This is a genomic window from Thalassobacillus devorans MSP14 (genome assembly GCF_000496835.1).
In the GTDB taxonomy this organism is placed as follows: domain Bacteria; phylum Bacillota; class Bacilli; order Bacillales; family Halobacillaceae; genus Thalassobacillus; species Thalassobacillus devorans_B.
Genome location: NZ_KI543239.1, coordinates 1 through 91,995, shown reverse-complemented (window position 1 = coordinate 91,995; position 91,995 = coordinate 1). Strand labels below are relative to the sequence as shown.

Here is a 91,995-nt window from a genome sequence, read left to right as displayed (position 1 = left end):
TTTAATTGTAAAATTAACACGAAGATTTAACAGGGTCATTACGACTTTTATAGGTGACCATAACGGGAAGGCATCATGTTTATAGAATCTTACCATTTATGTAGCACCGGTTCACTTTCCATGTGATCAACTGGCTGGGGAGCTATTAAGAAATGCGCAAGGAAGCACGAACGCTTCCTCGCGCATTTTTTTATTTCATCAAGAACATTACAACAATTGCAGCCAAATAGATACCAGCTATTAAAAGGGAAGGCAGGATATAGACAAACGTTGTTCGAGGCTTTTTCCTGGTAATGCTGTATAAGATGATAAGCACCATTAATATAGTACCGCCACTTGTGACCATGTGGGTTGGTGCGGCGTGCTGGAATAAGTTATTTCCAAAGTAGATGGCATCTGTAAAGGACAACAGCATAAGGTTGAATGCGCTGCTACCTAGCATTGAACTTACCGCCATATTGTAATTTCTCAGCTTCAAAACAGTGGCCACACTGACAGCATCAGGCAGGGATGTACTTGCACCTACCAGAATGGAGCCGATAAAGGTAGTCCCCAGACCAGTAATCTGGGCAATCTGATCTGCTGTGATGGTCAAAACAGAACCGGCTGCCATTATCAACAGAGCGTATATAATAAAGTGTAATACAACCTGATTTTTAGAATGATCGTCGAAACGGCGATTCTCTCTTGATCTACGTTTGACTTTTTCTTCGGAACGGCTGTTGATCCATTTGATTCCGCCAAAATAAAGGAATACCAAGACTACAGAGGTGTAACCGACATGATAGATCCCTTCAGGAAGTGTGAGGGAAAGAGCCATCATGACGACCATGGTCATAAGAATCAATAAATAACTATATAATTTACTTTCCAGGTTTGTGTGTCCCATGATTTGCTGTCGGCGATAATGGATATCCAGTAAAGCCAGTGCCAGGATATTGAATAGATTACTGCCCAGCAAATTCCCCATTGCTAAGTCAGGGCTATCAATCATGATAGCTGTAACACTAGCTGTCAGTTCGGGCAATGAGATGGCTACCCCGATCAGAATGCCAACGAAAGCAGACGAAGCTTTCGTCTTTTCTTTTACACCGTCTCCATACGATGCTAACTGCACTGCGAGGTAATACGCAGCTACTGCAGAAAGTATAAATAATACAAACATTAATATATCCATAAACTAACTCCTCGTAGTTGTCGTTAACCCTATACCTTTACCACTGCTTGCTTCTTATAAAACCAATTGGATGAAAACAATACGTAAAGGCACACCCCTATCAGGAAGTGTGCCCTAAAAATTTTTTTATCTATAATTGTCCTTTTTGATAGCTTCTGAAACATCATATTCAGCCGGATCTAACTCTGTCTTCTCTCCAAGTGCCATTCTCGCAAGCTCTGCTCCCAAATATGGCCCTACTGTGAGTCCGGAAGCCCCTAGACCATTAGCCATCAGAACACCTTCAAACCCAGGTATTTCCCCAAAGACAGGAAGAAAACCCGGGGTGAACGGCCGGAACCCTGCTTTTGCTTCTAACATTGTGCTATCTCCCAGACCAGGAGCTACCTTTAAAGCCTTATCAAAAATTTCATGCAGACCACCGGCAGTCACCCGATGGTCAAACCCCACACCGTCATCGTGTGTCGCACCGACCACAATGCGTCCATTTTCAAAGGCGAGCATATATTGAGGGGTTGGGGGCATGACGACAGGCCAGGTGCTTGTGTCCTCCCCGGGAAGTTCTACATGGGCAATCTGGGCACGCTGAGAAGTAATATGGAGGGAGAGACCAAGTGGACGAAACAGTTCTCCACCCCAGGCGCCTGCAGTGACAATTACTTTGTCCGCCAGGAGTCTGTGCTCCTCAGTTTCCGCTCCAATTACTCGATTCCCTTCATGGATGAGGGAAGCATGCGAATGGTGTAAGTCAGTGCCGTTTTTCTCAGCCGCTCGAATAAGCGCTTGCCGAATCGCCTTCCCATTGACCCGGGCACCACCACTAACGTGCACAGAACCATATTCAGGTGCTAAGGGTGGGAAAAGCGCTCTCGTTTCTTCAGGAGACATCCGGGTAATTGTTCCAATTTCAGGAGCGTCCTCCCTACGTTTATAAGCGCGTTGTTCCATTTTCTCTAATTTGTCTTCATCAGTATGGAGACTGATGGCTCCAACTTTCTTATAACCGGTTTCTGTTTCTCCATCCTCTTTCAGTTTATCGATCAAATCAGGGTAATACCTGGCTCCCCCTTTGGCCAGCCGGTACCATTTTTTATTGCGTCGCTGGGAAAGCCATGGGCATACGATTCCAGCAGCAGCATCCGTCGCCTGCCCTGGTTCACCACGATCGATCAAGGTCACCTTTGCCCCTGATTTAGCAAGATGATAAGCAGTCGATGCTCCCAGGATCCCTGCCCCTACTACAATATATGAACTCATGCGAAACACCTTTTTTCTGTTTATGTCTTATTTTCTTGCTATTCTACAAGACATTCACATAAGACTCAATTCCGGCTCTCCGTTTCCCGCACTGGTAAATGAAGTATAAACGCTGTTTGTGATCCCGTATATGGCTCATAAAGCTCAAAACCATGTCCTTTTATTTGCTCATATCCGTTTTGCTTGATCCATTTGTGTAAAAATGGATAAGGGTCAAATTCATGTTCAGCAGGATTGAAGTGCAAAGTGGCATACTGCTGATCAGGGAACGTCCTGGCAACCATTCCAGATGGGAGAAAGTCATGGCTATCGACTTCCACTCCGGCAATCCAGGTGAATGATTCTGTTTCCGGATTCCAGTTGGGCGGGTCGATAAATACACCATAAGAAACCGGTGCATTCACACGATTTTCAATTTCTACGATTCTTTTCGTATGAAACTCCTCGACCAGCCGTGGAACCTTTACATCCTTTTCCGCCATGGTTGTTTCAAAAGCTGATCCAATGATTTTGAATGCCCTTTTTGTGATGATTTTCGGCTCAACCATTGTCTTTACTTTTCCGTTCATGTCGAATCTCCTCCTTTTTTCAAGAAGTTCTAGAGACGGTTAGTAATTCCTTCCATATAACAGAAAATCATTCCTTTTACTCACAAAAACACATCCATTGCACCGTAAACATTTAAACAACAAACTAAAAGCGCTATGATGTAAGAGACAAATAACTACGGGAGGAACTTCCAATGAAATACGAACTGGATCACATCGGGGTGGCTATACGGCACCTGGATGAAAGTATAGAATTTTACCAGCATATACTAGGAGGACATTTGATCGACCGTTACCGCAGCGAGGCAAAAGGCGTGGAAAGTGAGATAGCTATTATAGATATAAATGGTAACCGAACAGAGCTGCTTGCACCTACGAATAACACTACATCTCCAATAGCCCGCTTCATCAAGCAAAAAGGCAAGGGAGTCCATCATATCGCCTATCATGTCCACGATTTGGATGCAGCACTGGAAACATTACAACAACAAGGGATTCGAACATTGGAGAAGACATTACGGACCAATAAACATGGCAGAAGATTGATCTACCTCAACCCTGCAGATACCGGAGGGACAATCATTGAATACTGTGATTACCCTAATGAAAGAAAACCTTAACCAGATCTGGTCAGGTTTTTTTTTATTTGAACCCGTTGGGCGAATACTCTCCCTTTTTTCTTCAACTAAACATAATCTAAACTAAACAACTATAGGAGGAAACTGACATGTCCGGCTACCAAAGTGATGTTACATTGGAAAGGGATCTTTGTATATTTCCCGGCTATAATTGGTGCGGACCAGGGTGCAGCGGCCCCGGCGCACCAGTAAATGGGGTGGATACGTGTTGTATGTACCACGACATTTGCTATCAGCAATACGGCCCATCTTGCTTCTGTGATCGTGCCTTCATGGATTGCCTCCGGGCAAAAATCAACCCTTATACACTAGAGGGAAGGCATGCAAACACCATCTATAACTATATGAAATTCCAGCAGCTGTTTACTTGTTTATTCCGCTAAAAAAAGAGTAAAGCGACGATAATAATGTCGCCGCTTTACTCTTTTTTCTACTTCCGTAATTTATCTTGCTCTGTCCGTTGTTTGTTGATCGCTTCACGTACATGATACAACTCAGCAAATATTGCCGTCAGCAAAATTGTGATGATACTTAAGAAAATCGAATAAATCCCCAGGTGGACATCGCCGAAGATAAGACCCACCATAAGTCCGATGAATACCCCGATACCAATATAAAGTAAGATTTTTTGAAAAGTTACCGAATACATCTAATCTCTCCTTCTCTGTCTGCAATTTCATCCTCTATTCACCCATACCCTCTAAGGAGACGATTTAACACCTGTACCTCCTCCACCTTCTTCAACTGAAAATGCGCACCTTCCCTACAAGGAGGTTGTCCAGGTTTTCTGAAATTATGAATTTAATGGGCAAATCACAGTTATGGAAAATGTTAACATAATCTCCAAATGTGAAACTATACTCTTTATACCGGAGATGATGCTTTTCTTGCCCGTCCGACTAATGAGACAACTAAACTATGGAAGCAAGTGATGGAGCTTACGAGGGAAGAACTTGATCGTGGAGGCGTTTGGGATATGAATACAAAACTCCTTCTTCAATCCCCTCCCACCACCCTGGCTATCTCAATCCGGAAATTGATGTAATTGTCAGAGTCCAAACAGATAAACCTTTTAAAAGGCACCCCCATTTACAACATATTAATCACAAATTTTCCTGTTATACGATAAAAATACGATCTATACGGGAGTATGTTAAAAAATAGCCAGATGTGGTATGATGCATATAGATAATCATACAATAAAAAATAGCCGCAGCTGATGCTGCGGCCATGGATACACGCCCCCTCCGGGGGATCAGCTATCCACTACAGGAATAGGCCTCTCCCCTATCAACTTTTGGCCGAGTGAATAGGGAGGTCTATTTTTTATTGATCATTTGCATGATCAATGCGAGCAAAGCGATCAAAAACGTGCCGAAAGACCAGATGACGGTCAACACTTCGTATATGCTCGTAGGCATCACCCCCCTTCCTGACAGATGGGGGCAGCCGATCCTCCCTAAAAGGACGTGCTCCACTTCCAATTATAGCATGGCAACTGGGGTGAATTTTTCACCAACTTTAATCAGGACTTAAGCCTCATTCAACGATTCCTCAATCGCTTCCCCAAGCTGCGTCAAAATATCTTTTGCCCCTTCTATTCCGATAGAAATACGGACGACACGCTCATTGATTCCGATTTTCTCCCGCTGCTCATCAGTAAGTGCACGGTGAGATGTTCCTTTCGGATACGATACCGTTGTTTCAACTCCAGCTAACGAAGGTACAATTTTAATCCAGCCCAGGGATTTGAAAAATGCATCCATATCGCATCGCTCATTCAATTCAATCGTAATGATGGCTCCGTTTCCTTTTTCTGAAACGTAGGCCGGATAATATACATGTTTGATATCGGTATGGTTGCGCAGGCTCTCTGCTACATGATCGGCATTCTCCGATTGCTGCTTCATACGAAGAGCCAATGTCTTCAGCCCACGATGACCAAGCCAGGCTTCAAAAGGACTAAGGTTGGCACCAAGGTTGACCATTTTCCCTTTCGCCTTTTCAATCAGTTCTTCCCCCCCGACCAGTACACCTGCAGAAACATCACTGTGACCACCGATATATTTCGTCGCACTATGGACGACAAGGTCCACGCCCTCTTCATATGGCTGCAAAAGATACGGCGTTGCAAAAGTATTATCAATCATAGTCATGAGCTGGTGGCGTTCTGCCATCTCAACGAGGGCATTGATATTTTCTACACGTAGAAATGGATTGGATACAGATTCGCTGTATAGAAGTTTCGTATTCTCCTGGATGGCATCTTCTACTTCTTCAAGGTTGTCAAAAGAAGCGAGTGTCACTTCTATACCAAAAGTCTGCAGTTCCTGGGTAAGCAGCTGATAGGTACCGCCATAGGTGTCTTCTGCTGCTACAATGTGATCGCCATGCCCGACTACTGCTAAAATGCCGCATAAAATTGCAGACATTCCCGATGAGGAAGCCATTCCAGCAGGCGCCCCTTCCAATTGGGCAACAGAGTAGCCCAAATCGTCCGTATTCGGGTTGCCGTTCCTCGTGTAAAGATACGGAGCATTTCCTTCAAAGTAGCCTTCCAAATCTTCCAGGCTCTCAAAGGAGTAGGCCGATGTTTGATATATCGGGGTCGCTTTGCTGTTGATCTTATCTTCTTCCTGCTTTAATTTACTATGTACGACTTTTGTTTCAAATGATTTTGTCATATCGTCTGTCTACTCCCTTCGTTTTTCTATACTTTAATCCTTCAACAAAGTTATATGTAAAAAACCTCTTCCTAAGAAGAGGCGTATCATTCATGAGGAGCTTCCCCATGTAAGCACGTACCTTTATTTGAATAGTTTGATTATATCCTCAAGAGGCATAACTGTCAAAAGGAAGTCGTTTTTTTGACATTCCCCCATATTTGTTGCTGATCATCATGAATGTTTAGTTTTTTTGTTCCCATGGAATATTAATTAATAATCACATATAAAAAAGGAGGTCACCTTCATGAGTCAACAAAAACAAAAAAAGGCAACCGTTCAAACATCTAATGAACAAGCAGAGGTCTTCAGCAAAGGAATTTCTTACTCTAAATCTTTTCTTCCTCCAAAACCGGAACGAGAAGAACATCCTACTGAAGGTGAAATGATGAGCGGTCATCACGAAGTTGAAAATCACGAGCAAAAGAAAAACAAATAAAAAAGAGGGCACCCCCCTCTTATTCATTTGGCATCAACCCTTTTAAAATTTGAAGATGTTTACGATCTTCATCGAGTATTCTTTCAATCATCTGCTTACTTTCCGGATCAAGATCCCCTTTAACAATCTCTTCTGACAAATGTAAACCATAAACATCTTCTCCCTTTAAGGCACTTTCCAGTATCCCTTCTGTCGAATCAGGCGTGGTGAATCTACTGATGAAATTCTGCATCGACCCGATAAAACCTTCATCGTCCACCGGATTTCCACCAAGATGCTGAATACGTTCTGCTATTTCCATCGCGTGCATCTTGTGCTCTTGCTGAATATTTTGTAACTCTTGCTTGATACCAGGTTCGTCCACGCGCTGAATAAGGTGTTCGTATGCATGAATCCCCATGTACTGCCCTTTTAGAAAAGCATTTAATTCTTTAATGGCAACGTCATTCATGATGTAAGCTCCTTTTTTAAGCTTAGTTTGCCATATAAGTACTTAATTAAACCTATTTAAATTTGGTTTGGGGTTATTGCAGAGAGACACCCCTGCCTGTATCAATAATGATATCTTTCTCCCTCAGACGGTTCAGATGGTTGGATATTAATTGGATATAAAACAATAGGTTTTCATCCACTTTTCCATTGTTAAATTGCATCGCAAGCTCATAACAGGATTTCGAACCATCTTTTAAGCAAGTGATGATTTTCTGATCGATATCAATAATAGTAGTAAACGCTTGTTCAATAGCATCAAGATGATGATCCATGATCGGACCGTGGCTGGGGAAAACAACTGCGATGTCTTTTTGCCTCAATGCATCCAGCGTAAACAAATATTGCTGCAAATCAATAATTTTTGCAGGGGGGCCATTTTCAATCAGCACATCCCCACCGTACAAAAGTCTGGAGCCTGGATCATACAAAGAAATATGATCAAAGCTGTGACCGGGTGTTTCAAGCACTTCTAAATACTCTCCCCCTACATCTATCATATCCCCGTGCATCACATGTTTAGTAATGGCAAGATGTTCTGCTTGGGCAAAGTCAATCTCATCCATCGACGCTTTCGTGAGCAGTTCCTCAGTGAATTGATCAGGCAGCTGGGGACGGATGCCCTCAAGCTGCTCGTATAATGTTGGCTCTTTTTTCGCAGGGTATCTGGCAAACACCTGACAATTTAGTTCATTAGCATATGTCAGTAAAGTACCGATGTGGTCCATATCCCGATGAGTTAGGATAATTTGGTCAATATCTGCCAGCTTTATTCCTATTTCCTTTAATGTTGTTATCAGGCTGGCTTGAGAGTCTGATGATGGGTGTCCTGCATCAATTAACGTGACTTTTTCTTTTTTTATCACATATACAAACACGTCGCCAGGAACAGGCTGCGGGACTCTAATTCGAAATACTCCTTCTTTCACTTCCTCCACGTTGCGCATCTCGTACCCCTCCGAATTTTCCGAATATTATCACTTCTTTCATTCTAGCATAAAATTTACTGATATTGGATAAGAAGTTTGCAGGAAAAATCGACAGAAACCACTACCAAATCCCCATTCACATCAGGGAATTTTATTAACACAACTATTAAATTTAAAAAACACCCCTGAGCCAGGGGTGTCGTCGGTCAACTATTCATTGGATAGTAAAGTTTTGTTTTGACAGGCTTTCCTGTATGAAGAGGTCCAAGTAATGATTAAAGCTATGCCAATGTTTTGTCGGCAGTTGGTGTGTCGCCTTTTCGATATGATTTAAGCGGGCATTTTCGCACTTTCGATAATGATAACTATGGTGATGAATCCAGAAAACACGAACCCCATACATTAAAAGTACCGGGCAGTCTATGTCGCCTAAACGTGCTGAACAATCATAATGATAGGACTCATAGTAAAAATCATACCAGCTTTTTAAATCTGCTTTCCCCATATGCCCCGTTATCATCTGCTGGACGTTTGTATCTAAAAAGTGAGATCGGGCAAGAACCCGAATCAAAGAATCAGGCTGTGTTTCGAGCCATTTCATTCCAATACGGTATTCCAGCTTTAAAAGTTGTGTTTCTACTTTTGGATATCCGCCAGATAATACTAACGCTCTGGTACGGTCTGGATAAGACAATGCGAGCTCCTGGGCGACTCCCCCGCCTGCGGAATAGCCACAGATGACTGCTTTCTGTGAGCCTGTGTGGTCAAGGAGCGCCTTGACCTCCTCAGCATACCGCTTTATCGTAACGGGTTCTGATGCAATCGATGAATCTCCATGCCCACTTAAGTCTGGAATCAATAACCGGTATTGACTGCTTAAGGGATGTTGATAGGTGAAGACCAGTCTCCCCATGCCAGGCGGGTGTATCAAGACTAGTGGTATTCCTTTACCGATATCATCGTAATGGATGGTACAGGAGTCATATTTGAATTCAGGCATATACATTCCTACTTTGTTTGAAGATTATAAACATCGATTATTAGCATATCCGTTATGTAGCATTTTATTTATTCTCTTTTTCAAGACGCGGTTTGGTTGGATCGCAATCCGGATACCTTGAAGCAGTAGATTGCGCCACCTTGAATAAGTAGTAGCATTCTTCCCGGAACATATGATCTGCCATCAGAGCTGTAAAGGAACTTAAAGCTTCGTCCGTTAACTCCATGTCTTCCAATTCCTTCAAAAATGTCTGGAACAATTTCATTTCGACTTTCGTTTCGTTATTGAAACGTGTCAATGCGGGAAAGGATTCGATATTAGCTCGTAAATATCCCGTCATTTCTACTGATTTCAAATACAAATCATTGAACGTTTGACGAAAGGCATCGCTCTGTTTTTTGATTTGCTGTTCGGTAGCATCCATTGTGTCATTGATCGCCCCGGCATGGCCGGAGGCATCCAAAAGCCATAACATATGATGATGAAGCTCATGAAAAACGGGCGGCTCCTTTCCTTTGCCAAGATAACCAATGACAAGCAGGTATTCTTCCAGTTCATTAACCATGTGATTAATAAAAGTAGGTGTCAAATGGATGCCGACCTTTCCTTCCAGTGACCTTTGGATGAGTGATAGCTTATACACTCGGAAATTTCGCGCATGTTCTCCTGCCTTTTGAGTGAATGATTTAGTTTCCTCAAAGGACAAATTTTTGGACTTAGCACCCATTTCGTCAAATATAGTAATAAGCTGTTTTGTTTTTTCTATGGCTTCCGTTTCAGTCGGATAAAGCGAGTCACGGATAAAACGGGCATGGTCCCCTAATATCTGCAGCCAAAAAGCATGTTCAAACTGAGCAGCTTCCAGAAAAGTTCTCAAAAAAACCCCTCCTGATGGATAGTCCTCATTATACCTATTCAGATAAGGGGAACTTTATTTACTTTTTTATTGGAACTCCTGAGGCGGATTTTCGGTATGACCCTGATGCGATACTTCTGTAAAAATATCCTTTTGCATGGCAGTCGCTGGATTACTGGCAGTATAAGCAACAGTTGTTCCAAGCTGGCCAAGCTGCTGCTTCAATGCCATCACTTCCATTTTGATGTTTTGGCAGAACCCTTTCTTATTAAGCAACATCCTGCATATAAATGTAGAGAACCTGTCCAAAATGAAGGGGTCATCCTATGAAGGAACTGATTGAAAAAGGTATCATCATTATCATCGGCAGTGCATGCCTGGCATTTGGTATCAACTTTTTTTTAGTACCATATCATGTACTTGATGGAGGCGTGATTGGCATCGGATTGATTTTTCATTATTTGTGGGGATTGGAAACGGGCTTGACCATTCTTTTTGTCAGCATTCCGATCTTTTTGATTGCCTGGTTCAAGTACCGGAAATATTTTTATAACAGCCTGCATGGTTTATTGATATCTTCTTTCTTCATTGATTTCTTTTATTGGTTGAGGAATTTTCATTTAGCACTCGACCCAGCCATCAGTTCGATGATTGGCGGGGCTTTTGTAGGTGGTGGTATTGGACTGATGCTTCGTTACCAGACAAGCACGGGAGGAACAGACTTACTGGCACAGATGGTCGCTGATGTTTTAAAAATCAATGTCGGTTTTGCTATTTTCACCATCGACCTTGGAGTCATTTTGTTAGGCGGATGGCTTTTTTCTTCACAGACTTTGCTGCTTTCCGCTATCACTATACTGGTGGTTGCGATGACAACCATGCTTTTTACGTCAAGACCCACACTAAAAAATTGAATATGGTAGAATTTAAAATGGATATTTTTACCGAAGCGAGGTGGATCTTATTCGAATCTTTGATGCCCACTTACATATCATCGACCCGCGATATCCTTTGATTGAAAATCAGGGTTATCTGCCAGAGCCATTCACCTGTGAAGACTATCAGAAGCGGACAAAAAAATGGAACCTGGACGGAGGCGCTGTTGTTTCAGGTTCTTTTCAGGGGTTTGACCAGCAATATTTAAAAAATGCCCTTCAAATTCTGGGCGATAGATTCGTCGGAGTAACGCAGCTGCCAGTAGATACAACGGACGAGGAAATACTATCGTTAGATGAAGACGGAATAAAAGCAGTCCGCTTTAATGTTAAACGCGGAGGACCTGAAGTGCTCGCACATTTAGAAACTTTTGCTCACCGGATTTATGACCTCGCAGGCTGGCATGTGGAATTATATATCGAATCAAAAAATCTGCCAGAAATCGAGGGTACGCTTAAAATGCTCCCCGCTGTTTCCATCGACCACCTTGGCCTGACGGAATCTGGTTTTGATACGTTGCTGAACCTCGTTTCGCATGGCGTGAGAGTTAAAGCGACCGGGTTCGGCAGGGTCAATATCAATGTAGCACAAGCATTACAAGCAATAGCCAATGTGAATCCTGATGCGTTGATGTTTGGCACCGACCTTCCGTCTACTCGTGCACCCCGGCCATTTCTTGATGCGGATGTTGAACTCATCCAGGAGACCTTAGGAGAAGAACTTGCCCGAAAAGTATTATATTCTAATGCAGCAGATTGGTATTTAAAAAAAGGAGTTGAAGTGAAGGGAGACTGACATTAAGAAAAATTCATGATCAATTCGTTCGGTGAATGGACCCCCATTTTCATCATAATTAACGTTATACTGCATCTGATTGCTGAGGTTGCTTTACTGGTTGTACTCTTTTCATTTCGAAACCAGTTTCCACCTGACCTTCCAGATGAACTTACTGAGTCGCATATGAAACCTGAACAAACGTTTGACCAAATCCTATGAAAGAGCCTGGATTGCTCCAGGCTCTTTTTTAGTGGGCTCGATATTTTGATATTTCGATCGAAAAAATCGAAAATAGCTCGAAAATATGTCGGACACGGGCGATACCCCGTATCTGGTGTGAAAACCTTGATTAGTGCAGGAGTGAATTAGCGCATGACACTTCCACCGGAAATTTTCACGGACTCTCCGACAATATTTTCAGCTGCATCGCTCAGTAAAAAGACAATCGTATTAGCAACTTCTTCCGCTTTCGTAATCCGGCCTGAAGGTATCCCCTCTTCTACCACCTTCATTTGCTCTTCAAAACTTCGGCCTTCGCGCTCTCCTTTTTTCCTGATGGCGTTGAGACCCATCGAGGTATCAACAAACCCAGGGCATACCGCATTGACACGGATATTTTCCTCAATCGCCTCATGCGCAAATGCTTGTGTAAAACCTGTTACCGCAAACTTCGATGCGCTGTAAGCAGAATTTCCTTTTGTTCCTCTCAGGCCTGATAAAGAAGATAAGTTTACAATAGCGCCAGCGTCCGCATTTCGCATCGTTTCATATACTAATTGTGTCAAAAGCACGGTTGAAGTGTAATTGAGCTCCATAATTTTCCTCATCTCTTCTTCCGGTAAATCTTTGACTGGCCCTCCCCCACCGATTCCGGCAGAGTTAACTAATCCATCAATCCTTCCATTTACCTCATTAGCTTCCTCAACCAAATGTCTTCGCTCTTCGTCCTTAGTCAGATCGGCTTTTTGTATAAAAACTTTCGCATCAGCAGCAATTTCCTCACAGGCTTGCTTCAACTCTTCCAATTTTTCTTCATTGCGACCGGTAATCGTAACGGCAGCACCAGCCTGTACTGCCGCCTTTGCCGTTTCAAAACCTATTCCGCCGGTCGCTCCAGTAACTAAAATATGTCTTCCCTGTAAAGCATCTTCTTTAAAAATAATCACATAAACCCCTCCAATCATTTCTATGTACATGCTTACCCTTTCTTATAACACTATTAACACGATGATAATTCATAAAATAGTAAGATTTTAAAGGTGCTTCTCCTATTACACTTCGATATACTAAGGGGTGAATTATATTTTTAGAGATGGGGAATCGACATTGAATATCAATAAAGAATTCAACTATGTGCCTTGGGTAGTGGGCTTATCAATCGCAATCAACCTGATTGTCGTAGCCCTGTTGTTTGTACCAAAAATAGACAGTGTTACCAGCTTTGATATTACTTTACTGCCGCTTCTCAATGCCATTTTGAACTCCTTTACTTTCGTATTTCTACTGGCAGCATTGTTTATGATTTTACGAAAAAATGTTACCTGGCATAAGCGGTTCATATTCGCAGCTTTCACGTCCACCGCATTATTCCTTGTATCTTATCTGACCTATCACTCCATGGCTTCCTCCACATCTTACGGGGGAGAAGGAATATTGCAGACAATCTATTACTTTATATTGATTACTCATATCATCCTGGCAGCGGTGATTGTACCGTTAGCATTACTCACTCTTTTCCGCGGGCTTGCTATGAAGGTGGACAAGCATCGTAAAATAGCCAGATGGACAATGCCGCTCTGGTTGTACGTAAGTCTAACTGGAGTTATTGTCTACCTGATGATTTCACCTTACTATTAAACAAAAGCGCAAGCGCCTTGCTCACCCCCGACAAGCTTAAGACAATCCTCGCAGTGACGGCCTTTGTACTTTAATACAGACTAACTTTATTAAAGGATCAAAGTATAAGAAAAACTAAAGCTTTCGCCATTAGGAAGCGGCGATAAGCCAAGTTTTTCTAATCACATTGAGGGTTGACTTAAGACCTCGAGGGGGTAGGCGCTGAAACTGGATGTAACAAAAGCTTAGGGCTCTTCCCTAAGCTTTTTTACATACAAAAATCGAGTGTAAGCCAACACTGGTCTACACTCGATGATAATCAACCAAATATGCTGGTGAAGAAATCAGAAAGGGCCTGAACAATACGCTGCAGGAAAGTTGAAACTTTCTGCCAGAAGCCTTTATCGCCCAGCACTTCCTTGACACTTGAGGTGATATCTTCAAGCTGCCTTTGCACTTGGTCAAAGTTGATATTCAATGCTCGCATCTTTTCAAAAAGATTGATCAATAACTGTCGGTCTTGCTCACTTAGCTCAATATTCAGGGATTGCAGCTTTTCATTGATAATCTGCTCGATTTCTTCCTTTGTTGCAGGATTTTGAGCTGCCATTTCTTTTTTGATTTCGGTTAGCAGTTCACTGACTTTTTCTTTATCGACACCCGACTTCTCGGCAAGTTCAGTGGCGACATCCAACTCTTCACTGGCGACTTCCATCCGTTCTTCATCCAGCTTGACTCCTTTAGAATCATAGGCCTTATAAATACCGGTCAGTGCGGAATGTCCCGTTACTTTTACTGGGGATGCTACGTCGACAATCGCATCTTCTACACCCGCAGTCAGCAAAGCGTTGGCATACATTTCTTTAGTCACCGCTGTTATATTATCAGGTGTCACAATATTGACTTTAAGGCCTTCCCCTTGCTCCTGGGGCGTGATTTTCACAGAAGAAAACATCCGCGAATTCGGGTTGCCATTAATATAATTGGCTATATCCTGTCCATCTACATAAAACTCATCCACATTTTTACGATTTTCCACTTCTAATAGGTTCCGGACTTCTTCTTCCTGAGCGTCTGTCAATGTATCACCATAAACCACAATCGGCACTCCAAGCTTCTCGTTGATTCCCTGATCACTGGTGCCATCCGTAGAAGCAGACACAATTGGCGTCAATCCAGCTCCTGCCCAGATAACCAGTGCCATCATAATTAAACCTATACGTTTTAGCATAACTTCTTCTCCTTGTTTTCAGGATTATTCGTGCAAATCCTTTTGCACACCCATATCATGTACTAATTATATCAAACAGTAAATCGGTCTTGAGGCTTACCTCCTTTTTACCGCTGTTCTTATATACGAATAAAGCACAATAAGGTTTCTTGTTTTTGAATTAAAATTCACTTCTCCATATTATATTTATCTTTGAGCGTCTTTACAAACACTTCCACATTTTTAGATAGTTCTCCTTCAGCAGGCAGTACACAGGAAAAAAAGCGATTTGGTGACTGAATGATCGGGAGACGGACCATAAGATTTTCACCGAATTTATTTTCTACGATGGACCGGGAAATGAAGGATAACCCCAATCCATGCTGAACCGCCTGTACGACTCCATGGTTACTGCCAATAGTAATCAATTTTTTTGCATTGATACTGTAGGCACGAAATACGGCATCCATGATATCTCTCGTCCCGGATCCTTCCTCTCTCCCTACCCAAGTATGTCCTTGTAGATCACTTAATTTAATATTATTTTTTTCACGAATCGGGTGGCCCGGAGGGACGATCAATACCATTTCATCCTCTAAGAACGGGAACGATCGCAGTTCTTTCGATCTGACCTGGCCTTCAACGAGACCGACATCGAATTCATGTAACAGCACAGAACGGTTGATTTTTTCTGTATTTTCGATATATATCTGTAAATCGATATCCGGATAGTTTTGATCGAAGTCCTTTAATAAAGATGGCAGTATATATTCACCAACTGTGTAACTCGCACCGATCGTCAGTGAACCAGTCAGCTGATTATGGTAGGAGAGTATTTCTTCATGTGTTTTTTCAATGATACTCGCTATTTGTTTGGCCCGCTGGTAAACAATCTCTCCAGTCGGTGTAATATGAAAATGTTTGGGAGAGCGGTCAATTAATTTGGTTTGAAACAGTTCCTCAAGATTTTTAATATGCAGGCTGACGCTGGGCTGGGAGACAGAAAGAGCTTTGGCAGCTTTCGTAAAACTTTTTCCTTCAACTACAACTATCAATGTTCTTAGGGCCTCTAAATCCATAATTTCACCTACCATTAGTTTTTTTAATGATTACCATTATTAAATTATATTTTACTAATGATTATCGCTGGCGTATAGTGATTTTAAACGCAAAACTTTTTAGGAGCGTGCGCTATGATCAGAAATAATCTCAGAGCTAAAGACCATTTATATTGGATTGCCGGTATTCTGTTCACAGCATTGATTGCTTGTTTTGGTTTTTTACTCGCATGGATACCAGGTCTCGCTATAATCGGTCCTTTAGCCACAGCTATCATCCTCGCTGTCATTTACCGTCAGCTGTTCGGTTACCCGGAAAAGCTCCGGTCCGGTGTCCAATACTCCGCTAAAAATTTGTTACGACTAGCTATAATACTTTTCGGATTGAAGTTGAATATGAATGTTATTTTTCAAGATGGTTTACCACTCCTGCTTAGAGATGTAGCTGTGATTATATTTGCTATCGGGGTAACCTTGTTATTTGCAAAGTTGTTCCGAGCGGATTACTCCTTATCTTTACTGCTTGGTGTAGGAACAGGGGTGTGCGGTGCATCCGCAATTGCAGCTGTCTCACCAATATTGAAAGCGAAGGCTGAAGATACAGCAATCAGCGCCGGCATCATTTCTCTGATTGGTACAGTATTCGCGATCGCCTATACCCTGATCCGGCCGATACTTCCAATCGATGCAGCTACTTATGGTTCCTGGGCAGGTATCAGTTTGCATGAAGTTGCCCATGTTGCACTTGCAGCAGCACCTGCCGGCGAAGACGGTCTTGCTATGGCTCTGGTTGGAAAATTGGGCCGTGTTCTGCTATTAGTCCCATTGAGCTTCCTGTTCATCTACATCATGCGAAAAAAAGGCACTCCGGAAACCAATGAAAAGGTAGCTTTCCCATGGTTCTTGCTCGGCTTCATTGCGACCAGTCTGTTAGGAAGTTATGTATTAGGAACTTATATTCCCCTCAACGAAGATTTGGTTTCTTTCATTTCCACAGCTACCACGTTTATTCTGACCATGGCAATGGTCGGATTGGGACTTAATGTAAGCCTGGCATCTCTTCGTTCAAAAGCACTAAAGCCGATGCTTGCCATGACAATCACTTCTTTGCTTCTTTCAGGCATTACGCTTTTATTAATATGATTCAAAAGCAGTAATTCTTATTAAGTAAAAAGACACTGTTTGTAACTCATACTTGTTGGGAATACTTGCTAACAAGTAAAGGAGGAGTCTACTCATGAAACTATTCAAACTACTAAGTTTTATGTTGGCAGCCGGACTCGTATTGGCAGGCTGCGGCACATCGGGGAACGATGACACGATTGAACCAGAAGATACCAACGATTCAGGTGCCGCTGAAGAAGAAACAGAAAAGGAATCTAAGGAATCATCCAGTTCAGGTGGTGAAGTCTCTACAGACTTGCAATCCGGAGTCAATGCCGTACTAGCTACTGTTGAAGACTTGACCACGACCGTGAAGGAATCTTCAGATGATACGGCTAAAATAAACCAGGCAGGCAAAACGTTAGAAGAAGATTGGGACCGAATCGAAAAGCAGGTAGAGGAAAATTATGAAAAAGATTATAAAAATATCGAGGAAAGCCTTTATCCTTTAATAGACGAAGCACAGGCTGATGAGCCAGATACCGATAAAATAAAAGAACTGGCCCAGGAAACAAAGAATAAACTGGAAGAATTCAAAAACAAACTGGAAACTTCCTAATGCATAAAAGCTGTTCCCCCATCACAAAGGGAACAGCTTTTTCACATGGTTATCTTTCGAAAAATAGTAGAGCTGTCTGTTACACTGACACTAGGCTTTCAAAAGAAGGAGGCAGCCACATGCGTTTAGAGAATAAAAAAGTGATTGCACTGGTCAGTGATGAGTTTGAGGATCTTGAGCTCTGGTACCCGGTCCTTCGACTTAGAGAAGAAGGTGCCATTGTCCACATTGTAGGAAAAGAAGCAAACAAACAATATACCGGAAAATATGGCGTTCCAGTAGAGTCAGACTACGCTTTCAAGGAGATATCTCCCGAGGACTATGACGGCATTCTGGTTCCCGGCGGCTGGTCACCGGATAAGCTGCGCAGATATGAGGAAGTCCTGCAATTTGTCCGCCATATGGATGAGCAGAAAAAAACAATCGGACAAATCTGTCACGCCGGCTGGGTGTTGATTTCGGCAGGAATACTGGAAGGACGGAATGTAACCAGTACACCTGGTATAAAAGACGATATGATAAATGCCGGTGCGAAATGGTCCGATGAAGCAGTAGTCGAAGATGGTCATATCATTTCAGCCCGCCGACCTCCAGACTTACCTATGTACGCAAAATTTTTTGCAGATCATCTGGCAGATCAATAGCAACCAAAAAGCCAGCCATTAACTAACGGCTGGCTTTTAATATTTATTTGCCATCAAAGTTTATTTTCATTCCATACCCTTCATTCAATTGCCTGTTCTGCCAGCATATTTATCACCGCATCATCCATCGGAGGATTATGCAGCCCTGCACGGACATCCCGGTAATATTTTTCAAAAGGATATCGTTTCGACAGTCCTCTTCCACCGGCAATTCTCATAGCAAGATCGACGACCTCGTTTGCAGTATTGGTCGCTGTTACTTTCACTGCTGCCAGTTCTGCATGCAGCTGTTTCCTGTTCTCCGGCTCCTGATCCCATCTCTCGGCAATGGTATACATGAAGTAACGCGCCTCCATAAGCTTCAACTCTATTTCCCCTATTTTTTGCTTGATGTGGGGAACTTTAGCAATCGGATAATCGAGACTGTTCGGCTGAAAGTTTTTCGCAAAGTCGATCGCATCGTTGCGGGCAGCAATCGCAATGCCAAGGTAGCAGGCCGGAATGTGCAACAGCCAGCCTTTCGGTACGGATGATTTCTGACTGGTAAGTTCGACTAGCTTATCATCTTCTACCGAAACATTTTTCAAGACAAGATCATCACTTCCGGTTCCCCGCATGCCAAGGGTATCCCAGGTATGTTCGACCGTTACCCCCTCCTGATTTTTTTCTATCAAAAACCAGCTTACTTCTCCAAGCTCTTCCACATAAGCAGATACGATGAAATAGTCCAGGCAATCAGCCATCGAGGTGAAAGTTTTTCTTCCGTTAATTATATAACGGCCGCCACTGCGCACAGCTTTTGTTTCCGGTATTCCACCCCGTGTCGGACTTCCTGTTGCTGGTTCAGAGGCAGCACGGTTCATTACTTTTTGTTCCGTTGCAATTTCTTTAGCTACTTTATTAAAGATTGTTTTACCCCAGAGCTGTTCATCACGTAGTTCCATAAGAATTCCGAGATGCCATCCAACCGATAATGCTACCGATCCATCACCTGCAGCAAGCCGCTCCTGCATTAATAAAAATTCATATAATGAAAGCCCTTCTCCTCCCAGATTTTCTGGTAGAGGGAGGGAAAAATACTTTTCCAGCTTCAAATCCGCTAAGTTTTCTTTAGAAAAAGAAGCCTGTTGGTCAGAGGCGGGACTGCGTTGTTTCACCTTCTCTGCTAACACCGCCGCTTTGTTGTATAATCGCTGATGCCGGTCATTTTTAATCAGAGTTTTATAAAGATCGATCATTTGCTCACCCCAACTAGCATATGTTTATTAAAAGCTTACTAGAATAGTCGGGATTACGCCAATGATTTATCTGAAAAATTGTTCATTCACTTTTATTCTTTACTTTGTGGAAAAGATTTTTCATCTCAGATTTAAAATTACCAGGGTCAATTTCCCTTTCACGTATTATATCCTTCCATGATTTACCGTCTTGTTTCTCCTTAATAATGTTATCTAGTTCTGTTTCACTTAGTTTAGCCACCACGGCTGCTTTCATCAGGGTTTTCAGTGAGACATCTTTCTCCAGATAATCCGCAAGCTCTGTTTCATTTTCACCTGTATATGCAGTCAATTCTTTTAAAATCAGCGGTTTATTCTGTTTGAAAAACGCCTTTGCTTTTTCTTGATGATGTTGCTTGATTTTTTCGTAATCTACCCCAAAGCTCTTTGCTGTAGCTTGCCAGGAGTTTGTCATTTGATAACTATCCAATACTTTTTGTGGCTCGACATCAGCATGTTTGGCAATAAGAATGGCTTTCCTTATATTTTCTTGCTTATAGCCACGTTCCTCGAATTGTTTGATTTTTTTTCGGATTTCTTTATGATGGTCATTTTCTTTTAGTTCATGACTGTGCATGATAGTCCCGTTATCATCTTCTGCCTGCGTCCCCAAAGGAACTCCGAATCCTAGAATACCCATCATTAAGATTATTGATAACGTAAATTTTCTGTGCATAACATTCAGCCTCCATTCCATTATTTTTCATCATTAGTTTGTCCATAATGTACCAGACCATTACTGTGTTTGTATTTAGTCTGTATCGGGAAAAAGATATTCAGTGTATGTATGGAAAGGAGTCGCTTTTATGAAAAAAGATAGTTTCCTGCTAAAAAAACAAGATATGAAAGATAAATCGATTGTACCTGACTGGCTGCCAGAAGAATATGAAACCTTCCATGATATCGTTACTGATAAAACATTCCCTTGTTACTTTGGGATGGGAGCAGAAAAGAAAGGTGAACTTCGTTATTCTTTCTTAAACCATGACGACTGGTCCCACCTCCCCAACACAGTAGAAGAATTCATGAAATTGTTTGAAGAACCCCCATTTATCCGGCATGGTTTTTTCTTATTTGTAGAACCGGAGCAAGAAGAAAAGTCGATTGAATATTATCGGGATTATTTCTGGAAAATATTAAATTATTTGAACGACCATGATCGGGAACCTTGGCCGGTGGATTATCCGACAGACCCCAATCATCACTTATGGGCATTTTCATTCGCAGGTGAGCCGTTCTTTGTTTTCGGAAACTCCCCCGCTTACAAACAGAGGAAAACACGGAACCTGGGAAATTCTTTGGTGCTTGGGTTCCAGCCCAGAAAAATTTTCGAAGGATTAGAAGGTACAAGTAAAGGCGGTATTATGTCTCGTGAAAAAGTCCGCGAACGAGTGGAAAAGTGGGACCAGATTCCGAAACACCCGGACATCAGCCATTATGGTGATCCAACCCATCATGAATGGAAACAATACTTCATTGGAGACGATGTCAAACCGGTTACCGGCAAATGTCCGTTCCATCAAAATAATAGTTAATGAACAAAAGCACAAGCGCCTTGCTCACCCCCGACAAGCTTAAGACAAGCCTCGCCGTGACGTTCTTTGTACTTTTAGTCAAATCAAGTTTAATAAAGGTTTAAAGTATAAGTAAAACTAAGGCTTTCGCCATACACCCTTGGCGATAAGCCAAGTTTTTCTAATCACAGAGAGGATTGACTTAAGACCTCGAGGGGGTAGGCGCTGGAGCTGGATGACACCCACTATCTGAAGTTATCCACAAAAAAATTTATCATTTCCTAACCAACATTAAAGACGCCCCTTACCAGGCGTCTTCTTTTATGCACACTTCTGTTAATTTAATACGATGGATGTGCAGGAAAAAAGAAGGAAAATGGACGCTTTCAGCGAATTTAATTTTATAAGTAATCCTTCAAAGGAGATGTTGCTATGTTTAAGGTTGGCAGTATTTTCATACCTGTGACAAATCTTGAGGAATCCATGAAATGGTATCAGGAAAATTTAGGAGCTATCTTCGTCGACAAATGGGATTTTGGAGAAAGAGGTGCGGGCTTCGTTTTTAAGAAGGGGGACGCCCAGCTAGGATTAATAGAAGTAGAAAATCCCCAGCCTACTGAATTCGAAGTAGTGAAAGGTAAAAAAAACAGTTACTATAATTTTTTAGTTACAGATATTCATGAAGCGCACCAGGACCTCTATAAAAAAGGTGTAGTTGTCAGCAAAATTGATGATTTCGGGGGCATGTATGCATTTGAATTCCTTGATCCAGACGGAAATCCTTTCAGTATCGTCAATGAAGTCGAAGGATCAAAGTTCCATGAAACCAACCTGGAAAAATTGAAGAAGTAGTTACCAGCGGAGGACTCGTACCTTGAGTCATCCGCATTTCATGTGGTACATAATTTCTAAAATAAAAAATCGCCCCTTGTTGAAGGGGCGACATATATTAAAGTGTAGATTTTCTGCTTCTACGTTTATTCATAAACTTTCGGACCATTGGATAGATGACCGGTGCGTATTTAAATATCCTTCTTATAAGTCTACCCATTATTTTCACCTCATTCTCAATTGATTTGGTACTTGTTCTATACTTACCCACATGAGGTGACCATCAAACAATTGCAGTAAGCAGGGGTCAAACAATCCGGCGGCCGTTTTGAGCAAGGGCGTAGTGGATTCCATGCTGCAAATTCTGGAAGCAATCGAATTTTGATAAATCAATCTCTGTATTGGCAATGATTCTCCCAAGTTTTGCAGAGATACCGACTATGATGACTTTTGTACCGATCAGGCTGGCGGCGGTTCCCATTTTTTCGATTAAGCTAGCCGTATAACTGGTAAGATCATTATCAAGACCTGTCAAATCTAATACGAGATAGGAAGCTTTGTATTCTGGCAGGTTGGTAAGTGTCTTGGTAATTAACTCGTCTGCACGTTCTTCATCATATCGGCCAAGTAAAGGAACCACGACGATTCCTTCCAGAACAGGGATAATCGGTGAAGATAGAGTTCTGACCAATTCTTTCAAATCCCTTGTTTTATCCTCAACTAAACCTTCTAAATGGCGAATTTGCTCAGCCTCTTTTTTGCGGGTCAGATCATGGATATTACGTGCTACGTTGACATCCTCAGGAAAATAGTTGATATAGGTGTAGTCATTGCCTTCCAGCTGGGACTGTTGGACCTCATACCATATCGTGGACCCGAACAGGCCGGAGAATATGCCAGCATAATGGGCGGGGAGAAAGGAACCACGCTTCTCTTTCCCTTGAACCTTATTGATCTTATGTTCCCAGTCGTTCTTCAGTTTAACAGTAAGGGTTTTATTTTCTCTGTCAATATTTATAATTTCCGCTTTTCCCCATCCAGCTGAAGCGTATGTATTGGGCAATATTTTAGCTACTTCTTCTATGTCCACGCCTTTGTTTTGAAAATATTCCCCCACCACAGATCCTTGACGAAAACCAGTAGTTTCCATAACTAAATTTGCGGCTTCTTCTCCTGAAACTTCCTCAATGGTATCAAAAAAAGATCTCATCGCAGAAGTTATCCAAAAAAGGACAGCGTCTTCTCCTTCGAATAGAAAGCGCCCCTCTTCCATCTCCCACGCGAAAGTAAGTCCCCCTACATTAATTTCCGGCTCTTTTGTCAAACCGCATCCCCCTATTTCTTAAGATGTATTTGTAATACTTTTATATTACTACTATCATACCTTATTTTCAGGAGGAAATGACCCCCTTTTCTACAACTATCACTTTATTTCTTCAATTTATGACAGGGGTTCCGTAGCCTTTTCCCTCTTTCTTTGAACGTTTGAACAAGACTTCTTTCCCCTGCCTAAATTCATCAGGAATAGGCATTTCCCCAGTACATTCGTCATCTTGCAACATATACAAATAGAAAGGAGGTGCTTTGATGAGTAAAGGTTATGGCGGTGGTTTCGCTTTATTAGTCGTATTGTTTATCCTATTGATTATTATAGGAGCATCCTATGCAGGAGGCGGTTATGGCGGTGGCTATGGCGGCGGTTGGGGCTATTAATAAACCCTCCCCTGCTTAAATGAAGTCCATACGGCGTGAGCCGTGATGGACTTTTTGTTTGGATCAGATACATATGCTGCGGATAAAACTCACCTTATCAGGCAAATTAACAATAAAAAGGATGATAAACCATGAAGGGTCAACAAGATTTCCAGTCTGTAATGGAGCAGCTTAACCAGGCAAAGCGAGCAGTAGAAAGGGCTCAGGAAGAACGAAGCGGATTTACAGAGGCACAGCAACAGGTCAAACAAGCGGAAGAGATGCTGAATGAAGCAACCCATAATCCCGACTTATTCAGAGGGATCGGCAACCATGACATGCAGCGAGCCACTGACTTATTACGGTTAATCGAAGAAACAAATCAAGCGAATAATAAATAAAGCGCCGAGCACACCGTCCAGGAGACGATGTGCTTTTTTATTGCAGTGGTACACTGGGTTGTTTGTGCATACATATTGTACAAGCTACTACATATCGTGAAGGAGTGAGTGGTTTGGGTGTTTTTCTTAGTTATGTTTTCCTCGGGCTGTCGCTGGCAGCCCCCATTGGTCCAATTAATGCTGCGCAAATCAATCAGGGGATCAAAAACGGTTTTTTTCATTCCTGGCTAATCGGTTTAGGGGCGATTGTCGCTGAAATTTGCTTTATCATATCCGTCTTTTTTGGGGTTGTCCATTTTCTTGAAATTCCGTTCATGAAAACATTTTTATGGTCATTCGGTACATTTGTCCTCTTGTATACAGGTTTTGAAAGTATTGCCAGCTCTCATAAAGCTGAGGTGGATTATAATCGCCAGAAAGACTCCTTAACCAAAACATTCTCAACGGGGTTTTTGATTGCTATTACCAACCCTTTATCCATTCTTTTCTGGCTCGGCATTTACGGATCCGTGTTAGCAAATACTATCAACCGCTATGATCAGCTGCACCTGGTATTATACGGCGGGGCGATCTTATTAGGATTGATGCTGTGGGATATTACGATGGCAGTCGTATCGAGCTGGTTCCGACGCGCGCTCACCCCGCGTACCTTGAAGCGGATCTCTGTTTTATCAGGAATATGCTTATTCGGCTTTGCATTCTACTTCGCTATGCAGGCAGTTAAAATGCTGTTTCATTTATAAACAGACTTCCAATTGCATGACCAACCGTACGATTGGTAAAGTCACAGATTTAAACTGGAAGCACCTGCTCCCTTAGCAGACTCTTAAAAATCATGAAGCTTGCTTCCACTTCTTTCTCATCAAAAAGGTCACCAGAGCTATTACTGCCAGGAATAACAGGCTGATGAAGAAGCCGACCCTGCTCGTCTTATCAAACAATGTTCCACTGACAGCTGCTGCAATCAAGAAAAGTCCAGCCCACCATTTCACATTGGTCTTCCCTGACAAGTCCATCAATTTGCTATAAGAAAACAATATGAAAATCCATGTATAAAGCAACATCAACCCGGCAGCTGTTGTTAAGTATTCATAAATTTTTTCAGGTAGCAGCAGAGCTACTACGATCGATGCCGCCAATCCCGAAACGGTTAAACACAAGGCATGATAAGGGACACCTCTTTTTCCGGTTTTTGCAAAAAACGCCGGGGCATCCTTATCTTCCGCAAGTGTAGAAAGAATGGTGGTAATAGCATAAAGAGATGCGACCATAGTAGAAAACCCGCCTATTACCAACGCCCCATTAAAAACATGTGGTACAAAAGCCAAATCGTATTTAGCTAATGCCGTGATAAAGGGACTCTCATCCGCATTGTATTTTTCCCAGGAAACAAGGAAAATTGCTAATCCTAGTGATGTGACATAAATGATCGCAAGTACGGTCAGCATTACTTTTCCTGATTTTGGGGCTTCCTTCGGGTCTTTCAATTCATTTGCCATTATCCCCATTACTTCGATTCCCCCAAATGCATAGAAGGCATAAATCAACGCTGCCCACAAACCAGTCACCCCTGCAGGAAACAGCCCTCTCCCGTTCCACTCCAATGGGCGTTCAGCTTGTCCCCCTCCTAACACACCAGACACAGCTAAAGCAGCTATGATGATGAACATTACAATTGCTGCTGTCTTGATTACTGCAAAAATATTTTCAAATCGTTCGAATCCGGACACACCAGTAATGATAATCCCGATCCCTAAGAGACCATAAATAGCAGATAATAACCATAACGGCATATGAGGAAACCAAAACTGCGAAAATATTGCAAGGGCAGTCAACTGGCTGCCCATAATCAAAAGCTCTGATGTCCAATACACCCACCCATTGGAGAAGCCTGCCCATCGGCCGTATGCTTTTTTCGCGTAAGAACGGAAGGAACCCTTTTCCGGATCTTCGGCAGTCATCCTGGCCAAGGCATCAAATACGATATACGTCCCTGCGGCGGCAAGGAGGAACGTAAGAATAACAGCAGGTCCTCCCTGTTTGATTGCTAATGCGGATCCCAGGAAAAACCCTGTGCCAATCGTACACCCTACTCCAATCAGTGTCAGCTGCCACCAAGGTATTTTCGTTTGTGAATCTGTTTGCTGCTTACTCATGATCTAAACTCCTTCCACCCGGTTTAGTTTGTAACCGGGCTCCAAAAAACATACCAACCTGCTGATGCATACATAAGTTACGACAAATAGGCTACCTTAACACATAGAAAAACAATCCAAGGAGGAGCCATGAAAGCAGTCACTTATCAAGGTAAATATTCCGTCAGTGTTAAAAAAACAGATTATCCGACGATACAGGATTCTCAAGATGTCATTATAAGAATAACTTCAACCGCTATTTGCGGGTCGGACTTACATCTTTACCAGGGAAACTTTCCTTTGCCGATCGGGTATGTCATTGGTCATGAGCCAATGGGGATTGTTGAGGAGACAGGAAAAGATGTAACCAAAGTAAAAAAAGGCGACCGGGTTGTCATTCCGTTTACTGTGGCATGCGGTACCTGTCCCTATTGCCATAACAACCAGGAAAGCCAGTGTGATAACGCTAATCCCCATTATGATTCCGGGGGTTATTTGGGCTACTCAGAAAAGTTTGGGAACTATCCAGGCGGCCAGGCAGAGTACCTCCGGGTGCCATTTGGCAACTATACTCCCTTTCTCATTCCAGAGGATTGTGAGCTGGAAGACGATTCTTTGTTGTTTCTCTCCGATGTTCTTCCTACCGCTTACTGGAGTGTTGAAAATGCTGGTGTCAAAAGTGGTGACACAGTAATTGTCCTGGGCTGTGGCCCTGTGGGTTTAATGGCTCAAAAGTTCTCCTGGCAGAAAGGGGCAGCCCGAGTGATTGCTGTTGATTATCTGCCTTACCGGCTGAACCATTCCAAGCTTACTAACAAAACAGATACATTTGACTTCACCGCGCATGAGGATATGGGAGAGGTATTAAAAGAAGTAACTAAAGGCGGTGCAGACGTTGTCATTGATTGTGTCGGAATGGATGGTAAAAAATCACCATTAGAATTTGTACAGCAGAAATTAAAATTACAAGGTGGAACTTTGGGTCCCATTCAAATCGCTGCTAAAGCTGTGAAAAAATGTGGGACAGTGCAGCTTACAGGTGTTTATGGTGGTCTTTACAATATGTTTCCATTGGGTGCATTTTTTTCTCGTAACGTCCAACTAAAAATGGGCCAGGCACATGCCAGGGCTTATATGGAGAGGCTGTATCAGCAAATCGTTAATGAGGAAATTGATCCCACGGATATCATTACCCACCACCTGCCTTTGGAGCAGGCTGCCCATGGTTATAAAATTTTTAATGGAAAAAAAGACGATTGTATCAAAGTGGTACTTCGTCCTTGATGAGGAGGGAAAACTATGGCTATGAATGTCAGCGAGAAATTGATCAGCAGTCACCTCATATCCGGCGAAATGAAAGCTGGCGAAGAAATCGGCTTAAGAATTGACCAGACGCTTACACAAGATGCAACAGGGACGATGGTTATGCTGGAGCTTGAAGCAATGAATCTCGAGCGTGCAAAAACAGAAGCTTCTGCCCAGTATGTCGACCACAATATTATTCAGGAGGATAATAAAAACCCGGATGATCACCTTTTTCTACAAAGTGCTGCCCGAAGGTTCGGCCTCTACTACAGCCGGCCAGGTAACGGAGTAAGTCACCCTGTCCATATGCAACGACTGGCTGAACCGGGGAAAACATTACTTGGTTCAGACAGTCACACCTGTGCGAATGGCTGCATGGGTATGCTTGCCATGGGTGCCGGTGGAATTGATGTTGCGATGGCTATTGCCGGGGAACCTTTTTTTGTAAAAATGCCACAGATATGGGGAATCAGACTCACTGGAGAACTTCCCGACTGGGTAAGTGCTAAAGATGTGATTTTAGAATTATTGCGGCGCCATGATGTGAAAGGCGGTGTAGGCAGAATCATCGAATATTACGGACCAGGACTAAAGCACTTAAGTGCTATGGACCGGCATGTCATTGCTAATATGGGGGCAGAGCTTGGGGCTACTGCAACGGTGTTCCCTTCAGATAAAGAAGTCCACCGTTACTTGAAAAGCCAGCAGCGGGAGGATGCCTGGGTGGAAATCCTCGCAGATGAAGGAGCAGCTTACGACATTAACGAAGAAATCAATTTATCTGAAATCGAACCGATGATTGCCAAACCATCCAGCCCGGAAAATGTCGTACCTGTCAAAGATCTGGAAGGTGAACCGATCTACCAATCCTATGTCGGGTCATCCGCCAACCCTGGTTACAGAGACTTTGCTATCGCAGCCGAAATTGTAAAAGGGAAACAAATTTCAAAAGGAATTTCTTTCGACATTAACCCTTCTTCCCGTCAGATGCTTACGGATCTAGTGAAAGAAAGTCATATTGCAAGCCTGTTAAGTTCTGGTGCCAGACTACACCAGGCAGGCTGTAACGGTTGTATCGGGATGGGCCAGGCACCGGCTACCGGAAGGAATAGCCTCCGGACGACGCCCCGGAACTTTCCTGGAAGGTCCGGTACCCGCGAAGACAGCGTGTTTTTATGCAGCCCGGAGACAGCTGCTGCATCTGCTCTTACCGGAAAAATAACCGACCCTCGAATTCTTGAGATGAAATATCCAAAAGTAAGGGAAATCACCCATCCAACGATTGATGTCGATTTGTTGGAAAAGCCTCTGCCATTGGAAGAAGCGAAGCAAGTGACATTAGAAAAAGGACCGAATATCGCCTCTATTCCTGAAATGAGTCCACTTCCTGATATGTTAAAGGTACCTGTCCTGCTTAAAATGGGCGATAACATTTCTACCGATGAAATCCTTGCAGGCGGTTCCAGAGTCTTGCCTTACCGAAGCAACTTGCCTGAGATAAGCAAATTCTCTTTCGAAATTATTGACGATACTTACTATGACCGGTCAATGAAAATAAGAGAAGAAGGCGGACACGCTTTAATCGGAGGCTATAACTATGGCCAGGGATCAAGCCGGGAACACGCTGCGCTGGCACCAAGATATTTAGGTCTCCGGGTTGTCATTGCCAAAGACTTTGCCAGAATCCATTGGCAGAACCTGGTGAACTTTGGTGTCCTTCCACTTACTTTCCGTGATGATAAGGACTACGACCAATTGGAAAAAGGCGATGTCATTCAATTGGACGATTTAAGAAAAAGCATTCAAACAGGAACAATAGTCAAAGCAAATATTCAGGGAAAACAAACCATTCAATTGGAACATGCGCTTTCTGACCGGCAAATCGATATGATGCTGAAAGGCGGGCTGATCAACTGGATTAAAGGAAGACAAGTCAATGATAAGGAGGAACAATTATGGTAGACCGCAACCAGATTTGTAAAGCCTGCGATGGTGCAGGATTATTGATGGATGATGAAGAATGGAAATATACCTGCAGTGTCTGTGGGGGGAGTGGAGTAATGACACTTGGCAAAAACCCTGAACCCAACGGACAGATGGATGTAGATGAAATGAACCGCATCCTGGAATAATAAAATAAGCCCGGCCTACTGCCTGGGCTTATTTTATTGCTCAGACAAATCACTCTTCGTCAGGTCCGGGGGCAAACCCAGGATCATAAGGGTCAGCGTCAATGACATAACCATCTTCATCAATGGAAGCGACGATATCTCCTGATTCGGCTGTAGAATATAAAGCAGTTCCCAGGTGATATAACCTGGCAACTACTTTAGGAACAGGGTGACCATAATCATTCGCCTGATCATAAGAAAATACAGCCGCTTCCGGGTTGACTGCATCGACGAAAGCCTGCGAATTGCTTGTTGCGGAACCATGGTGGGCTACCTTCAGGATTTCTGCCTGAACATCATAACGTTTAATCAGCCTTTTCTCATTTTTTTCTTCTGTGTCACTGGTCAACAATACATCCATATCCCCATAGCTCAACTTCAACACAATAGAAGCTGGGTTGTTTTCTTTTTCGTTACGATTGACATGCAGCACTTGCACCTTCACATCTGGGTCCAGGTACAGCTGCTGTCCCTCTTCTGCTACTTGTGTCGGAATTTCATTTAATGCAACCAGTTTTAAATATTCCGCATACGTATCGGTGGTATAAGTTTTTCCGCTATCCAGCAGTTTTTTTACTCCAATATGAGTAAAAACCTCTAAAAACCCCCCGATATGGTCGATATCAGGATGAGTGGCAACCACTTGATCAATGGTAGATACTCCGGCACGTTTCAAATACTCAACTACTTTTTCCCCCGCTTTTCTATCACCTGCATCGACAAGCATTGTTTTGCCATTCGGAAACTTGATGAAAATGCTGTCTCCTTGTTCTACGTCTATGAAATGTACTTCCAGCTGGCGCTCTTCCGAAGCGGTTTCTATAGCCTCAACAGATGATTGCCAAACAGATGAATTTCCTGTTTCCTGCAGTGGAACACCCCATGCTGCTGTTGGAAGAAGTGCTATTATTATCAATATGCTGCTGCATACTTTTTTCAGGTGTAATAACACGGCCCATACTCCCTTCTTAAAAATGATATACCTTTAGTTTTTGTGATTTTCCACAGTTTACACCTGTCTCAAAAAATAAATAATCCGGTTGTTTTCCATTTGCAGGTAAAATAAAGAGCTGAATGGGGAGCAGACGAAGGATTGGCGGGTATGTATCCTGGAGCAGAAATAGTAATGGTTTTTATGAATATTGTAAGACCCGTCATAGATAATGAAGTCATAGCACATCTGAGATGATGCCATATAAAAACAGAACCCCTCTAATTCATTATGTCAGAAGGATTCTGTTTTATTTTTTTGAAACAACTAAAAACATAGGAATCAAATGTGGTGTAAAACGGTAACGTACGATAATGTTTATCATCCTCATTTGCGAGTTTGTATATCATAGCGGAGTATGATGTTGGCTGATGACTGCCACCAAGTCATCCCCATGAAATAGTTGATCCTGTTCTATTCTATTGTGGATACCCAAAGACTTACTTCTTTTTAGAAAACATCGTTACTTTGCCACTTTTTTTCTGTGCTGGTTTTTGCTCTGGCTGCTTTGTGAAGGCTTGATTTTTCATATCTTCCTCAAGCAGCTCACGGCCTTTGGTAAACAGGATCGTCACTTTTCAACCCTCCTTTATCATTGAGTGTATTAGGCGATTCCCCGTGTGCACACATTAAAACATAAAATTACTTACCATTATTTACTTAGAAACTAATCACTTTGCGAAACGTTAAAAGACCTTTGCGGAATATTACACTTCGCAAAGGCCTTTATTATGCATTGTCAACCGCAAACATAGGATTCATCTACGTTCATGCGTATTTTATATCAGTATTGTCACCATGTTCAGATAATCTCTGATTGCATCTTGATGACCTGCTGCGTTTCATCCCATGTTTCGTTGATCCTGCCATTATTTACTTTTCCAAAGACCAAGCCTTCAATTACGGCTTACTTACGCTTTTTCGCAAAAGACAAAAACTTACCACTACGAGTTTTCGCTGGACTGTTTTTTTCTGGTTTTTCCTTGAACGCCTGGTTCTTTGCATCTTCTTCAAACAGTTCCCGGCCTTTGGTAAACAGGATCGTCACAGCAGCTCACCCTCCTTTTAAAAATGTATTAGGAGATTCCCATCGCTGACTCCGTTTCAAGTCATTGGGCAATTACCTAACCAGGCTTCATAAAGAAATAACCCTATAGTATTTTTAATTTTCAGAAGATTGATTCTTCAATAATACTTAGGTGTTAAATCTTTATTTAATGCAAATTTACCACACGTAGTTTTGTTAACGCAATCCCAAAACTATAGGTATTTATTACCAGATTGGTGCCTTAATTCGACAATCAATAAATTCAATGATTCATCCTTCTTTTAGCGGGAAAAGAAACCTATAAAAAGGAGGAATAAATTATGGCTGGCTTAAAGGCAGTAATTCTTAACGCTTCTTTTAAAACAAGTGAAGACGACCCATCCAATACGGAAGCTCTTTCCAATGAGTTAACCGAAGTATTTGATAAAAAAGGGGTGAGCCATGAAACAGTCCGGCTCGCTGACTATTCCATTAAATTCGGAGTCAGCGATGATCTTGGGGAAGGTGATGAATGGCCAAAGGTATTTGAAAAAATCAAGGAAGCCGATATCCTTGTACTCGCTACCCCGGTATGGGCCGGAGAAAAAAGCAGTCTAGCTAAACTTGCTATTGAACGTATAAATGGAAGTGCCTCCATTACCAACGAAAAAGGACAATCGATTTATTATAACAAGGTAGCCGGAACAGTAGTCACCGGTAATGAAGATGGTGCCAAGAAAGCAGCCGGATCCATTCTTTTCTCTCTATCGCATTTTGGCTTCAATATTCCACCAAATTCTGATGCATACTGGGTCGGTGAAGCAGGACCAGGACCATCCTACATTGAAGCGAACGGCATTGAAAACGACTTCACCAGAAACAATATTACAATGGAAGCTTATAATCTGATTCATTTAGCACGGATACTGAAACAAAATCCAATTCCTGCAGAGGGAAACGTAATGGAAGATTAATAAGATTTAGAAAAAAATTATCAACTTTTATAATATTCCCAGACGATAAAAAACCTGCTGCACAATTCGATGATTCCTGTGCAGCAGGTTTTTTTACTTGTCAAGTGCTCTATGGTTTAAGATCTTCTTTATATGCATAACTGAATAGAAGTGCTACCAATAAAGCCCCTCCGATTATATTTCCGATACTTGCAGGAATAAGGTTGTAGAAAATGAACTCATACCATGTATAGGAAGTTTCCGATAAAACTCCCATACTGAAATAACCCATATTCGCCGCACTGTGCTGAAAGTTTCCTGCGACGAACAAAATTACCGGTAGAATAGTGCCAAGTAACTTACCTGTGATGTCCCGGGCCGCAGTCGTTAGAAACGCTGCCATTCCAATCAGCCAGTTAGCCAGGATACCAGACACAATAACTTCAAACCAACCGGCTGCTCCTAATTCCATAAACTTCATTTTTTTATCCAATAGTGACTGCATTTCTGTATAAAAAGGGTCCGCTAACGAACCTGAGGCTTGAATGAGTATAGCGACAAATAACGCGCCGACAATATTTCCTAAATACGAAGAAAGCCAGAATTTAACCATGTCTTTATGCATTAACCCAGCTATATGAAACTTGTAAGTCGGGAGCATTACATTGATTTCAGTAAATAACACAGCACCTGAAATGAATACCATCGCATAACCGGCAGCAAATCCTAAACCGGACAACAGATAGTAGAGCCCTTCCGCTTCGATTCCAATACCCAGCAAAATTGAAAAAGCTGCTCCAAAGGTCATGAAGGAACCGGCAGTAAATGCCAGCAGCATTTGAGCACGGAATGGCTTGGCTAGATGGTCCCTTCCTTTTTCTCCAAATTCCTTAACGATTTGTGATGGAATGTAAAATTGACGGTCCGGACTATCTGCATTATCTTTTGGCTGTTTTTCTGCTTCTTTCATTTGTTTATCCAGATTTTTTCTGTCTTGTTTTTTATTGCTCAAGAACATCCCTCCGTTCTTACCGTTTATACCCACTCCTTCTTAAAACATAACCTCCCCCGCTTCCAATCACATGTGCCAGTTATTTGAATATCACTATGATATATCATCGAAAGGAGCAACCGGATCATGCATTCATATAATTGTAAAAATCCGTATGTCTATTACCCTGCTTCACCAGGCATTCCCTGCTGGATACCTGATAATCCTATTTATCGCGAGAAAAACTTCTATGTAATCCAGCCCGGGGATAACTTATATAATATCGCTCATTTTTTTAATGTGCCACTGGAAGACCTGATAGCAGAGAACCCTGGTATACACCCCTACTTTTTAATGCCGGGACAAATGATATCGATTCCGCTCGCTCTCCCTGCCGCAGATTGTCCTAAAGTTTATTCTGTAAGACCCGGCGATACGTTTTACCATATTGCCATAAATAACAATTTAAGTGTAAAAGACTTAATGAACGCAAATCCCGATATCAATCCTAATGCCCTTTTGATTGGTCAAAAAATATGTCTGCCAAAAGATACATCCCGTCTCAGACGTTTATGGCGAATGTTAGGGGGAATGGAAAACTAGCATTCTAAAGGGGGGGATATCTTTGTCTACTTCACAAATAATATTGCTATTATTCATTGGCTATCTCATTTTCACCATCGATAAAAAACAAGAAAATTTACCAGTGCCGACGGTTCTCGTAATGATTGGTATCGGACTTTCGTTTATCCCTTACTTTTCTTCTATAGAAGTGACCAAGGATATGATTTATCATGTTTTCCTTCCGGCATTGTTATTTACTTCAGCCTACCGATTTCCGCCAGATGAACTGAGAAAGAATGCCGGTATCATCAGCTTTTTAGCTACAATCGGTATTATGTTGACGGTAGCATTACTTGGAGCAGCCATATATGCCTTAAGCGGACCTTTTGTGTCACTGTCTTTTATAGGGGCTTTGATCATTGCTTCCATACTGACACCGACTGACCCCGTATCTGTTGTCTCGATTTTGAAAAAATCTGCCGGAGATGAAAAAATTGCGGATGTCGTGGAAGGAGAATCTTTAATCAACGATGGGACAAGCATCGTCATTTTTACTGTCCTGTCAGGAATGCTTACTCAAAGTAAGTCGTTCAGCATTTTATCTTTCCTTGGAGAATTCTTACTCGTTTCTCTTGGTGGGGTTATTCTTGGAATTCTATTCGGCTGGCTGATTAGTAAAGCCGTGCATTTTACTCATAACCAACAGTACCAGGTGATGTTAAGCATCATATTAGCTTATGGCACCTTCAATATAGCAGAGCATATCGGTGTTTCCGGCGTTTTAGCTACTGTCTTTTCGGGCATTATGCTTTCATTTGAATATGGAAGGACGATTAAAGAAGATCATTTCAAAGACACATTAGATGGATTCTGGGGCATTGCTGAACTGACTATTTTGTCACTAATCTTCTTATTGATCGGCATTCAGGCAGCGAAGTCTTTAGCCTTCGGGGCGTGGGGATTTGCCATAATAATTTTCGCGGCTTCCCTGATCATCCGTTTTATAATCATCACAGGAACTACACAGCTTTTTCCCCATTGGAGGAGCCGGATTTCCTGGCGTGAAGCCTCTCTGATATCCTGGTCAGGCTTGAAAGGTACCATGTCCATCTTCCTGATTCTGAGTTTGCAATCCAAAAGCTCAGGAGATGTCGGGATGATTGTTTCTCTTTCATTTGCAGCCGTATTGATATCTCTCGTTGTACAAAGCCTCGGCGTATCCCCGCTTTCGAAGAAACTAATCAACTGAAAGAGATGCCTCATGCTTAACCCGGAGGCATCTCTTTCATTCATCACCAGTAAAGCTGATGCTATCTTGTCTTGTATCTAAAAAGATGTTTCCCTGGCCATCGACTTGCGCAACCAGTACATCATTTATGTTTTGTATACCATGCTGCTGTAATATCTGATTCAGCCAATTTTGATCATTCCAACAGCATGAAGGCTGCTTTCTAACACTTTTTCATAAGCAGTGTTGTAATATCCATTTTTACTACCCTTTCTTATCAAGCTGGTCAATGTTCCACTTGAACTTCTGCTGTTTCACCCGAAGGCCTGATTAAAATAAATGTTATCAGTGCTGCCAGAGCACTTAATGCTGCCAAAGTAATATATAATCCCCCCGAAGATTTTTCCATTAATATGGCAATGACAGGCGGACCTGCTGCTACTCCGACAAAACGCATACTGCTATAAAGAGAAGTCATTGTCCCTCGGACTTTCTTGTCAATCCCTTCGGTAATTAAAGCGTCCAGACTCGGCAGGGACAACCCAATACCGAGACCGGCAATTGATAGCAGAACCAGCAGCATGATCAATCCATTCTCATTCCTGATAAACACCAGCGAAGTGGCAGCTGCCCCGTTTCCCGCAATTACCGCCCACCTCATCAGCTGTTTGCTTTCTCCAATCTTCTTTCCGGTAAAATAGGAAGCGATACACAATAGTAAAAGCGGAATGGCAAGAACTAACCCTTTGTAGGCACCTTGAATGTTATATTTCGATTCTAATATAGCAGATAAATGGAAAAGGAAACCAAATAACACAAACATGTTAATACCGCCTATGATAAAAATTGCAACCACCCAGCGCCCATTGTGATGGAATACTTCGATTATGGATTGTTTAAACCGGGTAAAGGTTTGCTCTTCTCCACCTTCCTGCGCTTCCTTCGGTACCTTAACAAATTTCATGACAAGTATAATTCCCACAAGAGACAGAACAGGGATTGCAGCAAATGGAATAAACCAAGTCATTACCGCAAGCAATGCGCCAAGAACTGGACTAAGTACTTTTCCAAACGTATTGGACGTTTCGATTAATCCTAAACCGGCACTGACCTGCTCCTCATCTTCAAACATATCTCCCACCGTCGGTATCACAACCGGAAATGCGCCGGCAGCTCCTATCCCCTGTAAAAAACGTCCAATTAGAATGACGAGGTACGGTTCACCCATTTTCCAGGCTGCAAACGCAGAGATCACCCCTCCGATCCCTGCAATAATCAGGCTTGGAATAATTACTTTTTTTCGCCCTAATTTATCAGATAAATATCCGGCAATCGGGATTAATAAAATCGCTACAAGCGAGTAAACCGTAATGATCAAGCTCGATTGGAAAGGAGTGATACTGATTTCTCTTTCAATAATCGGCAGTACAGGTATCAGCATTGAATTACCCAATGTCATGATAAGTGGTATGGATGCCAAGGCAATGAGGTCCCACTTTTTCTTTTCCATTTATGTTCCTCCATCTATTGAAAATAAAAAAAGTGCACACGACCGATGTGCACTTTTTCAGAAATGTATTCAGGTCGTTTGTCTGATTGGTGCTTCATTTTTATTTAATAAACGTACCAACTGCCGGTGAAAAACATACTCGACAACAGCCAGTAAAGCCGTAATGAAGAAAATTTCACCAGCGGAAAGCGCCCAGCCCATCCACTCAGCTACACCCCAGAAATAGATGTAAGCCAGCACACCATCAGCGACAGTTGCCGTAATGTTATTGCTCATAGTGAGGATGCCGCGATCTCCGACAAAATAAGTAAGGAAGCTAAGGATTAGCCCGGTAATAACACTCTTCAGGAATGTAGCTTCCGAAAACCACATCAGCATAGGAACAATAATAATAGCGTTCATGACAGCCTTTCGGATAAAACCTTCCATTGCTATAACCTCCTCTGCTGTTATATTGTACTGTTCCTATATTTTCATACTTTGTATCAATATCCAATAAAAGTAAAAAAAGCATATACGTGATATGCTTTTCATTTGATACCCAGCCGAAAACCTTTCCGCTCTTCTTTACCGGGATCGTTATTGGATTGTAAGGAAGAACCACAGTTAGGACAGATACTTGCCTTAGCAGGAATAGAAGTACAGCAATAGGGACATTCTTTACGCGTCATCGCTGCCACTAAATCCTGATTCGGCTTTTTCCAACGATTGAGTTGCCTTACCACCAGAAAAACAGCAAATAAGATGATAATAAAACGAATGAAGGAGGACAAAAAGAGTCCATAATTGATAGTTGCAGCTCCTGCTTCTTTCGCTGCTGCCAGCGAAGGATATGACCCGCCACCCAAGCTTATGAATAAGTCAGAGAAATTCATTTTTGCTAAAATCAATCCGATTGGAGGAAGCAGGATATCGGATACAAGAGAATCGATGAATCCGCTGAACGCAGCACCCAGCACCAACGCTACTCCAAGCTCAGCCGCACTCCCCCTCATCGCGAATTGACGGAATTCACGAAATAACCGGATAGACATCATCTCCTCTCACCCTCTGTTAGAGCTATTTTATGAGTGGCAGAGACAAGCTATGAGTCTGAGGGATAATTTTTTTTGCAACTTTCACGATATATTTGCGACTTACTAAATGTTAGCCAAACTACATTTTGGACTCAACCAAAAAGCCGGACTATTTTAGTCCGACTCATTCTCCCCATAAGGGATTTCCGCTATGATTTTCGTTCCTTCTCCAGGCACTGAGATAATTTCCAGGTCTCCTCCGACAGAACGTGTCCGCTCTTCCATACTGAATAAGCCTACACCGGAAGATAGCTGGTCCTTATCAAAACCCTTCCCTTGATCTTCAATCATCACCCGGACTACCTCACCCAGTTCACGAATGGTCACCCAGGCTCTATCGACATCTGCGTATTTCCATATATTCGTCAAAGCTTCCTGGATGATCCGATAAATGGTTATTTCCGCATGGGCGCCTAATCTTTGGTCCAGCACACATTCGAACATGACATCGATATTATAATGATCGGAATAGCGGTTCAGGAATGAGCGAATCGCCGGGACCAGCCCAAGATCATCCAGTACGGATGGCCGCAGCTCCCAGGAGATGTCGCGTACCTCTTCTATCAATTCTGTAGCTTCATCCCGCATCTGATTAATCAATGGATGTTCCATTTCTGCACTCAGCCTGCTGATGGTGATCAAATGACTATAAAGATTTTGGCCAAGCCCATCATGGAGTTCCCGCGATAGCCGGAGCCTCTCTTCTTCCTGGACCTCTATGATGCGCGTCATTGCCTGCTGCAGCTCGGCTTCTACACGTTTTCGTTCAGTAATCTCAGAACGAATGGCAAGATATTGATACGGCTTCCCTTTCTCGTTCAGAAAGGGTACGATTGTCGTATCCACCCAATAGTAGCTGCCGTCTTTGGCCTGATTCTTTATTTCCCCTTTCCACACTTCACCATTGCCGATTGTCCGCCATAATTCTTTGAAAAATTCTTTCGAGTGATAGCCCGAATTGATGATGGAATGGGTGCGTCCGATCAATTCTTCCCGCTGATATTTCGAAATTTGGCAGAATTGATCATTGACATACGTAATGATCCCTTTTTCATCGGTAATGGCAACAATGGAGGATTCATCAAGAGCAAACTTCAAGTCCACCAGTTCTTGCATCGACTTTTCCAATTCATCGACAACTCGTTTGAATTCTGTAATCTCTTTACGGATGGCAAGATATTGATAGGGTTTTCCTTTGTTGTTCAAAAAAGGCACAATCGTAGTGTCTACCCAATAATGGGTCCCGTCTTTCGCTCTGTTTTTGATTTCACCACGCCAAACCTGTCCATTGGCGATCGTCCGCCATAAGTCGCGCATAAACTCCTTAGAATGATAACCGGAATTGATGATCCGGTGATCTTGTCCGACCAACTCTTCCTCCGAATACTTGGATATTTCACAAAACTTGTCATTTACGTATTTGATGGTCCCTTTTTGATCGGTGATTGCCACAATGGTCGATTCATCAAGCGCAAATTTCATATCAAGCAGTTCATTCAATACCTTTTGTGGTTCTAAGTTGGAAATAGAGCTGTCATTATCGGGGTGTAAAACGAGAAGTGAGTAAGTATGACTGCCAATAGAAAAAGTGTTCTTCCTTATAAATAATGGGAAACGATGTCCGTCTGTCGTCAAACCAAACTGTTGGGTAAATGTCCCCGACTCTAACACATCAATATTCGCCTCAGGTATCCATTTTTTAATATGGCTGCCAGTGCCACTTTCCCCGTCTGCTTCAAAGAGTATCTGCGCTTTATCATTCATCGACTCGATATAACCTGCTTCATCTATAACAACGGTTGCGTCTTCCGTGGTTTCCTGCTGATTACTATGATGCGTTCGTGTGGTCACCAACTGTCCCTCCTATTCATCGGTAAAATGGGAAGGTAAAAATGATTCTAAATTCCGCGCAACTTCCCTGAGCTTCTGCTTTTCCTGTTCATCAAACTGACGGGCATGCCGGTAGCCGATCAAAAGGGCGCCCTTAGGAAGTCCGTTCCAAACTAAAGGAACCGAATAAGCAGCAACCAGCTTTTCGGCTAACATAATCGGGTAATCGGTTATTTTCCCCAGGATATTTTCGGGAAAACCCGTTATTTCCATAGGTGTTCCACTGGAAATCACTTTTCCGGCAATCCCTTTTCCATACCGTACCGTGATATATTTGTATTTTTCATTTCGATTTCCCATCGCGTAAGGCCAGGTAATATCCGGATCATGCCGATTCTGCAGCGCAATCCCGACAAAATCACAGGGGACACGCTGCTTCAGGCTGTCGCATTCGGTCAGTACTAAATCTTTTAATGACTTCATACTATCACGTCCTTACTGAATCCCATAACCAAGCAATCCTTTTTTCAATGCAAAGGATACCAGCTCAGGCCGTGTTTTCATTTGCAGCTTTTCCATTAAGTTTCCTTTATGGGTTTCTACTGTTTTGACACTGATCACCAGCTTTTCTGCAATCTCCTTATTGGAGTAGCCTTTTGCTATCAATGTCAGAACTTCCTTTTCCCGATCGGATAATAACTGATACGTATCGGAACCGTCTTCTTTCAAATTACCCAGGTACTCCTCCATCAAACGTTTCTGGGCGGATGGATGAAGATAAGCATCTCCCTGGCATACCGAGCGGATGGCATTGACTAATTCATCATGGGGAGCACTTTTTAATACACACCCGGAAGCACCCGCCTGGATGGCACGGAATAAATATTCTTCATCATCATGCATGGTCAGGATGAGGATAGCTGCCTCAGGAAGAAGTTTTTTTAATTCTCCCGTCGCAGATAAGCCATCCTTTCCATGGGGCATGCTCAAATCCATTAATATAGCATCCGGCTTTTCTTCCAGCGCCATTTCGATTCCTTCATTGCCTTCTGATGCTTCTCCGACTACTTCCATATCCGGCAAGGAATTCAGTAACATTTTCAAGCCCATCCTCACCACTGCATGATCATCCACTAACAGGACCTTTATCATCCCATAACCCCTCCTATTACTGGATTGGCAAATTGATAGAAACAGTTGTCCCTTTGTCCAACTCAGAAGAAAGGTCGCATTGCCCCCCGACAAGGCGAAGCCTTTCTCTCATAGCAGCAATCCCATTAGCACTGCCGCTTTCCATCACTTCGTTCGCATCGAACCCTTTTCCAGCATCTTTTATATCTATTCTCACTGATATTTCTCCCCATGTAAACTCAATTTTCGCATGATCGGTATCTGCGTATTTAGCAATGTTGATCAATGCTTCCTGACAGACACGAAAAGCGGCCATACTTTTTTGGTCGGAAAGAAGCTTCTCTTCCCCGCTGGAATGAACATCAATCAGAATCCCAAAAGTATTGGTAAACAGCTTCGAATAGCTTTTCATCGCGGAGACCAATCCCAATGTCGATAATGTATTCGGATATAACTCCACAGACAGCAGCCTGACTTCCCTGATTGTCCGCTCCATCAACCCTGCCATTTCTTTGGCATAACTTTTCAGCTCCTGATTTTCGATACCTGCTTCAATGAAGTTCAATCCTGTTTGCATCGTGTACAGGTTCTGATTGATGCTTTCATGGAGCTCAAGGGCCACCCGTTTAATTTCTTCTTCCTGAGACTGAATGATATAACTGCACGCCTGGTTCCCTGCTTCAAGCTCCATCTCCATCCTCCTCTATTTTTTACATGCTTTTCTGTTGTTGATTTTCTGTAATATCCGTGAACACACCAGCGTATTGGATGATTTCCCCCGAGTCATCCTTAATCGCATTGATCGTAAGCCACTCTAAAAAGTGTTTTCCGTCTTTGCGTTTATTCCAAATTTCCCCTTGCCAATAACCATTCGCTTCTAAAGTGTCCCACATACCCTGGTAAAATGCCGGGGACTGTCTGCCTGATTTCAGGATATTTGGATTTTTCCCTTCCACTTCACCAGCCTCAAAGCCAGTCAGCTTTGTAAAAGCAGGATTTACAGTTACGATTTTACCATTTTTATCTGTGACCATCATGCCGAGCGGTGTCGTTTCCATGATTTGATGGGAAACCGCCAGCTTATCGTGATAATACATCCAGATGACCAGAATCAAACTTGCTAAAGCAATTTGGGATAGTGCCATGAATCCGATGGCGTAATGCCCGGTCAAGCTGTAAAGAAGGGACAAAATCAAAGGCGGGAAAAAACCGCCAAGTCCACCCATAGCGGATACGATACCATTCGCAATACCAGCCTGCTTGTTAAAATACATCGGAACAAGCTTGAAGATGACTCCATTCCCTATTCCGGCAGCCATAGCGATGGTCAGACTTCCTACCGTATACAGGTGGATAGAAGGAGCAAAAGATAATAGCAGCGCAGCAACGGTAAAACCTCCAAACACGTACATCAGCAGAATCAGGGAATGGAAGCGGTCAGCGAGCCATCCGCCAAGAGGACGTAAGAAAGTAGCAACTGCAATGAAACCTGCCGTCCTCATCCCGGCATCCACTTTATCCAGACCAAAGTTGGCCACAAGGAAATTGGGAAGATAGACCGTGAATGCTACAAACGAACCGAAAGTGATAAAATAAAATAAGCAGAATAACCATAGTTTTTCATTTTTATAAACACCTTTGATCTGCTGCATTAATGGAACTTTCACTTTTGTTTCTTTTTTATCTCCTAAAAAGAAGTTCAAAAGGATGAAAACACCCAAAAGTACAAGGTAGAGCTGTACAGTGAACGTCCAGCCAAAATTAGCAGCTACTACAGGCGCGGCAAAAGCTGTTAACGCTGTTCCGATGTTCCCCGCTCCGTAGATACCATTGACGAATCCATGGCGGCTTTTATCGTAATATTTCGGAAGAGAAGTGACTCCGACAGAAAAGATAGCTCCACCGATGCCTAAAAACAAACCACCAATCAAAAGATCGATGAGCGAGTCAGCCATACTGATGTAATAGACCGGGAATAATAACAGGATGAAACTTACCATGAAAATCAATCGTGCACCTAGTAAGTTAGCCAAGTATCCCAAAGGAATTCTTAGGACGGATCCTAAAATAACCGGAATAGCCGTCACCCAGGCGATATGCTCCGGTGCAATGGCGATATCTTCGGTGATAAAGGGAAGTAATGATGAGATCAATACCCAAACCATAAAACCTGTAACAAGGTTCATCGTTTGTAACGGGAGCTGGATTTTACTTTTCATAGCGGTTTCCCCTCGCTTTTGATTACATAATATAGACCGGCTTTTTGATCATAGGCAGACCATTCGGTCTCTGTTTGTTTGACTTCACTGGTAAATGGAACGGCAAAAAAATAATGGTTGTCAAAATAGATTCTGAGATGGGTATTATCTGGACAATTGGCAAGCTTCTTTACTTTCTTGTCCAGCCATGGAGCCATATCTTCCCCCTCTTCTCCATGAATACAAACCTTTACGGAAGAACCGATGCAGTTTTCCAAGTCATTTCTATCAACGGATGCCACAGGTCCCACATCCTTTCTCCGGAGGGTAGACATGAAATTGATAGCCCTGTAAGGTCTGCCAGAATGTCTCTCCTGCCTGTGCTTCCAAATGGTCAATAACATCTTGTTCTGATGCCCAGCTGCTCATTCCTTTAACTTCAGCGACAACAACTTCTGCATCTGAAACTGTTTTATCATCCAAGTACCAGTGGAGACGCTGTCCTTTGAATATTCTTTCGAAATTGTTTTGTACTTCGGCAGCAAGTGTGCCGGTCATCTCTTTGATAAAACAAAAATCCAGGTAGGTTTCACTTTTCATAACCCTTGCTGCCTCCCTTATTTTTCTCATTTTTATAAACGAACAGCGCCACCGGGAACAAAAGGATATTCAAGCCAGCATAGAGCAACGTAACGCCATAGTTTTCATAATAATATTGGTGGACGACCAATTGCGTGAATACGATGTTCATCATTAGAATGGCTGCCAGTATGAGGACGCCGACATAACTACGCTTCATAACGTTTCACCCTCACTGCATAAATAGCTTCATCCTTCACTTCCACTTCAATACCTGGCAGCGGACGTCGAGGCGGACCTGCTGTTGGTGCACCGGTGGAGGCATCAAACTTTCCGTGGTGGCATGGACAGATCATTTCCTGTTCGTCCTTGACCCAGTAAACCGGACACCTGAGATGGGTACAGGCATTTTGATAAGCGACGTATTTATTTTCACTGAGCCGGATTAAAATCGCACTATCATTTTCGCTGGGAAAATGGAATTTAACCGAATCCCCTACTTTTACGTCTTTCAGGTCCGCAATTTTCTGATGCGGGTATTCTTTATCCCCAAGTCCCATTAATTCCTTAGCGGCGACAGCTCCCCACGGCAAGGTAGAAACGGCGAACACTCCTGCTGCACCTGCCAATGTCTTCATAAAACCTCTACGGTCCAGCATCCGCTCATTGTTCCGGTTAATATTATGCGTATAGTTATCTTCGTCAAACGGTATCTTATTATTGCGATCACTCATGATACTTCCTCCTTAAAAGAGTTTTTCTGTTCCTTGCAAGATTCCTGGAAGATTCACTTTGACATTGGTCGCACCTTCCAGATATGGCATGCTGGTCACCCATTTATCATTATCAAGGTCATGACGGCGCTGTTTTTGCTCAATCTCTTCTTCTGTCAGCCACTGCAATGTATTGGAAGGACAGACGCTTGCGCACATAGGCGGAATTCCATCTTTCGTCCGGTCGATACAAAGATCACATTTGTACATCAGGTTTTCTTCCTCGTCAAACTTTGGAATGCCATAAGGGCAGGCAATCGTACAGTTTTGACAGCCGATACATTTCTCTACCAAAGCAGAGAGGACAGCCCCTGTTTCGTGGATTTGAATCGCCTGAGCCGGGCAGCTTCTAGCGCAAGCCGGGTTTTCACAATGCAGGCACATCAGCGGCATCGTCTGCCGGTTCACGTGAGGATTGACATCGTAGACATAGTTCCTATTCCGTTGTTCGTGCCCGCCGCATTGGGTACATGCGGCAAGGCAGGAACGGCATCCGATACAGTTTTCTAATTCGATATATAACCGTTTCTTCATTTAAAGCACCTTCTTAGAATCGAGTTTTTGCATTTGTGCTGCACAGGCCTTGAATTCCGGCATTCTGGACTTCGGATCCAGCGCCGGGATCGTTAACAGGTTAATAGATTCTTCATGACCGAAATGATAAGGAACAAATACAGTATCTTTTCGGATGGCTTCTGTCACTTTCACTTTATAGACGGCTTCCCCTCTCCGGGTATAAAGCCGAATTCTTTCATCATGTTCCATGTCGTATATTGCTGCTGTATCCGGATGCACCTCTACGTAAGGCTCAGGACACATGTCTTTTAAAAACTTGATTCTTCTTGTCTGGTTTCCGGATAAGTAATGGTAGACGACACGTCCGGTCGTTAAACGAAGCGGATATTCCTCGCATGGTTCTTCTGCCGGCGGACGATAAGGTAAGGCGCAGATTTGAGCTTTCCCATCCGGATGATAAAATTTCTTATCCAGAAACATATGTGGCGTTCCTTCGTCTTTTTCATCTTTACACGGCCAGAATACGCCATCCTGCTTTTCGATCTTATCCCAGGTAGCACCGTAGTAATCAGCGCTTCCTCCTTTGGACGCTAATCGAAATTCTTCAGCAACATCTTTTGCTGTCTTCAGGTGTGCAAAGTTTTTCCCCTTGCCAAGACGTTCCGCCAGTTCCACTTGCATCTGCCAGTCTGGCTTCGATTCCCCTAATGGTTCCTGGGCTTTATTGATTTTAATAACCCGTCCTTCGATATTCGTTACTGTTCCTTCGTCCTCTGACCATGTAACGGAAGGCAAGATTACATCGGCAAATTCCGCGGATTCTGATAAGTAAAAGTCAGCACAGACCATGAAGTCGAGCTTTTTCAGAGCACTCCTGACAAAATTCAGATTCGGTGCCGATACAGCAGGGTTGGAACATAGCAGATAGAGACCTCGAATTTCTTTCTGATCCATCAATTCGAACATTTCATAAGCGGAAACACCTGGTTTCGGCATTTCTTCCGGAGTAATGCCCCATACGTTACAGACCTCTTGTACGTGCTGCGGGTTGGTAAGCTTCCGGTATCCTGGCAGCAAGTCGGATTTCTGCCCGTGCTCTCTTCCACCCTGACCATTACCCTGGCCTGTGAAGGTAGCTACGCCTGACTTCGGGCGACCGATTTTGCCAGTTACAAGCGCCATGTTGGTGTATCCAGAAACGTTGTCTACACCTTTATGCTGCTGTTCGATACCTCGCGCAAACATGACAATGGCATTTGGGGCTTTTCCATAAATCTCTGCTGCTCTTTCAATCTTTTCTGGTGCTACACCAGTCAAATAACTCGTATATTCCGGCGTGAACTGTTTTACCAGTTCTTTTGTTTCTTCAAAACCGTTCGTATGCTGGTTTACGAATTCTTCATCGGCATACCCTTTTTCAATTAGTAAATGAACAATCCCGTTCGCTAAAGCCAAGTCTGTGCCTGGTTTCAGATCAAGATGCAGGTCTGCTCTCCTTGCGATCGGGGTTTCACGCGGATCAACCACGATGATATAACCGCCGCGTTCCTGTACGTTCCAAATACGGAACATGGAAGTCGGATGGCACTCTGCTGTATTACTGCCGGCAATGAACAAACAATCAGTTTCATGAATATCCGTCCAGGGAAGTGTGGAACCACGGTCGACACCGAAAGACCGAAGAAATCCGCCAGCTGCACTGGACATACAGAAGCGTCCATTGTAATCGATGTAGCGGGTACCTAAAGCGACACGGGCGAACTTTCCGGTTAAATAGCATTTTTCATTGGTCATGGAAACTCCGCTGAATACCGACAAGCTGTCTTTTCCGTAATTTTCCTGAAGTTCACCGAATTTCTCAGCAATCAGATCGTAGGCTTCCTCCCAGCTTGCTTCCCGGAATCCTTCTTTTGTCCCTTTCAAGGAAGCATCATCACGAATCAATGGGCGAAGAATGCGGTCATCATGATTTGTCTGCTGATAGGCAGTAACCCCTTTCGGACACATCTTCCCGACCGTTACCGGCCAATCGTAGCGAGGCTCCACACCAATGATCTTATTTGTAGCTGTGTTCACCCGTAAGTTCATCCCGCATTGCATCCCGCAATAGCTGCAGTGTGTCTTGATTAGTTTTTCGTTCGGGTGTTTAACATTCTCTATCTCTTTAAAAAATTTATCCCTTTGCATTTTGGTTGGCCTCCTTGGTTTTCACCTCATGGGTCGGAAATCCTGAAAATCTGGCGATGCGGTACTTACGGCGGCATGGGAGACACAATTCAGCTAAATTGAATCCGTCCTGCTCCATCGTGAAATCTATTTCATTGGTCCCCAGGACATTGACAACATCCTGTGACTGCTCGGTTGATACGAATTCATCCCCACAAACCTTACATTCTTTCATGGATTGTTCGCCGTAATGTTCCCGATAGTTTCTTGCAAAAACACTTAGCGGACGGAATGGAATATGAGCAAGTTTCCCGAATGGCAGATAAATCAATGTCACAATGACTGAATACTGGTGTATGAGTGACATCGCGTAATGTCCTGCTCCATGTAAAAATACGTTCATGAAAGTCAAAATCAAGCCGGTGATACTAATGAACAGCAATAAGTAGAGTGGAAGAAAATCATATATGAATTTTTGCTCTGCCCTGGCCTGCATATTTTTCAAACGTCGATACAGAGCCATAGAGACACCGATTATTACCATTATTGCTGTGATATTCAAAGCATTATAAGAAAGAAAAGCGATAACGCCATCAGCTGGCACGGTCATCAGGTCCATCCCCATCGCAACGATGGTATAATAGCCGTTTTCCTCCATCGTGAAATACATCCAGCCGAAAACGAGCGGAAAGGTAACCAGGCAGGAAAGAATGACACCCCAGCCAATCAGCAAGTGCTGGGTCCATCGGTAGATTCCCCTATTCCAGATGAATTCGTACGTACCAAGGTGGTTGACGGAAGTTTTTGGCGTTGACTTACGGAACAACAGCTTGATTCCTTTTTTGATAATGATTTTGGTTGGCGGTCTTTCTCCCCACGCTATGAACCGGTAGAAGAATCCAGCGATGAATACGAAGGTACCCACCATATATCCGTATAAATTTAAATCGACATGTGTAAACATCCTTGTTCCGATGAACATCAGCACGATGATGCCGCTGACGGTAAGAAACATGGACTTAGCAAACTTCGAAGCAAATGCATTATTAATGGAGTGTGTCGCTTTCATTGGTTTTCTTAACACTGTTTCAGCCATTTTCAAATCCCCTTCTTGATAACTTTTTATGTGGGAGTGTGATCCCTTTAACTTGTTAATTTAATTATAGGAAGCGGCGGGGATTTCCGTAATCGGGGAAACTCCCCATCCTCTCGGGGAAATCCCCCTATTTATTTTTCAAGCCCAAAACGGTTTGATTTTTCATAAGAGACTTATTCAATAATAGGGCCGGATTATGGAAGACTCGATTTCGAGATGTTGGAAGGAGTTTAGGTCGTTGGGGAAGGATTCGCTTTCCTGCGGGGGACCTGGCGAGCTTCCTCGGGCTATCGCCCTGTGGGATCTCGCCTAGATCCTTCTCCCGCGGGAGTCTCACCCTTCCCCCACGCCCTTTGCCATACAGGATGCTCGAAATCGTGCTTGGGAAGTCCACCCCTTTTGTGAAAAAAATGCTAACACAATGCTAATTTGAATGTTCTTTCTGGCCAAAAGCAAACTATTCTTGATAGGCGTTTCGAGATTCTTACAATCGTATGGTGGTTGGGAAAACGGGGAGACTCCTCGAAAATGCTATGCATTTCCTTCGTGCGTGGGTTAAGTCAGGGTGAAAATTCAAAGTCCTGTGGGATGAACATAATCGGTGAGATCCCGCAAGGCGAAGCCTGAGGAAGCTCACCACATGCCCACGGAAAGCGATCCGTTTTCCCAGCCGCCATAATCGCTACCTGAAATCTCGAAACTGAGTCTTCAGGAAAAGGGAGCTTAACTGAAAGATCATCTCACAACATAAAAAAAGCAGGAGCCGGGCTGTTCGCCTGGCTCCTGCTCTCATTCGCTTTTTTTTATTAAATCATAGATAAAATTGCACCGATCACTACAATTGCACCAATAATCATCAAAATTGTACGGATCATTCATCTTCATCCTTTCTTAACATGTCACTTTCTACTAATAGGTTCCCTTATATATGTATAAGTTAAACCCTTTTAACCAAATGGAAATATATCCTATCCCAAGTGATATATTCCTTTTTGTAAATTTTTCAGAAAAAGGGTTGTAAAACCCCTGCTTCATCACTATAATGTCCTTTATACGTAAACGAATGTACTTTCTATAAATACAAAAAGGAGGATGAAGGACATGACACAAACAATCTCCATAGGCCTGCTCGGGTTAGGTACCGTAGGAAGCGGTGTCGTGCATATTATTGAACAACACCAGGATAAACTGAAACACCAGGTCGGCTGTAATGTGGAAGTAAAACACATTCTGGTCAACAACCTGGAGAAAAAGCGCGATGTTGTTCTGAACGGAGCAAAATTGACAGCCAATGCCGATGATGTACTCAACGATCCGGAACTGGACGTCATCATCGAAGTAATGGGCGGGGTCGAGGGGACGAAAGACTACATTGTCCAAGCCCTCCAAAATAAAAAACATGTGGTTACCGCCAACAAAGATTTGATGGCCGTTCACGGCAGCGAATTATTGGAAGTGGCCTCTGAGAACCGCTGTGATTTATTTTATGAAGCTTCTGTCGCTGGTGGTATCCCCATCCTGCGCAGCCTGGTGGAAGGGCTCTCTTCTGACCGGATTACTAAGATGATGGGGATCCTTAACGGAACAACTAATTACATCCTGACTAAAATGACTCAGGATGGCGCCGCTTATGATGACGTACTGAAAGAAGCACAGGAATTGGGATATGCAGAGGCTGATCCTACTGCGGATGTGGAAGGAATTGATGCCGCCAGAAAGATCGCAATTCTTGGAACGCTCGGTTTCTCCATGCATCTCGATTTGAATGATGTGTCGATTGCCGGCATCTCCCAGGTTTCAAAAGAGGATCTCGAATATAGTAAACAGCTTGGCTATACGATGAAGCTAATCGGGATAGCTGACCGAACCGGGGATAAAGTCGAAGTTAGTGTTCAACCGGCACTATTTCCGGAAACTCACCCGCTCGCCGCTGTTAATGATGAATTCAATGCTGTTTATGTGTATGGCGAAGCTGTCGGTGAAACGATGTTCTACGGACCTGGGGCCGGTAAACTGCCGACTGCCACTGCTGTCGTTTCAGACCTTGTAGAGGTAATGAAAAATATCCGCCTAGGCGTAACTGGCAACAGCGCTGTTTTACCGCAGTTCGAAAAAAGCTTAAAAGACGATGATGAAATTGAAGCAAAATACTTCTTACGTCTGCATGCGAAGGACCAGCCAGGTACTTTTTCAGCATTAACTGCCTTGTTTTCCAGTTATGGCGTAAGCTTAGAAAAAATCTTACAGCAGCCTGCAAAAGAAGAAGGTGTGGCAGATATCGTGATGACAACCCATACCGTATCCAAGAAAAACTATCAGGCCATTTTACAACAACTGCATGATTTGGATGTTGTTTCTGAAATCAAAAGCAGTTACCGCGTCGAAGGAGATGAAAGCTGATGAACTGGAAAGGTCTGCTCCATCAATACAAAGAATATTTACCAGTCAATGACCAAACACCTAAATTATCTTTATGGGAAGGTAATACCCCATTAATCGTATTAGATAATTTATCCGAACAACTCGGCGTGGACCTCCACGTCAAGTATGAAGGCCTGAATCCAACAGGTTCCTTTAAAGACCGCGGGATGGTGATGGCAGTAGCAAAAGCAAAGGAAGAAGGCAGTGAAGCAGTCATGTGCGCTTCGACCGGTAATACATCGGCGGCTGCCGCAGCGTACGCTGCAAGAGCTAACATGCGTTGTATCGTGGTCATTCCAGACGGAAAAATCGCTATGGGGAAAATGGCGCAGGCAGTCATGTATGGGGCTGAAATATATGCCATCAAAGGAAACTTTGATAACGCAATGCAAATGGTACGGAACTTAAGCGAAGAAGCACCAATCACGCTCGTCAACTCTGTGAATCCTTACCGGATTGAAGGCCAGAAAACAGCTGCCTTTGAAGTATGCGAACAACTAGGCACTGCTCCCGACGTACTGGCGATTCCAGTCGGAAATGCAGGCAATATAACAGCATACTGGAAAGGATTCCAGGAATACAATGAACGTAATCATACAGGCCTTCCAGGTATGCATGGCTTTGAAGCAGAAGGCTCAGCAGCAATTGTGAGAAACGAAGTCGTTGAGAACCCGGAAACCCTCGCGACTGCTATCCGGATCGGCAATCCTGCCAGCTGGGATAAAGCTATTGCAGCGTCCAATGAATCCAACGGTAAAATCGATGCGGTAACGGACGAGGAAATCCTCGAAGCCTATCATTTGCTCGCACAATCCGAAGGCGTTTTTGCCGAACCCGCTTCTTGTGCTTCGATCGCAGGTATAAAGAAAGATATTGAAAATGGACACATAAAAAAAGGCTCAAAAGTAGTCGCAGTCCTGACTGGAAATGGACTGAAAGATCCCGACTGTGCGATAGAAAACTCCACCCTGAAGCCTGTAGTGCTGCCGAATGAAGAAGAAGTGGTTTTCGATCATATCTTAGGTCGTGTCAAATCATGAAGGCGGGCGGGATGTTCTCGATAAGAGTCCCTGCAAGTACTGCCAATTTAGGACCCGGATTTGATTCTATCGGGCTTGCTGTCAATCGTTATTTAACATTATATGTGATCCCGAATGACCAATGGTTGTTTGAGGCCAAGTCCGAAAACTTAGCCGGTCTTCCTACCGGAAAGGAAAACCTGATTTACCAAGTGGCAGCGGCTGTCGCTGAGGCGCATGGAGAGACTTCTCTTCCTCCTGTGGCTGTCCAATTGACCAGCGACTTCCCGATGTCTAAAGGTTTCGGCAGCAGTGCTGCTGCTATTGTGGCTGGAATAGAGCTGGCTGATCAACTGTTGGAACTTGAACTCTCTTTAAAGGAAAAAGCACGGCATGCCAGCCTTTATGAAGGTCATCCTGATAACGTAGCAGCTTCCCTGTACGGAGGTCTGGTTATCGGCTGCCACCAGGAAAATGATACTCATATTGTTTTAGGCGGGCATCCGGACGTCGATATTGTTGCTGTCATTCCGGATTATGAGATGAAAACAGATGATTCACGAGGGCTTTTGCCAGAAAGTTTCCCCTATCATCAAGCAGTCGAAGCAAGCAGTATCAGCAATGTCCTGACAGCTGCCCTATTGCAGAATGATTGGGAACTGGCCGGAAAAATGATGACCGAAGACCTTTTCCATCAACCCTACCGTGTCCAGGCGATAACAGAATGGAAAAAGATTATGCAATTGAAAGAATCATTGCCTATCTATGGGGTTGCTATCAGCGGTGCAGGTCCGATTCTGCTATGCTTTACCCCTCCCCGAAAAGGAAAGTCAGTGATGCGCAGGTTAGCTCCTCACTTTCCTGATGGAGCTGTTGAACTCCTACAGCCAGCGGGAAGAGGAGTTACCGTCACTCTTGACAACCATACCTGTTCTGCAGCTAAATAAAATTAAAAATGTCAGCCAGCGTTTGTCTCTGAGGGAGGCTTACGCTGGCTTTTCTTGTTTAGGAAGCATTATCTTTTGACTTGTCTGATGCTTACTGCTAGCTTTTGATTTAAAGGGAGGCGGTTTAATGAGTAATGTCCATGATTTTTCCGCAAAGACAATCACCGGAGAAGATAAGAAGTTAGCCGATTATGAGGGGAAGGTATTGCTTATTGTCAACACCGCAAGTAAATGCGGGTTCACTCCTCAGTATGAAGGCTTGGAGGAGTTATATGATGCTTATAAAGACCAGGGCTTTGAAGTATTAGGATTTCCAAGCAACCAGTTTATGAATCAGGAACCAGGCACCGAACAGGATATCCAAGAATTTTGTAAAGTAAATTATGGCGTAAGCTTTCCAATGTTCAGTAAAGTGGATGTAAAAGGCAAAGATGCCCATCCGTTATTTCAACATCTGGTAAAAGAAGCACCTGGTATGATTTCGGACCAGGTCAAATGGAATTTCACTAAATTTCTGGTCAACCAGAACGGAACGGTCATCAATCGGTATGCTCCTAAGACGAAACCCGAAAGTATCGAAGAAGAAATTCAAAAATTATTGAACAGATAGTAAACTGTTGGACGAGTAACCCTTACTCGTCCTTATTACGTTAAGCCACTGCAATGACCTGAATCTCCGGTCAGACTTCCTTCCCCACATATTCCAGATGAGGGAAGCATATGTATAAGACCGGGGAGGTGTCATTATTTGAATTATAATAACGTGTTCCATACATATGATGAGTTTACTTATCCGCAAGATATGCTGACTATTTTAAGAAAAGGACTTACCCCTGCTTCTCAGCCTAAAAAAATATTGATAGCAGGAGCAGGACTGGCCGGTTTGACTGCGGCATCATTATTAAAACAAGCCGGGCATGACGTCACTATTCTAGAAGCAAACAACCGCATCGGTGGAAGAGTTTTTACCATACGACAACCTTTTCATCAAGGGAACTACCTGGAACTGGGAGCCATGCGTATACCTGATAGCCATGTCCTGGTGTTCGAATATATACGCCGATTCGGACTGCCCGTAAATAAATTCATCAATACGACCCCGAGGGATATTCTATTTGCCAATGGGATTATGACCACCCGTGAGAGGTATGAACAAAACCCTGACATTTTAAACTACCCAGTAGAGGATTGGGAAAAGGGGAAAACAGCAACAGAACTATTTCTATCTGCTGTGGAACCTTTCATTGAATTATATAACCTCAGCACTCCAGAGCAGCAGGAACAGTTAAAACAAAAATTCGCACGTTATTCGATGGGTGATTTCCTGAAGAACAACCCGATCGGGCAATCGATGTCTGCCAATGCCATTAGAAAAATCAGTGTCCTGTTAGGGATAGAAGGTTTTCCGGAATTCGCTTTTATCGATATTTTGACAGATATCATCTTCCCTATCTTCAATGAAGAGACCAGCTTTTATCAAATAACCGGCGGAAATGACAAGCTTCCTCTGGCCTTTTTACCACAGCTTAGTGGAAACATTATTTGCAATCAGCAAGTAACAAAAATCATTCAACGTGCAGACGGGATTGATTTTGTAACAAAGGACCGAGTGACAGGGCAACAAAGAAAATATCGCGGGGACTTCGCTATTACTTCGCTTCCATTCACAGTATTTCAATACATTGACGTTGAGCCTTATGATTCCATCTCTTTTGAAAAATGGTCAGCTATCAAAGAATTGACCAATGTACCGGCCGTAAAAATAGGCATTGAATTCAAGAGCCGGTTTTGGGAAAAAGACCAGCTTGGCAACGTCATTTCTGATAGTCCCACACGGTTCACCTATATTCCCAGTAATAATATCGGCGGCACCGGCCCAGCCGTTATGCTGGCCAGCTATAGCTGGGGGAATAATGCAATGTTATGGAACAGTCAGCCGAAAGAGGAACACATACGTCTTACTTTGGAAAACCTGGCGAAAATATATGGCAATCAAGTATATACAGAATTCATCCAGGGAGTAACGTTCAACTGGAGTCAGAACCCTTTTTCAGGAGGGTGCTTTACGTTGTATACCCCTAATCAGGAAATGAATTATGGCAAAATCATCCCTTTGCCTGAACAAAGGCTCCATTTTGCAGGAGAACATACCTCATCCTTCCATGGATGGATGGAAGGTGCTGTTGAATCTGGGATCCGCACCGCATTCGAGGTGAACAATCGGGAATAAGTTAACCGTTCTCAAAGTTCAAGAGTCGCTCCGCCTACTCGTTTTACACCACGTTGAGAGGCCATGTCTTCCACTAATTGCAATAATGCGCGATCTTTTGCTTTTGCTTCGACCATAAAATCAACCGATTGATCAATCTCCTTCAATTTATCAATCAATGGCTGTAAAAAATCTAAACTTACATAATCAGCATGACTGCGGAATGCTTTTTCTGACTTTGGTGAAGAGACATGGAGTTTAGGCTGGTGCACCCTATCTTCCCATGTATCCATAAATCGCGGAAGAATGTCATCCATGCTTTCCTCCTCTTCCCGGTTCGCAACGTAATGGTGATAATCGAACATCATCGGTATTCGTTCTTCTTCACAAATAGCCAACGTTTCACTCGCTGTATAAGTTTTGTCATCATTTTCTAACGTCATTTGTTTTTTGATATTATCCGAAAGCTGGCGTAGGTTCTCATGGAACCTCTGGACAGCTTCTATTTTATTGCCATAAGCACCGCCTACATGGATGTTGATGAGCAGCTCTTCTTCGAGTCCCATTGCTTCGGCGATCGCATAATGATATTCCATGTCCCTGACTGCGTTCCTGGTCACATGAGGTTTATCACTTGTAAACAGGGTGAACTGGTTCGGATGAAAGCTTGTCCGAATTTCATACTTCTTCACAAATTCCCCTATTTCCTGGTAAAGATCAGTGAATGGGGATATGTAATCCCATGGTACGTCTTCATGTGTAGCCAGTGGAACGATGGAAGAAGAAAAGCGGTATAGTTTAATTTCATGAGCAACATTATAGTGTAGTGCGCGCAAAGTGTGATGCAGGTTTTTTCTCGTTATTTCATGTAGCTTGTCAACTCGCTCCTTCTCCTCCAGCTGCTTCCACCGGGTAAATGTCATTGTCTTTTGCGGAGAAGCATCCCATAAATTCAATGCGTGGGCGACATAACCAAATCGAATCATCACATTCCTCACCTATTCTTATATTTTGATGCTTGCTACGTTCAGTTTTCCACTTTAACCCCCGGCTAAACACCTCCCCTGTATACTGACTACTCTCTATTTAATAATGTTAGGAACATCTGCTTATTTATGCAGGATAATTTTACTGAAAATTCATAATTTATTGTTAATTATAACCAGCTAAGCTATACTGAATCTGGAAAAGTCCTCCAACCCGGGAATGGAGATAAAAACAATTGGGAGGTTTCCATTTTGAAAAAGAAAAGATTATTAAATATAACATTAGCTGGTGCACTCACCTTTTCTTTGGTTCCAGCCACTGCCCTCGCACATGATGAATTAGGCGGCAGCGGTGAAAAAGGTGAAAATCTGGCTGGTGAAGAATTATCAGTACCTTTATTAGAAGGCACTAAAAATATGGATCACTGGAAAGAAGTAGCGGCTGTAGAATTGCAGGAAGTAAAAGAAGGTGTGTCCAATACTACCGCTGATGTCTATAGCCACAAAGGGTATGCTTACCTTGGCACCCACGCAGCCAATGGCGGCGAAGGCGGTGTCCGTGTATTCGATATGAAGGACCCTGCCAACCCCAAAGAAGTTTCTTCCTTCGCTCACCACGAGGGAACCTGGCAGGAGAAAGTGATCGTAAAATCCGTCAATACACCAAGTTTCAAAGGTGACCTGGCTGCTGTAAGTGTACAGAAGCTGGACAGATCATCTGATGCGACAGGGGGATTTTTATTATACGATGTCACCAACCCTGAGAATCCAGTGAAACTGGGCTTTTGGGAAGATACCTCGGGTTCACGGGGCACACATGAATTATACCTGTTTGTTCAAGACGGAAAACCTTACGTGCTGACAGCAAATAACTATGCGGATTATTATTCCCACGGAGAAAAGATGGACGTACACCTGGTTGATGTCAGCAACCCATCCGCTCCTGAGTCTATCTATCAATTCAATCCCAGGGATTACATCGATGAGGTTAGTGATGAGAACTATGATGGATATAATTGGACAGACGAAGACGGGGTCAAGAGAGCCTCCTTCGCTCATAGTGTCATGACTGATAATAATGGTGATACTGCTTACCTTTCCTATTGGGATCTGGGGACCATAATCCTTGATATTCGAAATCCGGAAAGCCCTGTTTATTTAGGACGGACCGACTTTGCACCGAACGTTCAGGGAGCAGCTCACTCTTCCACCCTCGCTAAAGGCGGGAATATTCTTATTGAAACCAGGGAAGTATTCGGGCCAGTCCGTGATGGCTTCGAGTCCGCTTACGGGTATACCATGATTTATGATATCAATGATAAAACAAACCCGAAGCTTCTAAGCTCATTTAAAACAGACTTTACGGAAACTATTCCAGGGGGCGCGACGGTTCATGACCCGAAAGTGAGAGGAAATACCCTTTACTTGTCCCACTACTCTGGAGGTGTACGTGCAGTTGATATTACCGACCCTGCAAATCCTGTGGAGGTAGGAGCTTACATTCCGAGCCACTCTAACATTTGGGGTGTTTATGTAGATCGCAATTATGTGCTTGCTTCTGATATGGGACAGGGCCTTAAGGTATTACAAAAAAATCCAACCAGCGAGGACGCACCTATTGAAACCGAATAACTCATAAAAGACGGCCTTAGGGCCGTTTTTTAATGGGATCTTATATCAATATCCCCTCCAACCGTTACGCAAATGTAACTTTATGATTACTAATATGTAATAAAGGGGAAGGAATAAATATAGCATGTATATATTCTTTCTGCAGGAGGGTATCTTTTATGGAAAAGAAAACAGAAGACATTATTGAATCATCTTTGAACGCCTTAGCAGAAGACGACTCGTTTTTACCGGACCTGCGGGATGAGTCAAGACAGCAGGCGTTCAAGTCATTAGTCTCCATCCTTTCAACCCCCAATCATGTCAACAAATCCTTTCTGAGGATTGCTTTAGAAAATGGCACAGTAGTCCGTGTCCCCGCTTTTCGGGTCCAGCATAATAAAACGTTAGGCCCTTATAAAGGCGGCATCCGATTCCATGAATCTGTCAATGAAGATGAAGTTTCTAACCTGGCCAAATTGATGACTTTAAAAAACGCGCTTCACGAGGTGCCATTTGGAGGAGCCAAAGGCGGGGTCATCATCAATCCCAGAGAATATACAGACAAGGAACTGAACTTGATTTGTAAAAAATATGTCCAGTATTTCAGTGATATTTTAGGAACAGAAAAAGATATCCCTGCTCCCGATGTAGGCACTGGCGCAAGGGAGATGGATTGGATGATGGCTGAGTATAAAACGATTCATCCAGGTCAGCCCTACCGGGGGAGTTTCACGGGGAAAAGTGTGATTAATGGTGGCTCTCTTGGCAGAAGAGCTGCTACTGGAAAAGGGGTATATTTTACGTTTCGTTATATGATGCATAACTTTATCAAAGAGAATCACCCATGGATGAAAGATAGTGATAACAGATTTGCCAGAACTGCCATGGAGCACTATGACCGTCCATTGTCTATCGCGATTCAAGGGTTTGGAAATGTTGGATCAGTGGCAGCGCTTCAGGCATATCAATGCAATTATCTGCAAAATAAAGTGGTTGCTGTCAGTGATCGTAATGTCACCTTATATAACTCAGAGGGTCTCGATATCCCGGCTCTCATCAAATATGGTAAAAAACATAAAGGCGACCTGCCAGTCGATGACGAAACGTTAGCAGAACATGAAATTAAGGCAACAGTTCTTAACAGGGACGATTTATTAGAAATAGAAGTCGATGCCTTATTCCTGGCTGCCCTGGAAGACCAAGTCCACACTGGAAATATGGAAAATATAAAAGCCCGCTTGATTGTGGAAGGCGCTAATGCTCCAGTAACGGAAGACGCCGATCAATATTTGAGTGATCGAGGTGTGCTTATTGTGCCTGATATTCTGGCTAACGCAGGCGGCGTAATTGTTTCATATTTTGAATGGATGCAAGGAAGAGAAACACAGTTTGATACGGAAGATCAGATCTATGATAAATTATATGATAAAATGCAGGAAACATTAGATACCATTTTACCGCAATTCTTCAAAGATCCTTTTCCATTGCGGCAAAACTGCTATATCCACTCTGTAACAAAGCTCTCGACTGTGTTATATCGCCAGGGAAAGCTTTATTGACCAAAAGCCCAAACGCTTTGCTGGTATGGGTGTTCGACTAAATACTAAATAAATCCCCAAAGGGGACAGGTGCTGTCGGTTGATACAGCCCGTTCAGAAGTATTTTATATGAACCCAGCCGAAATAAAAGCAGGCCGTCAATGCCGACTCGACGGCCTGCTTTTCTATGTGCTAAAAGTTTTATAATTTGAGGAAATAACCAATGATCACCCGATATAATTTTACTATTTTATAGAAGCGAATTATTCGATTACACATAAAATTGTCGAAATTTTATGTGTAATCGAATAATAAGTTATTAAATTATGTTATGGTGGTAAATACCAATGATACTGCTTTAAAGGAGGTACAAAAATGAACTTGATGAGTGGCGCTTCCACTATATGGAAACGGATGTGGAATATGCACCATGAAGCGAAAGACCTGCTCCGTTTTTCTGTAAGCGGAAACACGAAGTGGGACACAGAATCAGCAGAAAGTACCCGTCACAAAAAAGAAGATGATCAACCGCCTTCAGGCTTCGATGCCAGGCAAAAAATCGGCTTGTGGCTGGGGCCGCTCTTATTTTTACTGACATTATTATTTGTAAACCCAGAATCACTTTCTCAAGAGGGAGTGGCTATCTTAGCCTCCACCCTTTGGATTGCTGCCTGGTGGATCACCGAAGCCATACCTATTCCTGCAACATCCCTATTGCCGATTGTTTTATTCCCATTGACTGGCGGACTGGATATAGACGCGACAGCTTCCTCTTATGGTTCAGACACAATCTTCCTGTTTATGGGTGGGTTTATCATTGCATTGGCCATGCAGCGCTGGAACTTACATAAACGGATAGCGCTGTGGATCATTTCTGTGATAGGAACCAGCACAGAAAAAATCATTTTAGGATTTATGGTAGCTACCGGTGCTTTATCGATGTGGATTTCTAATACCGCCACAGCTATGATGATGGTGCCAATCGGACTTGCGATCATTTATCAGGTATCAGATTTATTGAAGGATGATGATTCCATTGATACCAGCCCGGAAAATTTCAATTTCGGAAAGGCCTTGATGCTTGGGATTGCCTATTCCGCTTCCATCGGTGGTCTTGGAACATTAATCGGTACTCCCCCGAACACCATCTTTGCCGGTATTGTCTCAGAGTTATATGGAGTCGAAATATCTTTTGCCCGCTGGATGCTTTTCGGTGTGCCGATTTCCGCCGTATTTTTAATTATCGCCTGGTTTTATTTAGTTAAAGTCGCTTATAAAATGAAGTTGGATCAGCTTCCCGGCGGTCAAAAAGTCATCCGTGATGAACAGACTGCTCTGGGTAAAATGGTTTCTGAAGAAAAGGCAGTTATGACGGTATTCACCCTGGCTGCTCTCGCCTGGATCACCCGCTCATTTTTATTAAGTGAATTCATCCCTGGCATCAATGACGCCATTATAGCTATCTCGGCTTCCTTGATTCTCTTTGTGATCCCATCGAAGCGTTACCGCGGAGAAGCCTTGATCGACTGGGATACGGCTAAACAATTGCCTTGGGGCATCCTGTTACTGTTCGGCGGCGGTCTTGCTATTGCTGCCGGTTTCAAAGAGTCAGGTTTAGCCGAATGGTTCGGGGAACAGTTGACAGTACTTGCAAATGTGAATTTCTTCATAATTTTGCTTGCCGTCATTGGCCTTGTCATCTTCTTAACCGAAATTACGTCTAATACTGCTACAGGAACCATGATGTTCCCAATTATGGCCTCTCTTGCAGCAGCAATCAATGTTCACCCGTACAGCTTGATGATCGGGGCAGGCCTTGCAGCATCCTGTGCTTTTATGCTGCCAGTCGCCACCCCACCAAACGCCGTTGTATTTGGCTCGGGATATCTAAGAATTCCGGATATGGCCAAAGCCGGTTTCTTTCTTAATATAGTAGCGATATTTATCATTGCGCTCTTTATTTATTTCGTGATGCCGCTTGTGTGGGGCATCGATTTAACCAGCTTTCCGGAACAATTCAAATAATCGTGATTAGAGAGAACCCATCCAGGGTTCTCTTTTTAACGTGAAAATCATTGCCATATTTGTTATAGTCAAGGTAAATCTAGGAGGGATACCATGGAACCGATCACCCTTTCATTAAAAACCAATAATAGCTCTGTACCACTAAAAGCAGAACAGCTGGCTGTGTATATTCAAAGCAAAGTTTTAAAAGCTACTGACCCGGAACATAATATCTATTATCTCCTTTTTTATAAAAACCGGTTTCTTAATGTAGTGAAAGACGAAGGTCTAAGCCCTGACAGCCACGTCAACAAGGCTTTTGAAAAAGGTATTCTTATTGCTCCCCACCACCCTCTCATACGTGCGTTAATTCCCCCGGAAAAGCATATAAAAAGACAAAGTTTCCAACAGCTATTCAAATCGCTAAAAAAAACGTATACTCCCCAGGAACTTGCCCTGATTGCTACGTACTTCGATTCCTTTATCGAGAAAGATAAACTTTTCAGCTATATTCAATCGCTATATTATCAGCATAGACGAGACGGAAAAATGTTTGCCGGTCACCGCATCATCCAGCTGCTTTCCGAACAGATGCCTGAAAATGAATGGGTACGAAAAGTAAAGCATGAAGTAGCAGCTAATCCCTACCGAAACCTTTACGATACCTGTGATGAAACCTTACGCGTTAAGGACCCCTTGTTCTATGAAAAAATTTTATTTTCTCAACATAGCGAAAGCGATGTCTTTCATGAACTTTTCGCCTTACTAGAATCACAAGGCCGATGGATAGACCAAATCGCTCTCTCAACTAATCATCTAATCTCTTCGCCAAACAAAGAGGTCTATACTGCTTTCAAACAGCAGTGTGAATCACATTTCCATAATTCGGGAATACGTTCCTCATTAGAGTATCTATACGCACAAATTCCAGAGTTCAAACCCTTATTGCAAGACATGCTTTCTCTATACTTACAATCAGATAGTATTGAAAAAGTTATGGCACTTCTTCACAAACATTCATTAGTACTTTCAGCAAATCAAGAAAATAAAATGATGCACCTTTTAGAGAATTACAGCCCAATAAACCAGTCCAATATCAATCATTTAAATAAATTTATGCTGCCACTATTCCACACACATCCTGAGCGTGCTAATAACATCCTTTACGAATGTATTGAAATTTTGATGATTGACACAGGAATAAACGGGGTTATCGAATGGTTAAAACCATTGGAAGGTACCCCAGAAGCACGTCCCGCCATTCAAAAAGCGAAACAAATCAAATCCCTGACCAATGATTTAGACAATCAAGACCAGCTGGGCGAATTATATTACCATTTCCGCTATTTGGACGGAGCCTTAGAATGCTTCAGCTGGGAAATGGAATTGAAGGAAAATGATCCTACACCAATAAAATGGTTAGCTAAAATATATAGTGAAAAAGGGATGACAGAAGAAGCGAAAGCCTACCAGCAGCTATACATCAGTATGACCGCGGATGTATAACATACATCCGCATTTAATTATCAGATAAGGCGAAATATTATGAAGATTATGTGTAGAAATCTCATTTCCTATATATTACCTCCAAAAATTTATTACAATTATGTCAACACTACCTTAACAACCAGAGACCAGGAGGTTAAAAATGGTGAAAAACAAATGGTTTTTATGGATGCTGCTATTACTCATAGCTACTATTACAGCATGTTCCAACAATGAAATTGTCACAAAAGAATTTCCCTACGAACGAACACCAGAAGAACCAAAGTATGACCCTCCTTCCACGGACGATTTAGATCCCGATGACCCAATGACTGAATATATTAAGCTTGGGGAAAAAGTCTTTAACGAAACGAACACCGTGTTATCCGAGGAAGTGGGCAATGAGCTCTCCTGCGCCAGCTGCCATGCTGATGGCGGGCTTGGAAAAGGCTCCTCTATGGTCGGAGTAGCTACACAGTTCCCACAATACCGCCCTCGCGAAGGGGTAATGTTCACGTTATCCGACCGCATCAACGGGTGTATGGTTCGTAGTATGGATGGGGAAAAACTTGATCGCAGGAGTGATGAATTGCGTGGTATGGTTGCCTACCTTACTTACATATCAGAAGGCATTGATTACGACGCAGACCTCCCATGGCGGATGCAGAATAATATGGAAAAAATTCCAGAGCCTGATATAGCAAGGGGTGAGGAACTCTATTCCGAGAAGAATTGCATGTCCTGTCATGCTCAGGATGGATCAGGGACAGGAGCAACTTCAGGACCAGCTTTATGGGGGAAAAATTCATTCAATGATGGCGCCGGTATGACACGCTTATCAAAAATGTCAGGTTATTTAAAACGGAATATGCCACCTGGCGATGGAAAGAATTTGACCGATCAGGAAGCTGCTGACCTTGCCGCTTACATCCTCTCCCATGAGAGACCTATTTGGGAAGGACATGAAAATGACTGGCCAAAAGGCGGTCGCCCTACGGATATTATTACACAGGATCGACGCGAACAAATCCGAAAAGGTGAATTTGATTGGACTGAAATTGAAAATGTAGTCCCAGCGGATTAAAAAGAAGAAGAAACTCCAATGACATGTTGGAGTTCTTCTCCATAACGACTTTTTTGTCTGGTAATAATGACATGTTTTTTAATCAATATCACTGACATCATTCCAATTGTATTCAACAATATGAGAAAGTTAGGAGGCAGTTGCATGTGGAAGAACAAATGGCTGATATTTGCTTTGTTTTTAATAATCGCAGCATTTGCAGCCTGCTCAAGTGAAGAGTCCCAGTTCGATACCCCGCAAAATTATGAAAATAAATTAGCAGAACTGGATCCGGATGACCCTGCAACCAAAGAAATCATGTATGGACAAAAACTAATGTACAATACCAACACCATGCTTGCGGATGAAGTCGGAAACGAACTTTCCTGTACAAGCTGCCATGCGAATGGTGGTGTATCCAATACGAATTCCTTTATCGGAGTAGCATCTCAGTTTCCTGTTTATCGTCCTCGTTCTGACACCATTTTCACTTTAGAAGATCGTGTCAATGGCTGTATGCAGCGAAGCATGAACGGAGTGCCATTAGAACATGATAGCCGCGAAATGCGTGCGATGGTTGCTTACATGACTTACCTGTCAAAAGGAGCAGCACAGGGAGAAAAATTAGAAAAAATGCAAAAACCTAATATGGACAAAGTTCCAGAACCTGACGTCGCCCGCGGCGAAGAATTGTACGAAACAAAAGGCTGTATCACTTGTCACGGTGCAGATGGTGCAGGAAGAACCGCTAATGCAGGACCGCCACTTTGGGGAGATGGCTCTTTCAATGACGGGGCTGGCATGGGACGTCTCAGTAAAGCTGCTGGTTATATCCAGACAAATATGCCTAAAGGCGATGAAAATACATTAACCGATCAGGAAGCAGCAGACTTAGCTGCCTATGTTCTCTCCCATGACCGTCCGATCTGGGAAGATCATGAAAATGACTGGCCAAAAGGAGGGCGTCCACCTGATATCATAACGCAAGAACGCCGTGAAAAAATTCGCGCCGGCACATTTGACTGGTCTACTATCGAAAATGTGGTACCTAAAGATTGACACACAATAACCCTGGCAAATAGGCCAGGGTTTTCGTATGTATACCTATCAGAATTTGTCAGGAAGAGGCTTGCCTTAACCAGGCATAGAACCCCTCCTGACAACTAAGTATCAATACTCTGGATGATCTTCATCAGAGAAGTTCGGGTTTACAGAGGCATGCTCAGTATCCTCTACCCCAGGCAAACCATAAACTGCTGCTGTACTGACAAACAATAATAACAAAATTTTCATTAATCCTGTTTTCAACTGATTTCACCTCCTTGATTTAATATCAATTTATAATAATGATTCGCTTTCTTATAATGAAAATTATCTTCATAGTACAATGCTGCTTTCTGGGCATATACCTTCACACTTTTTTTGTTATTGATTTTCATAAAATACGGAAGAGCTGTGTCTTTGATATATTCGTAATAAGCAGCATCTTCACCTAGCAATTCAAGTCTTTTCAATTTGATTTGTATCATGATGTCGTTCTCCTCTGGCTTTCCCATTTCACTCACCTGATCAATCCAATCTAAAGCCGCTTCCACATCTCCTAGCTTTTGATGCACATGGATGATTCGAAGCACTGTGCTGAAGTAGCTGTCACGATAAACTTCTTTCAAATTCAGCGCCTTTTGGTAGTAACTAAGCGCTGTCTTTAAATCGTCTTTTTCCTCATATAAGAAACCCAGGTTATGATAGGTTTTCCCTGGAAGTTTAGGGTCATTGATCGACTGGCTGATTCTCAGTATATCCTTGAAAACCTGCTCCGCATTGGCATACCTTTTTATCCGCAAAAAATTTATCCCCAAAATAACCTGGCAATCAAGCCCCCGATGGATATTCATGCTTTGATCAAAAAAACGTTTCGCTGACTGACTATAATAGATGGCCAGTGAGGAATTGCTGATATGGCTATATGTCAATGCCAGATGGTAAAGCAGTTCGGCCTCTTGAACGGACTGCTCAGTGGCGGTTTCTTCTGCTTTATGAAGCTTACAGAGTCCTTCTGTGTATTCTTTATTCAGACAGTCAATCAAACCAGAGAAGTAAAGGTAATAAAACTTTTGATAGGAATCAAATTTATTTAATGTTTTGGCCAGATCATGTTTAATCTTTTCAGCAATTTTCCTATCTTTTTTATAGACAAAGTAACGAATCGATAACAGTCTAAACCAAATGTTCAGGTCAGGGTAACGGCTCAGTGGCAGCTCTTCTAACTTGTGATAGATAGCTTCGATCGCCTGCTTATTCTTACTTGTGATCGAACTGTACCACTGCTCCATGTCAGCTAAGGTTTCTGATACCAGGGAGGTCTGGGAGTTATAATCTATTGCTAATTTTTCAAGGAGGAGAGAAATAGTTTCTTGATTTGGTTCATGGATCCGCTGATTTTCCAATTTACTTAAATACGGAACGGAACATATCCCGTGTGAAAGCTGAGTCTGGGTCATCCGTTTTCTTATCCGCTCCAGATAAATAAGCTTGCCATAATCGATTTTTCGATATTTATCTGTTAATTGCACGCTACCCCTCCGATTCTCCTTTTAATGAGAAACTTGTCTAATTTACTATTATTTCAATTTTACCGTATCCATCACCAGAAAGAATCAGAAGGTAGACTTATGTTTATGAGCATAAATGCCCAGTAATTTATTTTAAACTTCTAAATATTGCGAAAATATAGCAAAAAAATAGCTAATCAGAGCCTTCAAAGTACGAATTTTTCTCAACAAAATTCGGCAGGATTCTATCATCCCACTCCTGAATCTGTATAGTAACCCAAACAAAGGAGGAAATAGAATGAAATTTAAGAAGGTTGCTAGTTTGTCTTTATCAATAGCACTGTCCCTTGTCGTTTTGCCTGCCGCAGGAGAAGCAGCTCCCCAGGCTGATTTGTCAGAATCGGATGCCTCACCGATTAAACAGGTAGAAAAAAGCACTGCTGACTACGTAAAAGGAGAGGTCATCGTCAAATTCAAAGACAATGTGAAGAAATCAGAGAAAAGTAAGGTCCTACAGAATATGAATGCAAAAATAAAGCCGGATGTGGATGCCGTTGAATCCGAATTTGATGTATTAGAGGTTGGAAATGTAGAAGCTGTAGCAAAAGCATTAAGCAATAATCCTAATGTTGAATACGCGGAGCCTAACTACAAGTTCAATGTAAGCTGGACGCCAAATGACTATTACTATAGTGGTTACCAGTACGGACCGCAAAATACTTATACCGAACAGGCATGGAACATAACCCGGGGAAGCAGCAGCCAGGAAATTGCTGTCGTTGATTCTGGTGTGGACTATACCCACCCTGATTTAGATGGAAAAACAATTCGCGGATATGACTTTGTTGATAACGATTATTACCCAATGGATGAGAATGACCATGGGACCCACGTAGCAGGAACAGCCGCTGCAGAGACCAATAATTCAACCGGTGTCGCTGGTATGGCTCCATATACTAAAATTCTTGCCGTTCGTGCCCTTGATGCTAATGGAAGCGGATCACTGGCTAATATTGCCGATGCAATCCGCTACTCCGCCGAACAGGGGGCAGAGGTAATCAACCTTTCACTTGGCTGTAATTGCGATACTGCTACATTGGAAAATGCGGTGGATTACGCCTGGAACAGTGGTTCTGTCATTATTGCAGCTGCTGGTAACGATGGAGTATCCACTACTTTCGAGCCAGCTTCTTACGCTAATGTCATCGCAGTAGGCGCTGTCGATCAATATGACCGTAAAGCTTCTTTCTCCAACTATGGAACATGGGTGGATGTAACAGCTCCCGGTGTAGATATCGCTTCCACCGTTCCAGGCGGCTATGCGTACATGTCTGGTACTTCGATGGCTTCCCCGCACGTGGCCGGTCTTGCCGGACTACTTGCAGCGCAGGGTAAGAATAACTGGCAAATCCGTCAGGACATCGAACAATCTGCCGATGCTATCAGTGGAACCGGCTATTACTTTGAACATGGCCGCATTGATTCATATGGAGCTGCAAGCAGATAACCAAATAAACAAGCCTCCTTCTCAAAAAGGGGCTTGTTTTATTAAAAAAAAGGAATGAACACGTTTTAGCAGAACGCCATATATTTCTAGTAAATTCTCGGAATTGTCTAGTTAATGCCCTGGTTTGTCCAGTAAGGGATGACAGTTGTGGAGTATTCACGTACTTTTTCTAGTAACTCGCAAGCAACTGTGCCCGCTTCCTCCCATAAAGACGAGGACAACCATTTGGCTGTCCTCTTTGCACTCCTATTTTCCAGCAGTTCGATCGAGACCGATAGCTGTCCCTTCCCTTGTAGAGTCAGCCGCTCCAATGAAGCTGCCGTCCTCCAGAATTCTTATCGCCTGGACATTACCAAGGTCTCGTGAGGTGCCCCGCCATTCATGGCCCCACTCTTCCATAGCTTCTCTTGTTCTTGCAGGTATTCCTTCCTCCCAAAGAATATCTCGATAAGAGGAGCTGTAAATCCTTGGTTCTTCAATTGCATCTTTCAGACCCATATCATAATCAATGACATTGATGATTGTTTGCATTACCGAAGTAATAATCGTTGGTCCGCCTGGTGAACCTACCGTCATGAATGGTTCGCCATCTTTAAATACGATTGTCGGACTCATACTGCTCATTGGCCGTTTATTTGGCTGTACCTGATTAGGACCACCTGGTACAGCATCAAAGTCAGTCAATTCATTGTTCAACATAAATCCATATTCCGGCACCATAATACCTGTGCCGAATACCTGTTCAATCGTAGTTGTGTAGGATACAAGGTTACCCCACTTATCTGCTACTGTGAAATGAGTGGTTTCTCCAATTTCACGGTCGTCCGGCTGCTCAGCTGCTCCTTGGGGGCTTCCTTCCTGATAGGCCCAAGGGTTGCCTGGTTCTACGTCTTCATTCGCTTCCCAACGTTCAATCAACGATCTTCTTTCAACGAGATATTCCTCATTGAGCATTCCTTCCATCGGTACATCGACAAACTGGGTATCTCCGATATAGGTGTTCCGATCTGCATACGCCAGGTGCATAGCTTCCGCGAGCAGGTGGTATTTTTCCGGTGATTTTACATCGTAACTGGAAAGGTCGAATCCTTCAAGCATTTTTAACATCTGTAATATTGTCAATCCGCCTGAACTTGGCGGTGACATGGAAGCTATTTCATAACCTCTGTATGTGCCTGTTACTGGTTCATCTATAGATATTTCATAATTCTCCAGGTCCCCGCTCGTCATACTGCCGCCAAAATCCTGGACGGTGTCAGCCAGGGCCTGTCCAATTTCTCCTCCATAAAAAGCATCCAGACCATCTTTACGAATTTGCTTGAAAGTATGTGCCAGATCTCTTTGGACTAAAAGATCGCCTTCCTGAAGCGGTTCCCCTCCAGGCATGAATACATCTGCAGCTGCACTTCTCGCCAATTTATCCTGATTATCAGCGATAGCATCGGCAAGCACACTATTCACTTCTACCCCGCTATGAGCCAGCTTGATCGCAGGATTAATCAATTGGTTGAATGGTTTTGTACCCCATTTATCATGGGCGGTCATCAGTCCTTTCAGTGTTCCAGGGACTCCAACAGCATCACCGCTGATATGTCGTTTGGAAAAAGGAATAACGTTGCCATCTTCATCCAGAAACATATCAGGAGTTGCACCCGCTGGGGCACGTTCACGGCTGTCAATAATGGATACATCATCGGCTTTTGCATCATATACCATCATGAAACCACCGCCGCCAATACCAGACATCATCGGTTCAGCTACGTTAAGGGCAAATTGGATGGCAATAGCAGCATCCATAGCTGTTCCACCTTTTTTCAGGACATCTGCACCAATCTTAGAAGCAGCAGGATGAGCTGTTGCCACCATTCCTTCTTCCCCGTAAGCTACCTTACCACCGCTTAGATCCGGCGCTTTGGCAAGCAAACTGGAAGGAAAGGCCATCGATAACACCAGGGCCAGCATGACAAACACAGACAAAAAACGTGCCATTTTCTTATTCATTCAGTTTCCTCCTTTCTAGACTATCTTTTATTTTACTGAAAATTCTGAACTTAAAACAACCACGTTAAGACCTATTTAGGTAGTGCTTGCGTCCCAAAAACCTGCAAAATAGCTATAATTTCCACAAAAAATGAGAAGTCCTGTGCCAGGACTTCTCATTTATCCACTTATTTTTCTTTATAGGTATTCTCTTTACGTTCCCAGGCTTCCAGGTTTTTCACTCCAGGAATGCTGTTTTTATAAAAAACGGGAACGCGTCCTAATTTACGCTGCCTCTGATAATCATCAAGCGCAGCAACTGCTATTTTTGTCAATAAGGCAATAGCGATCAAGTTGACTAACGCCATGGAGCCCATGAACAGATCAGCTAACCCCCAAATAATCTCGATCTCACTCATGGAGCCAACCATTACCATGATTAGAAATGCAATTCGGAAAACCTGTACATACATTTTATTTTCAGAAATGAATTGCAAGTTCGTTTCCCCATAATAGTAGTTTCCAAGCAGAGAACTGAATGCGAAAAAGAAAATAGTAAGGGCTACTAAAGCATCAGCCCAGGGCCCAAGGTGGGTGCTCAAGGCAAGCTGTGTCAATTGAATACCGTCCATTTCCCCAACTGTATGAACGTCTGCTAACAGGATGATAAATGCTGTAGAACTGCAAATGATCAATGTATCCGTAAACACACCAAGCGTCTGAACAAGTCCTTGTTCAACTGGGTGCTTGACATAGGAGGTAGCAGCCGCGTTAGGCGCACTACCCATACCGGCTTCATTCGAGAACAGACCGCGCTGAATCCCATTCATCAGTGCTGCACCGATTCCGCCTCCTGCAATTTCCTTAATGCCCAAAGCGTTGCTTACAATTAGAGAAATAATTCCCGGCAATTGATCGATATTGATTACCATAATTATAAATGCGATGATGATATAGGCAACGGCGAAAATAGGCACAATCACTTCCGCTACCACCGCGATACGCCGTACACCTCCATAAATAACGACACCGATCATTGCTGCTATGATTGCCCCGATAATCAATGGATGGATTTCATAAGCTCCTGTAAATGCCATTGCAATCGTATTGGCTTGCACGGCGTTAAATATAAGACCGAAACAAAGCGTGATCAGGATAGCAAACAAGACTCCCATCCAGCGTTTACCTAATGCTCTTTCCATATAATACGCGGGACCACCGCGGAACCCATCTTTATCTTTCACTTTGTACATCTGGGCAAGCGTACTTTCCACAAACCCTGTCGCTGCTCCAACCAATGCAATCATCCACATCCAGAAGACAGCTCCAGGGCCACCTACGGAAATGGCGATCGCCACACCCGCCAGGTTTCCTGTACCAACACGGGCGGCTGTGCTGATTGCAAATGCCTGGAAAGGGGTCGTACCCTTTTTTTCTTTGAAACCAGTATGGTCTGTCCCCTTGATTAAAAGCAATACCATTTCTTTTATCAAACGGAACTGGACAAACTTGGTTTTAACGGTGAACCAGACGCCTAATGCAAGTAGTAAACCTATCAATATATAAGTCCACAAAAGTGTATTACCTGCATTGACAAGATCACCGAGCCATGTATCCATGGTCAGCCATTTTTCCATCAAATCGCTCCTTTTAAGATTTTTGAAAAATTTCACGCAATATTCATAATAACAAAAAAGAAAATATAAATGAAACGATTACATAAATGTTCTATGCTCCCTCCTTAATGGTTTATTTTTACCCTTCCATAATTTCACTTAACCCTTTTTTTTACATCCATTCAATTATAAGCACGATGTTTGCTATTTGAGTGTGCAGAATTTAGTATGAGTTTCAACCTTTAAAAGAAAGGAAGTCAGATATGGTAAAACCACTCTTTTCTAATATAAAAGTAAACAACCGCACTTTTAATAACCGCTTAGTTGTAGCACCAATGACTCGTGTCAGTGCTAATGATAATGGCAGTGCTAATGAGCGTATGAAACAGTACTATGAACGTTTTGCGAAAGGCGGATTTGGAGCCATCATTTCTGAAGGCATCTATTTGGATGAAAGCTATAGTCAGGGATATGAAAATCAGCCAGGGATCGCTAACGAAAAACATGTGCAAGCATGGAAGCCTGTCGTAGATGCAGTCCATGATTATGATACTGTGTTCATTGCACAATTGATGCATGCCGGGGGCCAGGGGCAGGGAAATGCCTATGTCAACGGAACGATCGCTCCATCTGATGTACCACCAAAAGGCGAGCAATTAGAGTTTTATGGTGGTTCTGGTCCTTTTCCAAAACCGAAACAAATGACAGAACAGGACATCGAATCTGCAAAACGGGCATTCGTAGATGGTGCGCGTAATGCTAAGCAGGCTGGTTTTGATGGGGTCGAAATCCACGGAGCTAATGGCTATCTGTTAGATCAGTTTTTAACCGATTATTTGAATAAGCGGGAAGATGAATACGGTGGTTCCCTCGAAAAACGGATGCGCCTGATGCTTGAGGTTATTGAAGAAATTCGCGATGCTGTAAGGGAAGAATTTATTGTCGGTATCCGGATTTCCCAAATCAAAGTAGCAGACCCTGATCATAAGTGGCCTGGTGGTGAAGAAGATGCGTCGTTCATTTTCTCGGAGTTGAGTAAAACTTCTCTTGATTATATTCATGTAACTGATGCCGATGCAACCACACCGGCCTTTGGCAAAGGGACGAGAACATTAGCAAAAGCAGCTAAAGACTTCAGCAGCCTCCCGGTAATAGCAAATGGGAAACTCGGGGATCCAGGAACAGCAGTTAATATGATTGAAAATGAAGAAGCGGACATCATTTCCCTTGGTACCAGTGCTCTGGCAAATCCTGACTTTCCTAATCGAGTCCACAGCGGTAAAGAATTAAGCGACTTCGATTTTGAGAATACCCTGCTTCCACACGCACACATCAAAGATAACGAATTGAACAAAGAAATTACAGAATAGCGATACAGCCAGGGACAAGTCTTCCCTGGCTGTATTTTATATGAAAGAGTTCCCCGCTACAGCCCTTTCGACCTACCCGGATTAACATTTTAAGGATATTAGACCTTAATTTTGTAATAATGACTAAACAAAACTCAAACACCAGTTTCATCCATCCTCAATATTTCTTCCCTAGACTTATAGTTGAACATAGTGAAGGGAGAGAGGAAAATGAAACAATTTGTATCTGCATTATCAGCGGGGGCATTAGCTCTATTACTGTTTGTTGCTCCTGGCGAAAGCGTTTTTGCAAGTGAGGACATAGCTACAAAAGAACAGAAACAAGTACTTAACATCGCTCACCGTGGAGCATCCGGCTATGCTCCAGAAAACACGATGGCTGCTTTTGAAAAAGCAGTAGACATGAAAGCGGACATGTTCGAGCTGGATGTACAAATGAGTAAGGACGGGGAATTAGTGGTTATCCATGACACGACGGTCGACCGCACTACAGACGGAACAGGAAGCGTCAAAAATTTAACCCTGGAGGAACTGAAAAGCCTTGATGCTGGAAGCTGGTTTGGTGAAACCTTTGCCGGTGAAACCATCCCTACTCTTGGCGAAGTCCTCGATGAATACAGAGGAAAGACAGGAATTTTGATTGAACTGAAATCACCTTCCCTCTACCCGGGAATCGAACAAAAAGTTGCCGATGAACTGAAAGCCCGTAAGTTAGATAAACCTGAAAACGAAAAAATCATCGTCCAATCTTTCGACCATGAATCAGTCCGGAAGTTCCATGATATTCTTCCAGAAGTGCCAGCCGGTGTCCTGCTTGGTTACAACCCGGATGGAATTTCAGATGAGCAATTGGAGAGGTTCCAAAAATATGCAGACTACGTCAACCCAAGCAAAAGTATGATCGATGCCTCTCTTGTAGAAAGAATCCACGACTTCGACATGAAAACGCACCCTTGGACAGTGCGTGACCGTGAGTCTGCCAATTTCTTATTAGAAGTGGGAGCTGACGGTATCATTACAGACTATCCGGACTACGTGTACTCCCACCCGCAAAATTAATGGACCATTCCTTTATTGGCTGACTCCCCAGGAGTCGGCCATTTAATTATAGATATCGAGCATCAATTTGTTCTAAAAGGTAAAACTGATTGTAAGGGAGTAACTATTTATCAATCAAACGTTTGAACAAACGAGGCTTTTTGTCGATGGTCACTAAGCACATTGAAAACTTTTGTCGAAAAGTTGAGGAACTACGTTCCCCCTCCCCCACTGCAAGGCAACTTCTAAGTAAACTACTGATACCTCACTCAAGTTTCAGAATTTACCATCCGGGTAAAAATTAATTAATACTATTTAAGTGGTTTCTATAGGATTTTTCTAGTCTTTCGACATATTTTTTGATACTCTTTAGGATGGAGAGAAAGTAAGCGTTTTTACATGTAGGTCCAGACATTTCATCGGATAGACAGTACAATATTAAAGGGGTATAAATATGAAAAGATTAGTGATTTTAGGCGGTGGATACGGCGGGGTTAAAATTTTGCTCAACCTGATAGATAATGGTCTGCCAAAAGATATCCATATTACCATGGTTGATAGGAACCCGTACCACTCCTTAAAAACAGAATTTTATGCGATTGCAGCTGGCACGGAATCAGATAAAAATGTTCGTATCGACTTTCCGGAGCATGATCAAGTCGACTACGTATATGGAGAAATAGAAAAAATTGATACGGAACAGGAACAGATCCTCGTCCGTGACAATAGAGAACCATTAGAGTACGATTATTTAGTCATAGGTCTCGGCTGTGAAGATAATTACCATGGTATTGAAGGTGCCAGGGAATTCACAGAAAGTGTTCAGACATTTTCCAAAGCGCGACATACCGGAATTGCCATAGGAAACTTGAAAGCCTACGGAATGGTTTCAGTAGTCGGTGCCGGCTTAAGTGGGATTGAAGTCGCCTCTGAAATCAGGGAAAGCAGGCCGGATTTGAACATTCGTCTGTTGGATCGCGGAGAAACCGTGTTAAGAGCTTTTGATAAAAAGATTCAGGATTATGTAGAAGAATGGTTCGAGAAAAATGACGTAGAAGTCATTCATAACGCCAACGTCGAATATGTGGAAAAGGACGGCGTCTGCAATAATGGAATCTGTTATGTAAATGATGTGACGATTTGGACTGCCGGTGTGCGGCCGAACTTCTTAGTACGGGAGCTGCCGTTTGAAAAGGATTCCCAGGAAAAAGTTATTCTTAATGATTATTATCAGGTCCCTTCTCAACCTAACGTGTATGTGGTTGGTGACTGTGCAGCATCTGAGCATTCACCAAGTGCTCAACTGGCTGGACAGCAGGGTGAACAAATCGCTGAAGTATTATCAGCGATCTTGAAAGGCAAGGAACCGGAAAAACCAGGTGAAATCAAATTGAAAGGCGCACTTGGTTCACTTGGTAAATCTGATGGATTCGGAAATATGCTCCAAAAACCTGTAACCGGGCTGCTGCCACGCCTGGCAAAATCAGGTGTGCTATGGTTGAATAAGCGACATTAATACAAGAAAACAGCCGATCAGCTTGGTACTGATCGGCTATTTTTTTGGACTTTAATGAAGGAGGCTTATACTCGTTCCAGCATCCGGTCTAACGCTTTTTTAGCATCATCTGCTATATCCTTATTCACTTTAATGACATTAAGGTGCTCTCCTTGTTCAATGGCTTCCAGGCACCATGCCAAATGCGGGAGATCAATACGGTTCATCGTAAGGCAAGGACACATATTCGGATTCAATGAGATAATCTGTTTATCCGGGTGCTCGTTAATGATCCGATTGACGAGGTTCATTTCTGTACCTATCGCCCAGGCACTTCCTGATGGAGCATTCTTAATTGTTTGAATGATGTAATTAGTCGAGCCGGATTCGTCAGAAAGGTCTACCACTTCCCTCCTGCACTCCGGGTGAACGATGACTTTCATGTCAGGAAATCTTTCCCGGACCTGCTCTACATTTGTGACTGTAAAGTTTTCGTGCACAGAACAATGCCCTTTCCATAAAATCACTTTAACTTCTTCCAGTGGACAATCGTGAAACAATCGTTCCAGAATTGGATCCCAAACAGCCATTTGGTCAAGTGGGATTCCTAAATTAAAGGCTGTATTACGCCCTAAATGCTGATCAGGTAAAAATAGGATCCGTTCTTTTTGTTCAAATGCCCAGCTTACCATTTTTTCCGCATTGGAAGAGGTGACGGTAGCCCCGTCATGTTTACCGACAAAAGCTTTGATGGCTGCAGTCGAATTGACATAAGTGAGTGGAAGAATCGTATCCCCAAATAAGTCCATCAGCGACATCCAGGCTTTTTCCGTCTGGTTCAAATCAGCCATGTCTGCCATTGAACAGCCTGCCCGCATATCAGGAAGGTATACCATTTGGTCCTGTTTCGTTAAAATATCTGCCGTCTCTGCCATAAAATGAACACCACAAAAAACGATCGCCTCCGCATCCTGATTTTCCGCAGATAGTTGTGCCAGCTTCAACGAATCACCACGAGCATCGGCGAATTGAATGACTTCATCTTTCTGATAATGGTGTCCGGGTAGAAACAGCCGCTTTCCCATACGCTCCTTCACTGCATGGACTCGTGCCTCGAGTTCTTCCACAGGCATGGATTTATAGCGCTCAGGCATTATTGGACTTTTGCCCTTTAAGGTTTCTAACAGATTCATTTTACAGAACTCCTTTCCAAGGCTGGAACTTTTACACTGATATCAAGCGCAGGTGCCGAGTGTGTCAGACACCCCAGGGAGATATAATCCACACCACAATTACGGAATGTTGGTAATTGCTCAACTGCTATGCCTCCGGAGGCCTCTGTTTTTATGAAAGGGGGTACAAGTTTGACCAGCTCTTTGATTTCATCCGGGGTACGGTTGTCAAACATAATACAGTCGACTTTTGCTTTCACTGCTTCTATCACTTGTTCTCTTGTTTCCGTTTCCACTTCAATTTTGACCATGTGACCCAGTTTCTCTCTAAGCCTGGCTACAGCACTGGTAATCGAGCCTGCAAATGCGATATGATTGTCCTTCAGCATAACAGCATCATAAAGGCCGTTGCGGTGATTATATCCTCCTCCAGTACGGACTGCGTACTTTTCCAGCATCCTAAGACCCGGAGTCGTCTTTCTCGTATCGCATATTCTTGTATGATTACTATTCAGATTCTTTACCGCTCTCCTGGTTAACGTAGCCATACCGCTCATCCGCTGCAGAAGGTTTAAAATGACACGTTCCCCTTTAAGGAGACTGGCCATGTTCCCATAAGCTCTGGCAATTTCATCACCTGCATGAAGCTCGTTGCCATCCTGCTTATATAGCTCTACTTCCACTCTGGGGTCGAGCATTTCGAAACCGGTACGGATGATATCGATTCCGCACAATATCCCTGTTTGTTTGGCAAGGAAGCGGATCTCCCCCTCCATATTTTTATCGAACAGCACGTCACTTGTAATATCCTGCTCTCCGATATCCTCAATTAAAAACATTTCAAGTGAACGCCGGAGCATTAATAGATTCATAAATCTCACCCTGCTTTCTGTTTTTATGTAACTGTATATGTTTATGTTGCCATTCAGGCCTTTCAAATGGGTAATCTGTTCTAAAATGACCGCCTCTGCTCTCTTTCCTCGCTAAGGCAGACGTGGTAATCAGATTAGCAGTGATAAGCATGAATAACTGGCTTAACTGGGTGATTGATAGGGCATCCAGGTTTTCCGGAACAGGATACGACTCCAGCCATTCTTTTTGAAGCTTAAGCCCGTTTTTCGTCCGCATGATACCAACTCGCTCCATCATCGAATGTTGTATTTCTTTTATAGAAGGAAGGCTGAGCTCCCGATTTTCCTCCATAACACGAGGTGCCTTGGAGCAGATTATCTTTTTCGACTGATGGTTGATATGGTCAGCCAATCTTTTCCCATATACCAGCCCCTCTAATAATGAATTGCTGGCCAGTCGGTTTGCACCATGGACCCCAGTACAAGCCATCTCTCCGATGGCATAAAGTCCCTTCACTGTAGTGCGCCCTGCTGCGTCTGTCCGAATACCTCCCATCAGAAAATGACAGCCTGGAGCAACTGGAATTTTTCCTTTTTCCATAGCAATTCCGTTACTTTCACATAAGCGAGTCACGGCAGGAAACTTCCTGGCAAAATTGGCGATAGAAGATATATCCAATAATACCTCTCCCCCTTGCCGAAGGTGGTCGTAAATAGTCTGTGCCACTATATGACGAGGAGCTAAATCTCCAAGAGGATGTACACCTTTCATTATTGGCGTGCCTTCTTCATCTGTCAGGCAAGCGCCTTCTCCACGTACCGCTTCAGAAATCAGACCTTTTATATTTCCCGCTACGGATAATAAGGTAGGATGGAATTGTACAAATTCCATGTCTATAAGTTCGGCCCCAGCTAGATATCCAAGGACAAGACCATCACCTGTCACGGTTTCGGCGTTGGAAGTAGCAGCATAAACCTGCCCGCATCCTCCGTTAGCAAGCACCACACGGGGTGCCAGATATGATTTCACCGTACCTCCAGGGTGCTTGCTTCTTACTCCATAACAACAACCTTGCTCATCAGTGAGCAATTGGTAGACAAATTCATGCTCCTTGACCCTTACATTAGGTCCAACCTTTTTTAAAAGACAATCGACAATCCGCCTTCCTGTTTGATCCCCGCCTCCATGAACAATGCGATTGCTGGAATGAGCACCTTCCCGGCCCAATTTCAGCTCTCCCTGTGGATGACGGTCAAGGTCACATCCACCTTCAATCAGAGCATGGATGACAGAGGGAGCCTGTTTCGTCAATTGAATCACAGCTTCATGGTCGTTGATCCCTCTACCCGCTTCCATTGTGTCCTTATAATGATCATATGGGTTATCATCAGCTCCTACCGCTGCCGCCACCCCGCCCTGGGCAAGAAAAGAGTTACTGGTTTTCACTTGTGACTTTGTGAGTACTATTACATTAAGATCCCTGCGTAAGTTACCAATCAGCTGTAAAGCAGCGATACCACTTCCGATGATAATTACATCTGCCTGTTCCATTGCGCTACCCACCTTCATTTTACATCTGTCTTGACACTTATATTTACATAGAATTAAACTTATGACAAGTGCTTTTTTCTGGAACAGCAAAAAGGAGTGGAAACGATGATTTATTTTGATTATGCCGCCACCTGTCCAATCGATGATATGGCATTGAAAGTATATAATGAAGCAGCCAAAAGCTATTACGGAAACACAGTAAGTCTGCATGATCAGGGAACTACAGCGAGCGCGCTTCTGGAACACTGTCGAAGGACGCTGGCGGATCAGGCAGGCGTAAAAAAAGAAGGGATTTATTTCACCAGTGGAGGGACAGAAAGCAACCATATCGGTTTATCTGTATTAGCTAAAGCCAGGGAAGGGAAACATATCATTACTGCTCAGGCAGAACATTCTTCCGTGCACTACACCTTAGAAAAACTGGCAAACGAAGGTTATTCAATTACAAAAATTCCATTTACGGAGGAAGGCATCGTTAATCTCGAAGCTTTGGAAGCAGCTATACGAAAAGACACTGCAGTGGTTTCGATCCAATTGGTGAATGGAGAAATCGGCACCCTGCAGCCCGTGAATGCCATCTATTTCATTTGCCAAAAATGGGGAATCTTTTTTCATAGCGACTGTATACAGGCATTTGGGAAAGTAGACCTTACCAAATACACAAAGTACATGGATAGTTTTTCAATATCAAGTCATAAAATTTACGGTCCAAAGGGAGTCGGAGCAGTCTACCTTACTCCACCCATCTCTATTCACCCGGACCTATTGACCGGCTCCCATGAAAAAGGCGTTCGTGCAGGTACAGTGAATGTGCCTGGAATAGCCGCTTTTACTGCCGCTGCCCAGGAAAATGTCAGCCAGTTGGAGAACCACCAAAAGCATCTGATCACCTTAAACTCTGCTTTTAAACAAGCTATTTTTTCCGTTCAAGATAAGCTGAAGTTCGTCGGTAATACACATGAGGATGCTTCCATCATTGGTTTGCTCCTTTCCGGAATAGAAGGACAATGGGCCATGCTGGAAGCTAACCGCAAGGGGTATGCCATATCAACCGGGAGTGCCTGTACATTACACGAGCATGAGCCAGCCAGGACATTGCTGGCAATGGGATTTTCCGGGGAAACAGCTAAGACATTTGTCCGGATATCTTTTGGCAAACAAACAACCATAGCTGATGTACAAGGGCTGGCAGATTGCCTGATTGACATGTTGACCGTCACTAACCAGCCATAAGGGCTGAAGTCTGAATTATAATCCCCCCTTCTGCTAGAATGATAATAGTGTGAACAGAAAGGGGTATCCTGATGATAAATGCACGAAATATCAAATCAGCACAAGAGAATATTGCTGACACCATTCATAACACACCGATTCTGCAGTCCGTACAGCTGTCCAAACTATGTAATAATCATTTATTTTTGAAATCAGAACACCTGCAAAAAACTGGTTCCTTTAAAATCCGTGGTGCAACGAACAAAGTGAAACAAGCGTTTAAAGAAGGAGCAAAATCTATTACCGCAGCTTCTTCCGGAAACCATGGCCAGGCTGTAGCTTATATTGCTGACAAGCTGGGAGTTCCTGCTACTATAGTAGTGCCTACAGATGCCAACCCAAGTAAAACGAACGCAATCCAGGCTTACCATGGTAAAATAGAATATTGTGGCACAACCTCAGCAGAACGGATTCCAAGGGCCAAAGAACTCGCTGAAGAGCAGTCGGGTATCTATATCCCCCCCTATGATGATCCTTACATCATGGCTGGGCAGGGGACCGTGGGCCTGGAAATACTTGATCAGGTGAAAGACATAGACGCAGTCGTCGTACCAGTTGGCGGTGGCGGACTCATTTCCGGAATCCTGACGGCTATAAAGGAAACCAACCCGGCTGTCAAAGTATATGGAGTAGAGCCGGATTCTGCTAATGATACCTATCTTTCCTTACGCAATAATAAAATGACAGCGATTCCAGCCACAAAAACAATCGCGGATGGTCTGCGCACCTCACAACCAGGTGATCTGACATTTCCAGTATTACAAAAATATCTCGATGATCTCGTGCTAGTGTCAGAAGAAGAAATCCGTTTCGCTTTCAGCTTCGTTATGGAACGTATGAAGCAGCTGATTGAACCATCCAGCGCGGTTGCCATAGCTGCGATGATCAATGGCAGGCTGCCCCTGGAAAACAAAAAAGTTATAACCGTGGTTTCAGGAGGAAACGTAGATATCGGTAAAATCGAAGAGTTGATCGTTCCTACCAACCTTGAATAAACATTAGAAAAACTTGACTTCTCGCCAAGTCCTTAGTTTTTCTTATACTTTATTCCTTTGACAAAGTTAAACTTTGTTAAAGGACAAAAACGAACCCGGTTACTTGATGTAACCGGGTTCGCTCATATGTTACCTATTTACTTTCAATAGACTCGTCAAATAGATCGGTCAATTTAGCGACATTCTCATAGGTGAACTCAAAAGCCATTCTTATCTCGCCATATCCCGGCTGATAAACATAGCCTTGAACCTCATAGCTGTTGTCGTTTTCTCTGACTTTGGTGAGGTGGAAGTAACGCTGGATATATTGCGCCATCTCTTCCAATTTTCTATTGCGGACCTTGATCCATTGTTCCCTGAGTTCTTCTGTCGGAAAATCCGATTCCTTTAACATGAGTACACTCCTTTTGAGAGTTATTTATTCTACTGTAACACTTTTGGCAAGGTTTCGCGGCTTATCTACATCACAATCACGGTGGAGTGCTGCATAATAAGAGATTAACTGCAATGGCAGGACAGAAACGATTGGTGTCAGCAGTTGGTGTACTTTTGGCAATACAAAGCTGTCACCTTCTTTTTCCAGTCCTTTCATGCTGATTACACAGGCATTTGCTCCACGAGCAATGACTTCCTGCACATTTCCACGGATGGAGTCATTGACGCCTTCCTGAGTAGCAAGTGCGATAACCGGGGTCCCTTCTTCAATCAAGGCAATGGTCCCATGCTTCAATTCCCCGCCGGCAAAACCCTCTGCCTGAATATAGGAAATTTCTTTTAGCTTCAGTGCTCCTTCAATACCGACGTAGTAATCAATGCTGCGACCGATAAAGAAACAGTTTCGTGTTGTTTCCAGGAATTCATGGGCTAAATCTCCAAATGTCTCTTTTTGATCGGCCATTGCTTCCATTGCATTTGCTACAATAGCAAGTTCCTGCATCGGATCAAAGTCAAGCTCTATTCCTTTAGCATTTGCTGTATCGACCCCAAGGATAGCCAGCACGGCCATTTGAGCTGTATACGCTTTTGTTGAAGCTACGGCGATTTCCGGACCTGCATGCAAATGCAAGGTGTAATCCGCTTCACGAGAAAGGGTGGAACCTGGCACATTCGTAATGGTCAATGCCGGGTGTCCCAATTCTTTCGTCTGGACCAGTACGGCCCGGCTATCCGCAGTTTCCCCACTTTGGGAAATGTAGACGAACAGCGGCTTCTCGGACAACAATGGCATGTTGTAGGAGAATTCGCTTGCTACGTGTACTTCCACCGGGATTTTTGCGAACTTTTCAATGAATTGCTTACCAATCAATCCTGCATGGTAGCTGGTACCTGCTGCAATGATATAAATGCGGTCACAATCCATCATAGCCTGGCGTACGTCCGGGTCCAGTTTGATTTCGTTATTTTCGTTTTGATATTCTTGGATGATGCGACGGAGCACTAACGGCTGCTCATCAATTTCTTTCAGCATAAAGTGAGGGTATGTCCCCTTCTCTATATCTGATTCATTCAGTTCAGCTGTGAATGGTTCACGCTCTTCGACCTTAGAACCGTCAAGCCTCAGAATTTCTACAGAATCACGGCGCAGCAGGACAGTTTCTTTATCCATCAATTCCAGAAATTGATCTGTCACTTGAAGCATTGCCATGGAATCACTGGCAACCACATTGAAGCCGTCTCCTAATCCAACTAAAAGAGGACTTTTATTTTTGGCGATATAGATCGTATCCTCATCTTCTGCATCAATCAATGCAATCGCATAAGAGCCTTTCAATAGTTCAACAGCTTTACGGAAAGCAGCCGCCACGTCCTTCATTTCATTATACAGTACTTCGATCAACTGTACGATAATTTCTGTATCGGTCTGACTCTTTAATTCAACACCTGGGAGGTATTCCTTGCGTACTTCCAGGTAGTTTTCAATAACCCCATTATGCACGATATTGAAGCGGCCGGATCTGCTTTGATGCGGATGAGCATTTTTCTGGCTTGGCGGTCCGTGTGTTGCCCAGCGTGTATGACCGATTCCAAGTGTTGCTTTGACGTTATTATCGACTGATTCACGCAGCTGTGCAATACGACCCTTCACTTTTGAAATGTATACATCCTCATCATTCAACGTTGCAATCCCCGCGGAGTCATAACCGCGATATTCCAGCTTTTCCAGACCTTTTAACAAAATCTCTTTTGAATCATCATATCCAATATATCCTACAATTCCACACATGTCGGTAGTTCCTCCTTAAGTCTCCTCAGGAAGAGGCAGAGACCGGCACCCGTGAGGGGCAGCACTCTGCCCCTTTCTCGTGTTTTCATACTTTGCACTACGTCCAGCTTCGTTGTCCAAAAGAGTCGCCTCTTTGTTTTAAAAGCTGAACATGCGGTTGAAGTGCTGCAACCGGGAGGCATCCGCCGAGACCTCGATGAACCTCCTCCTCGTCAACTATTTTCAATCCGAACTGAAAATAGCCCTGGCGCTTTTAAATCAATTAACTGTCATCTTACCTCCTTCTCCTTCTTAAATGCACCCTTACTTCATTAACCTGAACAGGCAATACTTAAACCTGCCGGGCAAAAAGCAAGGCTACTAATCATTTTACTCGAGAATGTTTTTAAAGGTCAATCATTATTTTTTATCCTGTCCCTCATGTATAACCTCCTCGCAAACTGGCCTATAACAAAATATGCGCAACCCGCTCTTATGTGCTGGCTGCGCATATTTGAAAATATTATTCACTAAAACCCAGTTCTTCCTGTACTACTTGTACTACTTTATCAACATACTTTTCGCATTCCTCTTCGGTGGGTGCTTCAACCATGATACGCACTAACGGCTCTGTACCGGAAGGACGTACAAGGACACGGCCCTGTGTTCCCATCTCTTCTTCTACCGCTTTGATTGCTTCCTGGATACGTGGATGAGTCTGAACCGCGGCTTTATCGGTTACTTTGACATTTTTCAGGACTTGTGGGAATTTCTCCATCTCGGCAGCAAGCTCCGATAGAGGTTTGCCTGTATCTTTCATGACGTTGATCAATTGCAACGCACTCAACATGCCATCACCGGTTGTATTGTAATCCAGGAAGATGATATGACCTGACTGCTCACCACCAAGGTTATAGCCGCCTTGTCTCATTTCTTCCATTACATATCTATCGCCTACCGCGGTTTTATCACTTTTCATCCCATGGGCTTCGACTGCTTTGTAGAAGCCAAGATTACTCATAACCGTAGATACAATAGTGGAATTTTTCAACCTGCCTGATTGATTCATATGCTTCCCGCAGATATACATGATATGGTCCCCATCGACAATATTACCCTTTTCGTCTACAGCAATCAGACGATCTCCATCGCCATCAAACGCCAGTCCAATATCGGCACCTTTTTCCAATACGAGTTTCCTGACTGCCTCCGGGTGAGTGGAACCTACGCCATCGTTGATGTTCAAACCATCCGGTGATGAACCGATCGAAGAAATATCTGCTTCTAAATCAGCAAACATATGAGAAGCAAGTGCGGAAGTGGCTCCGTGAGCACAATCCAAAGCAATATGAAGACCATCGAAATCGTGATCGACTGTCTGCTTCAAATATTGCATATACCGCTGAGCACCTTCAAAATAGTCGTTTACTTGACCAAGGTCCCCGCCAGTAGGCCGCGGAAGATCATCTGCTTCTTTTTCAAGTAAAGCTTCAATTTCATTCTCCTGGTCATCAGAAAGTTTAAAACCATCCGGACCAAAGAACTTGATTCCGTTATCCTCTACAGGGTTATGGGAAGCGGAAATCATCACTCCTGCTTCTGCCCCTAACGCTTTAGTCAGGTAAGCGACCCCTGGAGTAGAAATAACTCCGACTCGCATTACCTCCGCTCCAATTGATAGGAGCCCTGCAGTCAAAGCACCTTCAAGCATATGACAGGAAATTCTTGTGTCACGTCCTATCAGCACTTTAGGCTTCTGTACACCTTTAGTCACTGTATATCCACCGAAGCGCCCTAATTTAAAAGCTAGTTCCGGGGTCAGATCCTTATTCGCGACTCCTCGTACTCCATCTGTACCAAAATATTTACCCATGATGTTTTCTCTCTCCTTCGTTCATTACAAACATTCGATTATTAACCAATACGTATCTTTGCATTTGGATTTGCGAGTTCAAATGATGTATTTTCCGGTCCGGTGATTTCAATCGGCACTTCATGTTCACCAGCATCTAATCCTTCGACGTCAATGACTGCCTGAATATCTTTTGCTTCAAGATTGGTGATATCCGCTTCACTTCCGTAAACTGTAACTGCTATTTGTTGATTATCAGGATTTATAAAATTAACAGTACCTTCTTCCGGTGGGTTCGTCACCCCTACTTCTACATCTTCAATCACCTGTTCTGCCTGATCTTCTGCCTTTACGACTTCCACTTCTACATCAATCGTTTCAGGTTTGACTTCCTCAATGCCTTTAGGTATAGGGACTTGTGCTTCCAATGTTGCCGATTCCGTTAAATCACTTACATCCACTTCAATATTTGCAATCCTTCCGATTTGACTGATGGCATCCAATGGACCATAAATTGTAACTTCTTCCACTTCCGGTGTCACCGATCGAATTGCATAGCCTTCCGGAACTTCCCCTTTCGTTTGTACCTCTATTGGAATTTGCTTACTTGGGAGGTTAATAGGTACCGTAACATCAACTATATTAGGTTCCACCAGCACGTCCAATTCATTTCCCTGGGTATCATATACTTTGACAGGTGCCTGGACATTTTCAATGGTTTCCTTAGTATCTCTGACGTCTACAATTGCCTTGACGAGGGCGACGCTATTCACCAAATCCTTCCCGCCGGTAACCGTCACTTCAGATGGTTTGATGGTTGCGTCGCCTATTTCATAATTCTCTATCAGGTCCTGATCATTAATCAGATCGACACCGACCTCAAAGTCCTTTTCTACCTTTTCTTCAATAGTCACTTGTACTGTTTTAGGTTCAATATTGACGTTAAGGCGATTGGATATACCACTATGCAGGACATCCACCGTATGGGTCCCTGGCCCATAATCCCGCAGGTCTAAGTATACTTCGAAGTTTTTCTGACGGACCACCGGGGTCATCACACTATTTGGACCTTCTAAGGTTACGGCTACACTTTGAGGCACACCGCTTATGGTATACTTTTCATCGTCATATTTCACGTCCAATGGAATATTGCTCAGCACTTCAAACTCCTTGGAACCATCGTTGATCAGCAAAGCATCACTTTGCGAATTGTCATCTAAATTCACCGTAGTCCATAACAATATAGCAAGCAATAAAGAAATGACACGAATAAACCAGGGGCTGTTAAACCATTTATCCATTTTTCTTCCCCCTCCAGTTCCATGTCTTTGCAGCAGGAGCTTTAACAGGCGCATTCAATTCTTTATGAAGTATCTCATCCAGTTTTTCCTGATCCAGCTCACGGTGCAGTTCGCCATTCTTGGTACAGGAAATATTGCCGGTTTCTTCCGATACGATAATCGTCAAAGCATCTGTAACTTCACTGATACCCATTGCTGCCCGGTGGCGAGTTCCTAATTCCTTTGAGATAAAAGGACTTTCTGATAAAGGTAAATAACAAGCAGCGGCAACAATTTCATCACCACGGATAATGACAGCTCCATCATGTAATGGGGTGTTTGGTATGAATATGTTTGTCAACAACTCGCTGGTCAGCCGGCCCTCAATATTAATGCCGGTTTCAACATAATCTCCCATTCCCGTTTCTCTTTCAATAGTGATTAAAGCTCCAATCCGACGCTTAGCCATATAATTACAGGATTTGATAATTGCCTGAATAGATTTTTCTACTCCCTGCTCTTCTGAAGTCGATCTGCTGAAAAAGCTCCCCCGCCCTAACTGCTCTAATGCACGTCTGAACTCAGGCTGGAATAAGATGATAATTGCAAGAAAACCCCAAGTGATCGCTTGCGAGGTCAGCCATCTTAACGTAGAAAGCCCGAATAAGTTGCTAAACAGCCATATTGCCAGGACAACGAAAATCCCTTTTAACAACTGGACAGCTTTCGTTCCCCGGATCAACATGATCAATTTATATACAACAAACCAGACGAGGGCGATATCAATTGCTATAAGTAAATAATCTAATACATCAAGTCCCCCACCAAGCATGTCTACACTTCCTTTTAGCAGTAATTACATTTATAAAAACAAAGTACATATAATTATATCATACTTAATATGTACATTGATAATGCCCTCCCCATGTTCCTAATAAAAAAAGACTGTCTGTCCTGACAGCCTTTTACCTGTTTCCTAAAGCAAATACACCTTCTAATGTTTCTTTGACATGATACCACATCCACTCGAATACTTGATTCACTTCATTTACCTCGCCACTGACGTAGGCCATATATTTTTCCCCATCTAACGGAGAGTCCTGCACACGCTTCTTTTCAAGGATGTCACCGTTGATTATCGTAACATCTCCATTGACGGCTCCATCTATCCGCAAATCACCATTTCGGACGACAAGATCACCATCGACCGTAACATCCTCCGGTACGATAACCACTTGATTCTGAATTACAAGGTTCTCCTGCTTAGAAACAGTTACTTGCTGGTCCTCTGTCCAGGCAGAGAATACACCACCGAACATCATGAGAAAAAACACCGCCGCTGCTGTGGAGAAAGGATGATTCCTGAACCAACGTATATAATGATTGCGTTTTTTCTGTTGTGGTAAATTAGACATTACATCAGCAATAAAGTTTTCAGGGGCAGATACAGCGCTCGAACTCTTTACGAGGCTTATGGTCCGCTTCAATTCATGAAAATGAGCCTGGCATTCACTGCACGATTGCAAATGCAAGCGTAATTTCTTTTCTTCCGGTTGTGTCAAATCGTCGTCTAGATATTTATGCATCAAAGCGATAGCTTCTTCTTTACAATTCAATCCCTTTCACTCCTTTACACGTGGCGAAGTCTTTTTCGCAACGTTTCCCTCCCCCGGTGAATCCGGGTTTTCACAGTACCAACAGGAATCTCCAATACCTCCGCTATTTCCTGTAAGGACAGTTCATCTAAAAACCTCAGTACAATCACACTGCGGTATTTAGGAGGCAAGGCCAATATTTCTTTATGGATATATGTCTGTAATTCCAGACTCTCCACTTCTTCCTCGGGCAACGCTTGATCTGCTGCTAATTGAGAATACATATTCAACCCTTCCGTGCCCTTAACTTCCGCATCGAGAAAATAATCCGGTTTCTTCTTACGAATGCGGTCAATAGTGAGATTCGTAGCAATCCTGTATAGCCAGGTTGAAAACTTCCTCCGTTCATCAAACCGGTCAATGTTCGTATAAGCCCGAATAAAAGCTTCCTGTGCAAGGTCTTCCGCTTCATGTGCGTTCCCTATCATGCGGAAGCAAATTTGATATACTTTATGCTGATAAAAAGATACCACATCTTCAAATGCAGCTTGATCCCCTTTTTTTATCTCTTTAATTTTCTGTTTTATCAAGGTTTCCATTCTTTATACCTCCGCTATACTTGCGGTATTACCTCTACGATTCGATACATCGAAAGGTTTCAAAAAAATATATAAAATATCAAGAAAAAAATCCCAATTAAAGTTTAACATCTTTTCAGCGAGGGTATGGGGTTCAATATAAAATAAATAAAACAACACCTTAATATTTTTGTGATGGAGGACAGAATGGAACAAAAAAATCTTATTTTGTTGGAGATTGAAAAGTGCAGAAAAGAAATGAACGATTTATCCAAACACCTGGATCTTTCGTCAGAAGAGGTAGTTAATATCAGTAGACAATTAGATCAATTACTTAATCAATTTGAAAAGGCCAGGTAAGATAAAACAGCAACCTATCTCAATAGATAAGCTGCTGTTATTTTTTTCGTCTTATTTCAGTTTTTCACCAAATAAAGAACCCATCAAACCTACCGCCACACTTGCGGTACGATTTTTCTCATCAAGAATCGGGTTAACTTCCACAAACTCTGCTGATGTGATCAAACCAGACTCATGCAGCATTTCCATTGCCAGATGACTTTCCCGATAGCTTAAGCCACCCATAACCGGTGTCCCGACGCCCGGAGCAGTATCCGGATCCAAACCATCCAGATCAAGACTCAAATGCAGCCCATCTGTACGATCCTTCAAATAGTCGATAGTTTCCTGCATAACTGCTGACATCCCCATGCGATCCACTTCATGCATGGTATAAACTTTGATTCCTTTTTCTTTAATCAGTTCTCGCTCTCCTGCATCTAAGGAACGAGCTCCGATTATCACAATGTTTTCTGGTTTGACCTTTGGCTGATACCCATGAATGTTGACTAGCCTTTCATGACCGATCCCAAGACTTACGGCGAGAGGCATGCCATGAATATTCCCCGAAGGTGAGGTTTCATTATTGTTCAAGTCACCGTGCGCATCATACCATATGACTCCTAAATTTTCATAGTGCTTTGATACTCCAGCAAGAGTTCCGATAGCTATACTATGATCACCGCCGAGCACAAGTGGAAAACTTCCCTGTTCGATAATTTCATCTACACTTTGTGCAAGCTTTTCATTACCTTCCATTACTTCATTTAAATTACGTAAATTATCGACAAGCTCTTTTTGCTCACCCTTTTGCTGAGCAATCTCTATATTGCCGAGATCTTCTATGGTAAGTTCTAATTTTTCTAAACGTTCCAGGACACCCGCATAACGAATTGCACTAGGTCCCATATCAACGCCACGTCTATTCTGTCCAAGATCCATTGGTACTCCTAAAATTGAGAGCTTCTTCATAACGTCATCCTCCTTTTTCTACTCTTTATTATTGTAGACGCTTTCAGATAAATGACTCAACCGGACACGATTTTGTATATATATACGAAAAAAACGCTATACACGAAAAAAGCTGACATGGTAGTAGCATGTCAGCTTTCATTTCGTCTGAATTTATGAAGTCGCTAGTAATGGTACAAGAAATGGTGGAGCCTAGCGGGATCGAACCGCTGACCTCCTGCGTGCAAAGCAGGCGCTCTCCCAGCTGAGCTAAGGCCCCTAAATAAGTTATTGTCGAAAATCTTTATAATGGAGCACTTTTCAGTACACGATCAATCTTTAGCCAGGAAGTTTACTCGACGTTGTAAAAGATTAAATTGGAGCGGGAGACGGGATTCGAACCCGCGACCCCCACCTTGGCAAGGTGGTGTTCTACCACTGAACTACTCCCGCTTAACAGTGATACAAGTGAGCCATGAAGGATTCGAACCTTCGACCCTCTGATTAAAAGTCAGATGCTCTACCAACTGAGCTAATGGCTCATTAATTTAATAAGTATTACAATCCAGTTGAGCGATATGCTCGTCTCGTTGCAAGTTTACTCGGTGAAGCTAACGCTCCTCGCAAAGCCTACATTGATGTGGTTCAAGGAAGTTTACGGCTTCTCTACCAACTGAGCTAATGGCTCATTATTTTTCATTTGTTAATGGAAATGGCTGGCCCAGCTGGATTCGAACCAGCGCATGACGGAATCAAAATCCGCTGCCTTACCGCTTGGCTATGGGCCATTAAAAAAATAGTACAACTAATAAGTACTATCTGCTTTTTTTATAAAGTTAATTCATACTTAAGTGAAATAAATGGTGGAGGGAGTAGGACTCGAACCTACGAACCCGATGGGAGCGGATTTACAGTCCGCCGCGTTTGGCCAACTTCGCTATCCCTCCAGTAAAGTCACTTAGACATTATAACAGAAACACATTTAAAGTTTCAACAGTTTTCTACAAGAAATCACTGGAAATTGCAAAATGTTTCATGGTGCACTTACAGCACACGATTGTTTTCCAACAGGGATCTTATTCGACGTTGTAGGAAAACAAAGTAAGATGCCGGCCAGAGGACTTGAACCCCCAACCTACTGATTACAAGTCAGTTGCTCTACCAATTGAGCTAGACCGGCGAATTTCAAATGTAAACAGAAGTTTTACCGTGTTGTGCTCGTCTCGTTGCTAGCATATTCGGTGAAGCTTACGCTCCTCGCAAAGCCTACATTGATGTATTTCGAAGATGATTACGGCTTCTCTACCAATTGAGCTAGACCGGCGAATTTCAAATGGTGGAGGATGCAGGGTTCGAACCTGCGACCCCTTGCTTGTAAGGCAAGTGCTCTCCCAGCTGAGCTAATCCTCCGAATTAAGTGGTGACCCGTACGGGATTCGAACCCGTGTTACCGCCGTGAAAGGGCGGTGTCTTAACCACTTGACCAACGGGCCAATTAAGCAATGGACAGTCTTATATAAGGTTGTCCTCTCAAACTGACAAATATTATTATATACAGACTGATAGTACTTTGTAAAGAGAATTTTTTATTTTTTTCATATAAATTTATAACTTCTCTCTATGGCAAGGAAAATCACCTTTTAAACCCCAAACATCCACTTTGATACCAGCCCCCAAATCTCCTTTTTTAGCATTGTCTCTTATATGATTCTGGATTCTTTCTTACTATGGATTTCATCTCTTTTTATTTGTAAATTTGTCTTTCGTAATTTTGATATTGTCTCACAAAAGTTAAGAATCAGCTCTCTTTTAACTTTTTTTCATATAAGATAAGTTTGTCTCACTTATTCATAAAGAACAGGTAAAAACAAACCGGTACAAACAAAAAACGCATATAATAAATAGGTAGATAGACACAAAAAAGCGATCTCCCAGTTAGGAAATCGCTTTTCATATAAAGAGCTTCCAGCCGGATTTGAACCGGCGACCCCTTCCTTACCATGGAAGTGCTCTACCACTGAGCTATGGAAGCAGATGGCTCCACCGGTAGGATTCGAACCTACGACCAATCGGTTAACAGCCGATTGCTCTACCACTGAGCTACGGTGGAATAATGTAATTATGTATATCATGGAGCTTCAATCTAAGTATGGTGCTCGTCGTTCAACTCTATTATTCATCTTACTGGCTGAATAAGTATTGCTGAATTCCTCGCAAAGCTTGCTTCGATGGTTATTCGAAGAGGTTGGCTTCGCTACGGTGGAATAATGTAATTATGTAAATCAATAAGCTTTAATTATTAGTGGATATAAAGAAAAA

The 91,995-nt window shown here is 43.0% G+C and carries 90 protein-coding genes, 10 tRNA genes and 2 pseudogenes; 39 read left to right on the top strand and 63 right to left on the bottom strand.

From position 1 onward, the window contains the following. Window positions 1-190 precede the first annotated feature (190 nt). The 3 genes from P855_RS0119455 to P855_RS0119445 form a co-directional block, all read right to left on the bottom strand. The gene (locus tag P855_RS0119455; RefSeq protein WP_028785105.1) at window positions 191-1,177 is read right to left on the bottom strand and encodes a sodium:calcium antiporter; all 987 of its coding nucleotides are present in this window, start codon (window positions 1,175-1,177) and stop codon (window positions 191-193) included. Window positions 1,178-1,303: 126 nt separating this feature from the next. Beyond that, window positions 1,304-2,434 (bottom strand): NAD(P)/FAD-dependent oxidoreductase, encoded by a 1,131-nt coding sequence (locus tag P855_RS0119450; RefSeq protein ID WP_028785104.1) that lies wholly within the window; start codon window positions 2,432-2,434, stop codon window positions 1,304-1,306. 65 nt (window positions 2,435-2,499) lie between these two features. Further along, entirely contained in the window at window positions 2,500-3,003 is a 504-nt protein-coding gene (locus P855_RS0119445; RefSeq protein WP_028785103.1) for a GyrI-like domain-containing protein, read from the bottom strand. 173 nt (window positions 3,004-3,176) lie between these two features. Here P855_RS0119445 and P855_RS0119440 point away from each other — a divergent pair, with 173 nt between their 5' ends. Beyond that, entirely contained in the window at window positions 3,177-3,602 is a 426-nt protein-coding gene (locus P855_RS0119440; protein WP_028785102.1) for a VOC family protein, read from the top strand. A gap of 107 nt (window positions 3,603-3,709) precedes the next feature. Further along, window positions 3,710-4,003: a phospholipase gene (locus P855_RS21955; protein WP_084315780.1), complete on the top strand. Its 294-nt coding sequence runs from the start codon at window positions 3,710-3,712 to the stop codon at window positions 4,001-4,003. Between the two features lie 47 nt (window positions 4,004-4,050). Here the strand turns inward: P855_RS21955 and P855_RS0119430 are convergent, their stop codons facing one another. Continuing rightward, window positions 4,051-4,269, bottom strand: a complete 219-nt coding sequence (locus P855_RS0119430) for a hypothetical protein (RefSeq protein ID WP_028785101.1) — start codon at window positions 4,267-4,269, stop codon at window positions 4,051-4,053. 204 nt (window positions 4,270-4,473) lie between these two features. Between P855_RS0119430 and P855_RS22590 the strand changes: the two are divergent. Then, window positions 4,474-4,700 (top strand): annotated as a pseudogene (locus tag P855_RS22590) (pyruvate formate lyase family protein); the annotation flags it as partial. A gap of 239 nt (window positions 4,701-4,939) precedes the next feature. Here P855_RS22590 and P855_RS21950 read toward each other — a convergent pair. Together P855_RS21950 and P855_RS0119410 are read right to left on the bottom strand one after the other, a co-directional pair. Then, entirely contained in the window at window positions 4,940-5,041 is a 102-nt protein-coding gene (locus P855_RS21950) for a putative holin-like toxin (RefSeq protein ID WP_084315779.1), read from the bottom strand. 111 nt (window positions 5,042-5,152) lie between these two features. Then, on the bottom strand, window positions 5,153-6,304 hold the full coding sequence (locus tag P855_RS0119410) for a trans-sulfuration enzyme family protein (RefSeq protein ID WP_028785100.1): 1,152 nt from the start codon (window positions 6,302-6,304) through the stop codon (window positions 5,153-5,155). Window positions 6,305-6,590: 286 nt separating this feature from the next. Between P855_RS0119410 and P855_RS0119405 the strand changes: the two genes are divergently transcribed. Further along, window positions 6,591-6,782, top strand: coding sequence for a hypothetical protein (locus P855_RS0119405; protein ID WP_028785099.1), 192 nt, complete (start codon window positions 6,591-6,593; stop codon window positions 6,780-6,782). Between the two features lie 19 nt (window positions 6,783-6,801). Here the strand turns inward: P855_RS0119405 and P855_RS0119400 are convergent, their stop codons facing one another. The 5 genes from P855_RS0119400 to P855_RS22330 all read right to left on the bottom strand — a co-directional run bounded on the left by P855_RS0119400 (window position 6,802) and on the right by P855_RS22330 (window position 10,332). Beyond that, a complete protein-coding gene (locus P855_RS0119400) occupies window positions 6,802-7,233 on the bottom strand; it encodes a ferritin-like domain-containing protein (protein ID WP_028785098.1) in 432 nt (143 codons plus the stop codon). A 73-nt stretch (window positions 7,234-7,306) separates the two neighbouring features. Next, a complete protein-coding gene (locus P855_RS0119395) occupies window positions 7,307-8,218 on the bottom strand; it encodes an MBL fold metallo-hydrolase (protein WP_028785097.1) in 912 nt (303 codons plus the stop codon). A 196-nt stretch (window positions 8,219-8,414) separates the two neighbouring features. Further along, the gene (locus tag P855_RS0119390; protein ID WP_028785096.1) at window positions 8,415-9,200 is read right to left on the bottom strand and encodes an alpha/beta fold hydrolase; all 786 of its coding nucleotides are present in this window, start codon (window positions 9,198-9,200) and stop codon (window positions 8,415-8,417) included. Window positions 9,201-9,264: 64 nt separating this feature from the next. Next, window positions 9,265-10,077: a DUF2935 domain-containing protein gene (locus tag P855_RS0119385; protein ID WP_028785095.1), complete on the bottom strand. Its 813-nt coding sequence runs from the start codon at window positions 10,075-10,077 to the stop codon at window positions 9,265-9,267. A 66-nt stretch (window positions 10,078-10,143) separates the two neighbouring features. Then, window positions 10,144-10,332: a hypothetical protein gene (locus P855_RS22330; protein WP_028785094.1), complete on the bottom strand. Its 189-nt coding sequence runs from the start codon at window positions 10,330-10,332 to the stop codon at window positions 10,144-10,146. Window positions 10,333-10,382: 50 nt separating this feature from the next. Between P855_RS22330 and P855_RS0119375 the strand changes: the two genes are divergently transcribed. Further along, complete coding sequence (locus tag P855_RS0119375) at window positions 10,383-10,970, top strand: YitT family protein (protein ID WP_028785093.1); 588 nt, start codon at window positions 10,383-10,385, stop codon at window positions 10,968-10,970. A 49-nt stretch (window positions 10,971-11,019) separates the two neighbouring features. After that, entirely contained in the window at window positions 11,020-11,787 is a 768-nt protein-coding gene (locus P855_RS0119370; RefSeq protein WP_200865978.1) for an amidohydrolase family protein, read from the top strand. A 347-nt stretch (window positions 11,788-12,134) separates the two neighbouring features. Here the strand turns inward: P855_RS0119370 and P855_RS0119360 are convergent, their stop codons facing one another. Continuing rightward, window positions 12,135-12,935, bottom strand: coding sequence for an SDR family NAD(P)-dependent oxidoreductase (locus P855_RS0119360; RefSeq protein ID WP_028785090.1), 801 nt, complete (start codon window positions 12,933-12,935; stop codon window positions 12,135-12,137). Window positions 12,936-13,095: 160 nt separating this feature from the next. Between P855_RS0119360 and P855_RS0119355 the strand changes: the two genes are divergently transcribed. Further along, window positions 13,096-13,626: a DUF420 domain-containing protein gene (locus P855_RS0119355; protein WP_028785089.1), complete on the top strand. Its 531-nt coding sequence runs from the start codon at window positions 13,096-13,098 to the stop codon at window positions 13,624-13,626. 298 nt (window positions 13,627-13,924) lie between these two features. Here P855_RS0119355 and P855_RS0119350 read toward each other — a convergent pair whose 3' ends face one another. Next, window positions 13,925-14,836 carry a DUF1002 domain-containing protein gene (locus P855_RS0119350; protein WP_028785088.1) on the bottom strand — a complete coding sequence of 304 codons (912 nt, stop codon included), beginning with the start codon at window positions 14,834-14,836 and terminating at the stop codon, window positions 13,925-13,927. 167 nt (window positions 14,837-15,003) lie between these two features. Further along, window positions 15,004-15,894: a LysR family transcriptional regulator gene (locus P855_RS0119345; protein ID WP_028785087.1), complete on the bottom strand. Its 891-nt coding sequence runs from the start codon at window positions 15,892-15,894 to the stop codon at window positions 15,004-15,006. A gap of 114 nt (window positions 15,895-16,008) precedes the next feature. On the opposite strand from P855_RS0119345, the gene P855_RS0119340 reads away from it, so the two are divergent. From P855_RS0119340 to P855_RS0119330, 3 genes are all read left to right on the top strand, one after another. After that, window positions 16,009-17,016, top strand: coding sequence for a YeiH family protein (locus P855_RS0119340; protein ID WP_028785086.1), 1,008 nt, complete (start codon window positions 16,009-16,011; stop codon window positions 17,014-17,016). A gap of 94 nt (window positions 17,017-17,110) precedes the next feature. Further along, window positions 17,111-17,596, top strand: coding sequence for a hypothetical protein (locus P855_RS21625; protein WP_028785085.1), 486 nt, complete (start codon window positions 17,111-17,113; stop codon window positions 17,594-17,596). A gap of 119 nt (window positions 17,597-17,715) precedes the next feature. Then, window positions 17,716-18,240 (top strand): type 1 glutamine amidotransferase domain-containing protein, encoded by a 525-nt coding sequence (locus tag P855_RS0119330; RefSeq protein ID WP_028785084.1) that lies wholly within the window; start codon window positions 17,716-17,718, stop codon window positions 18,238-18,240. An 80-nt stretch (window positions 18,241-18,320) separates the two neighbouring features. On the opposite strand, the gene P855_RS0119325 is transcribed toward P855_RS0119330, so the two are convergent. Next, complete coding sequence (locus P855_RS0119325; protein WP_028785083.1) at window positions 18,321-19,478, bottom strand: acyl-CoA dehydrogenase family protein; 1,158 nt, start codon at window positions 19,476-19,478, stop codon at window positions 18,321-18,323. Between the two features lie 82 nt (window positions 19,479-19,560). Beyond that, entirely contained in the window at window positions 19,561-20,193 is a 633-nt protein-coding gene (locus tag P855_RS0119320; protein WP_028785082.1) for a hypothetical protein, read from the bottom strand. A gap of 130 nt (window positions 20,194-20,323) precedes the next feature. Between P855_RS0119320 and P855_RS0119315 the strand changes: the two genes are divergently transcribed. Both P855_RS0119315 and P855_RS0119310 read left to right on the top strand, forming a co-directional pair. Then, the gene (locus P855_RS0119315) at window positions 20,324-21,052 is read left to right on the top strand and encodes a YqcI/YcgG family protein (protein WP_028785081.1); all 729 of its coding nucleotides are present in this window, start codon (window positions 20,324-20,326) and stop codon (window positions 21,050-21,052) included. Between the two features lie 411 nt (window positions 21,053-21,463). Further along, window positions 21,464-21,883, top strand: coding sequence for a VOC family protein (locus tag P855_RS0119310; protein ID WP_028785080.1), 420 nt, complete (start codon window positions 21,464-21,466; stop codon window positions 21,881-21,883). Window positions 21,884-22,169: 286 nt separating this feature from the next. Here P855_RS0119310 and P855_RS0119305 read toward each other — a convergent pair whose 3' ends face one another. Then, window positions 22,170-23,186, bottom strand: coding sequence for an STAS domain-containing protein (locus tag P855_RS0119305; protein ID WP_028785079.1), 1,017 nt, complete (start codon window positions 23,184-23,186; stop codon window positions 22,170-22,172). 263 nt (window positions 23,187-23,449) lie between these two features. On the opposite strand from P855_RS0119305, the pseudogene P855_RS22585 reads away from it, so the two are divergent. The 3 genes and pseudogenes from P855_RS22585 to P855_RS0119290 form a co-directional block, all read left to right on the top strand. Continuing rightward, window positions 23,450-23,533, top strand: a pseudogene (locus P855_RS22585) (YjcZ family sporulation protein); the annotation flags it as partial. Window positions 23,534-23,706: 173 nt separating this feature from the next. After that, window positions 23,707-23,955 carry a hypothetical protein gene (locus P855_RS0119295; protein ID WP_028785078.1) on the top strand — a complete coding sequence of 83 codons (249 nt, stop codon included), beginning with the start codon at window positions 23,707-23,709 and terminating at the stop codon, window positions 23,953-23,955. Window positions 23,956-24,068: 113 nt separating this feature from the next. After that, the gene (locus tag P855_RS0119290; protein WP_028785077.1) at window positions 24,069-24,698 is read left to right on the top strand and encodes a LysE family transporter; all 630 of its coding nucleotides are present in this window, start codon (window positions 24,069-24,071) and stop codon (window positions 24,696-24,698) included. A gap of 90 nt (window positions 24,699-24,788) precedes the next feature. Here the strand turns inward: P855_RS0119290 and P855_RS0119285 are convergent, their stop codons facing one another. After that, window positions 24,789-26,111 carry an amino acid permease gene (locus P855_RS0119285; RefSeq protein WP_028785076.1) on the bottom strand — a complete coding sequence of 441 codons (1,323 nt, stop codon included), beginning with the start codon at window positions 26,109-26,111 and terminating at the stop codon, window positions 24,789-24,791. Window positions 26,112-26,240: 129 nt separating this feature from the next. Here P855_RS0119285 and P855_RS0119280 point away from each other — a divergent pair, with 129 nt between their 5' ends. From P855_RS0119280 to P855_RS22440, 3 genes are read left to right on the top strand one after another with little or no spacing between them, the layout of a single operon-like run. Next, the gene (locus P855_RS0119280) at window positions 26,241-27,374 is read left to right on the top strand and encodes a zinc-dependent alcohol dehydrogenase (RefSeq protein WP_028785075.1); all 1,134 of its coding nucleotides are present in this window, start codon (window positions 26,241-26,243) and stop codon (window positions 27,372-27,374) included. 15 nt (window positions 27,375-27,389) lie between these two features. Beyond that, entirely contained in the window at window positions 27,390-29,357 is a 1,968-nt protein-coding gene (locus tag P855_RS0119275; protein WP_028785074.1) for an aconitate hydratase, read from the top strand. Continuing rightward, window positions 29,351-29,527 carry a hypothetical protein gene (locus tag P855_RS22440; protein WP_200865975.1) on the top strand — a complete coding sequence of 59 codons (177 nt, stop codon included), beginning with the start codon at window positions 29,351-29,353 and terminating at the stop codon, window positions 29,525-29,527. Before P855_RS0119275 ends, P855_RS22440 begins: the two co-directional genes overlap by 7 nt. A 49-nt stretch (window positions 29,528-29,576) precedes the next feature. Here the strand turns inward: P855_RS22440 and P855_RS21410 are convergent, their stop codons facing one another. The 3 genes from P855_RS21410 to P855_RS22325 form a co-directional block, all read right to left on the bottom strand. After that, a complete protein-coding gene (locus P855_RS21410; protein ID WP_051353338.1) occupies window positions 29,577-30,518 on the bottom strand; it encodes a ComEC/Rec2 family competence protein in 942 nt (313 codons plus the stop codon). Between the two features lie 479 nt (window positions 30,519-30,997). Continuing rightward, window positions 30,998-31,132, bottom strand: a complete 135-nt coding sequence (locus tag P855_RS22685; RefSeq protein WP_268744500.1) for a hypothetical protein — start codon at window positions 31,130-31,132, stop codon at window positions 30,998-31,000. A gap of 332 nt (window positions 31,133-31,464) precedes the next feature. Further along, window positions 31,465-31,605: a hypothetical protein gene (locus P855_RS22325; protein WP_157620104.1), complete on the bottom strand. Its 141-nt coding sequence runs from the start codon at window positions 31,603-31,605 to the stop codon at window positions 31,465-31,467. Between the two features lie 320 nt (window positions 31,606-31,925). Here P855_RS22325 and P855_RS0119250 point away from each other — a divergent pair, with 320 nt between their 5' ends. Next, window positions 31,926-32,558 carry a flavodoxin family protein gene (locus P855_RS0119250; RefSeq protein ID WP_028785073.1) on the top strand — a complete coding sequence of 211 codons (633 nt, stop codon included), beginning with the start codon at window positions 31,926-31,928 and terminating at the stop codon, window positions 32,556-32,558. Window positions 32,559-32,667: 109 nt separating this feature from the next. On the opposite strand, the gene P855_RS0119245 is transcribed toward P855_RS0119250, so the two are convergent. Continuing rightward, window positions 32,668-33,549, bottom strand: a complete 882-nt coding sequence (locus P855_RS0119245; RefSeq protein WP_028785072.1) for a formate/nitrite transporter family protein — start codon at window positions 33,547-33,549, stop codon at window positions 32,668-32,670. A 126-nt stretch (window positions 33,550-33,675) separates the two neighbouring features. Here P855_RS0119245 and P855_RS21405 point away from each other — a divergent pair, with 126 nt between their 5' ends. Then, a complete protein-coding gene (locus P855_RS21405; protein WP_051353337.1) occupies window positions 33,676-34,131 on the top strand; it encodes a LysM peptidoglycan-binding domain-containing protein in 456 nt (151 codons plus the stop codon). Between the two features lie 22 nt (window positions 34,132-34,153). After that, entirely contained in the window at window positions 34,154-35,341 is a 1,188-nt protein-coding gene (locus tag P855_RS0119235; RefSeq protein ID WP_028785071.1) for a cation:proton antiporter, read from the top strand. A gap of 265 nt (window positions 35,342-35,606) precedes the next feature. Here P855_RS0119235 and P855_RS0119230 read toward each other — a convergent pair whose 3' ends face one another. From P855_RS0119230 to P855_RS0119160, 15 genes are all read right to left on the bottom strand, one after another. Then, window positions 35,607-36,830, bottom strand: coding sequence for an MFS transporter (locus P855_RS0119230; RefSeq protein ID WP_028785070.1), 1,224 nt, complete (start codon window positions 36,828-36,830; stop codon window positions 35,607-35,609). Window positions 36,831-36,899: 69 nt separating this feature from the next. Further along, window positions 36,900-37,259, bottom strand: coding sequence for a DUF2512 family protein (locus P855_RS0119225; RefSeq protein ID WP_028785069.1), 360 nt, complete (start codon window positions 37,257-37,259; stop codon window positions 36,900-36,902). A gap of 101 nt (window positions 37,260-37,360) precedes the next feature. Next, complete coding sequence (gene mscL / locus P855_RS0119220) at window positions 37,361-37,864, bottom strand: large conductance mechanosensitive channel protein MscL (RefSeq protein WP_051353345.1); 504 nt, start codon at window positions 37,862-37,864, stop codon at window positions 37,361-37,363. 156 nt (window positions 37,865-38,020) lie between these two features. Beyond that, window positions 38,021-39,670 carry a PAS domain-containing sensor histidine kinase gene (locus P855_RS21620; RefSeq protein ID WP_084315786.1) on the bottom strand — a complete coding sequence of 550 codons (1,650 nt, stop codon included), beginning with the start codon at window positions 39,668-39,670 and terminating at the stop codon, window positions 38,021-38,023. Window positions 39,671-39,769: 99 nt separating this feature from the next. After that, entirely contained in the window at window positions 39,770-40,219 is a 450-nt protein-coding gene (locus P855_RS0119210; protein WP_028785067.1) for a GAF domain-containing protein, read from the bottom strand. Between the two features lie 12 nt (window positions 40,220-40,231). Next, window positions 40,232-40,888 carry a response regulator gene (locus P855_RS0119205; RefSeq protein WP_028785066.1) on the bottom strand — a complete coding sequence of 219 codons (657 nt, stop codon included), beginning with the start codon at window positions 40,886-40,888 and terminating at the stop codon, window positions 40,232-40,234. Window positions 40,889-40,904: 16 nt separating this feature from the next. Continuing rightward, entirely contained in the window at window positions 40,905-41,558 is a 654-nt protein-coding gene (locus P855_RS0119200; protein WP_028785065.1) for a sensor histidine kinase, read from the bottom strand. 19 nt (window positions 41,559-41,577) lie between these two features. Further along, window positions 41,578-43,086, bottom strand: coding sequence for an MFS transporter (locus P855_RS0119195; RefSeq protein WP_028785064.1), 1,509 nt, complete (start codon window positions 43,084-43,086; stop codon window positions 41,578-41,580). Then, entirely contained in the window at window positions 43,083-43,367 is a 285-nt protein-coding gene (locus P855_RS0119190; protein WP_037986638.1) for a hypothetical protein, read from the bottom strand. Before P855_RS0119190 ends, P855_RS0119195 begins: the two co-directional genes overlap by 4 nt. Further along, window positions 43,354-43,665 (bottom strand): hypothetical protein, encoded by a 312-nt coding sequence (locus tag P855_RS0119185; protein WP_028785062.1) that lies wholly within the window; start codon window positions 43,663-43,665, stop codon window positions 43,354-43,356. Before P855_RS0119185 ends, P855_RS0119190 begins: the two co-directional genes overlap by 14 nt. Then, window positions 43,655-43,864 (bottom strand): hypothetical protein, encoded by a 210-nt coding sequence (locus P855_RS0119180; RefSeq protein ID WP_028785061.1) that lies wholly within the window; start codon window positions 43,862-43,864, stop codon window positions 43,655-43,657. The genes P855_RS0119185 and P855_RS0119180 overlap by 11 nt, the downstream gene beginning before the upstream one ends. Further along, a complete protein-coding gene (locus P855_RS0119175; protein WP_028785060.1) occupies window positions 43,854-44,378 on the bottom strand; it encodes a ubiquinol-cytochrome c reductase iron-sulfur subunit in 525 nt (174 codons plus the stop codon). The genes P855_RS0119180 and P855_RS0119175 overlap by 11 nt, the downstream gene beginning before the upstream one ends. A 12-nt stretch (window positions 44,379-44,390) precedes the next feature. Further along, a complete protein-coding gene (locus P855_RS0119170) occupies window positions 44,391-44,951 on the bottom strand; it encodes a 4Fe-4S dicluster domain-containing protein (protein ID WP_028785059.1) in 561 nt (186 codons plus the stop codon). Then, window positions 44,952-47,120 (bottom strand): molybdopterin oxidoreductase family protein, encoded by a 2,169-nt coding sequence (locus P855_RS0119165; RefSeq protein ID WP_028785058.1) that lies wholly within the window; start codon window positions 47,118-47,120, stop codon window positions 44,952-44,954. Beyond that, window positions 47,107-48,150 carry a membrane protein gene (locus P855_RS0119160; protein WP_028785057.1) on the bottom strand — a complete coding sequence of 348 codons (1,044 nt, stop codon included), beginning with the start codon at window positions 48,148-48,150 and terminating at the stop codon, window positions 47,107-47,109. The genes P855_RS0119165 and P855_RS0119160 overlap by 14 nt, the downstream gene beginning before the upstream one ends. 1,146 nt (window positions 48,151-49,296) lie before the next feature. On the opposite strand from P855_RS0119160, the gene P855_RS0119155 reads away from it, so the two are divergent. The 5 genes from P855_RS0119155 (at window position 49,297) to P855_RS0119135 (ending at window position 54,812) form a co-directional block, all read left to right on the top strand. Further along, a complete protein-coding gene (locus tag P855_RS0119155; RefSeq protein WP_028785056.1) occupies window positions 49,297-50,595 on the top strand; it encodes a homoserine dehydrogenase in 1,299 nt (432 codons plus the stop codon). Beyond that, window positions 50,595-51,656, top strand: coding sequence for a threonine synthase (gene thrC / locus P855_RS0119150; protein ID WP_028785055.1), 1,062 nt, complete (start codon window positions 50,595-50,597; stop codon window positions 51,654-51,656). Before P855_RS0119155 ends, thrC begins: the two co-directional genes overlap by 1 nt. A gap of 11 nt (window positions 51,657-51,667) precedes the next feature. Further along, the gene (gene thrB / locus P855_RS0119145) at window positions 51,668-52,582 is read left to right on the top strand and encodes a homoserine kinase (RefSeq protein WP_235062688.1); all 915 of its coding nucleotides are present in this window, start codon (window positions 51,668-51,670) and stop codon (window positions 52,580-52,582) included. Between the two features lie 127 nt (window positions 52,583-52,709). Continuing rightward, window positions 52,710-53,192, top strand: a complete 483-nt coding sequence (locus P855_RS0119140; protein ID WP_028785053.1) for a glutathione peroxidase — start codon at window positions 52,710-52,712, stop codon at window positions 53,190-53,192. A 138-nt stretch (window positions 53,193-53,330) separates the two neighbouring features. Beyond that, window positions 53,331-54,812 carry a flavin monoamine oxidase family protein gene (locus P855_RS0119135; RefSeq protein WP_235062687.1) on the top strand — a complete coding sequence of 494 codons (1,482 nt, stop codon included), beginning with the start codon at window positions 53,331-53,333 and terminating at the stop codon, window positions 54,810-54,812. 11 nt (window positions 54,813-54,823) lie between these two features. Here the strand turns inward: P855_RS0119135 and uvsE are convergent, their stop codons facing one another. Next, window positions 54,824-55,780: a UV DNA damage repair endonuclease UvsE gene (gene uvsE, locus P855_RS0119130; protein WP_028785051.1), complete on the bottom strand. Its 957-nt coding sequence runs from the start codon at window positions 55,778-55,780 to the stop codon at window positions 54,824-54,826. A gap of 249 nt (window positions 55,781-56,029) precedes the next feature. On the opposite strand from uvsE, the gene P855_RS0119125 reads away from it, so the two are divergent. From P855_RS0119125 to P855_RS21390, 6 genes are all read left to right on the top strand, one after another. Next, window positions 56,030-57,409: an LVIVD repeat-containing protein gene (locus P855_RS0119125; protein ID WP_028785050.1), complete on the top strand. Its 1,380-nt coding sequence runs from the start codon at window positions 56,030-56,032 to the stop codon at window positions 57,407-57,409. 158 nt (window positions 57,410-57,567) lie between these two features. Next, window positions 57,568-58,947 (top strand): Glu/Leu/Phe/Val family dehydrogenase, encoded by a 1,380-nt coding sequence (locus tag P855_RS0119120; RefSeq protein ID WP_028785049.1) that lies wholly within the window; start codon window positions 57,568-57,570, stop codon window positions 58,945-58,947. Between the two features lie 354 nt (window positions 58,948-59,301). Then, window positions 59,302-60,951: an SLC13 family permease gene (locus tag P855_RS0119115; protein WP_235062686.1), complete on the top strand. Its 1,650-nt coding sequence runs from the start codon at window positions 59,302-59,304 to the stop codon at window positions 60,949-60,951. Window positions 60,952-61,044: 93 nt separating this feature from the next. Next, on the top strand, window positions 61,045-62,436 hold the full coding sequence (locus tag P855_RS0119110) for a tetratricopeptide repeat protein (RefSeq protein ID WP_028785047.1): 1,392 nt from the start codon (window positions 61,045-61,047) through the stop codon (window positions 62,434-62,436). 142 nt (window positions 62,437-62,578) lie between these two features. After that, window positions 62,579-63,499 (top strand): c-type cytochrome, encoded by a 921-nt coding sequence (locus P855_RS21395; protein ID WP_037986635.1) that lies wholly within the window; start codon window positions 62,579-62,581, stop codon window positions 63,497-63,499. 144 nt (window positions 63,500-63,643) lie between these two features. Next, window positions 63,644-64,537, top strand: coding sequence for a c-type cytochrome (locus P855_RS21390; RefSeq protein ID WP_051353335.1), 894 nt, complete (start codon window positions 63,644-63,646; stop codon window positions 64,535-64,537). 111 nt (window positions 64,538-64,648) lie between these two features. On the opposite strand, the gene P855_RS22320 is transcribed toward P855_RS21390, so the two are convergent. Both P855_RS22320 and P855_RS0119090 read right to left on the bottom strand, forming a co-directional pair. Continuing rightward, window positions 64,649-64,786, bottom strand: a complete 138-nt coding sequence (locus tag P855_RS22320; protein ID WP_161628837.1) for a hypothetical protein — start codon at window positions 64,784-64,786, stop codon at window positions 64,649-64,651. Further along, complete coding sequence (locus P855_RS0119090) at window positions 64,783-66,051, bottom strand: tetratricopeptide repeat protein (protein WP_028785046.1); 1,269 nt, start codon at window positions 66,049-66,051, stop codon at window positions 64,783-64,785. The genes P855_RS22320 and P855_RS0119090 overlap by 4 nt, the downstream gene beginning before the upstream one ends. A gap of 277 nt (window positions 66,052-66,328) precedes the next feature. Between P855_RS0119090 and P855_RS0119085 the strand changes: the two genes are divergently transcribed. Then, window positions 66,329-67,537, top strand: a complete 1,209-nt coding sequence (locus P855_RS0119085) for a S8 family peptidase (protein ID WP_028785045.1) — start codon at window positions 66,329-66,331, stop codon at window positions 67,535-67,537. Window positions 67,538-67,783: 246 nt separating this feature from the next. Here the strand turns inward: P855_RS0119085 and ggt are convergent, their stop codons facing one another. Both ggt and P855_RS0119075 read right to left on the bottom strand, forming a co-directional pair. After that, complete coding sequence (gene ggt, locus P855_RS0119080; protein WP_152526281.1) at window positions 67,784-69,538, bottom strand: gamma-glutamyltransferase; 1,755 nt, start codon at window positions 69,536-69,538, stop codon at window positions 67,784-67,786. Window positions 69,539-69,705: 167 nt separating this feature from the next. After that, the gene (locus P855_RS0119075) at window positions 69,706-71,154 is read right to left on the bottom strand and encodes an alanine/glycine:cation symporter family protein (RefSeq protein ID WP_028785043.1); all 1,449 of its coding nucleotides are present in this window, start codon (window positions 71,152-71,154) and stop codon (window positions 69,706-69,708) included. A 242-nt stretch (window positions 71,155-71,396) separates the two neighbouring features. On the opposite strand from P855_RS0119075, the gene P855_RS0119070 reads away from it, so the two are divergent. The 3 genes from P855_RS0119070 (at window position 71,397) to P855_RS0119060 (ending at window position 75,057) form a co-directional block, all read left to right on the top strand. Beyond that, entirely contained in the window at window positions 71,397-72,503 is a 1,107-nt protein-coding gene (locus tag P855_RS0119070) for an NADH:flavin oxidoreductase (RefSeq protein WP_028785042.1), read from the top strand. Between the two features lie 210 nt (window positions 72,504-72,713). After that, the gene (locus tag P855_RS0119065; RefSeq protein WP_028785041.1) at window positions 72,714-73,562 is read left to right on the top strand and encodes a glycerophosphodiester phosphodiesterase; all 849 of its coding nucleotides are present in this window, start codon (window positions 72,714-72,716) and stop codon (window positions 73,560-73,562) included. A gap of 433 nt (window positions 73,563-73,995) precedes the next feature. After that, window positions 73,996-75,057, top strand: a complete 1,062-nt coding sequence (locus P855_RS0119060) for an NAD(P)/FAD-dependent oxidoreductase (protein ID WP_028785040.1) — start codon at window positions 73,996-73,998, stop codon at window positions 75,055-75,057. 65 nt (window positions 75,058-75,122) lie between these two features. On the opposite strand, the gene nadA is transcribed toward P855_RS0119060, so the two are convergent. From nadA to nadB, 3 genes are read right to left on the bottom strand one after another with little or no spacing between them, the layout of a single operon-like run. Continuing rightward, entirely contained in the window at window positions 75,123-76,229 is a 1,107-nt protein-coding gene (gene nadA, locus P855_RS0119055; RefSeq protein WP_028785039.1) for a quinolinate synthase NadA, read from the bottom strand. Next, the gene (gene nadC, locus P855_RS0119050; protein ID WP_028785038.1) at window positions 76,226-77,080 is read right to left on the bottom strand and encodes a carboxylating nicotinate-nucleotide diphosphorylase; all 855 of its coding nucleotides are present in this window, start codon (window positions 77,078-77,080) and stop codon (window positions 76,226-76,228) included. Before nadC ends, nadA begins: the two co-directional genes overlap by 4 nt. After that, on the bottom strand, window positions 77,049-78,611 hold the full coding sequence (gene nadB, locus P855_RS0119045; RefSeq protein WP_028785037.1) for an L-aspartate oxidase: 1,563 nt from the start codon (window positions 78,609-78,611) through the stop codon (window positions 77,049-77,051). The genes nadC and nadB overlap by 32 nt, the downstream gene beginning before the upstream one ends. Before the next feature lie 105 nt (window positions 78,612-78,716). On the opposite strand from nadB, the gene P855_RS0119040 reads away from it, so the two are divergent. Together P855_RS0119040 and P855_RS0119035 are read left to right on the top strand one after the other, a co-directional pair. Further along, window positions 78,717-79,844, top strand: coding sequence for an IscS subfamily cysteine desulfurase (locus P855_RS0119040; protein WP_028785036.1), 1,128 nt, complete (start codon window positions 78,717-78,719; stop codon window positions 79,842-79,844). 71 nt (window positions 79,845-79,915) lie between these two features. After that, window positions 79,916-80,878, top strand: a complete 963-nt coding sequence (locus tag P855_RS0119035) for a threonine ammonia-lyase (RefSeq protein WP_028785035.1) — start codon at window positions 79,916-79,918, stop codon at window positions 80,876-80,878. Window positions 80,879-81,011: 133 nt separating this feature from the next. On the opposite strand, the gene P855_RS0119030 is transcribed toward P855_RS0119035, so the two are convergent. The 7 genes from P855_RS0119030 to sigW all read right to left on the bottom strand — a co-directional run bounded on the left by P855_RS0119030 (window position 81,012) and on the right by sigW (window position 88,407). Further along, entirely contained in the window at window positions 81,012-81,272 is a 261-nt protein-coding gene (locus P855_RS0119030; RefSeq protein WP_028785034.1) for a hypothetical protein, read from the bottom strand. 24 nt (window positions 81,273-81,296) lie between these two features. Continuing rightward, window positions 81,297-83,102, bottom strand: a complete 1,806-nt coding sequence (gene glmS, locus P855_RS0119025; RefSeq protein WP_028785033.1) for a glutamine--fructose-6-phosphate transaminase (isomerizing) — start codon at window positions 83,100-83,102, stop codon at window positions 81,297-81,299. 502 nt (window positions 83,103-83,604) lie between these two features. Beyond that, entirely contained in the window at window positions 83,605-84,954 is a 1,350-nt protein-coding gene (gene glmM / locus P855_RS0119020) for a phosphoglucosamine mutase (RefSeq protein ID WP_028785032.1), read from the bottom strand. Window positions 84,955-84,995: 41 nt separating this feature from the next. After that, window positions 84,996-86,234: a YbbR-like domain-containing protein gene (locus P855_RS0119015; protein ID WP_028785031.1), complete on the bottom strand. Its 1,239-nt coding sequence runs from the start codon at window positions 86,232-86,234 to the stop codon at window positions 84,996-84,998. Beyond that, on the bottom strand, window positions 86,227-87,045 hold the full coding sequence (cdaA, locus tag P855_RS0119010) for a diadenylate cyclase CdaA (RefSeq protein ID WP_028785030.1): 819 nt from the start codon (window positions 87,043-87,045) through the stop codon (window positions 86,227-86,229). Before cdaA ends, P855_RS0119015 begins: the two co-directional genes overlap by 8 nt. A 133-nt stretch (window positions 87,046-87,178) precedes the next feature. After that, window positions 87,179-87,829, bottom strand: a complete 651-nt coding sequence (locus tag P855_RS0119005; RefSeq protein ID WP_028785029.1) for an anti-sigma factor family protein — start codon at window positions 87,827-87,829, stop codon at window positions 87,179-87,181. A 14-nt stretch (window positions 87,830-87,843) separates the two neighbouring features. After that, the gene (gene sigW, locus P855_RS0119000; RefSeq protein ID WP_028785028.1) at window positions 87,844-88,407 is read right to left on the bottom strand and encodes an RNA polymerase sigma factor SigW; all 564 of its coding nucleotides are present in this window, start codon (window positions 88,405-88,407) and stop codon (window positions 87,844-87,846) included. Window positions 88,408-88,593: 186 nt separating this feature from the next. Between sigW and P855_RS21940 the strand changes: the two genes are divergently transcribed. Further along, window positions 88,594-88,746: an aspartyl-phosphate phosphatase Spo0E family protein gene (locus P855_RS21940; protein ID WP_152526280.1), complete on the top strand. Its 153-nt coding sequence runs from the start codon at window positions 88,594-88,596 to the stop codon at window positions 88,744-88,746. A 51-nt stretch (window positions 88,747-88,797) separates the two neighbouring features. Here the strand turns inward: P855_RS21940 and rocF are convergent, their stop codons facing one another. The 11 genes from rocF to P855_RS0118940 all read right to left on the bottom strand — a co-directional run bounded on the left by rocF (window position 88,798) and on the right by P855_RS0118940 (window position 91,786). Continuing rightward, a complete protein-coding gene (gene rocF, locus P855_RS0118990; protein WP_028785027.1) occupies window positions 88,798-89,697 on the bottom strand; it encodes an arginase in 900 nt (299 codons plus the stop codon). A gap of 183 nt (window positions 89,698-89,880) precedes the next feature. Then, window positions 89,881-89,956: transfer RNA gene (locus P855_RS0118985), tRNA-Ala, on the bottom strand. Window positions 89,957-90,054: 98 nt separating this feature from the next. Next, window positions 90,055-90,129, bottom strand: a tRNA-Gly gene (locus P855_RS0118980). A 16-nt stretch (window positions 90,130-90,145) separates the two neighbouring features. Next, window positions 90,146-90,218, bottom strand: a tRNA-Lys gene (locus P855_RS0118975). 171 nt (window positions 90,219-90,389) lie between these two features. Further along, window positions 90,390-90,464: transfer RNA gene (locus tag P855_RS0118970), tRNA-Gln, on the bottom strand. 73 nt (window positions 90,465-90,537) lie between these two features. Next, a tRNA-Tyr gene (locus P855_RS0118965) sits at window positions 90,538-90,623 on the bottom strand. A gap of 160 nt (window positions 90,624-90,783) precedes the next feature. Continuing rightward, window positions 90,784-90,856 (bottom strand) — tRNA-Thr (locus tag P855_RS0118960). 154 nt (window positions 90,857-91,010) lie between these two features. After that, window positions 91,011-91,086, bottom strand: a tRNA-Val gene (locus tag P855_RS0118955). An 8-nt stretch (window positions 91,087-91,094) separates the two neighbouring features. Beyond that, window positions 91,095-91,169, bottom strand: a tRNA-Glu gene (locus tag P855_RS0118950). Window positions 91,170-91,636: 467 nt separating this feature from the next. After that, window positions 91,637-91,708: transfer RNA gene (locus tag P855_RS0118945), tRNA-Thr, on the bottom strand. Between the two features lie 3 nt (window positions 91,709-91,711). Beyond that, window positions 91,712-91,786, bottom strand: a tRNA-Asn gene (locus tag P855_RS0118940). Between the last annotated feature and the right edge of the window lie 209 nt (window positions 91,787-91,995).

Bases quoted from the DNA above. Each gene is read 5' to 3' on its own strand.
- P855_RS0119455 (WP_028785105.1), bottom strand. From the start codon at position 1,177: ATGGATATATTAATGTTTGTATTATTTATACTTTCTGCAGTAGCTGCG.
- P855_RS0119450 (WP_028785104.1), bottom strand. From the start codon at position 2,434: ATGAGTTCATATATTGTAGTAGGGGCAGGGATCCTGGGAGCATCGACT.
- P855_RS0119445 (WP_028785103.1), bottom strand. From the start codon at position 3,003: ATGAACGGAAAAGTAAAGACAATGGTTGAGCCGAAAATCATCACAAAA.
- P855_RS0119440 (WP_028785102.1), top strand. From the start codon at position 3,177: ATGAAATACGAACTGGATCACATCGGGGTGGCTATACGGCACCTGGAT.
- P855_RS21955 (WP_084315780.1), top strand. From the start codon at position 3,710: ATGTCCGGCTACCAAAGTGATGTTACATTGGAAAGGGATCTTTGTATA.
- P855_RS0119430 (WP_028785101.1), bottom strand. From the start codon at position 4,269: ATGTATTCGGTAACTTTTCAAAAAATCTTACTTTATATTGGTATCGGG.
- P855_RS21950 (WP_084315779.1), bottom strand. From the start codon at position 5,041: ATGCCTACGAGCATATACGAAGTGTTGACCGTCATCTGGTCTTTCGGC.
- P855_RS0119410 (WP_028785100.1), bottom strand. From the start codon at position 6,304: ATGACAAAATCATTTGAAACAAAAGTCGTACATAGTAAATTAAAGCAG.
- P855_RS0119405 (WP_028785099.1), top strand. From the start codon at position 6,591: ATGAGTCAACAAAAACAAAAAAAGGCAACCGTTCAAACATCTAATGAA.
- P855_RS0119400 (WP_028785098.1), bottom strand. From the start codon at position 7,233: ATGAATGACGTTGCCATTAAAGAATTAAATGCTTTTCTAAAAGGGCAG.
- P855_RS0119395 (WP_028785097.1), bottom strand. From the start codon at position 8,218: ATGCGCAACGTGGAGGAAGTGAAAGAAGGAGTATTTCGAATTAGAGTC.
- P855_RS0119390 (WP_028785096.1), bottom strand. From the start codon at position 9,200: ATGCCTGAATTCAAATATGACTCCTGTACCATCCATTACGATGATATC.
- P855_RS0119375 (WP_028785093.1), top strand. From the start codon at position 10,383: ATGAAGGAACTGATTGAAAAAGGTATCATCATTATCATCGGCAGTGCA.
- P855_RS0119350 (WP_028785088.1), bottom strand. From the start codon at position 14,836: ATGCTAAAACGTATAGGTTTAATTATGATGGCACTGGTTATCTGGGCA.
- P855_RS0119345 (WP_028785087.1), bottom strand. From the start codon at position 15,894: ATGGATTTAGAGGCCCTAAGAACATTGATAGTTGTAGTTGAAGGAAAA.
- P855_RS0119340 (WP_028785086.1), top strand. From the start codon at position 16,009: ATGATCAGAAATAATCTCAGAGCTAAAGACCATTTATATTGGATTGCC.
- P855_RS21625 (WP_028785085.1), top strand. From the start codon at position 17,111: ATGAAACTATTCAAACTACTAAGTTTTATGTTGGCAGCCGGACTCGTA.
- P855_RS0119330 (WP_028785084.1), top strand. From the start codon at position 17,716: ATGCGTTTAGAGAATAAAAAAGTGATTGCACTGGTCAGTGATGAGTTT.
- P855_RS0119325 (WP_028785083.1), bottom strand. From the start codon at position 19,478: ATGATCGATCTTTATAAAACTCTGATTAAAAATGACCGGCATCAGCGA.
- P855_RS0119320 (WP_028785082.1), bottom strand. From the start codon at position 20,193: ATGCACAGAAAATTTACGTTATCAATAATCTTAATGATGGGTATTCTA.
- P855_RS0119315 (WP_028785081.1), top strand. From the start codon at position 20,324: ATGAAAAAAGATAGTTTCCTGCTAAAAAAACAAGATATGAAAGATAAA.
- P855_RS0119310 (WP_028785080.1), top strand. From the start codon at position 21,464: ATGTTTAAGGTTGGCAGTATTTTCATACCTGTGACAAATCTTGAGGAA.
- P855_RS0119295 (WP_028785078.1), top strand. From the start codon at position 23,707: ATGAAGGGTCAACAAGATTTCCAGTCTGTAATGGAGCAGCTTAACCAG.
- P855_RS0119285 (WP_028785076.1), bottom strand. From the start codon at position 26,111: ATGAGTAAGCAGCAAACAGATTCACAAACGAAAATACCTTGGTGGCAG.
- P855_RS0119280 (WP_028785075.1), top strand. From the start codon at position 26,241: ATGAAAGCAGTCACTTATCAAGGTAAATATTCCGTCAGTGTTAAAAAA.
- P855_RS0119275 (WP_028785074.1), top strand. From the start codon at position 27,390: ATGGCTATGAATGTCAGCGAGAAATTGATCAGCAGTCACCTCATATCC.
- P855_RS22440 (WP_200865975.1), top strand. From the start codon at position 29,351: ATGGTAGACCGCAACCAGATTTGTAAAGCCTGCGATGGTGCAGGATTA.
- P855_RS0119250 (WP_028785073.1), top strand. From the start codon at position 31,926: ATGGCTGGCTTAAAGGCAGTAATTCTTAACGCTTCTTTTAAAACAAGT.
- P855_RS21405 (WP_051353337.1), top strand. From the start codon at position 33,676: ATGCATTCATATAATTGTAAAAATCCGTATGTCTATTACCCTGCTTCA.
- P855_RS0119230 (WP_028785070.1), bottom strand. From the start codon at position 36,830: ATGGAAAAGAAAAAGTGGGACCTCATTGCCTTGGCATCCATACCACTT.
- P855_RS0119225 (WP_028785069.1), bottom strand. From the start codon at position 37,259: ATGGAAGGTTTTATCCGAAAGGCTGTCATGAACGCTATTATTATTGTT.
- mscL (WP_051353345.1), bottom strand. From the start codon at position 37,864: ATGTCTATCCGGTTATTTCGTGAATTCCGTCAATTCGCGATGAGGGGG.
- P855_RS21620 (WP_084315786.1), bottom strand. From the start codon at position 39,670: ATGAATGATAAAGCGCAGATACTCTTTGAAGCAGACGGGGAAAGTGGC.
- P855_RS0119210 (WP_028785067.1), bottom strand. From the start codon at position 40,219: ATGAAGTCATTAAAAGATTTAGTACTGACCGAATGCGACAGCCTGAAG.
- P855_RS0119205 (WP_028785066.1), bottom strand. From the start codon at position 40,888: ATGATAAAGGTCCTGTTAGTGGATGATCATGCAGTGGTGAGGATGGGC.
- P855_RS0119200 (WP_028785065.1), bottom strand. From the start codon at position 41,558: ATGGAGCTTGAAGCAGGGAACCAGGCGTGCAGTTATATCATTCAGTCT.
- P855_RS0119195 (WP_028785064.1), bottom strand. From the start codon at position 43,086: ATGAAAAGTAAAATCCAGCTCCCGTTACAAACGATGAACCTTGTTACA.
- P855_RS0119185 (WP_028785062.1), bottom strand. From the start codon at position 43,665: ATGAAAAGTGAAACCTACCTGGATTTTTGTTTTATCAAAGAGATGACC.
- P855_RS0119180 (WP_028785061.1), bottom strand. From the start codon at position 43,864: ATGAAGCGTAGTTATGTCGGCGTCCTCATACTGGCAGCCATTCTAATG.
- P855_RS0119175 (WP_028785060.1), bottom strand. From the start codon at position 44,378: ATGAGTGATCGCAATAATAAGATACCGTTTGACGAAGATAACTATACG.
- P855_RS0119170 (WP_028785059.1), bottom strand. From the start codon at position 44,951: ATGAAGAAACGGTTATATATCGAATTAGAAAACTGTATCGGATGCCGT.
- P855_RS0119165 (WP_028785058.1), bottom strand. From the start codon at position 47,120: ATGCAAAGGGATAAATTTTTTAAAGAGATAGAGAATGTTAAACACCCG.
- P855_RS0119155 (WP_028785056.1), top strand. From the start codon at position 49,297: ATGACACAAACAATCTCCATAGGCCTGCTCGGGTTAGGTACCGTAGGA.
- thrC (WP_028785055.1), top strand. From the start codon at position 50,595: ATGAACTGGAAAGGTCTGCTCCATCAATACAAAGAATATTTACCAGTC.
- thrB (WP_235062688.1), top strand. From the start codon at position 51,668: ATGTTCTCGATAAGAGTCCCTGCAAGTACTGCCAATTTAGGACCCGGA.
- P855_RS0119140 (WP_028785053.1), top strand. From the start codon at position 52,710: ATGAGTAATGTCCATGATTTTTCCGCAAAGACAATCACCGGAGAAGAT.
- P855_RS0119120 (WP_028785049.1), top strand. From the start codon at position 57,568: ATGGAAAAGAAAACAGAAGACATTATTGAATCATCTTTGAACGCCTTA.
- P855_RS0119115 (WP_235062686.1), top strand. From the start codon at position 59,302: ATGAACTTGATGAGTGGCGCTTCCACTATATGGAAACGGATGTGGAAT.
- P855_RS0119110 (WP_028785047.1), top strand. From the start codon at position 61,045: ATGGAACCGATCACCCTTTCATTAAAAACCAATAATAGCTCTGTACCA.
- P855_RS21395 (WP_037986635.1), top strand. From the start codon at position 62,579: ATGGTGAAAAACAAATGGTTTTTATGGATGCTGCTATTACTCATAGCT.
- P855_RS21390 (WP_051353335.1), top strand. From the start codon at position 63,644: ATGTGGAAGAACAAATGGCTGATATTTGCTTTGTTTTTAATAATCGCA.
- P855_RS0119085 (WP_028785045.1), top strand. From the start codon at position 66,329: ATGAAATTTAAGAAGGTTGCTAGTTTGTCTTTATCAATAGCACTGTCC.
- ggt (WP_152526281.1), bottom strand. From the start codon at position 69,538: ATGAATAAGAAAATGGCACGTTTTTTGTCTGTGTTTGTCATGCTGGCC.
- P855_RS0119075 (WP_028785043.1), bottom strand. From the start codon at position 71,154: ATGGAAAAATGGCTGACCATGGATACATGGCTCGGTGATCTTGTCAAT.
- P855_RS0119070 (WP_028785042.1), top strand. From the start codon at position 71,397: ATGGTAAAACCACTCTTTTCTAATATAAAAGTAAACAACCGCACTTTT.
- P855_RS0119065 (WP_028785041.1), top strand. From the start codon at position 72,714: ATGAAACAATTTGTATCTGCATTATCAGCGGGGGCATTAGCTCTATTA.
- P855_RS0119060 (WP_028785040.1), top strand. From the start codon at position 73,996: ATGAAAAGATTAGTGATTTTAGGCGGTGGATACGGCGGGGTTAAAATT.
- nadA (WP_028785039.1), bottom strand. From the start codon at position 76,229: ATGAATCTGTTAGAAACCTTAAAGGGCAAAAGTCCAATAATGCCTGAG.
- nadC (WP_028785038.1), bottom strand. From the start codon at position 77,080: ATGAATCTATTAATGCTCCGGCGTTCACTTGAAATGTTTTTAATTGAG.
- nadB (WP_028785037.1), bottom strand. From the start codon at position 78,611: ATGGAACAGGCAGATGTAATTATCATCGGAAGTGGTATCGCTGCTTTA.
- P855_RS0119040 (WP_028785036.1), top strand. From the start codon at position 78,717: ATGATTTATTTTGATTATGCCGCCACCTGTCCAATCGATGATATGGCA.
- P855_RS0119035 (WP_028785035.1), top strand. From the start codon at position 79,916: ATGATAAATGCACGAAATATCAAATCAGCACAAGAGAATATTGCTGAC.
- P855_RS0119030 (WP_028785034.1), bottom strand. From the start codon at position 81,272: ATGTTAAAGGAATCGGATTTTCCGACAGAAGAACTCAGGGAACAATGG.
- glmS (WP_028785033.1), bottom strand. From the start codon at position 83,102: ATGTGTGGAATTGTAGGATATATTGGATATGATGATTCAAAAGAGATT.
- glmM (WP_028785032.1), bottom strand. From the start codon at position 84,954: ATGGGTAAATATTTTGGTACAGATGGAGTACGAGGAGTCGCGAATAAG.
- P855_RS0119015 (WP_028785031.1), bottom strand. From the start codon at position 86,234: ATGGATAAATGGTTTAACAGCCCCTGGTTTATTCGTGTCATTTCTTTA.
- cdaA (WP_028785030.1), bottom strand. From the start codon at position 87,045: ATGCTTGGTGGGGGACTTGATGTATTAGATTATTTACTTATAGCAATT.
- sigW (WP_028785028.1), bottom strand. From the start codon at position 88,407: ATGGAAACCTTGATAAAACAGAAAATTAAAGAGATAAAAAAAGGGGAT.
- P855_RS21940 (WP_152526280.1), top strand. From the start codon at position 88,594: ATGGAACAAAAAAATCTTATTTTGTTGGAGATTGAAAAGTGCAGAAAA.
- rocF (WP_028785027.1), bottom strand. From the start codon at position 89,697: ATGAAGAAGCTCTCAATTTTAGGAGTACCAATGGATCTTGGACAGAAT.